The organism is Rhodanobacter sp. GW835-FHT13D09, assembly GCF_058793995.1.
In genome coordinates, this window is sequence record NZ_JBXAGL010000006.1 from 1 (window position 1) to 113,934 (window position 113,934).

At 69.5% G+C, this 113,934-nt stretch carries 100 protein-coding genes (1 of these 100 only partly in view); 69 read left to right on the top strand and 31 right to left on the bottom strand.

What is annotated here, in order from left to right; translation table 11 throughout:
- Positions 1-128: 128 nt before the first annotated feature.
- The 4 genes from AC1Q5A_RS09675 to AC1Q5A_RS09690 all read left to right on the top strand — a co-directional run bounded on the left by AC1Q5A_RS09675 (position 129) and on the right by AC1Q5A_RS09690 (position 6,730).
- A complete protein-coding gene (locus AC1Q5A_RS09675) occupies positions 129-1,541 on the top strand; it encodes a TolC family protein (protein WP_492700501.1) in 1,413 nt (470 codons plus the stop codon).
- Positions 1,538-2,587 (top strand): efflux RND transporter periplasmic adaptor subunit, encoded by a 1,050-nt coding sequence (locus AC1Q5A_RS09680; protein WP_492700502.1) that lies wholly within the window; start codon positions 1,538-1,540, stop codon positions 2,585-2,587. The genes AC1Q5A_RS09675 and AC1Q5A_RS09680 overlap by 4 nt, the downstream gene beginning before the upstream one ends.
- Entirely contained in the window at positions 2,584-5,637 is a 3,054-nt protein-coding gene (locus AC1Q5A_RS09685; protein WP_492700503.1) for an efflux RND transporter permease subunit, read from the top strand. The genes AC1Q5A_RS09680 and AC1Q5A_RS09685 overlap by 4 nt, the downstream gene beginning before the upstream one ends.
- Before the next feature lie 61 nt (positions 5,638-5,698).
- The gene (locus AC1Q5A_RS09690; RefSeq protein ID WP_492700504.1) at positions 5,699-6,730 is read left to right on the top strand and encodes a YncE family protein; all 1,032 of its coding nucleotides are present in this window, start codon (positions 5,699-5,701) and stop codon (positions 6,728-6,730) included.
- A 9-nt stretch (positions 6,731-6,739) separates the two neighbouring features.
- Here AC1Q5A_RS09690 and AC1Q5A_RS09695 read toward each other — a convergent pair whose 3' ends face one another.
- Both AC1Q5A_RS09695 and AC1Q5A_RS09700 read right to left on the bottom strand, forming a co-directional pair.
- Complete coding sequence (locus AC1Q5A_RS09695; protein WP_492700505.1) at positions 6,740-8,134, bottom strand: sensor histidine kinase; 1,395 nt, start codon at positions 8,132-8,134, stop codon at positions 6,740-6,742.
- Positions 8,131-8,796 carry a response regulator gene (locus AC1Q5A_RS09700; protein WP_114345552.1) on the bottom strand — a complete coding sequence of 222 codons (666 nt, stop codon included), beginning with the start codon at positions 8,794-8,796 and terminating at the stop codon, positions 8,131-8,133. Before AC1Q5A_RS09700 ends, AC1Q5A_RS09695 begins: the two co-directional genes overlap by 4 nt.
- Positions 8,797-9,101: 305 nt before the next feature.
- Here AC1Q5A_RS09700 and AC1Q5A_RS09705 point away from each other — a divergent pair, with 305 nt between their 5' ends.
- Genes AC1Q5A_RS09705 through mnhG form a run of 6 tightly spaced genes read left to right on the top strand, consistent with a single transcriptional unit; the run spans position 9,102 to position 15,051 of the window.
- Positions 9,102-12,002: a monovalent cation/H+ antiporter subunit A gene (locus AC1Q5A_RS09705; protein WP_492700506.1), complete on the top strand. Its 2,901-nt coding sequence runs from the start codon at positions 9,102-9,104 to the stop codon at positions 12,000-12,002.
- The gene (locus AC1Q5A_RS09710; protein ID WP_492700507.1) at positions 12,002-12,343 is read left to right on the top strand and encodes a Na+/H+ antiporter subunit C; all 342 of its coding nucleotides are present in this window, start codon (positions 12,002-12,004) and stop codon (positions 12,341-12,343) included. The genes AC1Q5A_RS09705 and AC1Q5A_RS09710 overlap by 1 nt, the downstream gene beginning before the upstream one ends.
- Positions 12,340-13,938: a monovalent cation/H+ antiporter subunit D gene (locus AC1Q5A_RS09715; protein ID WP_492700508.1), complete on the top strand. Its 1,599-nt coding sequence runs from the start codon at positions 12,340-12,342 to the stop codon at positions 13,936-13,938. The genes AC1Q5A_RS09710 and AC1Q5A_RS09715 overlap by 4 nt, the downstream gene beginning before the upstream one ends.
- Positions 13,935-14,423 carry a Na+/H+ antiporter subunit E gene (locus AC1Q5A_RS09720; protein WP_492700509.1) on the top strand — a complete coding sequence of 163 codons (489 nt, stop codon included), beginning with the start codon at positions 13,935-13,937 and terminating at the stop codon, positions 14,421-14,423. The genes AC1Q5A_RS09715 and AC1Q5A_RS09720 overlap by 4 nt, the downstream gene beginning before the upstream one ends.
- Positions 14,420-14,701, top strand: a complete 282-nt coding sequence (locus AC1Q5A_RS09725) for a K+/H+ antiporter subunit F (RefSeq protein WP_492700510.1) — start codon at positions 14,420-14,422, stop codon at positions 14,699-14,701. The genes AC1Q5A_RS09720 and AC1Q5A_RS09725 overlap by 4 nt, the downstream gene beginning before the upstream one ends.
- Entirely contained in the window at positions 14,698-15,051 is a 354-nt protein-coding gene (gene mnhG, locus AC1Q5A_RS09730) for a monovalent cation/H(+) antiporter subunit G (RefSeq protein WP_492700511.1), read from the top strand. The genes AC1Q5A_RS09725 and mnhG overlap by 4 nt, the downstream gene beginning before the upstream one ends.
- Positions 15,052-15,219: 168 nt before the next feature.
- Here mnhG and AC1Q5A_RS09735 read toward each other — a convergent pair whose 3' ends face one another.
- The 4 genes from AC1Q5A_RS09735 to AC1Q5A_RS09750 are packed head-to-tail and all read right to left on the bottom strand — an operon-like array spanning position 15,220 to position 18,741.
- Positions 15,220-15,387, bottom strand: a complete 168-nt coding sequence (locus AC1Q5A_RS09735; protein WP_492700512.1) for a hypothetical protein — start codon at positions 15,385-15,387, stop codon at positions 15,220-15,222.
- A 27-nt stretch (positions 15,388-15,414) separates the two neighbouring features.
- Positions 15,415-16,572 (bottom strand): MFS transporter, encoded by a 1,158-nt coding sequence (locus tag AC1Q5A_RS09740; RefSeq protein WP_492700513.1) that lies wholly within the window; start codon positions 16,570-16,572, stop codon positions 15,415-15,417.
- A gap of 10 nt (positions 16,573-16,582) precedes the next feature.
- Positions 16,583-17,524, bottom strand: coding sequence for an OB-fold domain-containing protein (locus AC1Q5A_RS09745; protein WP_492700514.1), 942 nt, complete (start codon positions 17,522-17,524; stop codon positions 16,583-16,585).
- Complete coding sequence (locus AC1Q5A_RS09750; protein ID WP_492700515.1) at positions 17,524-18,741, bottom strand: thiolase family protein; 1,218 nt, start codon at positions 18,739-18,741, stop codon at positions 17,524-17,526. Before AC1Q5A_RS09750 ends, AC1Q5A_RS09745 begins: the two co-directional genes overlap by 1 nt.
- Before the next feature lie 230 nt (positions 18,742-18,971).
- Here AC1Q5A_RS09750 and AC1Q5A_RS09755 point away from each other — a divergent pair, with 230 nt between their 5' ends.
- Positions 18,972-20,441, top strand: a complete 1,470-nt coding sequence (locus AC1Q5A_RS09755) for an MBL fold metallo-hydrolase (protein WP_492700516.1) — start codon at positions 18,972-18,974, stop codon at positions 20,439-20,441.
- A gap of 152 nt (positions 20,442-20,593) precedes the next feature.
- Here the strand turns inward: AC1Q5A_RS09755 and AC1Q5A_RS09760 are convergent, their stop codons facing one another.
- Genes AC1Q5A_RS09760 through AC1Q5A_RS09785 form a run of 6 tightly spaced genes read right to left on the bottom strand, consistent with a single transcriptional unit; the run spans position 20,594 to position 28,730 of the window.
- On the bottom strand, positions 20,594-22,195 hold the full coding sequence (locus tag AC1Q5A_RS09760) for a FadD3 family acyl-CoA ligase (protein ID WP_492700517.1): 1,602 nt from the start codon (positions 22,193-22,195) through the stop codon (positions 20,594-20,596).
- A gap of 12 nt (positions 22,196-22,207) precedes the next feature.
- On the bottom strand, positions 22,208-23,266 hold the full coding sequence (locus AC1Q5A_RS09765; protein WP_492700518.1) for a 2Fe-2S iron-sulfur cluster-binding protein: 1,059 nt from the start codon (positions 23,264-23,266) through the stop codon (positions 22,208-22,210).
- Between the two features lie 3 nt (positions 23,267-23,269).
- Positions 23,270-24,049: an SDR family oxidoreductase gene (locus tag AC1Q5A_RS09770; protein WP_492700519.1), complete on the bottom strand. Its 780-nt coding sequence runs from the start codon at positions 24,047-24,049 to the stop codon at positions 23,270-23,272.
- Position 24,050: 1 nt separating this feature from the next.
- Positions 24,051-25,784, bottom strand: coding sequence for an FAD-binding protein (locus AC1Q5A_RS09775; protein WP_492700520.1), 1,734 nt, complete (start codon positions 25,782-25,784; stop codon positions 24,051-24,053).
- Positions 25,781-27,520 (bottom strand): FAD-dependent oxidoreductase, encoded by a 1,740-nt coding sequence (locus AC1Q5A_RS09780; RefSeq protein WP_492700521.1) that lies wholly within the window; start codon positions 27,518-27,520, stop codon positions 25,781-25,783. Before AC1Q5A_RS09780 ends, AC1Q5A_RS09775 begins: the two co-directional genes overlap by 4 nt.
- Before the next feature lies 1 nt (position 27,521).
- A complete protein-coding gene (locus AC1Q5A_RS09785) occupies positions 27,522-28,730 on the bottom strand; it encodes an acyl-CoA dehydrogenase family protein (RefSeq protein WP_492700522.1) in 1,209 nt (402 codons plus the stop codon).
- 165 nt (positions 28,731-28,895) lie between these two features.
- Here AC1Q5A_RS09785 and AC1Q5A_RS09790 point away from each other — a divergent pair, with 165 nt between their 5' ends.
- The 32 genes from AC1Q5A_RS09790 (at position 28,896) to AC1Q5A_RS09945 (ending at position 61,663) form a co-directional block, all read left to right on the top strand.
- Positions 28,896-29,882, top strand: a complete 987-nt coding sequence (locus tag AC1Q5A_RS09790) for a flavin reductase (protein WP_492700523.1) — start codon at positions 28,896-28,898, stop codon at positions 29,880-29,882.
- A gap of 75 nt (positions 29,883-29,957) precedes the next feature.
- A complete protein-coding gene (locus AC1Q5A_RS09795) occupies positions 29,958-30,806 on the top strand; it encodes an alpha/beta fold hydrolase (RefSeq protein ID WP_492700524.1) in 849 nt (282 codons plus the stop codon).
- The gene (locus AC1Q5A_RS09800) at positions 30,799-31,602 is read left to right on the top strand and encodes a fumarylacetoacetate hydrolase family protein (protein ID WP_492700525.1); all 804 of its coding nucleotides are present in this window, start codon (positions 30,799-30,801) and stop codon (positions 31,600-31,602) included. The genes AC1Q5A_RS09795 and AC1Q5A_RS09800 overlap by 8 nt, the downstream gene beginning before the upstream one ends.
- 14 nt (positions 31,603-31,616) lie before the next feature.
- On the top strand, positions 31,617-32,534 hold the full coding sequence (locus AC1Q5A_RS09805; RefSeq protein ID WP_492700526.1) for an acetaldehyde dehydrogenase (acetylating): 918 nt from the start codon (positions 31,617-31,619) through the stop codon (positions 32,532-32,534).
- Between the two features lie 11 nt (positions 32,535-32,545).
- Positions 32,546-33,580, top strand: a complete 1,035-nt coding sequence (gene dmpG / locus AC1Q5A_RS09810; RefSeq protein WP_492700527.1) for a 4-hydroxy-2-oxovalerate aldolase — start codon at positions 32,546-32,548, stop codon at positions 33,578-33,580.
- A 30-nt stretch (positions 33,581-33,610) separates the two neighbouring features.
- Positions 33,611-34,336 carry an SDR family NAD(P)-dependent oxidoreductase gene (locus AC1Q5A_RS09815; protein WP_492700528.1) on the top strand — a complete coding sequence of 242 codons (726 nt, stop codon included), beginning with the start codon at positions 33,611-33,613 and terminating at the stop codon, positions 34,334-34,336.
- A 10-nt stretch (positions 34,337-34,346) separates the two neighbouring features.
- Positions 34,347-35,123, top strand: a complete 777-nt coding sequence (locus AC1Q5A_RS09820) for an SDR family NAD(P)-dependent oxidoreductase (protein ID WP_492700529.1) — start codon at positions 34,347-34,349, stop codon at positions 35,121-35,123.
- Positions 35,120-35,752, top strand: coding sequence for a nuclear transport factor 2 family protein (locus AC1Q5A_RS09825; protein ID WP_492700530.1), 633 nt, complete (start codon positions 35,120-35,122; stop codon positions 35,750-35,752). Before AC1Q5A_RS09820 ends, AC1Q5A_RS09825 begins: the two co-directional genes overlap by 4 nt.
- 10 nt (positions 35,753-35,762) lie before the next feature.
- Positions 35,763-36,836, top strand: a complete 1,074-nt coding sequence (locus tag AC1Q5A_RS09830) for an alkene reductase (protein ID WP_492700531.1) — start codon at positions 35,763-35,765, stop codon at positions 36,834-36,836.
- Between the two features lie 9 nt (positions 36,837-36,845).
- Positions 36,846-36,998 (top strand): hypothetical protein, encoded by a 153-nt coding sequence (locus AC1Q5A_RS09835; protein WP_492700532.1) that lies wholly within the window; start codon positions 36,846-36,848, stop codon positions 36,996-36,998.
- A 34-nt stretch (positions 36,999-37,032) separates the two neighbouring features.
- Complete coding sequence (locus AC1Q5A_RS09840) at positions 37,033-37,896, top strand: SDR family NAD(P)-dependent oxidoreductase (RefSeq protein ID WP_492700533.1); 864 nt, start codon at positions 37,033-37,035, stop codon at positions 37,894-37,896.
- A gap of 92 nt (positions 37,897-37,988) precedes the next feature.
- A complete protein-coding gene (locus AC1Q5A_RS09845; RefSeq protein ID WP_492700534.1) occupies positions 37,989-38,897 on the top strand; it encodes a VOC family protein in 909 nt (302 codons plus the stop codon).
- A gap of 1 nt (position 38,898) precedes the next feature.
- On the top strand, positions 38,899-39,777 hold the full coding sequence (locus AC1Q5A_RS09850; RefSeq protein ID WP_492700535.1) for a CoA transferase subunit A: 879 nt from the start codon (positions 38,899-38,901) through the stop codon (positions 39,775-39,777).
- Positions 39,778-39,788: 11 nt separating this feature from the next.
- A complete protein-coding gene (locus AC1Q5A_RS09855; protein WP_492700536.1) occupies positions 39,789-40,556 on the top strand; it encodes a CoA-transferase subunit beta in 768 nt (255 codons plus the stop codon).
- Position 40,557: 1 nt separating this feature from the next.
- On the top strand, positions 40,558-41,466 hold the full coding sequence (locus AC1Q5A_RS09860) for an enoyl-CoA hydratase (protein ID WP_492700537.1): 909 nt from the start codon (positions 40,558-40,560) through the stop codon (positions 41,464-41,466).
- Positions 41,463-42,530: an NAD(P)H-dependent flavin oxidoreductase gene (locus AC1Q5A_RS09865; protein ID WP_492700538.1), complete on the top strand. Its 1,068-nt coding sequence runs from the start codon at positions 41,463-41,465 to the stop codon at positions 42,528-42,530. Before AC1Q5A_RS09860 ends, AC1Q5A_RS09865 begins: the two co-directional genes overlap by 4 nt.
- An 11-nt stretch (positions 42,531-42,541) precedes the next feature.
- Positions 42,542-43,297 carry an enoyl-CoA hydratase family protein gene (locus AC1Q5A_RS09870; RefSeq protein WP_492700539.1) on the top strand — a complete coding sequence of 252 codons (756 nt, stop codon included), beginning with the start codon at positions 42,542-42,544 and terminating at the stop codon, positions 43,295-43,297.
- A 10-nt stretch (positions 43,298-43,307) separates the two neighbouring features.
- Positions 43,308-44,462 carry an acyl-CoA dehydrogenase family protein gene (locus AC1Q5A_RS09875; RefSeq protein WP_492700540.1) on the top strand — a complete coding sequence of 385 codons (1,155 nt, stop codon included), beginning with the start codon at positions 43,308-43,310 and terminating at the stop codon, positions 44,460-44,462.
- 15 nt (positions 44,463-44,477) lie between these two features.
- The gene (locus AC1Q5A_RS09880) at positions 44,478-45,554 is read left to right on the top strand and encodes an acyl-CoA dehydrogenase family protein (RefSeq protein ID WP_492700541.1); all 1,077 of its coding nucleotides are present in this window, start codon (positions 44,478-44,480) and stop codon (positions 45,552-45,554) included.
- Positions 45,555-45,563: 9 nt separating this feature from the next.
- Complete coding sequence (locus AC1Q5A_RS09885) at positions 45,564-46,715, top strand: acetyl-CoA C-acetyltransferase (RefSeq protein WP_492700542.1); 1,152 nt, start codon at positions 45,564-45,566, stop codon at positions 46,713-46,715.
- Positions 46,716-46,725: 10 nt separating this feature from the next.
- Positions 46,726-47,601: an SDR family oxidoreductase gene (locus AC1Q5A_RS09890; protein ID WP_492700543.1), complete on the top strand. Its 876-nt coding sequence runs from the start codon at positions 46,726-46,728 to the stop codon at positions 47,599-47,601.
- Positions 47,602-47,605: 4 nt separating this feature from the next.
- Positions 47,606-48,709 carry an acyl-CoA dehydrogenase family protein gene (locus AC1Q5A_RS09895; protein ID WP_492700544.1) on the top strand — a complete coding sequence of 368 codons (1,104 nt, stop codon included), beginning with the start codon at positions 47,606-47,608 and terminating at the stop codon, positions 48,707-48,709.
- A complete protein-coding gene (locus AC1Q5A_RS09900) occupies positions 48,706-49,896 on the top strand; it encodes an acyl-CoA dehydrogenase family protein (RefSeq protein ID WP_492700545.1) in 1,191 nt (396 codons plus the stop codon). The genes AC1Q5A_RS09895 and AC1Q5A_RS09900 overlap by 4 nt, the downstream gene beginning before the upstream one ends.
- A complete protein-coding gene (locus AC1Q5A_RS09905; protein WP_492700546.1) occupies positions 49,893-50,279 on the top strand; it encodes a nuclear transport factor 2 family protein in 387 nt (128 codons plus the stop codon). Before AC1Q5A_RS09900 ends, AC1Q5A_RS09905 begins: the two co-directional genes overlap by 4 nt.
- A 5-nt stretch (positions 50,280-50,284) precedes the next feature.
- A complete protein-coding gene (locus AC1Q5A_RS09910) occupies positions 50,285-51,076 on the top strand; it encodes an SDR family oxidoreductase (RefSeq protein ID WP_492700547.1) in 792 nt (263 codons plus the stop codon).
- Positions 51,077-51,079: 3 nt separating this feature from the next.
- Positions 51,080-51,544, top strand: a complete 465-nt coding sequence (locus AC1Q5A_RS09915) for a MaoC family dehydratase (protein WP_492700548.1) — start codon at positions 51,080-51,082, stop codon at positions 51,542-51,544.
- A 10-nt stretch (positions 51,545-51,554) separates the two neighbouring features.
- Positions 51,555-52,766: an acetyl-CoA C-acyltransferase gene (locus AC1Q5A_RS09920; RefSeq protein ID WP_492700549.1), complete on the top strand. Its 1,212-nt coding sequence runs from the start codon at positions 51,555-51,557 to the stop codon at positions 52,764-52,766.
- A gap of 81 nt (positions 52,767-52,847) precedes the next feature.
- A complete protein-coding gene (locus AC1Q5A_RS09925) occupies positions 52,848-54,053 on the top strand; it encodes a helix-turn-helix transcriptional regulator (RefSeq protein ID WP_492700550.1) in 1,206 nt (401 codons plus the stop codon).
- A gap of 187 nt (positions 54,054-54,240) precedes the next feature.
- Entirely contained in the window at positions 54,241-54,792 is a 552-nt protein-coding gene (locus tag AC1Q5A_RS09930) for a TonB-dependent receptor plug domain-containing protein (RefSeq protein ID WP_492700551.1), read from the top strand.
- Complete coding sequence (locus AC1Q5A_RS09935; RefSeq protein WP_492700552.1) at positions 54,771-56,516, top strand: TonB-dependent receptor; 1,746 nt, start codon at positions 54,771-54,773, stop codon at positions 56,514-56,516. Before AC1Q5A_RS09930 ends, AC1Q5A_RS09935 begins: the two co-directional genes overlap by 22 nt.
- 473 nt (positions 56,517-56,989) lie before the next feature.
- Positions 56,990-59,236 (top strand): TonB-dependent receptor, encoded by a 2,247-nt coding sequence (locus tag AC1Q5A_RS09940; RefSeq protein ID WP_492700553.1) that lies wholly within the window; start codon positions 56,990-56,992, stop codon positions 59,234-59,236.
- Positions 59,237-59,434: 198 nt separating this feature from the next.
- A complete protein-coding gene (locus tag AC1Q5A_RS09945; protein WP_492700554.1) occupies positions 59,435-61,663 on the top strand; it encodes a TonB-dependent receptor in 2,229 nt (742 codons plus the stop codon).
- Between the two features lie 44 nt (positions 61,664-61,707).
- On the opposite strand, the gene AC1Q5A_RS09950 is transcribed toward AC1Q5A_RS09945, so the two are convergent.
- Together AC1Q5A_RS09950 and AC1Q5A_RS09955 are read right to left on the bottom strand one after the other, a co-directional pair.
- Complete coding sequence (locus tag AC1Q5A_RS09950) at positions 61,708-62,979, bottom strand: lipase family protein (RefSeq protein WP_492700555.1); 1,272 nt, start codon at positions 62,977-62,979, stop codon at positions 61,708-61,710.
- Between the two features lie 256 nt (positions 62,980-63,235).
- Positions 63,236-64,486 (bottom strand): MFS transporter, encoded by a 1,251-nt coding sequence (locus AC1Q5A_RS09955; protein ID WP_492700556.1) that lies wholly within the window; start codon positions 64,484-64,486, stop codon positions 63,236-63,238.
- 176 nt (positions 64,487-64,662) lie between these two features.
- Between AC1Q5A_RS09955 and AC1Q5A_RS09960 the strand changes: the two genes are divergently transcribed.
- Complete coding sequence (locus AC1Q5A_RS09960; protein WP_492700557.1) at positions 64,663-65,355, top strand: EthD domain-containing protein; 693 nt, start codon at positions 64,663-64,665, stop codon at positions 65,353-65,355.
- Between the two features lie 65 nt (positions 65,356-65,420).
- On the opposite strand, the gene AC1Q5A_RS09965 is transcribed toward AC1Q5A_RS09960, so the two are convergent.
- From AC1Q5A_RS09965 to AC1Q5A_RS09975, 3 genes are all read right to left on the bottom strand, one after another.
- Complete coding sequence (locus tag AC1Q5A_RS09965; RefSeq protein ID WP_492700558.1) at positions 65,421-66,524, bottom strand: aromatic ring-hydroxylating dioxygenase subunit alpha; 1,104 nt, start codon at positions 66,522-66,524, stop codon at positions 65,421-65,423.
- A 136-nt stretch (positions 66,525-66,660) separates the two neighbouring features.
- Positions 66,661-67,497, bottom strand: a complete 837-nt coding sequence (locus tag AC1Q5A_RS09970; RefSeq protein WP_492700559.1) for an SDR family NAD(P)-dependent oxidoreductase — start codon at positions 67,495-67,497, stop codon at positions 66,661-66,663.
- Entirely contained in the window at positions 67,494-68,834 is a 1,341-nt protein-coding gene (locus AC1Q5A_RS09975; protein WP_492700560.1) for a spinster family MFS transporter, read from the bottom strand. The genes AC1Q5A_RS09970 and AC1Q5A_RS09975 overlap by 4 nt, the downstream gene beginning before the upstream one ends.
- Before the next feature lie 124 nt (positions 68,835-68,958).
- Here AC1Q5A_RS09975 and AC1Q5A_RS09980 point away from each other — a divergent pair, with 124 nt between their 5' ends.
- Together AC1Q5A_RS09980 and AC1Q5A_RS09985 are read left to right on the top strand one after the other, a co-directional pair.
- Positions 68,959-70,404, top strand: coding sequence for a coniferyl aldehyde dehydrogenase (locus AC1Q5A_RS09980; RefSeq protein WP_492700561.1), 1,446 nt, complete (start codon positions 68,959-68,961; stop codon positions 70,402-70,404).
- Complete coding sequence (locus tag AC1Q5A_RS09985; RefSeq protein ID WP_492700562.1) at positions 70,401-71,177, top strand: SDR family NAD(P)-dependent oxidoreductase; 777 nt, start codon at positions 70,401-70,403, stop codon at positions 71,175-71,177. Before AC1Q5A_RS09980 ends, AC1Q5A_RS09985 begins: the two co-directional genes overlap by 4 nt.
- Positions 71,178-71,266: 89 nt before the next feature.
- Here AC1Q5A_RS09985 and AC1Q5A_RS09990 read toward each other — a convergent pair whose 3' ends face one another.
- Positions 71,267-73,390, bottom strand: a complete 2,124-nt coding sequence (locus AC1Q5A_RS09990; protein ID WP_492700563.1) for an oxidoreductase — start codon at positions 73,388-73,390, stop codon at positions 71,267-71,269.
- 132 nt (positions 73,391-73,522) lie between these two features.
- Between AC1Q5A_RS09990 and AC1Q5A_RS09995 the strand changes: the two genes are divergently transcribed.
- Positions 73,523-73,963: a nuclear transport factor 2 family protein gene (locus AC1Q5A_RS09995; protein ID WP_492700564.1), complete on the top strand. Its 441-nt coding sequence runs from the start codon at positions 73,523-73,525 to the stop codon at positions 73,961-73,963.
- Between the two features lie 67 nt (positions 73,964-74,030).
- Positions 74,031-74,804, top strand: coding sequence for an SDR family oxidoreductase (locus AC1Q5A_RS10000; protein WP_492700565.1), 774 nt, complete (start codon positions 74,031-74,033; stop codon positions 74,802-74,804).
- 38 nt (positions 74,805-74,842) lie between these two features.
- Here the strand turns inward: AC1Q5A_RS10000 and AC1Q5A_RS10005 are convergent, their stop codons facing one another.
- A complete protein-coding gene (locus tag AC1Q5A_RS10005; RefSeq protein ID WP_492700566.1) occupies positions 74,843-75,646 on the bottom strand; it encodes an enoyl-CoA hydratase in 804 nt (267 codons plus the stop codon).
- A gap of 136 nt (positions 75,647-75,782) precedes the next feature.
- On the opposite strand from AC1Q5A_RS10005, the gene AC1Q5A_RS10010 reads away from it, so the two are divergent.
- The 13 genes from AC1Q5A_RS10010 to AC1Q5A_RS10070 all read left to right on the top strand — a co-directional run bounded on the left by AC1Q5A_RS10010 (position 75,783) and on the right by AC1Q5A_RS10070 (position 90,799).
- Complete coding sequence (locus AC1Q5A_RS10010; RefSeq protein ID WP_492700567.1) at positions 75,783-76,571, top strand: SDR family oxidoreductase; 789 nt, start codon at positions 75,783-75,785, stop codon at positions 76,569-76,571.
- Positions 76,564-77,526 carry a Zn-ribbon domain-containing OB-fold protein gene (locus AC1Q5A_RS10015; RefSeq protein ID WP_492700568.1) on the top strand — a complete coding sequence of 321 codons (963 nt, stop codon included), beginning with the start codon at positions 76,564-76,566 and terminating at the stop codon, positions 77,524-77,526. Before AC1Q5A_RS10010 ends, AC1Q5A_RS10015 begins: the two co-directional genes overlap by 8 nt.
- 8 nt (positions 77,527-77,534) lie before the next feature.
- Positions 77,535-78,668 carry an acyl-CoA dehydrogenase family protein gene (locus AC1Q5A_RS10020; RefSeq protein ID WP_492700569.1) on the top strand — a complete coding sequence of 378 codons (1,134 nt, stop codon included), beginning with the start codon at positions 77,535-77,537 and terminating at the stop codon, positions 78,666-78,668.
- The gene (locus AC1Q5A_RS10025; protein WP_492700570.1) at positions 78,665-79,078 is read left to right on the top strand and encodes a MaoC family dehydratase; all 414 of its coding nucleotides are present in this window, start codon (positions 78,665-78,667) and stop codon (positions 79,076-79,078) included. The genes AC1Q5A_RS10020 and AC1Q5A_RS10025 overlap by 4 nt, the downstream gene beginning before the upstream one ends.
- Positions 79,075-80,253: a lipid-transfer protein gene (locus AC1Q5A_RS10030; protein ID WP_492700571.1), complete on the top strand. Its 1,179-nt coding sequence runs from the start codon at positions 79,075-79,077 to the stop codon at positions 80,251-80,253. Before AC1Q5A_RS10025 ends, AC1Q5A_RS10030 begins: the two co-directional genes overlap by 4 nt.
- Positions 80,254-80,263: 10 nt before the next feature.
- Positions 80,264-81,445, top strand: coding sequence for an acyl-CoA dehydrogenase family protein (locus AC1Q5A_RS10035; RefSeq protein ID WP_492700572.1), 1,182 nt, complete (start codon positions 80,264-80,266; stop codon positions 81,443-81,445).
- 65 nt (positions 81,446-81,510) lie between these two features.
- Positions 81,511-83,292: a long-chain-acyl-CoA synthetase gene (locus AC1Q5A_RS10040; RefSeq protein ID WP_492700573.1), complete on the top strand. Its 1,782-nt coding sequence runs from the start codon at positions 81,511-81,513 to the stop codon at positions 83,290-83,292.
- Positions 83,285-84,391 (top strand): MBL fold metallo-hydrolase, encoded by a 1,107-nt coding sequence (locus AC1Q5A_RS10045; RefSeq protein WP_492700574.1) that lies wholly within the window; start codon positions 83,285-83,287, stop codon positions 84,389-84,391. The genes AC1Q5A_RS10040 and AC1Q5A_RS10045 overlap by 8 nt, the downstream gene beginning before the upstream one ends.
- Complete coding sequence (locus tag AC1Q5A_RS10050) at positions 84,388-85,572, top strand: acyl-CoA dehydrogenase family protein (RefSeq protein ID WP_492700575.1); 1,185 nt, start codon at positions 84,388-84,390, stop codon at positions 85,570-85,572. The genes AC1Q5A_RS10045 and AC1Q5A_RS10050 overlap by 4 nt, the downstream gene beginning before the upstream one ends.
- A gap of 10 nt (positions 85,573-85,582) precedes the next feature.
- The gene (locus AC1Q5A_RS10055) at positions 85,583-86,722 is read left to right on the top strand and encodes an acyl-CoA dehydrogenase family protein (RefSeq protein WP_492700576.1); all 1,140 of its coding nucleotides are present in this window, start codon (positions 85,583-85,585) and stop codon (positions 86,720-86,722) included.
- Positions 86,723-88,426: a class I adenylate-forming enzyme family protein gene (locus tag AC1Q5A_RS10060; protein ID WP_492700577.1), complete on the top strand. Its 1,704-nt coding sequence runs from the start codon at positions 86,723-86,725 to the stop codon at positions 88,424-88,426.
- A gap of 80 nt (positions 88,427-88,506) precedes the next feature.
- Positions 88,507-89,724, top strand: coding sequence for an alpha/beta hydrolase family protein (locus AC1Q5A_RS10065; RefSeq protein ID WP_492700578.1), 1,218 nt, complete (start codon positions 88,507-88,509; stop codon positions 89,722-89,724).
- 655 nt (positions 89,725-90,379) lie between these two features.
- Complete coding sequence (locus tag AC1Q5A_RS10070) at positions 90,380-90,799, top strand: hypothetical protein (RefSeq protein WP_492700579.1); 420 nt, start codon at positions 90,380-90,382, stop codon at positions 90,797-90,799.
- 25 nt (positions 90,800-90,824) lie between these two features.
- Here the strand turns inward: AC1Q5A_RS10070 and rpoD are convergent, their stop codons facing one another.
- Together rpoD and dtd are read right to left on the bottom strand one after the other, a co-directional pair.
- On the bottom strand, positions 90,825-92,702 hold the full coding sequence (rpoD, locus tag AC1Q5A_RS10075; protein WP_492700580.1) for an RNA polymerase sigma factor RpoD: 1,878 nt from the start codon (positions 92,700-92,702) through the stop codon (positions 90,825-90,827).
- Between the two features lie 167 nt (positions 92,703-92,869).
- On the bottom strand, positions 92,870-93,310 hold the full coding sequence (gene dtd, locus AC1Q5A_RS10080) for a D-aminoacyl-tRNA deacylase (protein WP_492700581.1): 441 nt from the start codon (positions 93,308-93,310) through the stop codon (positions 92,870-92,872).
- A gap of 115 nt (positions 93,311-93,425) precedes the next feature.
- Here dtd and AC1Q5A_RS10085 point away from each other — a divergent pair, with 115 nt between their 5' ends.
- Positions 93,426-94,325, top strand: coding sequence for an LpxL/LpxP family acyltransferase (locus AC1Q5A_RS10085; RefSeq protein WP_492700582.1), 900 nt, complete (start codon positions 93,426-93,428; stop codon positions 94,323-94,325).
- Between the two features lie 98 nt (positions 94,326-94,423).
- Here the strand turns inward: AC1Q5A_RS10085 and AC1Q5A_RS10090 are convergent, their stop codons facing one another.
- The 4 genes from AC1Q5A_RS10090 to AC1Q5A_RS10105 form a co-directional block, all read right to left on the bottom strand.
- Complete coding sequence (locus AC1Q5A_RS10090) at positions 94,424-94,750, bottom strand: hypothetical protein (protein ID WP_492700583.1); 327 nt, start codon at positions 94,748-94,750, stop codon at positions 94,424-94,426.
- Positions 94,747-96,471, bottom strand: a complete 1,725-nt coding sequence (locus tag AC1Q5A_RS10095; RefSeq protein ID WP_492700663.1) for an ArnT family glycosyltransferase — start codon at positions 96,469-96,471, stop codon at positions 94,747-94,749. Before AC1Q5A_RS10095 ends, AC1Q5A_RS10090 begins: the two co-directional genes overlap by 4 nt.
- A gap of 77 nt (positions 96,472-96,548) precedes the next feature.
- The gene (locus tag AC1Q5A_RS10100; protein ID WP_492700584.1) at positions 96,549-97,580 is read right to left on the bottom strand and encodes a CDP-glycerol glycerophosphotransferase family protein; all 1,032 of its coding nucleotides are present in this window, start codon (positions 97,578-97,580) and stop codon (positions 96,549-96,551) included.
- Positions 97,580-98,395, bottom strand: a complete 816-nt coding sequence (locus tag AC1Q5A_RS10105) for a glycosyltransferase family 2 protein (RefSeq protein WP_492700585.1) — start codon at positions 98,393-98,395, stop codon at positions 97,580-97,582. Before AC1Q5A_RS10105 ends, AC1Q5A_RS10100 begins: the two co-directional genes overlap by 1 nt.
- A gap of 165 nt (positions 98,396-98,560) precedes the next feature.
- Between AC1Q5A_RS10105 and AC1Q5A_RS10110 the strand changes: the two genes are divergently transcribed.
- From AC1Q5A_RS10110 to AC1Q5A_RS10120, 3 genes are read left to right on the top strand one after another with little or no spacing between them, the layout of a single operon-like run.
- On the top strand, positions 98,561-99,511 hold the full coding sequence (locus AC1Q5A_RS10110; RefSeq protein ID WP_492700586.1) for a UDP-glucuronic acid decarboxylase family protein: 951 nt from the start codon (positions 98,561-98,563) through the stop codon (positions 99,509-99,511).
- On the top strand, positions 99,508-100,434 hold the full coding sequence (locus AC1Q5A_RS10115) for a glycosyltransferase family 2 protein (RefSeq protein ID WP_492700587.1): 927 nt from the start codon (positions 99,508-99,510) through the stop codon (positions 100,432-100,434). Before AC1Q5A_RS10110 ends, AC1Q5A_RS10115 begins: the two co-directional genes overlap by 4 nt.
- 20 nt (positions 100,435-100,454) lie before the next feature.
- Positions 100,455-101,309, top strand: a complete 855-nt coding sequence (locus AC1Q5A_RS10120; protein WP_492700664.1) for a glycosyltransferase — start codon at positions 100,455-100,457, stop codon at positions 101,307-101,309.
- Here the strand turns inward: AC1Q5A_RS10120 and AC1Q5A_RS10125 are convergent.
- From AC1Q5A_RS10125 to def, 6 genes are all read right to left on the bottom strand, one after another.
- Entirely contained in the window at positions 101,297-102,298 is a 1,002-nt protein-coding gene (locus AC1Q5A_RS10125) for a glycosyltransferase (protein ID WP_492700588.1), read from the bottom strand. The genes AC1Q5A_RS10120 and AC1Q5A_RS10125 overlap by 13 nt on opposite strands.
- A 12-nt stretch (positions 102,299-102,310) precedes the next feature.
- Entirely contained in the window at positions 102,311-103,564 is a 1,254-nt protein-coding gene (locus AC1Q5A_RS10130) for an O-antigen ligase family protein (protein ID WP_492700589.1), read from the bottom strand.
- A gap of 159 nt (positions 103,565-103,723) precedes the next feature.
- Positions 103,724-105,445, bottom strand: coding sequence for an ArnT family glycosyltransferase (locus tag AC1Q5A_RS10135; protein WP_492700590.1), 1,722 nt, complete (start codon positions 105,443-105,445; stop codon positions 103,724-103,726).
- 80 nt (positions 105,446-105,525) lie between these two features.
- Complete coding sequence (rsmB, locus tag AC1Q5A_RS10140; protein WP_492700591.1) at positions 105,526-106,827, bottom strand: 16S rRNA (cytosine(967)-C(5))-methyltransferase RsmB; 1,302 nt, start codon at positions 106,825-106,827, stop codon at positions 105,526-105,528.
- Positions 106,824-107,750 (bottom strand): methionyl-tRNA formyltransferase, encoded by a 927-nt coding sequence (gene fmt, locus AC1Q5A_RS10145; RefSeq protein WP_492700665.1) that lies wholly within the window; start codon positions 107,748-107,750, stop codon positions 106,824-106,826. Before fmt ends, rsmB begins: the two co-directional genes overlap by 4 nt.
- Before the next feature lie 26 nt (positions 107,751-107,776).
- Positions 107,777-108,286 carry a peptide deformylase gene (gene def / locus AC1Q5A_RS10150; RefSeq protein ID WP_492700592.1) on the bottom strand — a complete coding sequence of 170 codons (510 nt, stop codon included), beginning with the start codon at positions 108,284-108,286 and terminating at the stop codon, positions 107,777-107,779.
- Positions 108,287-108,473: 187 nt separating this feature from the next.
- Between def and AC1Q5A_RS10155 the strand changes: the two genes are divergently transcribed.
- The 4 genes from AC1Q5A_RS10155 to tsaC all read left to right on the top strand — a co-directional run.
- Entirely contained in the window at positions 108,474-109,595 is a 1,122-nt protein-coding gene (locus AC1Q5A_RS10155) for a LysM peptidoglycan-binding domain-containing protein (protein ID WP_492700593.1), read from the top strand.
- Positions 109,596-109,687: 92 nt separating this feature from the next.
- Complete coding sequence (gene dprA, locus AC1Q5A_RS10160) at positions 109,688-110,854, top strand: DNA-processing protein DprA (protein ID WP_492700594.1); 1,167 nt, start codon at positions 109,688-109,690, stop codon at positions 110,852-110,854.
- Positions 110,855-110,959: 105 nt separating this feature from the next.
- Positions 110,960-113,458, top strand: a complete 2,499-nt coding sequence (locus AC1Q5A_RS10165) for a DNA topoisomerase I (protein ID WP_492700595.1) — start codon at positions 110,960-110,962, stop codon at positions 113,456-113,458.
- On the top strand, positions 113,459-113,934 hold the 5' portion of the coding sequence (gene tsaC / locus AC1Q5A_RS10170) for an L-threonylcarbamoyladenylate synthase type 1 TsaC (RefSeq protein ID WP_492700596.1). Its footprint extends 97 nt past the window's final position; only the first 476 of its 573 coding nucleotides appear in the window; the start codon lies at positions 113,459-113,461; its stop codon lies off the right edge, out of view.

Genomic DNA, 113,934 nt, shown 5'->3' on the forward strand with positions numbered 1-113,934 from the left:
ATTTCAGTTTCGGTTAAGTTCATGGTGCCCTCCGAGGACTCCATGATACTTCCTATTTAAACGTTACGGTCCACTAGGGACGTTCTGCGGCTCAGAAAGAACTAAGCGGCGGCCGTGAGAATCGCCCCATGCGTCTTTCCAGCCTTCTACGATCCTGCGTTGAACCATGCTGCCTGCGCCTGCCCGGCCTGGGCCTCGCGCTGGTGCTGGCCGGCTGCGCCAGCTACGCGCCGCAGCCGCTCGGCGCGGGGCAGGGCGCGGCGGAAGTGGGGCAGCTGGTCGCACCCACCGCGGCGATGCCGCTGCCGGCGCTGGCCACGCACCGCTTCGATCCATCCGACGGTCTGGACGCCACCGAAGTGGCGATGCTGGCGGTGGCGAACAGCCCGGACCTGCGGGTCAAGCGCGGCGCGCTGGGCATCGCCCGTGCGCAGGCTTTCGCCGCCGGGCTGCTGCCCGACCCGCAGCTGACGTTCGGCGAGGATTTTCCGCGCCATGGCGGGCCGGGGCTGGGCAATGCATTCAACCTCGGCCTCAGCGAGGATGTGACTGCGCTGCTGACCCGCTCGTCGCGGCGGGCCGCGGCGAGCGCCCAGGCCGACCAGGTCAACCTCGACCTGCTGTGGGCGGAATGGCAGACGGTGGCGCAGGCGCGGCTGCTGTTCGACCAGGTGCTGAATCTGCGCGCGCAACAGGCGCGGCTGACCAGCGAGCAGGCGGCGCTGGCCCAGGTCACACCCTACATCCAGGCCGCGCTGCAGGCCGGCAACCTCAGCTACGACAGCGCCAGCGCCGGCCTCAACGCCGCCGCCGACGTGCGCCGGCAGCTGGCCGACAACGCGGTGGCGCTGCACCAGGCAGACAGCGACCTGCACGGGCTGCTGGGCCTGGCCGCCGGCGCGCCGCTCGACCTGGTCGGCGCGCCGTACCAGGCGACGCCGAGCCCCGCGCAGGTACGCCAGGCGCTGGACGACCTGCCGAAGCGGAGGCCGGACCTGCTGGCGCTGCAGGCCGGTTACCAGTCGCAGGAGGCGAAGCTGCGCGCCGCCGTGCTGGCGCAGTTCCCTGCGCTGACCGTCGGCGTCAACACCGCGCGCGACACCAGCGCGGTCTACACCCACGGCTTCAGCATCGGCCTCACGCTGCCGCTGTTCAACCGCAACCGCGGCAACATCGCGATCGAGCGGGCGACCCGCCAGCAGCTGAAGGACGACTACGAGGCGCGCGTGCTGGCCACCCGCAACGACATGCAGCGGTTGCTCGCCGACCTCGCCACGCTGCAGCAGCGGCGTGACGCGCTGGCCGCGCACGCGCGCCAGCTGGATGACGCCCGCGGCGCCGCCGAAGCGAGCTGGCAGCGCGGCCTGCTGGACTGGCCCACCTGGCTGGCCATCCGCAGCAGCGCACTGAGCGCCGACCTCGAGCTGCTCGCCGTGCAGCAGGAGCAGGCGAAGCAGTCGATCGCGCTGGAAGCGCTGCTCGGCAACACCGCGCTGGCCACGCCCGGCCCCTCCGCACCCGCACAGGCCCCCACGCCATGAACCGATTCCTGCTGTTGCCGTTGCTGTGCCTGCTGCTGGCCGCGTGCGGCCACGAGGCCGCCGACGAGGAGGCGAAGGCGGCCGCCGGCCAGGTGCTGGTGACCACCGCGCGGCCGCTGCAACAGACCTTCCATGACACGGTCGAGGCCTGGGGCAGCGCGGCGGGCGATCCGCAGCGCGCGCGCGCGGTCAGCCTCGGCCATGGCGGCCAGGTGGTGGCGCTGGCGGTGGCGGCCGGGCAGAGCGTGCGCCGCGGCCAGCCGCTGCTGACGATCGCCCCCGATCCCGCCGCGCGCAGCGCGTACCTGCAGGCGCAGAGCGCGCTGGAGCTGGCCAGCGGCGACCTCAAGCGTATCGGGCAGCTGGCGGCGCAGCGGCTGGCCACGCAGTCGCAACTGGCTGCCGCGCGCAAGGCGCTGGCCGATGCGCAGGCCGCGCTGGAGGCGCAGCGCGCGCTCGGCGGCGGCAGCACGCAGGAAACCGTCAGCGCGCCGGCCGACGGCGTGGTCGGCACGCTCAACGTGGGGCTGGGCGAGCGCTTCGCCGCCAACGCGCCGCTGCTCGCCTTCATCCCGGCGCACGCGCTGGTGGCGCAGCTGGGCGTGCAGCCGGAGGACGGCGCGAAGCTGCGCGCCGGCATGCCAGTGCAGTTGCACAGCGTGTACGGCGACGCGGCCGACTTCGCCGGCACCCTGCGCATGGTCGGGCAGGCGGTCGATCCGCAGACCCATCTGCTGGGCGCACAGGTCGAGCTGCCCGCCGACGCCGGCGCCACGCTGGTGGCCGGCGCCGCGTTCGAGGCGCGCATCCGCACCGCCGATTTCACCGCCTGGGCGGTGCCGCGCGCGGCCGTACTGCACGATGCGCGCGGCGACTACCTGTTCCTGGCCGAGCAGGGCCATGCCAAGCGCATTGAGGTGAAGCTGCGCAGCCCGGACGGCGACACCGTCGGCGTGCAGGGCCCGCTCGATGCGCAGGCGAAGGTGATCGTGCTCGGCGCCTACGAGCTCAATGACGGCGACGCGGTGCGGGAGTCGGCCAAGTGAGCATCGCCGCATGGATGCAGCAGCATCGCCGCTCGCTGCTGTTCCTTGCCCTGATGCTGGCGATCGGCGGTCTCGCCAGCGCGCTGTGGATGCCGGTGGCGCTGTTCCCCAACGTGGCGTTCCCGCGCGTGCAGGTCACCCTGGATGCGGGCGACCGCCCGGCCGACCAGATGGCGGTGCAGGTGACCACGCCGGTGGAGGAGGCGATCCGCCGCGTGCGCGGCGTGCGCGACGTGCGCTCCACCACCAGCCGCGGCAGCGCCGAGGTGGCTGTGACATTCGACTGGGGCGCGGACATGGCCGCGGCGCTGCAGGAGGTGAACGCGGCGGCCGGGCAGATCCTGCCGCAGCTGCCCGCCGGCACCCAGCTGTCCACCCGGCGCATGGACCCGACCACGTTCCCGGTGCTGGCCTACAGCCTGCGCTCGCACGTGCAGTCGCCGAGCGCCTTGCATGACCTGGCCGAGTATCAGCTGCGCCCGTTGCTGAGCGGGATCAGCGGCGTGGCACGGGTGCAGGTGCAGGGCGGCGAGGTGGCCGAGTTCCATGCCGACGTCGATCCCGGCAAGCTGCGCGCGTTGAACCTGAGCCTGAGCGACGTCGCTGGCGCGGTCAGCCGTGCGGCGACGATCCAGGCGATGGGCCGCGTGTCCGACCACTACAAGCTGTACCTGCTGCTGGCGAACAACCAGCCGACCACCGTCGCGGCGCTGCGCGACATCGTGGTGCGCGCCGGTCCCGCCGGCGTGGTGCGCCTCGGCGACGTGGCGGCGGTCAGCCTCGACCATGTGCCGCAGTGGATCCGGGTCAATGCGGACGGCCAGAACGCCGTGCTGCTGCAGGTCTACCAGCAGCCCGACGGCAACAGCGTGCAGATCGCCGGCGAAGTGAGGCAGCGGCTGGCCGACTACGCGCCGCAGATGCCGGCCGGCGTGCAGATCGCCAACTGGTACGACCAGACCCAGCTGGTGACCGGCGCCGCCACCAGCGTGCGCGACGCGATCCTGATCGGCGTGCTGCTGGCCGGTCTGGTGCTGTTCGTGTTCCTGCGCAACACGCGGGTGATCCTGGTCGCGCTGCTGGTGGTGCCGGCGGTACTGGCGATCACCGTGCTGCTGCTGTCCGTGCTCGGCATGAGCTTCAACATGATGACGCTGGGCGGCATGGCGGCCGCGGTGGGCCTGATTATCGACGACGTGATCGTGATGCTCGAACACATCATGCGCCGGCTCAACCAGGGCGAGGGCGAGGTGCACGAACGGATCGCCGGCGCGGCCCACGAGTTCACCCGCCCGCTGACCGGCTCCAGCGCCGCCACCGTGGTGATCTTCCTGCCGCTGGCGTTCCTCTCCGGCGTCACCGGCGCGTTCTTCAAGGCGCTGTCGCTGACCATGGCCAGCGCACTGGTGATTTCCTGGCTGCTGACCTGGGTCGCGGTGCCGCTGCTGGCCGAGCGTTTCCTCGACCGGCGCCACCTGGCCGAGCATCCGCAGGGGCGCTTCACCCGGTGGATGATGCAGGGCTACCGGAACCTGCTGCAGCGCTGGCTGAAACGGCCGCTGCTGATCCTGCTGCTGGTGCTGCCGCTGCTGCTGGCCGGCGGGCTGGCCTATACCCGCGTCGGCACCGGCTTCATGCCGCAGATGGACGAGGGCGGCTTCATCCTCGACTACCTGTCCAAGCCCGGCACCTCGCTGGAGGAAACCGACCGCCTGCTCAACCAGGTGGAGGCGATCATCCGCGCCAACCCCAACGTGGACACCTACTCGCGACGCACCGGCCTGCAGCTCGGCGGCGGCCTCACCGAGGCGAACCAGGGCGATTTCTTCGTGCGCCTGAAAAACGGCTCGCGCCCGCCCACCGAGGAGGTGATGACCCAGGTGCGCACCGAGGTGGAGAAGAAAGTGCCGGGGCTGGACATCGAGCTGTCGCAGTTGATGGAGGACCTGATCGGCGACCTGGTGGCGGTGCCGCAGCCGATCGAGGTGCAGCTGTACGGCGACGACCCGGCGGAGCTGAACGCCACCGCCGACAAGGTCGCCGGGGCGATCGGCAAGATCAGTGGGGTGGTCGGCGTGCGCAACGGCACCAATCCCGCCGGCGATGCGCTGACCGTGCAGGTCGACCCGGCCAGGGCCGCGCTGGAAGGGCTCGACCCGACCAGCGTCACCGACCAGGTGGCGGCGGCGATCGATGGCACGGTGGCGGCCCAGCTGCCGACAGGCGGCAAGGTGGTCGGCGTGCGCGTGCGCCTGCCGGAGAGCTCGCACCAGCGCCTGGAGCAGGTCGCCGCGCTGCCGATCCGCGCGGGCGACGGCCATCTGCTGCCGCTGTCGCGGGTGGCCACGCTGCGCGAGGTGCAGGGCCAGCCACAGATCACCCGCGACAACCTGAAGCGCATGGTGGCGGTGACCGGCCGCATCAGCGGGCGCAGCCTCGGCGCCGCCATGGCCGACGTGAAGACCGCGCTGGCCAGGCCGGGGCTGCTGCCCAAGGGCATGTACTACCAGCTCGGCGGCCTGTACCAGCAGCAGCAGCAGGCGTTCCGCGGGCTGACCATCGTGATGCTGGCGGCGATCGCGCTGGTGTTCACCCTGCTGCTGTTCCTGTACGAGAGCTTCCGCGTGGCGATCACCATCCTGGCGATGCCGCTGCTGGCGATACCCGCGGTATTCGCCGCGCTGTGGCTGACCGGCATCGAGCTGAACATCTCGGCGATGATGGGCATGACGATGATCGTCGGCATCGTCACCGAGGTGGCGATCTTCTATTTCTCCGAGCTGGAGCAGGCCGCGGCCGAGGCGCCGCTGCACGAGGCCCTGCACGCGGCCGGGCAGCACCGCACGCGGCCGATCCTGATGTCCACGCTGGCCGCGATGCTCACCCTGCTGCCGCTGGCGCTGGCCATCGGCCAGGGCTCGCAGATGCAGCAGCCGCTGGCGGTGGCGATCATCGCCGGCCTGCTGGTGCAGGTGCCGCTGGTGCTGCTGGTGATGCCGGTGCTGTATGCGCTGCTGCGTCGGCGCGACGTGCAAAAAGCGGCCGGCTAAGGCTCGCGTAAGCGATCGCGCACAAGCTGGCCTGCCTCTCCTGCCGTCAAGGGTGACCACCATGCCACGACCGATCCGCAAGCTGCTGCCCGCCGCGCTGCTGGCGCTGGCGTTTCTCCCGCCGGCGCTGGCGGCCGCCGCGCCACCGGCGCCCCGTCTGCTTTCGCGCCTGGCGCTGGGCGGCCCGGGCGGCTGGGATTACCTGGCTTTCGATGCGCCCAGCCGCCACCTGTTCGTCAGCCGCGGCGACCGCGTGCTGGTGATCGACGTGGACAGCGGCAAGCAGATCGGCACGATCCCCGACACCGCGGGCGTGCACGGCATCGCCATCGCCGACGACCTGCATCGCGGTTTCATCAGCGACGGCAGGACCGCGTCGGTGACCGTGTTCGACCTGGCCTCGCTGAAGACCGTGGCGACGATCCGCGGCACCGGCCAGAACCCCGACGCGATCCTGTATGACAGCGCCTCGCACCACGTGCTGACCTTCAACGGCCGCGGCGCCAGCGCCAGCGTGATCGACCCAACGAAGAACGTGGTGGTCGGCAGCATCGCGCTGCCCGGCAAGCCGGAGTTCGCGGTGGCCGATGGCGCCGGCCACGTCTACGTGAACATCGAGGACAAGTCCGAGCTGGTGCAGCTCGATTCGGCCACGGACAAGGTGCTGCAGACCTGGCCGCTGGCGCCGTGCGAATCGCCCAGCGGGCTGGCCCTCGACAACCCGCATCATCGCCTGTTCGCGGTATGCGACAACCGCACGATGGCGGTGCTCGACGCGGCGGACGGCCATCATGTGGCCCATGTGCCGATCGGCGACGGCCCCGATGCGGTGGTGTTCGACGCGGCCGAGGCAACGATCTACAGCAGCAATGGCGGGAGCGGCACGCTTACCGCGGTGCATGAGGACGACCCGGACCACTACCGCGTGACGGCGACCATTCCCACCCAGGCCAGCGCGCGCACGCTGGCGCTCGACCCGAAGCTGCACCGGCTGTACCTCTCCGCGGCGCGCCTGGGGGCGGCCAGGCAGGCCAACGGCCGGCCCACGATCGAGCCGGACAGTTTCGTCGTCCTCACCGTCGGGCGGCCCTGAGCCGGCCGGTCAGGGCGGCGCCGGGATCACCACGCGCACGCGCAGGCCGCTGCCGTACGGCGAGTCGAGCAGCTCGATGGTGGCGTCGTGCAGCTCGGCCGCGCGCTGCACGATCGACAGGCCCAGGCCGTAGCCGTCGCCGCGGCTGCCGGCCTCGCGGTGGAAACGCGCGAACACGCCGGCGCGGTGTTCGGCGGGAATGCCGGGGCCGTCGTCGGTGACATCGATCAGCGCGCCCTGCGTGGTACGGTCGAGCGACAGCTGCACCCGTCCGCCAGCCGGGGCGTGGCGCAGGGCGTTTTCCAGCAGATTGCGCAGCAGCGCGGCGAGTGCGGCCTCGTAGCCCTGCACCGCCACCTGCGGCATCAGTCGCGCGAAGCTCAGTTCCGCACCGCTCTCGGCGATCACCGGCGCCAGCTCCTCGATGACGTCCATTGCCACGGCGACCAGGTCGACCCGGCCGCGCTGGCCCGAAGCGGCACCCGCTTCCAGCCGGGCCAGCGCCAGCAGCTGCTCGATCCGCCGCGCCAGCGCGGCAAGGCCGTGCTGGGCGTTGCCCAGCGCGAGGTTCAGTTCGGCCGGGTCGGTGCTGGTCATCGCGCTTTCGAGGTTGATCATGGCCGAAGCCAGCGGCGTGCGCAGCTCGTGCGCCACGTCGGCGCTGAAGCGGCGCTCGCGCTCCAGCGCGTCTTCCAGCCGGGTGAGCTGTTCGTTCAACGCCGCCAGCACCGGCTGCAATTCCTGCGGTGCGTCGCGCAGCAGCACCGGCTCGCGGCTGCCCGGCTGCCGCGACGACAGCGCGCGGGTCAGCGCCTCCAGCGGGCGCAGGCCGCGGCGTATCGCCCAGCCCACCAGCAGGGCCAGCAGCGGCAGGCCGATCAGCAGCGGCAGGCTGTGCTCCAGCCACACCGCGTGCATGATCTCGTCGCGGCTGTCATAGCGCTCGCCGGTGCGGATCACCACGCGGTTCGCCGTGTCGTGCAGGGTGAACACGCGCCAGCGGTACGGCCCCAGCCGCACGTCCTGGAAATCCGCGTCGCCGGCCTGCGGCGGCGGCATGCCGGCGAGGTTGGCGGTGGCCAGCGCCATGCGGCCGGTGTGGTCGAACACCTGGAAGCCGACCTCGGACTCGTAGGTGTAGCGTTGCCGCGGCGGACTGCCGACGAGGCGAGCCTCGATCGGCACCAGCAGGCGGTCGGCATCGCGGCGCTGCAGGGCGTCCAGGTCGGCATGCCCGATCAGCACCTGCAGCGTGCGCGCCGACTGCGCCAGCCGGCCGTCGGACAGCTCGCCCACTTCGCGGACGGTGCGCTTGAAGCTGAGCACGCCCAGCGGCAGCAGCACCGCGGCGAGCACCACGATGACCAGCCAGCGCAGCCGGCCGTGCAGGCTGGCCGGCCTCACTTCGGCTCCCGCGCGATCATGTAGCCGAAGCCGCGCACGGTCTGGATGGTGTCGAAACTCAGCTTGCGGCGCAGCGTGTGCACCAGCACCTCCAGCGCGCTGGAGCCGACCATGTTGTCCAGGCCGTACAGGGAATTTTCCAGGTTCTCGCGGCGCACCAGCCGGCCGGCGCGCTCCATCAGGATCTGCAGCAGGGCGAATTCGCGCTTGGTCAGCTCCACCCGCTGGCCGCGGAAAACCACCTCGGAGGTGCCCAGGTCCAGGCTCAGCGCGCCGGCCTCGATGCGGTTGGCGGCCAGCCCCTGCGTGCGGCGGGTCAGCGAGCGGATGCGCGCGGCCAGTTCCTCCAGGTGGAACGGCTTGGTCAGGTAGTCGTCGGCGCCGGCGTCGAGGCCGCTCACGCGGGCCTCCAGGCCGTCGCGCGCGGTCATCACCAGCACCGGCGTCTTGACGTGCAGGCGGCGCGCCTCGACCAGCACGTCGAGGCCGTCCTTGCCGGGCAGGCCGAGGTCGAGCAGCACCAGGTCGGCGGTCTCGTCGCGCAGCGCGAGCAGCGCCTCGCGGCCGTCGCGCAGCCAGCTGACCGTATAGGCGAGGCGTTCCAGCGCGCGCTGGATCGCGGCGCCGAGCTGGAGATCGTCCTCGACCAGGATGATGTGCACGAACAGGCTCCTTCGGCCGCAGGGTCACACGGTAGCGCGATTCGCCGGAAGATTATCCGGCGATCCGCTTACGAACTGCTTAAACATCAGCAATGCGGGCGCGACTTGTTTGCCGGGCGCTCGGCCCGGACTATAGAATCGGGCGAAGCGGCGTGGAGTCATTCGGGCGGTCGCAACGACGGCCCGCGATACGCAAGTGCTCCATCCGCCGTAGTGCGCGGACGCTCATGAAAAGTCCAGGGCGCGATGCCCCGGTTTTCTGCCGGAGACACCACCGACAACCTTTCAAGCGAGCGCCGCGACCGATGCCTGACAACATCCTGCTTAGCACCGTCCTCGGCCTGCCGTTCGCCGCCGCGGTACTGGTGTGGCTGCTGCGCTCGCGTGGGCGCAGGCTGGCGATGTGGCTGATGACCGGCACCGCGCTGCTTGGCCTGTTCCTCTCGCTGTGGCTGTATCCGGCGGTCGCCGGCGGCGGCGCGCTGCGCCAGGTGATGCTGTGGGCGCCGGGGCTGGGCCTGGACCTGGCGCTGCGGGTGGACGGCTTCGGCTGGCTGTTCATGCTGCTGGTCTGCGGCATCGGCCTGCTGGTGGGCATCTACGCCCGCTACTACATGCCGACGGACGATCCGCTGACGAGTTTCTTCGCGCTGCTGCTGGCGTTCATGGGCTCGATGCTGGGCATCGTGATGTCCGGCAACGTGATCCAGCTGGTGTTCTTCTGGGAGCTGACCAGCCTGTTCTCGTTCCTGCTGGTCGGCTACTGGCACCACGGCGCGTCCGCCCGCGACGGTGCGCGGATGGCGCTGGTGGTCACTTCCGGCGGCGGCCTGTGCCTGCTCGCCGGCATGCTGCTGCTGGGTCATATCGCGGGCAGCTACGACCTCGACGCGATTCTCGCCGCCGGCGACGCGGTGCGCGCGCACCCCTGGTACACGCCCACGCTGCTGCTGATCCTGCTCGGCGCGTTCACCAAGAGCGCGCAGTTCCCGTTCCATTTCTGGCTGCCGCAGGCGATGTCGGCGCCCACCCCGGTATCGGCCTACCTGCATTCGGCCACCATGGTGAAGGCCGGCGTGTTCCTGCTGGTGCGCTTCTGGCCGGTGCTGGGCGGCACCGAAGAGTGGTTCTGGATCGTCGGCGGGACCGGTCTGGTCACGCTGGTGCTGGGCGCGTACTCGGCGATGTTCGAGCAGGACCTGAAAGGCGTGCTGGCCTATTCGACGATCAGCCACCTCGGCCTGATCACCATGCTGGTCGGCCTGGGCAGCGCGCTGGGCGTGGTCGCCGCGATCTTCCACATCGTCAACCACGCCACCTTCAAGGCCTCGCTGTTCATGGCCGCCGGCGCGGTCGACCACGAGGCCGGCACGCGCGACCTGCGCAGGCTCGGCGGGCTGCGCCGGGTGATGCCGGTCACCGCCACGCTGGCACTGGTCGCGGCGGCGGCGATGGCCGGGGTGCCACTGCTGAACGGCTTCCTGTCGAAGGAGATGTTCTTCGCCGAGACGCTGGCCGGCCGGCATGGCCCGCTGCTCGACGTGCTGTCGGTGGTGATCGCGGTGGCGGCCAGCGCGTTCGGCGTGACCTATTCGATCCGTTTCGTGCGCGGCGTGTTCTTCGGCCGCATGGCCACCGGCCTGCCGCGTCAGCCGCACGAGCCGCCGCTGTGGATGCGCTTGCCGATCGGCCTGCTGGCGCTGGCCTGCCTGCTGGTGGGCGTGCTGCCGGCGCGGGTGATCGGGCCGTCGCTGCGGGTGGCGGCGAGTGCGGTGCTGGGCGCCGGCCACCTGCCGGACTACAGCCTGGCGGTATGGCATGGCCTGACCACGCCGCTGCTGATGAGTGTTTGCGCGTTTGCGGCGGGCTGCCTGCTGTTCGCCGCCCTGCGCCACCGTTTCGCCGGGTTCGAGGCGACGCCGCTGACCGGGCGGCTCAGCGGCAAGCGGATGTTCGAGCGGGTGCTGGCCGTGCTCGCCGCGGATATCCCGCGTCGGATCGAGCGCCGCTACCCGAGCCGCCGGCTGCAGCCGCAGCTGCTGCTGATCGTGCTGCTGGCGCTGGTGGCCGGCACGCTGGCGGCGACCAGCGCGCCGCTCGGCTTCCGTCCGCTCTGGTCCAGCGTCGACCCGGCGTTTGCGTTGCTGTGGCTGCTCGGCGCCGCCTGCGCGATCGGCGCGGCGAGCCAGGCGAAGTTCCACCGCCTCGCCGCGCTGGTGCTCACCGGCGGCGCCGGGCTGGTGTCGTGCGTGAGCTTCGTGTGGCTGTCGGCGCCGGACCTGGCGGCGACCCAGCTGCTGGTCGAGGTGGTTACCACGATCCTGATCCTGCTCGGCCTGCGCTGGCTGCCCAAGCGCATCGAGGGGCTGGCGTCGGAGAGTCGCGCGCACCGCTTCCGGCGCCGGCGCGACGTGTTCATCGCGATGGCGGTGGGCCTGGGCGTGGCCAGTCTGGCGTACGCGGCGATGATGCATCCGGTGGCCGACTCGATCTCGCGCTTCTTCCTCGAACGGGCGTACACCGAAGGCGGCGGCCACAACGTGGTCAACGTGATCCTGGTCGATTTCCGCGGCTTCGACACGCTGGGCGAGATCAGCGTGCTGGCGATCGTGGCGCTGACCGTGTTCGCCCTGTTGCGCCGCTTCCGCCCCGCCGCCGAGAGCATTCGTGCGCCGTTGCAGCCGCAGCGGCAGGTTGCGCCCGATGTGGACGACGCCACTCGCGCGGTCGATCATTCGTTGACCGATTACCTGATGATCCCGGGCCTGATCATCCAGCTGATGTTTCCGGTGATCCTGCTGTTCGGCCTGCACCTGTTCCTGCGCGGGCACGACCTGCCGGGTGGCGGCTTCGTCGCCGGCATCACCGTGGCGGTGGCGCTGATCCTGCTGTACATGGCGCGCGGCGCGCGCTGGGTGGAGGCGCACCTGCGCGTGCTGCCGGTGCGCTGGATCGGACTGGGCCTGCTGCTGGCGGCGGGTACGGGGCTGGGCTCGCTGGCGTTTGGCCGTCCATTCCTCACCTCGTATTTCCGCTACGCGGAGCTGCCCGCGCTGGGCCAGCTGCCGCTGGCTTCGGCGGTGCTGTTCGACCTGGGCGTGTTCGCCGTGGTGGTGGGCGCCACCACGCTGATGCTGATCGCGCTGGCGCACCAGTCGCTGCGCCGCCCGCGCCAGCCGGCGGACCTGCCGGGAGGGCAGGGCTGATGGAACTGGTCCTCGCCGCCGCCATCGGGGTACTCGCCGCTTCCGGTGTGTGGCTGCTGCTGCGCCCGCGCACGTTCCAGCTGATCATCGGGTTGACCCTGATCTCCTACGCGGTGAACCTTTTCATCTTCTCCATCGGCGGCCTGCGCACCGGCGCCGACCCGGTGCTGCAGGGCGCCGCCGGCGACATCGCGCAGTACGCCGACCCGCTGCCGCAGGCGCTGGTGCTCACCGCGATCGTCATCGGTTTTGCCACCACCGCATTGTTCCTGGTGGTGCTGCTGACCTCTCGCGGCCTGACCGGCAACGACCACGTCGACGGCGAGGACGGCATGCCGTGAGCAATCACCTGGTCATCGCGCCGATCGTCACGCCGCTGCTGGTGGCCGCGCTGCAGCTGCTGGTCGGTGAGAAGCGCCGGCGCACGGTGCTGGCGCTGAGCGTCGCCTCGTGCGTCGCGCTGGTGCTGCTGGCCGCCGCGCTGATGCAGGCGGTGTCCGCGGATGGCGCGCTGGCCGCGGTCTACCGCATCGGCGACTGGCCGGCGCGCTTCGGCGTCGTGCTGGTGGCCGACGGGCTGTCGGCGCTGATGGTGCTGCTGACCGGCGTGCTGGCGCTGGCGGTGCTGCCGTACGCGCTGAGCCGCTGGCAGCACCGCGGCGGCCACTTCCAGCCGCTGCTGCAGTTCCTGCTGATGGGCCTGAACGGCGCCTTCCTCACTGGCGACCTGTTCAACCTGTTCGTGTTCTTCGAGGTGCTGCTGGCGGCGTCCTACGGCCTCGCGCTGCACGGTTCGGGCGTGCGGCGGGTCAGCGCGGGGCTGCACTACATCGCGGTGAACCTGACCGCCTCGATGCTGTTCCTGCTCGGCGTCAGCCTGATCTTCGGCGTCACCGGCACGCTCAACATGGCGGCGCTGGCCGAGCTGATCCCGCACGTGCCGGAGCGCACCCGCGCGCTGCTGCACGCCGGCGCGGCGATCCTCGGCGTGGCGTTCCTGATCAAGACCGCGATGTGGCCGCTGGGCTTCTGGCTGCCGCGCACCTATGCGGCCGCGTCGCCGGCGGTGGCGGCGATGTTCGCGCTGATGACCAAGGTCGGCATCTACGTGCTGCTGCGGCTCGGCCTGCTGCTGTTCGGCGATGGCGCCGGGCCGGCGTCCGCCCATTTCGGCAGCGGCTGGATGCTGTGGGGCGGCGTGGCCACGGTGGCCGCCGGCACCGTCGGCATGCTGGGCGCGCGCGACCTGGCGAAGCTGGCCGGCTACAACGTGCTGATCTCCTCCGGCACCCTGCTCGGCGCGATCGGCCTGCAGCAGCCGGCGGTGACCGCCGGCGCGCTGGCCTACCTGGTGGTCTCCACCCTGGCGATCGCCGCGTTCTTCCTGGTCGCTGGCCTGCTTGCCTCCGACGGCGACGACGATACCGACGATACCTTGAGCCTGGAGCCGTACGAGCAGCCGGGTGAAACCGCCACGAACGAAAGCCGGTACGCGCAGGAGGACGAGAGCCGGGTGATGATTTCCGCGCCGATCGCCATGCTCGGCGCCAGCTTCCTCGCCTGCGCGCTGCTGCTGGCGGGGCTGCCGCCGCTGTCCGGCTTCCTCGCCAAGTTCGCCATGCTGGCGCCGATGCTGGAGGCCGGCTCGCGGCCGGGCGCGCTCGTGTTGTTCACCCTGGTCATCGTGGCCGGCTTCGGCACGGTGATCGCGATGTGCCGTGCCGGCATGCAGATTTTCTGGGTCGAACCCGAGCGACTGTTCCCGCAGGTGCGGCTCAGCGAGACGGTCTCGATCCTGGTCCTGCTCGGGCTGTGCCTGCTGCTGACCGTGGTGGTCGAGGCGCCGCTGCGCTACCTGCGCGACACCGCGCGGCAGATCCACACGCCGGCTGGGTACGTCCACCAGGTGTTGCCGGCCGCGGAGGCGCCGCCATGATCAGGCGCTGGTTGCCGTATCCGATCCTGTCCGTGCTGCTGTTGCTGATCTGGCTGCTGCTGAACCAGAGCATCGCGCCCGGCACGCTCCTGCCCGGTGCGCTGCTGGGTGTCGCGCTGGCGAAGGTGTTCGGCCTGCTGCGTCCGCCGCAGGCGCACCTGCGCAACTACCCGCTGCTCGGCCTGCTGTTCGTGCGCGTCGTGCTCGACATCGTGCGCTCCAACATCGCCGTGGCCCGGCTCGTCCTGCGCCGCGACAGCCGCACGCACTCCGGCTTCGTGGCGATCCCGCTGGCCCTTACCGACCGCTACGGCCTCGCCGTGCTGGCGTGCATCATCACCTCCACGCCGGGCACGATCTGGGTCAGCTACGACCCCAGCGCGAACATGCTGCTGATCCACGTGCTGGACCTGGTCGACGAGGCGGGCTGGATCGACACGATCAAGCGGCGCTACGAACGCCCCCTGCTGGAGATCTTCCAATGAGCCACGGTTTGCTGCACGCCGCCGTCATCGTCGCGCAGATCCTGCTGCTGCTGGCGATGAGCTTCTCGATCATCCGCATGGTGCGCGGCCCGCGCGCGCAGGACCGCGTGCTGGCGCTGGACGCGCTGTACGTGAATGCGATGATCCTGTTGCTGACCATCGGCATCCGCAGCGGCAGCCTGCTCTACGTCGAGGCGGGATTGATCATCGCGCTGCTCGGCTTCGCCGGCACGGTGGCGCTGTCGAAATTCCTGATGCGCGGGCAGGTGATCGAATGAGCCATTTCGACGCGCTGCCGCCGTGGGCGGCGATCCTGGTCGCCGTGTTCGTCATGCTGGGCGCGCTGTTCGCCTTCGTCGGCTCGCTCGGCCTGCTGCTCCTGAAGAACTTCTACCAGCGCGTGCACGCGCCGACCCTGGGCAGCACGTTGGGCACGTTCTTCATGCTGGCCGGCTCGATCACCTGCTTCTCGGTGCTGCACGGCCGGCCGATCTTCTACGAAATCCTGATCGGCGTGTTTCTCACCCTGACCACCCCGATCACCCTGATGCTGCTGGTGCGCGCCGCGCTGTACCGCGACCGCGAGGAAGGCTCGGCGGACGTGCCGCAGGCGACGCCGCACGAGTGAGCGCGGCGCCTCCGTCGAGGGTGGTGCGCGAGCAGCGGGGACTCGATCAGGCGAGCCGCACACCGCGCTCGTGCGCCCACGTGACCACCGCTCCGCCGCAAACTCCTTATCCAAAGACAAGGCCGCTCACGATGGCCACGATAAAACGTCCGCTGATCAATGGTCCGCTCACTTCTTCTCGACCACCACCATCCATACGGTTCCTGGATGGGAAGAAGGAGTCATGCCATTGACCACCGGTTGCAGCGCAACGATTGTCCAGCCCGCTTCAGCGAGTTCCGGGAGCGTGTGGTTGCCCGCACGCGTTTGTTGCTCGGTGGCAAAGGTTGGCGCCAAGACGAGAAGCCATTTTTGGTCTGAGCATCAAGCAGAAGTGAAGTCTTGCAGCGTGCCTGCACCCGGACGCCGGAGGGTGTAGGCAGTCAGCGGCACCAGCGAGGAAGCCAGCGCCAGCGCGAGCAGCGGGCCGTAGTCACCGCCGGCCAGCAGCCTGCCGGCCAGCCCGGGGCCGACCATCGAGCTGCAGGCGAACACCGCCGGCACCAGCACGATAGCGCGGCCGCCAGCGTCGCTGCGGGCGATCGCGGCGGTCTGGAACACGCAGCTGCAGCTGAAGGAAAACTCCCAGATCCAGGCTCCGAGCGCATAGGGCAGGAAGCCGTGCGCCACCGCCAGCAGCGCAAGGCCGGCGCCGATGCCGGTCAATGTCAGAACGTGGGGCAGGCGCTCGCCGAGGCGGTCGCCGACGGCGGCCACGGCGAACGCGGCGGTGCCGCCCAACAGCTTGAGTACGGCAAACACCATGCCGGTCTCGGTCGGCGCGATCTTCAGGTCGCCGCCCATGCGTGCGAGGAAGGCCCACAGGCCGATGTTGCCCACCAGGAACAGGAAGAACACCGCGAGCGTCAGCACGCTGCCCGCCGGCAGCCGGCCGTGCGACTGCGCGGCACTGGCCGGAACGAGCGGATGACGCGGCACCCAAAACGCGGAAAGGCCGAGCAGGGCGACCACGAGCGCGAGCGCCAACGCCGCGCCGGGGTATTTCCAGTACGCGATCACCAGCGGCGGCAGCGTGAAAAGAACCAGCGCGGTGATGCCGAGCTCGGTGCCCTGGCGCACGCCGTAGGCGCGCACCTTGTTCGGCAGGTCCGACAGCACGCGCATGCCCAGGCAGGTCATGGTGGAGGCGAAAAAGCCGATCGCCGCCCACGCGACGTAGAGGAACTGCAGGTGCTGCACGAAGGCGCTGGCCGCGAAGGCTAGCGCGGCGCCGGCGGCACTGACCATGGTGAGCAGACGCCAGTCGAGCCGGTTCATCCATGCCGGCGCGCTCAACGTGCCGACCAGGTAGCCGGCGAAGCAGGTCGAGCCGATCAGACCTACGGTCTGTGCCGGCAGGCCGAAGCTTTCGGCGAGGCTGCCCAGCAGCACCGGCAGCGCGTTGAAGGGCAGGCCGCCGATGGTCGAGGCGATGCTCGCCGCGGCCACCACCACGAGCAGCTTGCGTTGGCCCTGGATCACGTCGCGACGCTCACATGTAGAGGATCAGCAGGTCGTTGATGACCGAGGGACGGTCCTGGCCGACGACGTGGATGTTCAGCTCCTGCGTCACCAGCACGCCGCTCTTCGCCGGCTCGACCGCCGTGATGCGGCTGCGCGCGTGGATGCGGCAGCCCGCCGGCACCGGCGTGGGGAAGCGCAGGCGGCCGCTGCCGTAGTTCACCATGTTGGTATAGTCGACGACCTCGTAATCGAGCGGCAGCTTCAGGCGGCTGACCAGCACCTGCACCAGCGCACCCTGCGCGATGGCGGTGCCGAACGGGCTCTGCGCCCTGGCGCGTTCCGGGTCGGTGTGGATCCAATAGTCGTCGCCCGACAGCGCGGCAAACTGGTCAATGATCTCCTGGGTGACGGCGAACTCATTCGACCAGCCGCCGAACGCCTCGGACACCAGGCTGCGCATCGCAACCAGGTCCTTGCACGAGATGCGGCGTTTTGGCGTTTCCGGCACGGGGGCGACGGCAGCAACAGTCGCGGTATCGCCGGCGATCGCCGGCGGGAAGTCTGACTCCGCCGGCGCGTAGCGCAGCAGCGTGACGCTGCCGGGGCGTTCGTCGAACACCGGCCGCACGCGCTGGCCGATCTTCCACGCCTCGGGCGGCGCGCCGACCAGGGTGGTGTTGATGTGCGGGCCCTCGTCGAGCTGCACCACGGCGAGCAGTTGCGGCATCTCGTCGGTGAACTCGGGCAGGGTGGGTACGCGGGCCACGGTGTAGCTGTACAGCGTGCCGTTGCCGGACACGCGGCGCCAGGCCAGCGTCTGCGCGGCGCAGGCCGGGCAGTGGGTGCGCGGGAAGAAGATCCAGTGCCCGCAGGCCTCGCACTGCTGGATGCGCACATCGTGCGCCTCGAGGCCGTCCCAGTACGGCTGCGAGGTCGGCGTGGGCTGCGGGAGCGGCTTGTTCCAGCTCATCATTCGGCTCCCCGCAGGATCAGTGCGCCCTGTTCGCTCATCACGCCGCCGGTGCCCGAAACGTAGGCGAGGTCGTGGCGCTTGAGCTGGCGCGCGCCGGCACGGCCCTGGATCTGCTGCATAGCCTCGATCACCTGGCTCATGCCGCCGGCGCTGCCCGACTGGCCGAAACTGAGCTGGCCGCCGTGGGTGTTCATCGGGAAGTCGCCGTCGAAGGTGAAGTCGTGTTCGCGCAGGAAGCGCATGCCGGTGCCCGGCACGCAGAAGCCCGCGCCCTCCAGCGACAACAGCACGGTGATGGTGTAGCAGTCGTAGATCTGCGCCATGTGCACGTCGGCGGCCCGGCAGCCGGCCATCTCGAAGGCCTTGCGCGAGGCCGGTACGATCGGCGTGGCCAGCATGTCGGTGGCATAGCTGGGTGACTTGGTCTGCACGTGTTCGCCACAGCCGACGACGCGCACGCCGCGGTGCCGGCAGTGACGTGCGATGTCCTCGCGCGCCACGATTACCGCGGCGCCGCCGGCGACCGGCATCACGATCTCCAGCATGCGCAGCGGCTCGGCCACCATGCGCGAGGCGAGCACGTCATCCACTGTGATCGGCTGGCCGTGGAACAGTGCGTCGGGGTTGTTGCAGGCGTTGTGCCGCTGCGCTACGCAGATGCGCGCCAGTGCACCGTCGTCGTAGCCGTACACCGCACCGTAGCGCTGCGCGATCATCGCGTAGCCGGTGTTCTGCGCCATGTGGCCGTAGGGCAGGTCGAACTCGGCCTCGGGCGCGCCGTAACGGGTGCTGTGGCCACCGTAGCGCGAGGCCTTCATCACCTCCGCCGCGTGGTCGTCGTGAGCGTGCGTCGGCGCCATGCGCGCGGGGATCACGCAAAGCACGGCGTTGCACAGACCCAGCTCGATCGCGGCGGCGGCGCGCCATACGGCGCCCACTGAACTGGCGCCGCCGAGGTCGATGACCTCGGCGAAGTTGAGCTTGATGCCGAGGTATTCGCCGACCATCGCCGGCACGAACTGGTTGGCCTCGTGGAAGTAGGCACCGGTGACGACCAGGCCATCGAGTTCCTGCAGCGCCAGGCCGGCATCGGCCAGCGCCTGGCTGGCCAGATCCGCGACCTGCTCCAGATGGAACATGCGCGGTGCGGTGGCGTATTTCTCCGGCTTGTACTGCGCGGCCCCGACCAGCGCCGCCTTGCCTTGAAGTCCCATTGCCTGCCCTGCGTAGTGGTGCCGTGGCCTGCATTGTCGGCAGTCGGCGCCGCGCCGGCCATCGTCTGTTGAGACTAGCCGCGGTCGCACGGCTTGAAAGATACGCCGTTTGGACGATGCTGCCCGCCAGGCCGGCGTCCAGCATGCTGCCGATCATCAGGCCCGGGCTGGGTTGGTCGTGACGAAGGCCGGCGGACCGGTGCCTTGCCAACGTGGCTATTGGAGGAAACATGACCGTGTTCGTGCATCAGTACCTGTGCCGCCTCATCCTGCTCGCCACGTTCGCCTTGTCGTTTTCCAGCGAGGCCGCCATGGCGGCGGACTTGCCGGGATCCGCGCAGGCGCTGGCGGGTAATGCCACGCAGGTGGCGGCGGCCAGGGCCGAGGTGTTCCGGGCCAATCCGCAGTTGCTGCAGTCGATCATGCGCGGCGGCAGCTTCAGTGGCGATGACTTCTCGATGGAAATCGCCAACCACATGTACAGCCGCACGGATGCGAAGGCCATCGCCGATGCACGCAGGATGCTGAAGATCGAGCCGGAGGGGCCGCGCACCTGGCTGCTGCGCTTCCCGTTCGTGAACGTGACGGTGTTCGAGACCGACGCCGGCTTGGTGCTGGTGGATTCCGGCTACGCGCCGGCAGGCCCGGCGCTGGCCGATGCACTGAAGAAGCTCAGCGACAAGCCGGTCAACACGATCATCCTTACCCACCATCATCCCGACCATGCGCCAGGTGCCTGGGCCCTGATGCAGGGAGCGCACCCGCCGCGCGTAGTGACGACGGATCTGTTCGTGCGCGAGATGGAGCGCGATTTCCTCACTTATGGCGAGCTGGCGCGCAACGACCAGCAGGTGGTGGTGCCGCATGGCTGGGCCGACGTCGTGCGCCCCACCCAGACCTTCCACGACAAGCTGACCCTGCATATCGGCGGCGAGGATTTCGTGTTGACGAATGCTGATGGCGAAACCGAGGGTCAACTCTGGGTGTGGGTGCCCGGCCGGCGCATCGTGGTCTCGGCCGACTACTTCCAGGGTGGCTTCCTGCCCAATGCCGGCAATGGCAAGCGCCGCCAGCGCTATCCGCTGGACTGGGCGAAGGCGTTGCACGCGATGGCGGCCCTGCATCCGGCCCGCGTGCTGCCCGGGCACGGGCCGGCACTCACCGATGAGGCGCAGATCCAGGCGCGCCTGAGCGCGCAGGCGGAGATGCTGGAGAGCTTGACCCGCCAGGTGCTGGACGGCCTCAACCGTGGAGAGCGCAAGGATCTCATCATCGACCACGCCGCGTTGCCGCCCGCACTGGCCAGGCTGGACGACGCCCGCCTGCTGTACGACAAGCCGCGCGACATCGCCGCCATGGCGGTCCGCGAGTACAGCGGCTGGTGGAACGACATTCCCTCCGACTATGCGCCGGCACCGATGGCCGAGCAGGCGCATGAACTGGCCGCGCTGGCGGGCGGCGTGGACAAGCTGGTTGCGCGGGCCCAGGCGCTGGCGGCTGACAATCCCGCGCTGGCCTGCAACCTGGCCGACTGGGCCTGGCTGGCGGCGCCGGACGATGCGGCCGTGCTGCGCGGTTCGCTGGCGGTCTACGGCGAGCGCGTCAAGGCGCCGCTGCCGGCCCAGGATGCGCTGGTCTACGCCGAGCACATGGTCAAGCTCCGGCTCCAGCTGGATCGGGCGTCACAGCCCGCGAAATAGCAGAGGGGGCCCATGTCGCCAGCTGGCTGCAGCCAGTCGGTGTGCCCGCTCCGCGACCTCGCAACCGTGTCGCGGCCAACGCGCGCGCACGGACCAGTCGTGCCGACACGCGCGTTGTGCCGCTGAGCGAGGGCGACGGTTGTCTGACTGCCTCAGTATGCGGCCGCGAGCGAGGCACGTATACGCGCCACCAGCTCGGGCTTCAGTACCTTGTTGCTGGCGTTCATTGGCAGCGCGTCGAACACGCGCAGATGGCGCGGCACCTTGTAGTTGGCCATGCGTGCGCGCGACCACGAAACCATCTCGTCCTGGCTCAGCGCGGCGCCGGCACGCAGCACCACGCAGGCGCAACCGACCTCGCCCATCCGCGAATCCGGCACGCCGATCACCGCCACATGGGCAATCGCGGGATGTTCGGCGAGCACGCGTTCGATCTCGGCCGGGTAGCAGTTGAAGCCGCCGACGATGAACATGTCCTTCAGGCGATCGGTGATGCGCAGGTAGCCGCGCGCATCGAGCGTGCCCACGTCGCCGGTGTGCAGCCAGCCATCCTCGTCGATCGCCAGGCGCGTGGCCGCCTCATCCTCGAAGTAGCCACGCATCACGTGGTAGCCGCGAAGCAGCACCTCGCCGCTCTCGCCGGGCGCGAGCGTGCGGTTCTGGGCATCCACGCAGCGTATCTCTGTGCCGGGCAGGGCGTGGCCGCAGGTGCGCGCCACCGTTTCCGCGTCGTCGTCGGGGTCGCACACGGTGGCGCAGCCGCCGCATTCGGTGAGGCCGTAGGCGGTGATGACGTGCGCGATGCCCAGTTCTTCGCGCATGCGGGTGATCAGGATCGGCGGCACCGTGGCCGAGCCGGTGACGGCGCCCCGCAGTGAGGAGATGTCGAAGTCTGCGAGTCGCGGGTGCGCCAGCATGCTGAGGAACAGGGTAGGCGGGCCGGGCAGGAAGCTGATGCGCTCGCGCTGGATCATCTCCAATACCGCATCGACGTCGAACACCGCGCAGGGGTATACCGTGGCGCCGCGCAGGAAGGCGGCCAGCCAGCCGGCCTTGTAGCCGAAGGAATGGAAGAACGGGTTGATGACGAGGTAGCGGTCGCCTTCGTCCAGGCCTACCGCCTCGCTCCACGCAGTGAACGCGCGGATCGCCGCGCCGTGCGTGGCCATCACGCCTTTCGGCCGCCCGGTGGTGCCGGAGGTGAACAGGATGTCGGACACGCTGTCGGGGCCGAGGGCCGCGCAGCGCTCACGCACGCGGGCGGTAGGCACGGTTCCGGCCAGCGCGAGGAATTCGGCCCAGGCCAGCTCGCCGTCCCTGGCCGTGCCGCGCACTACCACCACGTGCTCCAGCGTGGCCGGACGCAGGCCGCCGTCCAGCAGGGCGGGATAGTGCAGGCCGAGGAAGTCGCCGATGCACAGCAGTACGCGTGCGCCGCCGCGCGCCAGCACGTCGGCCGCCTCGTCGCCCTTCATGCGCGTGTTGATCGGCACCATCACCGCGCCGGCGGCGTGGATGCCGCAGGTGGCGACGATCCACTCGTGGATGTTGGGCGCCCAGATCGCCACCCGGTCGCCGGCCTCGACGCCCAGCGCGATCAGCGCGGCGGCTGCGCGCTCGCTGTCGCGGGCGAGTTGCGCATAGCTGATGCGCTGCGCGCCGTCGACGATGGCTGCACGCTCCGGCCAGCGCGCGGCGGCGGCCTGGACGACCGCGGGCAGAGTACGGGGCAGGTGGCTGGGGTAGTCGCTCACGGGATCGCTTTGTCAGGGGTACTTCACCCGCACCTGCGGGCTGGTGGGCAGGGCTTGGCAGGACAGCGTCCAGGCCTTGGCCAGATCCTTCTTGTCCAGCACCTCGTTGTGGCGCAGGTAGACGCTGCCCTCGACCAACTGGCATATGCAGGAGGCGCACATGCCGGCCTGGCAGGAGTGCGGCGCGTCGATTCCGGCGGCGAGCGCGGCGTCGAGGATGGCCTGATCGCCGCGGCAGGTGATGTGGTGCACCGTGCCGTCCAGCATGATCTCGATCGCGGCCTCTGCGATGGCCGGCGCCGGCGCCGCGGCGGCCGCGGCGGCGTTGAGTTCCGCGGCGTCCTCCTCGTCGGGCAGCGAGGCGAAGCGCTCGACGTGGATGCGCTCGGACGGCATCTCGATCGCCTCGAGCGCGGCGACCGCGGCGTCCATGAACGGGCCGGGGCCGCAGATGAAGGCCTGGCCGCCGGCGAATGGCTTGGCGAGTTCGGCGAGTTGGGCCAGCGTGGGCACGCCCTGCACCGAGTCCAGCCAGTGGATCACCTGCAGCCGGGTGGGATGCGCGGCTGCCAGCGTCATCAGTTCCTTGCGGAAGATGATCGAGCGCTCGTCGCGGTTCATGTACAGCAACGTGATGCGCCCTTCGCCCAGGTGCAGCGCCGAGCGCAGGATGGAGAACACCGGCGTGATGCCGCTGCCGCCGGCCAGCAGCAGGAAGTCGCCGCCCAGCCCCGCGCGCGGCGTGAACGCGCCGGAAGGCGGCAGCACCTCGACTGTGTCGCCGGCCTTGAGGTGGTCGCAGACCCAGTTGGAGCCCAGCCCTTGCGCGACCCGCTTGATGGTGACGCGCGGCGCGTCGTCCACCGCCGGCGCGCTGGACATGGAGTAGCAGCGGCGCACGTGGCGGCCCTGCACCGGCAGGCGCAGGGTGAGGAACTGCCCCGGCTTGTAGGCGAACGCGGCGGCCAGCTCGGCCGGCACGTCGAACACCAGCGATTTCGCGTCATCGGTTTCCTCCATCACCGCGCGCACGCGCAGCGGGTGGTAACGCGGGTCGGTCGGTGCGGCCACGGCTTACAGCCCCAGACCGTGAATCGCACGGTCGGCGTGGATCTCGGCGCCGCTGATCGCCGCCGCGTCGTCGCTGGCGAGGAACAGCAGTGCGCGCGCGACGTCAACGGCTTTGAGCGCGCGCCCACGCGGGTTCGCCTGCGGATCGAACTGCACCGCCTGCGGCGGCACGCCGGGCGGCAGCGAGGCCTGCATCATCGGCGTCCAGATGCCGTCGGGGTGCAGCGAGTTGATGCGGATATCGTAGCCCTTGCGCCGGCAGTGCAGCGCGGTGGAGCGGGTGATGGCGGCGACCGCCGCTTTCGACGCGCTGTAGGCGGGGTAGCCGTCCACCGGCAGCCACGAGGACACCGAGGCCATGTTGACGATCGCACCACCGCGCTCGCGCATCGCGCGCACACCGTGCTGGCAACCGAGGAAGCAGGACTCGGCGTTGACGTGCATGATCTTCTGGAACTGCGCGAGCGTGGCCTGCTCGATGTCGCCGGCGAGCAGGATGCCGGCGTTGTTGATCAGGATGTCGAGCGGGCCGAGGCGCTGCCGCACGGCGGCGATGGCCGCGGCCCAGTCGGATTCGCTGGCGACGTCGTGGTGCAGGTAGATCGCGCGTTCGCCCCCCGATGCGGCGTTGATCCCGGCGGCCAGCGCCTGGCCGGCCTCGTCACCGATGTCGCCGATCGCCACCCGCGCGCCTTTGCGCGCGAGCAGCCGGGCGGTTTCCTGCCCCACGCCGCTGGCGCCGCCGGTGACCAGCGCAACCTTGCCGTCGAAGCGTCCGCTCATGTCATGCCTCACTGTGCTCGCCTGCGGCGGCGCGTCCTGCGCGCCTGCCGGAAAAGATGCAATCGGCCAGCGACAGGCCGCTGACATAGTGCGACGAGGGGAGGCCGATCGCGCTGCGCCCGGCGGCAAACAGCCGCGGGATGATACGCCCGTGCCCGTCGAGCACGTGACCATCGGCTTCGTCCACCCTGAGCCCGCCGAGGGTCAGCGTGGCCATCGGAAAGTTCCTGGCGTCGATCGAGATGTCGAGCGCGTAGTAGGGCGCATGCTCGCAGGCCTGGCGCATGTCGGCGGACTTGCCGAACGGGTCGTCGCCCTCGCCGCGCGCGGCCGCGTTGGCGGCGGCCACGCTGGCGCGCAGCGTGTTCGCGTCGGCGCCGATCTTGCCGGCCAGCGCATCGATCGTCGCAGCCTTCCTGGCGCCGGTCAGCATCAGCAGCATGGCCGGCAACGACTGGAAGGCCCACAGCCGGCCGAACAGGCATTCCTTGATCGCCTGCCGGCGCAGGCGCGCGTCGAGGATCAGCCAGGCTTTACCGCCCTGGTGCTCGACCATCTCGTATCCGAGCTTGGCGCCGTAGACCTGCTCATTGCAGAAACGCTCGCCGCGCGCGTTGACCACGAGGCCCCTGGGCCAGGCATACGGCGGCGTGATGAAACGCCAGCCCGAGACGTTGTCCAGCGCCTGCGTGGCGCCGCCGACGCTCTGGCCGAGCCGCAGGCCGCTGCCGTCGCAGCCCGCGGCGCCGATCGGCCAGCCGGTCCGGTAATGCGGTGCATGGCTGGCGATGAGTTGCGGGTTATAGATGTAGCCGCCGGTCGCGAGCACGATGGCGCGGGTGGCGCGGAGGTAATGCGGCGTGGCGATGGCTTGCTCGATCGCGGCCTGCTCGCGGCGCGCCCGCTCGGCCTTGCCGGGCTGGTACAGCCGCCACTTGGCGATGCGTGCGTCGAGTTCGGCGTGGCGGTGGCTGCGGGCGTCGCCTTCCGGCAGGGTCCACACCTCGACGCCGAGCAGGCGCCCGGGCGCGCCATCGACGTTTTTTTCGCGCACCAGCCGCCGCACCGCGGCCTGGGTCAGCGTCTTCGCGTCGCTGCGCCGCGTGGCGTCCTGCAAGGCGGCATAGAGTGCCGTGCCGCTCTGGCCCCTGGACACGGCACGATGGCCGCGTGGTGCGGGTACCGCCGCGCCACGATACGCCGGCACCAGTTCGTTGCCGGAGTAATAGAGGAAGATGCCGTCCGGCGGGTAGGAGGTCTTGTGCTGCGGGACGGTCGAGCCGAAGCGGACGCCCAGGGCTTCGAGCCATTCGAGGTTGGCCACGCTGTCCGCGCAGAAGCGCGCCAGCGTGGCGTCACTCACGACGCTGCCGGCCTCATGCCGCAGATAGTCGGCCATCGCCTGCGGCGTGTCGCTGAAGCCGGCCGCGCGCTGGTGCTCCGTACCGCCGCCGGCGTAGACCACCCCGCCCGACAGCGCGCTCGCGCCGCCGCCGCCGAAGCGGTCGATCACCAGCACGGAGGCGCCCGCCGCCCGCGCCTCGATCGCGGCGCAGGCGCCGGCGGCGCCCCATCCGATCACCAGTACGTCGGCGCCGTCGCTCCACACCAGTTCGTCGGCGCTGGATACTTCCAGGACCGGTTCGATCGGCGTGACGGTCGAGAACTTGCCCACCCGCGGCGTGGCGTCGCGTGTCGCAGGACCGGGCGTCGAGGGTGCGTCGGTGCGGCTCATGCGCCTGGGGTTGCCTCGCGCAGCAGATCGGTGTGTTCCAACGCCAGCGGCTGCCCCGCGAGATGCGCCACCGCGCGGTAGGCGAAGGTCATCGCCGGACCCAGGGTGGAGCCGGCGCCGGGGTAGGCCGGGCCCATCACCGAGGCGCTGTTGTTACCCACGCAGTACAGGCCTTCGATGGCATGGCCCTGCGCGTCGAGCACGCGGGCGTCGCGGTCGGTCAGCAGGCCGCCCTTGGTGCCGATGTCGCCGGGCCACAGCTTCATCGCGTAGAACGGCCCCCTGGCGATCGGTGCGAGGTTGGGGTTGGGCTTAACGTTGACGTCGCCGTAATAGCGGTCGAACGCGTTGCCGCCGCGATCGAAATCCAGGTCCTTGCCAGTGCGTGCGAATTCGGTCATGCGTGCGGCGCTGGCCGCGAGCCCTGCGGCGTCGACGCCGATCGCCTGCGCCAGTTGTTCAATGCTTTCACCCTTCCAGACCAGGGTGTTCCACCAGTTGGCGCGGACCCGCGTGTCTGGCATCACGCTGGACGGCATCAGCGGGCCCATCGGGTACTTGGCGCGGAAGTCGGCGTCGAACACGATCCAGGCCGGGATCGCGCCACCGTGGGCCGCGTGGTCCGCGAACATCGCCTGCTGGAACTCGGGATAGGGGCCGGATTCGTCGAGGAAGCGCTTGCCCTGTGCGTTGACTACCATGCAGCCCGGCATCGAGCGCTCGACGAAGACTGGTCGGTAGCGCTTGACGCCGGGGATCCGGTAGGTCGGCGCGCCCCAGGTGTGTTCCATCAGGTGCAGCGCGGCGCCCACGCTTGCCGCCGCCTGGATCGTGTCGCCCGTGTTGCCGTCTTCAGGCGTCGCGGTCCAGTGGGCGTCGGTGGGCTTGGGCAGGTATCGCTCGCGCATGGCCTGGTTGCGTTCGAAACCACCGGCGGCCAGCAACACCGCACGCCGCGCCTGCACGGTCACGTTGCCACCATTGCGCTCGGCGACAATGCCCGTGACGCGGCCATTTTCCACCACGAGTTCATGCATCCGCGTGCTGGTCCACACCGGCACCTCGCGCTGGCGCAGCGCGGCGTACAGTCCGCCGATCAGGGCCTGCCCGCCGGTCAGCCAGCGGTCACGGCGGGTCTTGAAGCGCCACGGGTAGTCGAGGAAATAGCGCAGCATCAACCGTACCAGCACCCAATTCGCGCCGCGTTCCTTCGAGAGCAGGATGCGCGCATCGAAAGCGTTGATGCTCATCCGGCCCATGATCAACTGGTCCGATGGCTGGATCTGGCCAAGTGCCTCCAGCCCGAGCCGCGCGGCGTTGAAGTCCACGGGATCCATCGAACGCCCGCCGGGGCGTGAACCGGGCAAGGCCTGGTAGTAATCGGCATACAACGGTATGCAACGGTAAGGCACGCCGATTTCCGCGAGGTAATCGGCCAACCGTGGCGCCGATTCGAGGTACGCGAGTATGCGTTCGTCGCTGGAGAGCCCGCGTGCGCAGGTGCGCACATAGGTATAGGCGTCTTCGAACGAGTCCTGGACCCCGGCCTTGGCCTGGTCGTGGTTGCACGGGATCCAGATGCCACCGCCCGACAGCGCCGAGGTGCCGCCGAGCCGGGCGGCCTTCTCGACCACCAGCACCGACAGCCCCGCGTCGGCGGCGCGCACGGCGGCGAGCAGGCCGCCGGCGCCCGAGCCGACGACGATCAGGTCCGTTTCGTTGGCGGTGGCGTCCATGTCAGACGAACGGATCGGTGTTGGGCAGGCCCAGCATCACGGCGCCGTGGGCACGCGCGTAGGCGTCGGCGTTGTTGGCGATGTGCCCGCGCGCCTGGAAGATATCGCGGCAGAAGCGCTCGATCGGGTTGTTCTTGTACAGGCCGGAACCCGCGCAGGCGCGCAGCAGTTCGTCCACGTGGCGGGCGCAGACCTTGGGCACGCTCGCCGATTGCGCGCGCTGCAGCAGGCGGCCCTCGACCTCCATTCGCGTGCCGGACCTGGCATGCTCGATGATCGGCTCGTAGTTGCGCAGCAGCACCAGGCGCAGCGCGTCCGCGGCCATCATCGCCTCGGTCACTGCGAGCTGGGCGTTGACGTCTTCCGCCGTCTTGCCGCCGTGCTTGCCGATATGCGCCTTCGAGCGTTCGCGGAAATGCGCTATCGCACCGTCCAGCGCGCCGATGCACGAGGTGGAGACGGCGCGCTGGAACACCTGGATGAACGGAATGCGATACAGCCAGCCCGGGTTGAGCGCGCGGCCGGGGCAGCCTTCGTCGGTGTAGTCATTGGTGCGCTGGGTACGGTGCTCGGGCACGAAGGCGTTCTCGACCACGATGTCGTGGCTGCCGGTGGCGCGCAGGCCCAGCACGTCCCAGTTCCTGACGATACGGAAATCCGCCTTGGGCAGCAGGAAGGTGCAGTGCTCCAGGGCGCCCGAGCCGTCCTTCTTCGGCAGCAGGCCGCCGAGGAAGACCCAGTCGGCGTGATCGCAGCCGCTGGAGAAGCCCCAGTGGCCGGAGAAGCGGTAGCCTCCCTCGACCGCCTCGGCCTTGCCCACCGGCATGTAGGTGGAGGCGATGCGGGTGGACGGATCCTTGCCCCATACCTCCTGCTGCGCCTGTTCCGGAAACAGCGACAGTTGCCAGAAGTGCACGCCCATCACGCCGTAGATCCAGGCGGTGGACATGCAGCCTTCGGCCAGCGCCATCTGGATCGAGTAGAACACCCGCGGATCCATTTCGTGGCCGCCCCAGCGTCTGGGCTGCAGCACGCGCAGCAGGCCGGCCTGCTCCAGGTCGCGCACGGTTTCCCCGGGCACCTTGCCGTCGGCTTCGGCCTGTGCCGCACGCTCGGCGAGGCGCGGCACCAGTGCGCGGGCGCGTTCGACCAGGGCAAGAGCTTCGGGCGTCAGCCAGTCGGCCGTGGCTTGTGGGGTTTGCACGCTCATCGGGCGATCCTTGGGCTTCGATGGATGGCTCCGATGGTTGCAGCAGCGTCCTGCGCCATCATCGTCTTTTCGGACTAACGTGGAGGCGACCCGGACGCTAGTCCGAGTGGGGGATTACGGCGCCGGCGCAGGCGGGCAAGCTGGACGCACGACGAGGGAGATCACATGACCGGCACCGCCGCTTTCGACCCCCGGGATTTCCGCCAGGCGCTGGGCGCCTTCGCCACCGGCGTGACCATCGTCACCGCGCGCGCCGGGGACGGTGCGCCGGTGGGCATCACCGCCAACAGCTTCAATTCGGTATCGCTGGATCCGCCGATGGTGTTGTGGAGCCTGGCGAAGAACGCGCGCAGCCTGGCGGTGTTCGCCCGGGCCGGCCACTGGAACGTGCATGTGCTGGCCAACGACCAGGAGCCCCTCTCCAACCGCTTCGCGCGCGCCGGCGAGGACAAGTTCGGCGGCATGGCGCTCGACGCCGGTGCCTCGGACGCGCCGCTGATCCCCGGCTGCAGCGCGCGCTTCCAGTGCCGCGCCGCGTTCCAGTACGAGGGCGGCGACCACGTGATCTTCGTGGGCGAGGTGATCGACTACGACCGCACGCCCAGCCCGCCACTGCTCTACGTCACCGGCGGCTACGCGCTGGCCGCGCGCAAGGCCGGCGCGGTCGCCACCGAGGCCGAGCAGCCCGATGCGATCTATTCGGAAAACCTGCTGGGCTACCTGCTGGGGCGCGCCCACTACCAGTTCATGGCCGGCTTCCGCCGCGCGCTGGACGAACATGGGCTCAGCGATGCGGATTTCTTCGTGCTCTCGCTGCTCAGCGTGCGCCAGCCGCTGAACGGCACCGAGATCGCCGCGCACATCGCCTACACCGGCGTGGACATTGGTGTGGTCGCGCTGCACGCGCTGCGCGCGCGCGGGTTGCTCGACGATGCGGGCGGCGACGGCTGGCGCCTTGGTGCGTGCGGGCGCGATGCGATCCTGCATGTGCTGGCCGCGGCCAAGGCGGTGGAGGCCGACGCGCTCGAGCGGCTCGACCCGATGGAGTCGGTGGGCCTGCGCAACCTGCTCAAGCGCCTGATCGCAGTGACCGATCCCGGCCTGCCCAAGCTGTGGGCCGCGCGGCCGGCGGACGATACGCCCGCTGCGTAGTCTGTCCAGACGATGCCCGTCCGGGCGGCCGGCGGGATCATCGACGACATCGCCGATCGACCAGGCCGCTACGCCATGAGCAAGGTTACCGCCATCCCCGTTGGCCACTACGTCGATATCGCGCCGGTGGCCGGCTCGCCGCAGCGCATGCACTACCACGAGGCGGGGCCGCGCGACGCCAGGGAGGCCCTGGTGTTCCTGCACGGCGCGGGGGCCGGCGCGAGCGGCTACAGCAATTTCAAGACCAACTATCCGGTGTTCGCCGACGCGGGGTATCGCGTCGTCGTGCCGGATCTGCTCGGCTACGGCCTGTCGAGCAAGCCCGACATCGCGCAGTACGACCTCGATTTCTTCGTGGCCGGCGTCAAGGGCCTGGTGGATGCGCTCGGGCTGGAACGGGTGTCGCTGGTCGGCAATTCGCTGGGTGGCGCAGTGGCGCTCGGCTACGCGCTGGCGCACCCGCAGGACGTGGACAAGCTGGTGCTGCTCGGCCCCGGCGGCGTCGAGGACATCGACACCTACCTCGCGATGCCCGGCATGGCGCACATGTTCGCGGTGTACAAGTCGGGCAAGGTCGGCGAGGAGGCCTTGCGCGAGATCTTCCACGCGATGCTGTACGACCCCTCGCAGCTGGACGAGGCCACCATCCACGAGCGAGCACCGCTGGCGGCGCTGCAGACCAAGGCCGCACGCTCGATCCTCAAGGTGCCCAACATGACGGTCCGCCTCGGCGAGCTGCGCTGCCCGGTGTTCTGCATCTGGGGGGCGGACGACAAGTTCAACCCGGTCGGCGGCGCCATGAAGATCGCGCAGGGCGTGCCGCATGCGCGGGTGGAGATCGTGAGCCACTGCGGCCACTGGGTGCAGGTCGAGTACCGCGAACTGTTCAACCGGCTGTGCATGGATTTCCTGCACCATGGCTGAGCCCATGCACGATGCCCTGGTCGCGCAGCTCGGCGACGAGTTGTTCGCCGCGCTACGTGCGCGGCGCACGCTGGCGCCGCTCGCCATGCGCCACCCCGGCATCACCATCGACGACGCCTACCGTGTCTCGCTGCATTTCCTGCGCCGTCGCGAGGCCGCGGGCGAGCGCGTGATCGGCAAGAAGATCGGTGTCACCTCGAAAGCCGTGCAGGACATGCTCGGCGTGTTCCAGCCCGACTTCGGTTTCCTGACCGACACCATGCGCGTCGCCGACGGCGCGAGCGTGAGCCTCGCGCAGGCCGGGCTGATCCAGCCGCGCGCCGAAGGCGAGATCGCGTTCGTGCTGAAGCGCGACCTCAAGGGGCCAGGTGTGACGCGCGACGACGTGCTGGCGGCCACCGATTATGTCGCGCCGTGCTTCGAGATCGTCGATTCGCGCATCGCCGACTGGAAGATCCGCATCCAGGACACGGTCGCCGACAACGCCTCCTGCGGCGTGTTCGTGGTCGGGCAGCAGCGCATCGATCCGCGCGCGCTCGATCTCGCCGCGGTGCCGATGACGATGGAAAAGAACGGCGTGCCCTGTGGCGCCGGGCTGGGCAGCGCGGTGCAGGGCCACCCAGCCGAGGCCGTCGCGTGGCTGGCCAACACGCTGGGTGCGTATGGCATCCCGTTCAAGGCCGGCGAGACGATCCTGTCAGGCTCGCTCGCGCCGCTGGTGCCGGCGGCGGCGGGCGACCGCTTCGCCATGCGCATCGAGGGCCTGGGTGGCTGCTCGATCGCGTTTGCCGATTGACTGACGAGGTTGGAATGATGGGCAAGAAGATCAAGTGCGCCGTGATCGGACCCGGCAACATCGGCACCGACCTGCTGATGAAGCTGCAGCGCAGCGCCGTGCTCGAACCGGTGTGGATGGTGGGCATCGACCCGGCCAGCGACGGGCTCAAGCGCGCGCAGGAGCTGGGCCTCAAGACCACCGCCGAGGGCGTGGACGGCCTGCTGCCGCACGTCGCGGCCGACGGCGTGCAGATCGCCTTCGACGCCACCAGCGCCTACGTGCATGCCGAGAACAGCCGCAAGCTCAACGCGCTGGGCGTGCTGATGATCGATCTCACGCCGGCCGCGATCGGGCCGTACTGCGTGCCGCCGGTGAACCTGCAGGCGCACGTCGGCCAGCGCGAGATGAACGTCAACATGGTCACCTGCGGCGGCCAGGCCACGGTGCCGCTGGTGGCCGCGGTGAGCCGCGTGCAGCCGGTGGCCTACGGCGAGATCGTCGCCACCGTGTCCAGTCGTTCGGTGGGCCCGGGCACGCGCAAGAACATCGACGAGTTCACCCGCACCACCGCCAGCGCGGTGGAGAAGGTCGGCGGCGCGAGGAAGGGCAAGGCCATCGTCATCATCAACCCGGCCGAGCCGCCGTTGATCATGCGCGATACCGTGCATTGCCTCACCGTGGATCCGCCGAAGGCCGCCGAGATCGAGGCTTCGGTGCACGCGATGATCGCCGAGGTGCAGAAGTACGTGCCCGGCTACAAGCTGGTCAACGGCCCGGTGATCGACGACAACCGCGTCACGATCTGGATGGAGGTCGAAGGCCTGGGCGACTACCTGCCCAGGTACGCCGGCAACCTCGACATCATGACCGCGGCCGCCGCGCGCACCGCCGAGATGTTCGCCGCGGAAATGCTCGCCGGCAGCTTCGTCCCCACCCCGAGCGCGGCTTGAAGGAGGCTGCGATGAACCTGAGCGGCAGGAAGATCACGCTGCACGACATGACGCTGCGCGACGGCATGCATCCGAAACGGCACCAGATCACCATCGAACAGATGAAATCCATCGCCACCGGTCTGGACGAGGCCGGCGTGCCACTGATCGAGGTCACCCACGGCGACGGCCTGGGCGGCGCCAGCGTCAACTACGGCTTCCCCGCGGCCAGCGACGAGGAATACCTCGGCGCGGTGATCCCGCTGCTGAAGCGGGCCAAGGTGTCGGCCCTGCTGCTGCCGGGCATCGGCACGGTGGACCACCTGCTGATGGCCAGGGACCTCGGCGTGCACAGCATCCGCGTGGCCACGCACTGCACCGAGGCCGACGTCAGCGAGCAGCACCTCAAGATGGCGCGCAAGCACGACATGGACGCCGTGGGTTTCATGATGATGGCGCACATGAACAGCCCCGAGGGGCTGGCGGGGCAGGCCAGGCTGATGGAGAGCTACGGCGCCAACTGCATCTACGTCACCGACTCGGCCGGCTACATGCTGCCCGATGACGTGCGCGTGCGGATCGCCGCAGTGCGTACGGCGCTCAAGCCGGAGACCGAGCTCGGCTTCCACGGCCACCACAACCTGGCGATGGGTATCGCCAACAGCCTCGCCGCGGTCGAGGCCGGGGCGAACCGCATCGATGCCGCAACGACGGGCCTGGGCGCCGGCGCCGGCAACACGCCGATGGAAATCTTAGTGGCGGTGTGCGATCGCCTGGGCATCGAGACCGGCGTGGACCTGTGGAAAATCCAGGACGTCGCCGACGACCTGGTGCTGCCGATCATGGATTTCCCGGTGCGCGCCGGTCGCGACGCCATCACCATCGGCTACGCCGGCGTGTACGGCAGTTTCCTGCTGTTCGCCAGGCGCGCCGCCGAGAAGTACGGGCTGTCCTCCCGCGACATCCTGGTCGAGCTGGGCAAGCGCAAGATGGTCGGCGGCCAGGAGGACATGATCGAGGACACCGCGCTGACCATGGCCAAGGTGCGCGACGCGAAGCGCGCCTGACCCCCCTCATTGGAACTGGAGAATGTACACATGCGACTGAAAGACAAGGTGGCCGTGGTCACCGGTGCAGGGCAGGGCATGGGGCGTGCGATCGCCCGGCTGTTCGCGGCGGAGGGTGCGCGCGTGGTGGCGCTGGACGTCAACCTCGCCGCGGCGCAGGAGACGGTGGGTGCCGACGGCCTTGCACTGGACGCGAACATCGCCGACAGCGTCGCGGTGAACACGGCCTTCGAGGCGGTGGTGAAGAAGTTCGGCCGCGTCGACGTGCTGGTGAACAACGCGGGCATCGGTTCGGTGGACAAGTTCGCCGACATCCCCGATGAGACCTGGGCGCGCGTGATCGGCGTCGACCTCACCGGCGCGTTCTACTGCGCACGCGCGGCGGTGCGCATCATGCAGGCGCAGGGCATCAAGGGAGCCATCGTCAACACCTCCAGCGTGTCGGCGGTGTCCGGTGACGGGCCGGCGCACTATTGCGCCGCCAAGGCCGCGCTGATGGGGCTCACCCGCTGCATGGCGAAGGAGCTTGCGCCGCAGGGCATCCGCGTCAACACCCTGGTACCGGGGCCGACCAACACGCCGATGATGCAGGGCATCCCCGAGGAATGGGCCAAGGCGATCATTGCCGGCGTGCCGATGGGGCGCATGGCCGAGCCGGAGGACATCGCGCGCGCCGCGCTGTTCCTCGCCAGCGACGACGCCGGTTTCGTCACCGGCCAGAACCTCGCCGTCAACGGCGGCAGCGCCTTCCTCTGAGGAGCCGGACATGAGCGAAAGATTGAAGGGCAAGATCGCGTTCGTCACCGGCGCGAGCATGGGCATCGGCGCGGCCACCGCGCGGCGCTTCGCCGCCGAGGGCGCGACCGTAGTGATCTGCGGCCGCCGCAAGGAGCCGCTGGACCAGGTAGCGGCCGAGATCATCGCCGCCGGCGGCAAAGCCGAGGCGGTGGTAGCCGATGTAGGCGTGGAGGCGCAGATCGTCGGCGCGATCGAGGCGGCGGCGAAGAAGCACGGTCGGCTCGACATCCTGGTCAACAATGCGGCCGCCTACACCTGGGGAGCACTGGCCGACATGGATACCGCCACCTGGCACGCAAACTTCACCACCTCGGTGGACGGCACGTTCTGGGGTACGCGCACCGCGATGAAGCTGATGCAGGGACGTGGCGGGGCGATCGTCAACCTCAGCTCGATCTGCGGCACGCTGGGCACCGCGATGATGTCGGGCTACTCGGCGGCCAAGGCCGCGATCATCAACTTCAGCCGCGCGGCGGCGGTCGAGGGCGCCGCGTCGAACATCCGCGTCAACGTGGTAATCCCCGCGATCATCGAGACCCCGGCCACCGCCGGCATGCTGGCCGACGCGGCCACCCGCAAGGGCACCGAGGCGATCATCCCGCTACAGCGCGTGGGCAGGGCCGAGGAGCTGGCCAGCGCGATCCTGTTCCTCGCCAGCGACGAGGCCTCCTACGTCACCGGCGCCGCGCTGCCGGTCGACGGAGGACGCGCCGCGGTGCTGGTGACCGCCCTGCCGCAATCATGAGCTGGCCGGCCACGCTCGAGCAGCGTGTCGACCGGCTGGAATCGCTGGACGCGATCCGCCAGCTCGCCGGCAAGTATTCGCTGTCGCTGGACATGCGCGACATGGACGCCCACGTCAACCTGTTCGCGCCCGACATCCGCGTCGGCCGCGACAAGGTCGGCCGCGCGCATTTCAAGGCCTGGCAGGATTCGACCCTGCGCGACCAGTTCACCGGCACCTCGCACCACCTCGGCCAGCACATCATCGAGTTCGTTGACGCCGACCACGCCACCGGCGTGGTGTATTCCAAGAACGAGCACGAGTGCGGCGCCGAATGGGTCATCATGCAGATGCTGTACTGGGACGACTACGAGCGCATCGAGGGCCGCTGGTATTTCCGCCGCCGCCTGCCGTGCTACTGGTATGCGAGCGACCTCAACAAGCCGCCGGTGGGCGACATGAAGATGCGCTGGCCAGGGCGCGAACCCTACCCCGGCAGCTTCCACGAACTGTTCCCGAGCTGGCGCGAATTCTGGGCCGCGCGTCCCGACAAGGACGCGCTGCCCCAGGTCGCCGCGCCCGCGCCACTGGAGCAGTTTCTCGCCGGCATGCGTCGCGGCACGCCGGCGCCGAAGATCCGCGTGCGCTGACGGAGGCGCGATGCACGAACCCCTGCTACAGCCCGTGCAGCTCGGCGAACTCGGCCTCGCCAACCGCATCGTGATGGCGCCGATGACGCGCAATCGCGCCGATGCCGACGGCACGCCGAATGCGTTGATGGCCGAGTACTACGCCCAGCGCGCCGGAGCCGGACTGATCGTGGCCGAAGGCACCTGGCCCAGCGTCATCGGGCAGGCCTACTGCCGCCAACCCGGCATCGAGACCGCGGCGCACGTCGCGGGGTGGCGGCGGGTGACCGATGCCGTGCACGCGCGCGGCGGCCTGATCGTGCTGCAGGTGATGCACGGTGGCCGCATCGGCAGCCGCGCGATCAAGCCCGCCGGCGTGGAGACCGTCGGCCCGAGTGCGATCCAGGCGGCTGGCGAGGTCTACACCGACGCCGCCGGCATGCAGCCGTTCGACGCACCGCGTGCGCTGGGCACCACCGAGGTGCGCGAGGTGGTACGCGAGCATGCGCAGGCCGCGCGCCGCGCGCGCGAGGCCGGCTTCGACGGGGTGGAACTGCACGGCACCAGCGGTTACCTGCCGATCCAGTTCCTCAGCACCGGCAGCAACCGCCGCGACGACGAGTACGGCGGCCCGGTCGCCAACCGCGCGCGCTTCGCGTATGAATGTCTCGCCGCGATGGCGCAGGAAATCGGACCGGGGCGCGTCGGTCTGCGGCTGTGCCCCGGCAACAGCTTCAACGACATCCACGACGAGGATTCCGCGGCCAGCCACGCCGAGCTGATGCGCAAGGCCGCTCCGCTCGGGCTGGCCTACCTCCACGTGATGCGCTCGCCCGGCGCCGGTGTCGGCATCGACGCCATCGCACTGGCGCGGCGCGAGTACGGCGGCAACCTCATCCTCAACGACGGTTTCGACGCCGAGGAGGCCGCGGCGGCGATCGCCGCCGGCACCGGCGTGGCAGTGTCCTTCGCCCGCCATTTCGTCGCCAACCCGGATCTGGTACAGCGTCTCGGCGGGGGTCGGTCGCTGGCGAAATTCGACCGCCGCACGCTGTACACGCCCGGCGCGGCCGGTTACACCGACTACCCGCCGTTTGCGGCCTGAGCGCACGCCATGCCGGCCGCCACGTTTCCTGCGGACGCGGTGCCGGTGTCCGGCGCGAACGGCCGCTGGCGGATCTGTGCGACCTGCTCCGTCATCACCTCGACCCTGGTGCTGGAACTGGCCGCACCGGCGGTGGCCGCCAGGGTGGTTGGCCGCGCCTGAAACCCTGCCCGCAACGGCACTACGGAGGCCAGCCATGGCATTGAATGGCAATCGCGTGATCGTGGTGACCGGTGCCAGTCGCGGCGCGGGCAAGGGCATCGCACTGGCGCTGGCTCGCCCCGGCACCACCGTCTACGTCACCGGGCGCAGCCGCCGCGAGGGCGACGCGCCCCTGCCCGGCACGGTGCAGTCTACGGCCGATGCCGTCGCGGCACGCGGCGGCACGGGCGTGGCGGTGGACTGCGACCACGCCGACGACACCCAGGTGGCGGCTCTGTTCGAGCGCGTGCGCGCCGAGCACGGCCGGCTCGACGTCCTGGTCAACAATGCCATCGCCATCCCGGACGCGCTGGTGGCGCACGGGCCGTTCTGGGAGAAGCCGCTGGACCTGCAGAGCCTGCTCGACGTGGGCCTGCGCTCGACCTACGTGGCGAGCTGGCATGCGGCGCCGCTGCTCGTGGCCAATGGCGAAGGGCTGATCGTCAACACTTCCTCGTTCGGCGCACGCTGCTACATGCACGGACCCGCCTACGGCGCCGGCAAGGCGGCGGTGGACAAGATGGCGCACGATATGGCGCACGAGTTGCGGCCGCATCGCGTGGCGGCGGTAGCGTTGTGGATGGGCATCCTGCGCACCGAGCGCACGCTGGCCGTGCTGGGTGCTGGCGACGTGTCCTACGCGGGCCTGCTGGAACAGTCCGAAAGCCCCGAATTCCCCGGCCGCGTGATCGACGCGCTGGCCCGCGATCCGGGCCTGATGGCGCGTTCCGGCCGGGTGCTGGTGGGCGCCGAGCTGGCCCGCGAGCTGGGCGTGGTCGACATCGACGGCAAGCGGCCGCCTTCCTTCCGCGCCACGCTGGGCGCGCCCACGCAATTCAGCGACGCGGTGGTGGAGTAGCCACCACCGTTAGTCTTATCGGACGATGCTGTTGCAGGGCAGCAACCGCAGAATCTGACCATCGCGACAGGGCGGCTTTGCCCGGGAGACGCATGGCCATGATGAACCTCAGCGGGCTCGCCTACGTGGTGGCCGAAACCACCGATCTGGCGCGCTGGAAGAGCTACGCCGAGGACGTGCTCGGCATGATGGCGGCGGCGGCCCCCGGTGGCGGCCTGTACGTGCGCATGGACGAGCGGCAGTTCCGCTTCGCGGTCGAGCCTGGAGCGCGCGACCGCTACGTCGCCTCGGGCTGGGAGACGCTGGACCAGGCCGGTTTCGAGCAGGCGCTGCAGGTGCTGCGCGACGCCGGTGTCGCGCACCATGTCGAGGATGCTGCGTTCTGCGCGCGCCGCCGCGTGCAGCAGGCCGTGAGCTTCCAGGACCCTTCGGGCAACCGCCACGAGGTGGTCTGGGGCTTCCAGTCCGACTTCGCCCACTTCGCCTCGCCGGCCGGCGTGGCGCGTTTCGTCACCGGCGAGATCGGCATGGGCCACGTGGTGCTGCCCGCACCCGCGTTCGCGCCGACCGTGGCCTTCACGAAGGAGGTGATGGGTTTCGGCCTTTCCGACATCTTCAACTTCCGGCCGCCGGGCACCGAAGGCGTCGTGCTGCCGATCCATTTCCTGCACTGCGGCAACGGCCGCCACCACAGCCTCGCGCTGGCGGCATTCCCGGTGGAGTCGGGTTGCGTGCACGCGATGGTGGAAGTCGCCGACATGGCCGAGGTGGGCCGCGCGCTGGACCGCATGCTCGCGCACGAGGTGACCCAGACCGCGACGCTGGGCCAGCACACCAACGACCGCATGACCTCGTTCTACATGCGCTGCCCGTCGAATTTCGACATCGAATACGGTTACGGCGGCGCGGTGGTCGACTGGAACCGCCACGTGGTGCACGAGTTCACCCGGGTGAGCCTTTGGGGCCACGACTTCACCATCGCGCAGAAGAAGGCAGGCTGAGATGGCCGACAAGCGCATGACTTCCGCCGACGTCGTCGCGCAACTGCGCGAGGGCATGACCATCGGCATCGGCGGCTGGGGCCCGCGGCGCAAGCCTATGGCGCTGGTGCGCGAGATCCTGCGCAGCCCGCTGAAAGAGATCACCGTGGTCGCCTATGGCGGCGCCGACGTCGGCATGCTGTGCGCGGCGGGCAAGGTGAAGAAGCTGGTGTTCGCCTTCGTCTCGCTGGACTTCATCCCGCTGGAACCGTACTTCCGCGCCGCGCGCCAGCGCGGCGCGATCGAGACGATGGAGATCGACGAGGGCATGCTGCTGCTGGGCCTCAAGGCGGCCGGCATGCGCGTGCCCTTCATTCCCACGCGGGTGGGGCTGGGCACCGACGTGCTGAAGGTCAACCCGGGGATCAAGCTGGTCGATTCGCCCTACGACGCACGGCAGTGGGTAGCCATGCCGGCGCTGCCGCTGGACGCCGCGCTGGTGCACGTGGATCGTGCCGACGCGCGTGGCGTGTGCCAGGTGAAGGGCCCGGACCTGTACATGGACGACCTGTTCGTGCGCGCCGCGGAGAAGACCTACGTGAGCTGCGACGAGCTTGTCGACGGCAGTGTGTTCGAGGAAGGCGAAGAGGCGCGCTACGTGCACTGGGACCGCGCCGACACCAGCGGCGTGGTGCATGCGCCGTGCGGCGCCCATCCCAGCTCCTGCGCGCCGCTGTACGGTTTCGACGTCGGGCATTTCAAGGAATACGCCGCCGGCGCCAGGGAACCGGACGGCTGGCAGCGGTATTTCGAGCGTTACGTGGCCTGCACCGAGCAGGAATACCTCGCGCGCGTGGGCGGCGAGGCCGCGGTGCGTGCGCTGCCGTTGCCGGTGTTCTGAGGAGTACGACGATGACCGAGGCAACCCTGGTCGATCGGGTGATCTGCGCCGCGGCGCAGGCCTGGCAGGACGATGGCGAGGTGCTGGCCACCGGCATCGGCATCGTGCCGAGGCTGGCGGCCTCGCTGTGCATGGCCTCGATCAACCGCGACCTGATGATGACCGACTCCGAGGCCTTCATGGTGCGCGAACCGGTGCCGGTGGGCCCGCGCGGCGACTACCGGGCCAGGCGCGAGAGCGCGATGGGCTTCGCGCGCATCTTCGACAACGTCTGGGGTGGCAAGCGCCACGCGATGGTAGGACCGACCCAGGTCGATCGCTGGGGCCAGGCCAACATCTCGATGATCGGCGACGACTACGCCAGGCCGAAGGTGATGATGCTTGGCGTGCGCGGCTTTCCCGGCAACTCGATCAGCCACGCGAACTCCTTCTTCGTGCCGCAGCACAGCCCCAAGGTCTTCGTCGCCGGCGAAGTCGACATGGTGGCCTCGGTGGGCTACCGGCCCGAGCGGCTGGCGCGCGGCTGGAGCCTGGACGAGATCGACATTCGCTACATCTTCAGCAACCTCGCCGTCCTCGACTTCGGCGGACCGAACCATCAGGTGCGCCTCGTCGCCGTGCATCCGGGCGTGACGCCGCAGCAGGTGCAGGACGCCACCGGCTTCCCGCTGCACATCCCCGGCGCAGTGGCGGTCACCCCCGCTCCCACGCCCGCGCAACTGGCGCTGCTGGAGCGCTTCGACCCGCACCACCTGCGCGTCGGCGCGCTGGGAGGCTGAGGTGGCCGGCGCCAACGACCCCGGTGATGGCTTCGTGCGGCGCGAGGACCGCACGGTCTACGAGACCGACAGCCCCGTGCTGTACGAGGTGCGCGACGGCATCGCCACCGTCACCATGAACCGGCCGGCGTTTCACAACGCGCAGAACTCGCAGATGACCTATGCGCTGGACGCCGCGTTCCGCCGTGCGGTGGACGACGATGCGGTGAAGGTGGTGGTGCTGCGCGGCGCCGGCAGGCATTTTTCCGCCGGCCACGACATCGGCACACCGGGGCGCGACATCGACAAGCCGTTCGAGCGCGTGTCGCTGTGGTGGGACCACACCAACAAGCCCGGCGCCGAACAGCTGTTCGCGCGCGAGCAGGAGGTATACCTCGGCATGTGTCGGCGCTGGCACGAGCTGCCCAAGCCGACCATCGCGATGGTGCACGGCGCCTGCGTCGCCGGTGGCCTGATGCTGGCCTGGGTCTGCGATCTGATCGTGGCCAGCGTGGACGCGTTCTTCCAGGACCCGGTGGTGCGCATGGGCATCCCCGGTGTGGAGTATTTCGCCCACGTGCACGAGCTCAATCCGCGCATTGCCAAGGAGTTCCTGTTCCTCGGCGAGCGCATGGGCGCTGCCCGCGCCGAGCAACTGGGCATGGTCAACCGCGTGGTGCCGCGCGAAGAGCTGGAATCCGCGGTCTACGCGATGGCGGCGAAGATCGCCACGCAGCCGCGGCTGGGCCTGGCGCTGGCCAAGACCGTGGTCAACCGCATCGAGGAAATGCAGGGCCTGCGCAGCGCGATGGACCTGGCCTTCGGCTACCACCACTTCGCCCACGCGCACAGCCAGGTGCTGGGCGCCGGTGCGCTGGGCGGACACGACGTGAAGTCGATGGTCGCGGCCAACAAGCAGGAGCAGCCGTGAGCGGGGCGCTGCACACGCCGCTGTGCGACCTGCTTGGCTGCGAAGTGCCGGTGGTGCAGACCGCGATGGGCTGGGTGGCAGGCGCATCGCTGGTGGCCGCCACCTGCAACGCGGGCGGTTTCGGTTTCCTCGCCGGCGTGACGATCCCCGCCGAGCGCATCGAGGCCGAGATCCTGCGCGTCAAGGAACTCACCGGCGACAAGCCGTTCGGCCTGAACTTCCACATGTTCCAGCCCAATGCGCAGCAGTTGCTCGACCTGGCGGTGAAGCACCGGCTGCGCGCGGTCAGCTACGGCCGCGGGCCGGACAGGCAGGTGATCGGCCGGTTGCGCGACGCCGGCATCGTCTGCATGCCCACCGTGGGCGCGCTCAAGCACGCGCATAAGGCGATCGCGCTGGGCGCCAACGTGGTCACCGTGCAGGGCGGCGAGGGCGGCGGCCACACCGGTGGCGTGCCGACCACGGTGCTGCTGCCGCAGGTGGTCGATGCGGTGCAGGTGCCGGTGGTCGCCGCCGGTGGCTTCTACGATGGCCGCGGCCTGCTCGCCGCGCTGGCCTACGGCGCGCAGGGAATCGCGATGGGTACGCGCTTCCTGATGACGCGCGACTCCGGCGTGCCCGAGGCCACCCTGGCGCGCTACCTCGCGGCGAACGACGCCGAGCAGATCGCCGTCTCCCCTCTCGTGGACGGCATGCCGCAGCGCATGATCCCCAACGAATACCTGGCGATGCTGCAGCACGCCTCGCCGTTCAAGCGCCTGCGCATCGCGCTGCAGCTGGCGCTGCAGTGGAAGGCACGGACCGGCATGACCAGCGCGCATGCGCTCAAGGTGCTGTGGCAGGGCCTGCGCGACGATGCCGGCGGTCTGGCGCAGACCGTGATGGCGGCGAACGCGCCGATGCTGCTGCAGCGCTCGATGGTCGAGGGCCGGCCCGACGAGGGCGTGATGTCCGCCGGCCAGGTGGCCGCGCTGATCGGCCGGCTCGATTCCTGCGAGGAAGTCATCGGCGGCATCGTGGTCCAGGCCACCGAACGCCTGCGCGCGCTTGCGGCCACGCTTTGAGGGAACACTCCATGTCCGGACAATTCACCATCCAAGTGCACCACAACGGCGTCGCCGAGGTGGTGCTCGATCGCCCGCCGGTCAACGCGCTCAACTCCGCCGGCTGGCAGGCGCTGGCGGCGGAGATCGCGGCGCTGGGCGAGAACCCCGCGGTGCGCGTCATCGTGGTCCGTGCCGAAGGCCGCGGCTTCTGCGCCGGCGTCGACATCAAGGAACTGGCCGCCGACCAGAGCCTGATCGTCGCCGTCAACGCCGGCAACTACGCCACCTTCAAGGCGGTGCACCGGAACAAGGTGCCGGTGATCGCGGCGGTGCACGGCTTCGTGCTCGGCGGCGGCATCGGCATCTGCGGCGCCGCCGACATCGTGATCGCCGCCGAGGACGCCAGTTTCGGCCTGCCCGAGGTGGACCGCGGCGCGATGGGCGGCGCGGCGCACCTGCAGCGCATGTTCGGCGTGCAGAAGACGCGCTACCTGTTCTACACCGGCGAGATGGTCGGCGCCGCCGAGGCGCTGCGGCTGGGCGCGATCGAACGCATGGTGCCGCGCGGCGATCTGCGCGACGCTGCGCTGGCGATCGCCGCGAAGATCGCCGCCAAGAGCCCGGCGATGATCCGCATCGCCAAGGAGGCGCTGGGCGGCATCGAGGACGGTGACCTCGAGGCCAAGTACCGGTGGGAGCAGGGCTTCACCCTGCAGGCCTACCTGAGCCCGGATTCGGCCGAGACCCGCCGCGCCTTCGTCGACAAGCGCGACGCCAAGTTCTGAAGGGAGCCGCATGGACCTGAACTACACCCCCGAACAGCAGACCTTCCGTGCCGAGGTGCGCGCGTGGTTGGCCACGCACGTGCCGCGCACGCCGCTGACCAGCTACGACACCCGCGATGGCTTCGAGCAGCACCGCGCGTGGGAGGCCGAGCTGGCCGCCCAGGGCTACAGCAGCGTCACCTGGCCGCAGGAACTCGGCGGGCGCGGCTGCGGCCTGATCGAGTGGCTGGTGTTCGAGGAGGAATACTGGGCCGCCGACGCGCCGCTGCGAGTGAACCAGAACGGCATCCTGCTGCTCGGCCCCACCCTGATGGAGTTCGGCAGCGAGGCGCAGAAGGCGCGCTTCCTGCCGCGCATGGCGCGCTGCGACGACATGTGGGCGCAGGGCTGGAGCGAACCGAACGCCGGCTCGGACATGGCGGCGATCGCCTCGCGTGCGATCCGCGACGGCGACCACTACGTGCTGAACGGGCAGAAAAGCTGGTCCACCCGCGCGCTGTACGCGAACTGGATGTTCGGCCTGTTCCGCAGCGACCCGGCCTCCAGTCGCCACCACGGCCTCAGTTACCTGCTGGTGCCGCTGGACGCCAAGGGCATCACGATCCGACCGGTCAAGGCGCTGAACGGCAAGCAGGCCTTCGCCGAGGTGTTCTTCAACGACGTGCGCGTGCCGGTGGAGAACCGCGTGGGCGAGGAAGGCCAGGGTTGGCACGTGGCGATGGCCACCGCCGGCTTCGAGCGCGGCCTGCTGCTGCGCTCGCCGGCGCGCTACCAGCGCAACGTGCAGAAGCTGGTGGAGCTGTACCGCCGCCACCGCGACGCGGCCGACCGTGACCCGACGCTGCGCGAGGCGGTGCTGCGCGCCTGGATGGGTGCCGAGGCCTACACGCTGGCGTCCTACCACACGGTCGGGCGGCTGCAGCAGGGCGCGAAGATCGGCGCCGAGTCCAGCACCAACAAGATCTTCTGGTCGGAGCTTGACCTCGACCTGCACGAGACCGCGATGCGCATCCTGGGCGCGCGAGCGGAGCTGATCGACGATCCCGAAGTGCACGAGTGGCTGGAAGGCTTCCTGTTCGCGCAGGCTGGGCCGATCTACGCCGGCAGCAACGAGATCCAGCGCAACATCATCGCCGAGCGCATGCTCGGTCTGCCCAAGAGCTGAGCGGAGCGCGCGAGCATGGATTTCACTTTCACCGAAGACCAGATTGCCTTCCGCGACGCGGTCAGCCGCTTCTTCATGACCGAGGCGCCGCCCGAGCAGTTGCGCGAGGTGTGGGAGACCGGCAGCGGCCGCTCGACCAGGCTGCGCCGCAAGATCGCCGAGCAGGGCCTCACTGGCCTGTCGGTACCCGAGGCCGACGGCGGACTGGGCCTGGGCGACATCGACTGGGCGCTGATGACCCAGGAGCTGGGCTATTACGCGATACCCGATTCGCTTGCCGACACCGCCTATCTCGCCTCGGGCCTGCTGGCCGGTCTGCCGGAAGGTCATGCGCTGCGCGCGCAATGGCTGCCGCGCGTGGTCGACGGCAGTTGCCGCATCGCGGTGGGGCATGCGGTCAACCCCTGGGTGGCCGATGCCCATCTGGCCGACCTGCTGCTGTTGCCGCACCGCACCGCAGCGGGCGACGAACTGCATGCGGTGACCCGCGACGCGGCGCAACTCGCGCCGCTGACCAGCATCGACGCCTCGCGCCGGCTGTCCGACGTGCAGTGGCAGCCGAAGGCGGAAACGCGCGTGCTCGACGCTGCGGCGGCGCAACCCTTGTGGGACGAGTTGCTGGATCGCGCCGCGCTCAACGTCGGCGGCCAGTTGATCGGCCTGGCCCAGCGCATGCTCGACCTGGCGGTGGACTACGCCGCGCAGCGCAAGCAGTTCGGCAAGCCGATCGGCAGCTTCCAGGCGATCAAGCATCATCTGGCCGACGTGGTGACGAGGATCGAGTTCGCCCGTCCCGTGCTGTATCGGGCGGCGGCGGCGGTCGCTGGGCGCGAACCAGGCCGCGCCGCGCGCGTCTCGCACGCCAAGCTCGCCTGCGCCGACGCCGCCTGGCTCGCCGCGCGCAAGGGCATCCAGGTGCATGGCGCGATGGGTTACACCTGGGAGGTGGACCTGCAGATGTTCATGAAGCGCGCCTGGGTGCTGGAGGCGGCCTGGGGTGACCGCGCGTTCCACCGCGCGCGCCTGGGCAGCCTGCTGCTCGACGCTGCCGCTGCGCCGCTGGGCGCGGGCGCCACCTTTGCGGCGGGCTGAGGAGGGAGCATGGCCGAGGCCTACATCATCGATGCGCTGCGCTCGCCCACCGGCAGGAAGAAGGGTTCGCTGGCCGCCGTGCACGGTGCCGACCTTGGCGCCCACGTGATCCGTGCCATCGTCGGACGCAACGCGATCCCCGCCGCCGACTACGACGACGTCATCTTCGGCTGCGTCGATACCGTCGGCGCGCTGGCCGGCGACATCGCGCGTACCGCGTGGCTGGCCGCCGGCATGCCGCTGCACGTGCCGGGCACCACGGTGGATCGGCAGTGCGGCAGTTCGCAGCAGGCGGTGCATTTCGCGGCGCAGGCGGTGATGAGCGGCACCCAGGACGTGGTGCTGGCCGGCGGCGTGCAGACCATGAGCAGCATCCCGATCGGCTCGGCGATGATCGCCGGCCAGCCGCTGGGCTTCACCACGCCGTTCGCCGAAAGCGCGGGTTGGCGCGCGCGCTTCGGCGACGCGCCGGTCAACCAGTTCTACGCCGCCCAGCGCATCGCCGACCATTGGGAAGTGAGTCGTGCGGACATGGAGATGTTCGCCAAGAGCAGCCATGACCGCGCGTTGCAGGCGATCGCCGCGGGGCGCTTCGAGCGCGAGGTGGTGCCGTTCGGCGGGTTCCGCATGGACGAGACGGCGCGGGTCACCACACTGGAGAAGATGGCGACGCTGGAGCCGGTCGACCCGCAGTATCCCAAGATCACCGCTGCGGTCTCCAGCTGCACCTGCGACGCGGCGGCGGCGGTGCTGGTGGCCTCGGAGGCTGCGGTCAAGCGCTACGGCCTCAAGCCGCGCGCACGCATCCATCACCTCAGCGTGTACGCGGACGACCCGATCTGGCACCTGACCGCGCCGATCCCGGCGACCGCCCATGCCTTGAAGAAGGCGGGCATGCGGCTGGCGGACATCGACCTGGTCGAGGTCAACGAGGCCTTCGCCTCGGTGGTGATGGCATGGCTGAAGGAGACCGGCTATCCGCACGAGCGCACCAACGTCAACGGCGGCGCGATCGCGCTCGGGCATCCGCTGGGCGCCACCGGCGCCAAGCTGATGACCACCCTGCTGCACGAGCTGGAACGGCGCGGCGGCCGCTACGGCCTGCAGACCATGTGCGAAGGCGGCGGCCAGGCCAACGTCACCATCATCGAACGGCTTTGAGGAGAGCGGCATGGGCATTTGCGACAGACGCACCGTCATCGTCACCGGCGCCGGCGGCGGACTGGGGCGCGCCTATGCGCTCGCGTTCGCGGCCGAAGGTGCGAACGTGGTGGTCAACGACATCCGCCGCGAGGCCGCCGAGGCGGTGGCCGCCGAAGTGACGGCGGCGGGCGGCAACGCACTGGCGAACGACGGCGACATCACCGGCCTGGCCGGGGCGCAGGCCATCGTGGATGCCGCGGTGGCCGCCTTCGGCGACGTGCAGGTGCTGGTCAACAACGCCGGCGTGCTGCGCGACCGCATGTTCCTTTCGCTGGGCGAGGAGGACTGGGACATCGTGATGCGCGTGCATCTGCGCGGGCATTTCTGCCTGGCCAACGTGCTGGGCCGGCGCTGGCGCGACCAGAAGAAGGCTGGCCAGGCGGTCGATGCGCGCATCATCAACACCAGCTCGGGCGCGGGCCTGCAGGGCTCGGTGGGGCAGAGCAATTATTCCGCCGCCAAGGCCGGCATCGCCGGCCTGACCCTGGTGCAGGCCGCCGAGCTGGCGCGCTACGGCATCACCGTGAACTGCCTCGCACCGGCGGCGCGTACCTCGATGACCGAGAGCGCGATGCCCGACATGGTGAAGAAGCCCGAGTCCGGTTTCGATGCCTGGGATCCGCTCAACGTCGCCAGCATCGTGGTGTGGCTGGGCAGCACGCAGTCGGCCCAGGTCACCGGCCGCTGCTTCGAGGCGAAGGGCGGCGAGTTGTCGGTGGCCGACGGCTGGCGCACCGGCAAGATCGTCGACAAGGGCGCGCGCTGGGTGCCGGCCGAGCTGGGGCCGGTAGTCGGGCGACTGCTCGCCGAGGCCGTGCCGCCGCAGAAGGTCTACGGCAGCTGACGCCATGGACCTGTTGCCGAGCGAAGAACAGCGGCTGATCGCCGAGGCGGCGGCGGATTTCCTCGCCGGGGCCTGCGACTCGCGCGCGATGCGCGCCGCCGCCGACAGCGCAGACGGCTTCGACCGCGGCCTGTGGCAAGCCATCGTCGAACAGGGCTGGTGCGGCGTGCAGGCGTCCGAACAGGAAGGCGGCCTGGGCCTGGGCAACGTGGAACTGGCGCTGCTCCAGGAACAGCTGGGGCGGCGCCTCGCCTGCGTGCCGTATTTCGACAGCGTGGCGCTCGCTGCCGGCCTGCTGCGCGGCATCGGCGCGGCGGGGGCCTCGCTGCTGGCCGCCGTGGTCGGCGGCGAGCGCGTCGTCGCGACGGCGCTCGATGCGGGCTGCGGCAAGGCGTCACCGGAGTCCGCCGGTGGCTGGCGGCTGGATGGTGTCTGGCCACAGGTGGGTTCCGCCGCATGGGCCGACGATGTGCTGCTGTGTGCACGCGATCCCGCTGGCGCGCCGATGTTGCTGGCGGTGTCGACGGCGAAGCTTTCGGTCCGCCCGCTGCGCACCATCGACGCCACCCGACGCAGCGCCGACGTGCAGGCCGAGGACGTGGGCTTGCCGGCGACGGCCTGCCTGCTGCGCGGCGTCGCGCTGGACAAGGCATTGCGACGCGCGACCGACCTGGGCGCCATCGCGCTGGCCGCCGAGCAGCTCGGCGTGGCGCAGCAATGCCTGGAGCTCACGCTGGCCTTTGTCGCCCAGCGGGTGCAGTTCGGCCGCAGCATCGCGCATTTCCAGGCGGTCAAGCACCGCTGTGCGCAGATGCTGGTGCTGATCGAGGCGGCGCGTTCGGCGAGCTGCGGTGCGGCCGCGATGGCCGACGCCGGTCCCGACGACGCCACGCTGGCCTTCCATGCCGCGCAGGCCTTGTGCACGGCCACCGAGGCCGCGCAGTACTGCGCGCAGGAGGCGATCCAGCTGCACGGCGGCGTGGGCTATACCGCCGAATACGATCCGCAGCTCTACTTCAAGCGTGCCCAGGCCAACAGCGTGCGGCTGGGTGCTCCTTCGGCATGGCGCGAGCGCGTGGCCGCGCAACTGCTGGACGGTGCCGCATGAATCTGCTCGAAAACCCCGCCGAGACGGCGTTCCGGGCCGAAGTGCAGGCATGGATGCGCGCGCATCTGCGCGGCGACTTCGAAGCCTTGCGCGGTTGCCATGGTCCCGGCGTGCCCGGCTTCGACGTCGCGCTGGCCAAGCGCTGGGAGCAGGAACTGGCCGCGGCGGGCTGGGTCGGCATCGGCTGGCCGCAGGCGGCGGGCGGCGCGGCGCTGCCGCTGGGACAGCAGCTCATCTTCCACGAGGAGTATGTGCGTGGCGGCGGGCCCGGCCGGCTGGGCCATATCGGCGAACAACTGCTCGCCCCGACCTTGATCGACTACGGCACGCCGGACCAGCAGGCGCGCTTCCTGCCCGGCATCCGTGCCGGCACCGAATACTGGGCGCAGGGTTATTCCGAACCCGGCGCCGGATCGGATCTCGCCAATGTGCGCACGCGCGCGCGGCGCGACGCGGCCAGCGGCGAGTGGGTGATCGACGGCCAGAAGGTGTGGACTTCGTGGGCGCAGGAGGCCGACTGGATCTTCGTGCTCGCGCGCAGCGAGGAAGGCTCGGAGCGGCATCGCGGCCTCACCTTGTTGCTGGTGCCGCTGCACCAGTCGGGCGTCGCGATCCGGCCGATCCGGCAGATGACCGGCAGCGCCGAGTTCAACGAGGTGTTCTTCGACGGCGCGCGGACCGAGGGTTCGCTGCATCTGGGCGAACCGGGGCAGGGCTGGCAGGTGGCGATGGCGCTCCTGGGCTACGAGCGTGGCGTCTCCACGCTGGGCCAGCAGGCGCATTTCCGCCATGAACTGGAGCTGGTAATCGCCGCGGCCCGCACCAACGGCGCGGCGCGCGATCCGCTGCTGCGCCAGCGTATCGCGGAGGCGGCGCTGGGGCTGGCGACGCTGCGCTTCCACGCGCTGCGTGTGCTGGGCGCCGCGGTCGGCACGATGCCGCGCGAGGCGTATACCGCCAAGTATGCGTGGTCGAACTGGCGGCGCGAGCTGGGCCGGCTCGCGCTGGACGTGCTGGGCGCGGCGGGCGACGTGGTCGACGACGGCGATGCCGCACGCAGCCGCCTGCAACAACTCTGGCTCTCCAGCCGCGCCGACACCATCTATGCCGGGACCAACGAGATCCAGCTCAACCTGATCGCCGAGCGTGCACTGGGCATGCCGCGCGAAGTCCGGGCGGCGCGATGAAATCCGACGACGCGCAGCACATGGTGGAGGTAGTGCATGCCTACGTGCGAGCCCTCAACACGGGCGACCTCGAAGCCATCGTGGCACTGTACGCCAGGGATGCCGTGGTGGAGGACCCGATCGGCTCGCCGCCCAAGCGCGGGCGTGCGGCGATCCGCGCGTTCTACGCCGTCAGCACCTCGATGGCACTGGCGGTGGCGCTGGAGGGCGAGATCCGCGTCGCCACGCGCGAATGCGCCTTCGCCTTCCGCGTGGACTTCGTGCACGAAGGCCGGCCCGTCTCGATCCGCCCGATCGACGTGTTCGACTTCGACGCGGCCGGGCGCATTGCGCACATGCGCGCCTACTTCGGCGCGCCCAACATCCATCCTTCCAGCGAGTAGCCGACATGGCGCATTTCCCCGCCCCCGATTACGTTCCCGCCCACGGCCTGCTCAAGGGCAAGTCGGTGCTGGTCACCGCCGCGGCCGGCGCCGGCATCGGCTACGCCGCAGCGAAACGCGCCGCCGAGGAAGGCGCACGCGCGCTGCTGGTCAGCGACGTGCACGAACGCCGCCTGTACGAGGCGGTGGAGGCGCTCAAGCGCGACACCGGCTTGCAGGCGGTGCACGGCCAGCTCTGCGACGTCAGCCGGCAGGACCAGGTGGACGCGATGTTCGCGGTGGCCGCCGACCGCCTCGGCGCGCTCGACGTGGTGATCAACAACGCTGGCCTGGGTACCTCGCAGCGGCTGGTCGACATGCCCGACGAGGAATGGCACAAGGTGATCGACATCACCCTGACCGGCACCTTCCGCATGACGCGCGCGGCGCTGCGCGCGATGCGGGGGCAGGGGCGCGGCGTGATCGTCAACAACGCCTCGGTGCTGGGCTGGCGCGCACAGGAGGAACAGGCGCACTACGCGGCGGCCAAGGCCGGCGTGATGGCGCTGACCCGCTGTGCGGCGCTGGAGGCCGCCGAGTTCGGCGTGCGCGTCAATGCGGTGGCGCCGTCGATCGCGATCCACGCCTTCCTGAAGAAGTCGGCCAGCGAGGAACTGCTGGCGCAGCTTGCCTCGAAGGAGGCGTTCGGCCGTGGCGCCGAACCCTGGGAGGTGGCCAACGTGATGATCTTCCTCGCCAGCGACTATTCCAGCTACATGACCGGCGAAGTGGTCTCGGTCAGTTCGCAGCGGGCCTGAACCATGGCGACGACCTTCGATTCTGTCGCCGCGGTGCTGGCCGCCGTCGGCAGCGAGCTGGGCACCACCGACTGGGTGGTGCTCGACCAGCATCGCATCGACCTCTTCGCGGAGGCCACCGACGACCTTCAGTGGATCCATGTCGATCCCGTGCGCGCGGCGCAGGGGCCGTTCGGCGCTTGCGTCGCGCACGGCTACCTCACCCTGGGCCTGGCCAACCGCTTCCTGCCGGAACTGGTGGCGTACCGCGGGCTGAAGATGGGCGTGAATTACGGCTGCGACAGGGTGCGCTTCCCGGCACCGGTGCGAGCCGGCGCGCGCGTGCGCGGCCGCGGCCAAGTGCTGGCGGCGGAAGCGCTGAAGGATGGCGGCGTGCAGGCCACCGTGCGCCTCGCCGTCGAGATCGAGGGTTCCGACAAGCCGGGCTGCGTGGTCGACACGATCAGCCGGCTCTATTTCGAGGCATGAGGGCGCAGCCATGAGCAACAGCAACGATGCGGTGATCGTCTCCACCGCGCGCACCCCGATCGGCAAGGCCTACCGTGGCGCGTTCAACGACACCGAGGCACCGGTGCTGGGCGGCCACGTGATCCGCGCCGCGCTGGCGAAGGCCGGCGTGGACGGCGCCGAGGTCGACGACGTGATCCTTGGCATCGCCGCGCAGCAGGGCACCCAGGGCTACAACCTGGGCCGGTTGTGCACCTATACCGCCGGGTTGCCGGAGAGCGTGGGCGGCATGACCATCGACCGCATGTGCGCCTCGGGCCTGGTCAGCATCGCCGCCGCCGCCAAGGCGATCATGCTGGGCGAATACCGCGTAGCCGTGGCTGGCGGGCTGGAGTCGATCTCGCTGGTGCAGAACAAGCACAAGAACAGCTACCGCGCGCAGTCGCAGGCGGTGCTGGCGGCGGCACCCACGGCGTACATCCAGATGATCGAGACGGCCGAAATCGTCAGCCGCCGCTACGGCATCGACCGCGCCGCGCAGGACGAATACTCGCTGCAGAGCCAGCAGCGCACGGCGGCGGCGCAGCGGGCCGGGCGCTTCGCCGACGAGATCGTGCCGTTGGCCACGGTCAAGCAGCTCTTCGACAAGGAAGGCAACGTCACCGGCACGCAGGCAGTCACGCTGGAGCACGACGAGGGCAACCGGCCCGATACCACGCTGGAGAGCCTCGCCGCGCTGAAGCCGGTATGGAAGAACGGGCAATGGGTGGCACAGGGCGAGTTCGTCACCGCGGGCAACGCCTCGCAGCTTTCCGACGGCGCTTCCGCGGCGGTGCTGATGAGCCGCGGCGAGGCGCAGCGTCGCGGCCTCGCGCCGCTGGGCACGTATCGCGGCCTCGCAGTGGCTGGCTGCGCCGCCGACGAGATGGGCATCGGCCCGGTGTTCGCGATACCGAAATTGCTGCAGCGCCACAGACTGGACGTCGCCGACATCGGCCTGTGGGAGATCAACGAGGCCTTCGCCTGCCAGGTGCTCTACTGCCGCGAGCAGTTGGGCATCCCGGACGACAGGCTCAACGTCGACGGCGGCGCGATCTCGATCGGCCATCCCTTCGGCATGTCGGGCGCGCGCCTGGCCGGCCATGCGCTGATCGAAGGGCGGCGGCGTGGCGTGCGGTACGCGGTGGTCAGCATGTGCATCGGCGGCGGCATGGGCGCGGCGGGCTTGTTCGAACTCGACTGATGGGGTGCCGATTGGCGCTTGCCGGAAATTCCCGTTCTGGCATGCTCGGGAGCATCCGCGGCGGTTAGACTCAGGTTCGCCATGAAAAACATGCACGCCCCGGAACCACCCGCGCCCGATCGCGAGACCCTTGCCGCCGCGCTCGCCGGGCCGAGCGGTGCGCTGACGGTCGAGCGTTTCAGCCAGCTGGTGCAGGTGGTCTACGAGGCGGCGCTCGATCCCACCTTGTGGACGGCGGGCCTGGAGGCGATCCGCCGCGAGCTGGCGGCCAACTTCGTTTCGCTGATCGTGCGCCACGCCTCCGAGGGCGACCCGGGCCTGATCGTCTCGGTGGCCAGCGACCATGGCCCGCTCGATCCGAACAATCCGCTGGGTTCGGTCAGTCCCTTCAGCGACCTGCCGCCGGGCCAGCTCGTCACCAACACCGACGTGCTTTCGCTCGCCGAATGGCGCGCCAACAGCTACTACCAGCAATGGTGCGCGCCGCACGACGTGTTCCATGTGATGGCGGCCAACCTCGCCACGCGCGCCGGCAGCATCTACGGCTTCCGCGTGACCCGGCCCGAATCGGCGCCGGCGTTCTCGGCCACGGACATCGAAACGGGGCAACGCCTGTTGCCGCATCTGCGCCAGGCGCTGGACGCCTATCTCTCGGTCAACCGCGACCGTCAGCTCACCAGCCTGTACGGCCGCGCGATGGCGCAGTTGATGGTCGGCGCCATCGTACTGGACGAGCGCGGCAAGGTGGTCGAATGCAATGCGGCGGCCAGCGCGATCCTCGACCTGCACGATGGCCTGCGCATCGTGGGCGGCCAGCTCGAGGCCACCTACGCCAACGACAACCGCAAGCTGCAGCAACTGGTGCGCAACGCGATGGCGCGCTCGCATGCCGCGCTCACCGAATTGACCGAGGCGATGTCGGTCAACCGGCCCTCGGGACAGCTCAGCTGGGGCCTGGTGGTGCAGCCGGTATCGCCCGATGAGTGGACCGAAGGCAAGCACCGCCCCAGCGTGGCCGTGTTCGTGCGCGACATCGAGGGCAAGGCGCATCCGCCGATGCGGCTGGCGCAGCAACTGTTCCAGCTCACGCCGGCGGAAACCGCGCTGGCGATCCAGCTCGCCAACGGGCTTTCGCTGGAAGAGGCGGCCGAGTCGCTGAACATCCGCCGCAACACCGCCCGCGCGCATCTGCGTTCGATCTTCTCGAAGACCGGCGTGCGCCGGCAGACCGAGCTGGTGCGCATGTTCCTCAACAGCGTCGCCTGGTTGGGCGCGGACATCGGATAGAACTGCCGCCGTGGTGGCGCGGGCGCGGCACCACGGGCCGCTGCCGGGTCGTGCGTGACTAATCCTTTCGGACGATTTGGGCCATGGCGGCGTGACGCATGCTGCGAGCATGCCTGCCGGAGTGTGCGGGCCATCCAGCCGAGGTCACGGTGCTGCAGGACGCCGACGGTGACCGGGGAACCCATCGATGAGCCAGCATTTCCGTTCCGGATTGCGTATGTGCCTGCTTGCCGCCGCCATCGGTCAGGCACTTGTGGCCTTGCCGGCTGTGGCCCTGGATGCCGCTGGCGACGCGGCCGTGCCGTCGGCAGCCACACAGCAGGCCGACGCCGAGCCGCCCGCCAAGAAAACCGTGGTGCTGAAAGAAGTGGTGGTGACGGCACAGCGTCGCACCCAGAAGCTAGAAGACGTGCCGGTATCCGTCACGGCCATCGACCAGTCCCAGCTCGAGGCGCGCGGCATCAACAACCTGTCCGACCTCAGCGCGGCAGCGCCGAACCTCACCATCGTGAGCGAACCGGGCAGCGCCACGTCCTCGATGGTCTCCATCCGCGGCTCGGTGCAGGTCAATCCCGCGCTCTACTGGGATACGCCGGTGGGCATGTACGTCGATGGCGTCTACATGGGCAAGACCGCGGGCAACGTGTTCGACCTGCTCAACCTCGAGCGCGTCGAGGTGCTGCGCGGCCCTCAGGCACCCTGTTCGGGCGCAACACCATGGCCGGCGCGGTCAACCTGATCACGGCGCGGCCCAGCGGCGTGTTCACCGGCGACGCCTCGGTGAGCATTGGCAACTACGGCGCCAGGGTGGCCAAGGCGGTGCTGGACCTGCCGGCCTTCGGCAAGCTCAAGGCCACGGTGGGGGCGCGCGTGGAACGTCGCGACGGCTGGATCAAGACCACGCCAGGGAGTTCCGAGCCGCGGCTGAACAACCGCCACAACAGCGAGACCTACCTGGGTCTGGAATACGACGCCACCGACGACCTCACCCTCAATTACCGGTTCGACCACACCAACGTCAAGCAGACCTCGCTGTTCTTCCAGCCGGTGCATTCGGAGGTCGAGCAGATCTTCGGCATACCCGGCATCCAGGTCTACGGCAATGGCCGCCAGACCTCCGGCGTCAGCGTCGATTCGCCGATGCGCGAACAGATGAACGTCAACGGTCATTCGTTGACGGTCAACTGGAAGCTCGGCGATGTCGGCACGCTGAAATACATCGGCGCCTATCGTCAGATGCATTGGCACGATGCGCTTGACCTCGATGGCTCGCCGATCCTGTTCGCGCAGACCGAGAACAATTCGCGCTACCACCAGGTCTCGCACGAGCTGCAGTATCTCGGCAGCGTGGGGCGCTGGGACTGGGTGGCCGGCCTGTACTACTTCAAGGACAGCGGCTTTTCCAACAACCCGCAAACCTATTTCTTCGGCCAGGCGGACTACAACGAGAACTACGGCTACGGCACGCGCTCGCGCGCGGCGTATGGCCAGGTGGACTACAAGCTGACGGACCGTCTCACGCTCACCGCCGGCATCCGCCGTACCGAGGAACAGAAACGCACCAGCCGCTTCGAGGAACTTGCCAACTACGGCCTGGTGCTGGTTCCCGCCGGCACGGCGGCACGGGCGAGCTTCGGAGCGACCACGCCGGCGCTCAGCCTCAGCTACAAGCTTGCGGCCGACAGCATGGTCTACGCGCGCTACGCGAAGGGTTTCATGAGCGGCGGCTTCAACGGCGAGGCGCAGAACGTCCAGGACGCGATCACGCCTTACAGGCCGCAGACGCAGAACAGCTTCGAGCTCGGCACCAAGAACACCCTGTGGGGTGGCCGGGCCACGCTGAATGCGGACGTGTTCTACAACCGCGTCAACAACCTGCAACAGGTGGTGTTCACCGCGCAGGGTTCGTCCGGCTCCACCGTGCTCAACGTGGGTCGCTCGCACAGCGAAGGCTTCGAGCTCGAGGCACGCGTCCGCGCGACCGATGACCTGACGCTCGGCCTGAACTACGGCTACATCCACTCCAAGTTCGACAAGTTCATGCAGCTCGGCGTGAACGTGGCGAACAACCGCTCCGTGCAGTTCGTGCCCCGCAATACGGTCGCCTTCACGCTGGACGACACCTTGCTGCACACCTCCTACGGCACGTGGCGCGTGAGCCTGGACTACCGCTTCACCAGTCCGTTCTACATGTATGTTTACCCGCTGACGCCGGTGAACCCGCCGACGCAGCTGGCCGCCAACACCCGCATCAAGAGCTACGGCGTCCTCAACGCGCGCCTGGCGCTGGGGGATATCAATCTCGGCGCCGCCACGGGCGAGGTTGCTTTGTGGGCCAAGAACGTGACCGACAAGGAGCATATCGACAATCTCATCGATTTCGGTCCGGGCTTCGGCAACCTCAGGCTCGCCAATTACAATGATCCGCGCACCTTCGGCATCAGCTTCGACGTGAAGTGGTGAGGATGCGCTAGCGTCCCCCCCAGTCACCGGCCCGCCGCACCGGCAATGCAGCGGGCGCGGCCGGCCGTCGATCCGGTGCGCCGCGCCGGGATGCCGGCCGATTTCGCCGGGCACGACTACTCCGGTCGCCGGTCCTCGATGGACCCCGATGGGACGTGCGCACGCCCGCGATCCGGGCTGCAGACGCGCACGGCGTCGGGGGCGGGCGGCCCGGTTTGCAGTCGATTCGCGACAGTTGTCTGGACGTCCATTTATCCGGCACCTTTCCGCAGGCGCGTGGGTCGGGCCTGCGTTTCGGCCGCGGCCGGCGCGGATGTTTCCATAGTCCTCTTGGACGATTTTCTTCGCGGCATTTCGTCGCAGTCTGTACACACGTCTGCTGCGAGCAGGCGGTCGAAACAACATGCCGCGCAGCGCGCGATGCCGATGCCACCTTGGGGGATTGCCAGATGACGAGTTTCCACACTTCACACATGCGCAGATGCCTGTTGGCCGCCGCCGTGGCCCAGGCGCTGATCGTTGTTCCCGTCGCGGCCCGGACGGCGCAGGACGGTCAGGCCGCAGCCGACGGCCAGGCCGCGCCCGAGCAGGGCAAGCCGGGCAGCAAGAAGCCCGTAGCACTGAAGGAAGTGGTGGTCACCGCGCAGCGCCGCAGCCAGAACCTGCAGGAAGTGCCGATTTCGGTGTCGGCGATCGACACCGCCGACCTTCACGCACGCGGTATCACCAACGTCGCCGACCTCAAGGCGGCGGCGCCCAGCCTCGTGGTGATGAGCGGCACCGGCGGCAACCCGACCACGGCGCAGATCGCGATCCGCGGATCGTACGCCGGCAATCCCGCGATGTACTGGGATTCTCCGGTCGGCGTGTACTTGAACGGTGTCTACATCGGCAAGGCGCAGGGTTCGGTGTTCAATTTGCCGGATCTCGAACGCGTCGAGGTCCTGCGCGGCCCGCAGGGCACCTTGTACGGACGCAACACGATGGGCGGCGCGGTGAACCTGGTGACCCAGACCCCGAGCGGCGAGTGGGGCGGCACGGCTTCGGTGGGCTTCGGCAAGTACAACGACAAGCTGGGCCTCGTGGTGCTGGACCTGCCGGCGATGGGCAAGCTCAAGGTCTCGCTGGGCGGGCGCGTCGAGAAGAACGACGGTTGGGTGCGCAATGTCGGCAAGAGTCCGGTCTCGCACCTGGGCAGCCTGGACGACAAGGACGCGTTCGTGGCCATGCGCCTGGACGCCACCGACAGCCTTAGCTTCGACTACCGCTTCGATTATTCGAAGGCCAACGATACGCCGTTCTTCAACCAGGCCATCCATTCCGACGTGGGCACCGTGTTCCACATCCCGGGCATCATCGTCAATACCGACCGGCAGGACACGGCGAACATCGACTATCCGGTGTTCGAGAACATGAAGGTGCTGGGCAACACGCTCACCGCCGCCTGGAAGCTGGGCGACGCCGGCATGGTCAAGTACATCGGCGCCAACCGGAAGAAGCACTGGGACGACGGTCTCGACACCGATGGCTCGCCGATCCCGTTCGCGCAGAGCAATGCCCACACGCGCTACCACCAGACCTCGCACGAGCTGCAGTACCTGGGCAGCGTGGGGCGCTGGAACTGGGTGAGCGGCCTGTACTACTTCAGGGACAGCGGCTACAACAACAATCCTCAGAGTTACTTCCTCGGCAAGGCGAACTACAACTCCAGCTACGGTTTCGGCACCCGTTCGCGTGCGGCCTACGGCCAGGTCGACTACCAGCTGACCGACAAGCTGACCCTCACCGCAGGCCTGCGCCGCACGCTGGAGCGCAAGGACGTCTCGCGCTTCCTGAAGGTCGGCCAGTACACGCTGATCCCGACCGGCACCGCCGCCCAGGCCGGCTTTTCGGCGACCACGCCCACGCTCAACCTGGCGTACCAGTGGACGCCGAACCACATGCTGTACCTGCGCTACGCCAAGGGCTTCCTCAGCGGCGGCTTCAATGCCGAGGCGCAGGCCGCGGCCGAGGTGGTGCGGCCGTTCCTGCCGCAGACGGCGCAGACCTACGAGCTCGGCACCAAGAACGTGTTCCTCGACGGTCGCGCCAACCTCAATGCCGACGTGTTCTACAACCGCACCAGCAACCTGCAGAGCATCGTGTTCACGGCGCAGGGCGCGGCGGCGTCGAACGTGCGCAATGTCGGCCAGTCGCATACCGAGGGCCTGGAACTGGAAGCGAACTTCCGCCCGACCGACGATCTCCTGCTGCATGCGACCTACAGCTACATGCATGGCAAGTACGACCGCTTCATGCAGCTCGGCCGGAACATCGCCGACAACCAGTCGGTCTCCATGCTGCCCAGGCACATGGCGTCAATCGTCGCCACCGACACCTTCCTGCGTACCGCCAACGGCAGTCTGCGCGGCACGCTGGATTACCGCTTCACCGGCGGCTACTACCGCTACACCTACCAGTTGAAAATGGTCAACCCGGCACAGGCGGTCGCGGCGAACTCGTGGATCAAGGGTTACGGCACGGTCAACGGCCAGCTTGCCTTCGGCGGCATGGATTGGGGCCACGGCATCGACGGTGAGGTTTCGCTGTACGTGCACAACATCTTCAACGTGGCGCACATCGACAACATCATCGACTTCGGTCCCGCCTTCGGCAATCTGCGCGTCGCCAACTGGAACATGCCGCGGACTTTCGGCGTCAACGTCACTGCCCGCTGGTGACCGCTGCCCGGCGACCGCGCTACGCGGTTGCCGGGGACGGCCTGCCCGGGAAGGTGGTCCACCGGGTTCCGACTGGCGCTTCTTCGATCCACGCCGTCCGGCGCATGGCGCCGGGCGGGGAACGTTCAACCCTCTTCGTCCAACCCCTTGCGCGCCTGCCGTGAATCGCGGCGGGTGCCGTCACCCCGAGGCGTCGCTATGTCCCGTTCCCGTGTCCTGCCGCTACCTGCCTGCCTGCTCGCCGCCGCCGTGGCCCAAGCCTTGTCCGTCGCGCCCGCCGTGGCGCAGACCAAGGCCGGCGACGACCAGGCCAGGTCTGCCAAGCCGGTGGCCCTGAAGGAAGTGGTGGTGACGGCGCAGCGCCGCACCCAGAAGCTGCAGGACGTGCCGCTGTCGGTCACCGCGATCGACGAGGCCCAGCTCAATGCGCGCGGTATCGCCAACGTCGCCGACCTGAGCGCGGCCGCGCCGAACCTGCAGGTAAGCACCACGCCGGGTGATTCCACCGCGGCGCAGATTTCCATCCGCGGCATGGCCGGGATCAACCCGGCGCTGTTCTGGGACACGCCGGTCGCCATGTACGTCGACGGCGTCTACATCGGCAAGACCCAGGGCTCGGTGTTCGACCTGCTCGACCTGGAGCGTGTCGAGGTGCTGCGGGGGCCGCAGGGCACGTTGTTCGGGCGCAACACCATGGCCGGCGCGGTCAACCTGATCACGCGGCCGCCCGGCGGCCAGTTCAGCGGCACGGCGGAAATCGGACTGGGCAACTACGGCAGCAAGGTCGGCAAGCTGGTACTGGACCTGCCCGCGATCGGCAGACTCAAGGCCACGCTCGGTGGGCGCGTGGAGCGCCGCGACGGCTGGGTCGGCACCGCGCCCGGCAGCTCGGTGTCGCAACTGGGCAACCGGCGCAACCAGGAGGCCTTCGTCGCACTGGAGTACGACGCCACCGACAACCTCACGCTCAACTATCGCTACGACCGTACCCGGGTCAACCAGAATTCGCTGTTCAACCAGGCCATCCATTCCGACGTCGGGCAGTTGTTCGGCATCCCCGGTATCCCGGTCAACGGTAGCCGCCAGACCACGGCCAGCGTCGATGCGCCCTCCTTCGAGCGCATGAAGATCGACGGCAACGCGCTGACGGCGAACTGGAAGCTGGGCGATGCCGGCACGCTCAAATACATCGGCGCGCATCGCGAGATGCACTGGGATGACGGGCTCGACCTCGACGGTTCGCCGGTGGCGCTGGCGCAGACGCAGCGCCTGTCCCGCTATCGGCAGACCTCGCATGAGCTGCAGTACCTGGGCAGCGCCGGCGCATGGAACTGGGTGGCGGGCCTGTATTCGTTCGAGGACACGGGCTACACCGCCAATCCGCAGAGTTTCTTCCTGGGCGCGGTGGACTACGACTCGGACTACGGCTTTGGCACCCGGGCCCGCGCGGCCTACGGCCAGATCGACTACCAGCTGACGGACCGCCTGACGCTCACCGCGGGCGTGCGCCGCACCACCGAGACCAAGCGCATCAGCCGCTTCCTCCTGGGGCCCGGCGTGGACATCCCGGCCGGCACGGGGGCGCATGCCACCTTTGGCGACACCACACCGATGGTGAACCTGGCCTACAAGCTCGGCGCCGACAGCATGGTCTACGCGCGCTATGCGGAGGGCTACCTGAGCGGCGGCTTCAACGGCGAGGCGCAGAGCGCCGTCGCCGCCACCACGAAGTTCCTGCCCGAGACCCAGAAGACCTTCGAGGTAGGCAGCAAGAACACCCTGCTGGGGGGGCGTGCCAGCCTCAACGCGGCGGTGTTCTACAACCGCATCGACAACCTTCAGGAGTCGGTGTTCACGGCGCAGGGCTCGGCGGGCTCCAGCATCCTCAACGTGGGTCGCGCCCATACCGCAGGCTTCGAGCTGGAGGCGCAACTGCGTCCCACCGAGGACCTCACCCTGCGCCTGAACTATGGTTACCTGCACACCAAGTACGACAAGTTCATGGAGCTGGGCGTCAACGTGGCCGACAACCGCGCGGTGGTGCATGCGCCGCGCAACACGGTGAGCCTGGTAGTCGAGGACACGCTGTTGCGCACCGCCAACGGCGTGTTGCGCGGCACGCTGGACTACCGCTTCAGCAACGGCTTCTACTTGTATCCCTACCAGCTCCAGCCGGTCGATCCCATGCAGCAGCTTGCCCGCAACACGCATATCGGCAGCGCCGGCATGCTCAATGGCCGGCTGGCCTTCGGCGGCATGGACTGGGGCCATGGCATCGAGGGCGAAGTGGCGCTGTGGGCGAAGAACCTCGGCAATGTCGCCCGTCCCGGCAACATCATCGACTTCGGCCCCGGTTTCGCCAACCTGCGCGTGGCCAATTTCGACCAGCCGCGCACCTTCGGCGTCAGCGTCACCGCGCGCTGGTGAGGCTTCGCGCCGGGTGCGCGCGGCGCGCCCGGCGGCAGCATCGCTTACTGCGCCACTGGTGCACAGACCGGCGCGATCTGCTTGCCGGCCAGCAGGCGGCGCGCAAAGGGGATCGAATCCTTCAACGAGGCGTTGACCGTGGCGTTATGGTCCAGGCCCTTGTACAGATGCGCCTCGACCGTGCTGCCCGCCGCGCAGGCGTCGTGGGCCAGCATCAGCTGACTGGCGGTGGTGGCGTCCTGGTCCTGCGCGCCGATGCCCATGAACAAGGGCTGCGCGAGCTTGAGCGTGGGATACATGAAGGTCTTGGCGTAGCTGCCGATGAAGACCATCAGGTTGCCCTGCAAAGCGTTGGCGTCGCTGATCCCGGCACTGACCACGTCCGCCTCCATCTGCGCGATGCAGGCGCCGCGGGCTTCCTCCACCAGCGGCATCGCGCGCTCGGTGAAGACGCTGGAAAGGCCGGCGGGCGGTTGCGCCTGCGCCTGGGCGGCCAGCGCCAGGAAAGCGGTGTAGGCGAATTGCGGACGGACCTCATGCGGATCGTGGCTCGATGCGGCAGCCATCGCCTTGGGCGCGAGGTAGGGCGTACCGGTGCTGATGGTGCCGAGGATGTCCAGCTCGGTGGCGTACACCGGGGCAAACGCCGCGGAGGCAAATGCCGCGCCGGCGCCTTGCGACTGGCCGATGAGGATCACCTTGCGCGAAAGTTCGGGGAATTTCGCCTGTGCCGCGCGGATGCTGTCGAGCACGCTATAGGCTTCCACGCGCGCGTCCATATAGGGATGCGGGCCCGGCGTGCCCAGCCCCTGGTAATCGGTGGCGACCACCGCAAAGCCCTGCTTGAGCCACGCGTTGAGGTAACGCGCATCGCGGTAGGAGCGCACGTTCCACGAAGGTGCGCAGGCGTCGGCGATGCCTACCGTGCCGTGCGCCCAGGCCAGCAGCGGCCAGCCGCCCCTGGGGGGCTGGCCCGGCGGGAGAAACACGGCGCCCGACACCGCCACCAGGCCATGCCCGCTGACGCCGTCGGTGGAGCTGTACAGGATGCGGTATTGCTGGCCGGCGGCCGACAACTGCACTGCGGCTTCAAGCGGCTCCTCGCGCAGGATCTGCCCGGCGGCGCCATCCAGCGGCTTCGCCCAGGCGTAGAACGGCGAAACCCGCCCGTCCGTGGCCTGGGCGTCGCCTGAGCCCGCCAGTGCCGATGGCGGCACCAGCGTCGCTGCAAGCGTCGCGCAGGCACACAACGCGGCGACCAGGCTGGCACGGATTCGATGTTTGCAGGCGGCGGGATGGTGTGCGACAGGAGTCATGGTGCACCTCGGGTTGGCTGTTGCGGGAAGGAATGGAGCGTGATGCGCGGGCCTTCGCTGGCGCCCGCGCAGATCACCGGCCGTGGCGGACTCGGAGTCTGTCGGGCTTTGACGGTCGAGGCGGGAACTCGGCTGTATGAAGGCAGGTTTTCGATGATTCGCCGCCCCATGGTGGTTCCAGGGGCAAGCAGCGGCGGCGGAAGGATGCACCATACGGACGGATTCGCCGGCCGGCTGGTCGAAGCACGACAGACTCCTAGGCCAACTCGGCGCGCGCGAGGTCGGTCCGGACACTGGACGCGGCGCGGGCGAACAACGCGACGGCGGGCAGGTTCAGCGTCAGCAGCCAGACCATGGCCCAGCGCACGCTGTCGGCACCGAAACGCCAGGCGAAGGCGTCGCTGAGTACCCCGGCCAGCGTGGGCCCGACGCCCACGCCGACCAGGTTGAGCAGCACGATCAGGGTGCTCATCGAGATGCCGCGCATGCGCATGCCGACCAGGCTTTGCGACAGCGCGTAGGTCGGGCCGTTGAGGCCGGCAACGCAGAACGCGAACAGGGCCAGCGCGGCGGCGACCGCGGCTACGGACGGCAACAGCGCGACGGCGACGCCGGACAACGCGATCAGACCGGCGGCGGCGGCCATCAGCCGTGGTTGCCAGCGCATGTCGTGTGCACCCAGGCGGTCGGCGAGGCTGCCAGCGGCCAGCGTGCCGACCGCGCCGGCGCCGCCCATGCACAAGGCCGTCATCAGGCCAACCTGCGCCAGATCGAGGCCATGCGTACGCACCAGCAGCGATCCGATCCAGCTCATCATCGCCGAGGAGGTGGCCGTCACCAGCACCGAGGCGGCGATGATCTGCATCAGCGAGCGCTGGCCGCGCATGAAGGCCAGAGTGGCGGCCAGCGGCGGGGCGGCTTCGTGCCGGATGCCGTCGTCGGTCGCGCCGCGGCGCGGCTCGCGCACCCACAGCAGCAGCGCCAGCACCAGCAGCGAGCCGGGCAGGGCGGCGAACAGGAAGGCGCGGCGCCAGCCGAATGTACCGGCCAGCACGCCGCCGCCCAGGAAACCCAGCAGCATGCCCAGCGGCACGCCGGTGAACAACACCGCCACCGCACCGGCGCGGCGCTCGCGGCCATACAGGTCGGACACCATCGAGATCGAGCAGGGTTGTCCGCCGGCGTCGGCGGCGCCCACGGCCACGCGGGTTAAGACCAGCATCGCGAAACTGCCGGCGGCCCCGGCCAGGGCCACGCAGGTGCTCCACACCGCCAGCAGCGCCGCCAGCAGGTTGCGCCGGTGCGTGCGGTCGGCCAGCCAGCCCAGCGGCAGGCCGGCCAACGCGAACGCGGCTGCATAACTGAAGCCGGCCAGCAGGCCGAGTTGGGCGTCGCTGAGTGCGAACTCCCGCTTGATCGGTTCCATCGCGACGACGATCAGCGCGCGGTCGAAGAATTGCACGGTGGCGATCAGGGTCAGCACGAAGAGCGTGATGCGGGTCTTCATCGCGGGACTGGCGCAGGCGGCAAGGGGCAGCAATGCCCGGTGCCTGTGGACTGTAGGGGATGGGCGGCACCCGGCATCGTCCGCGTGGACGATGCCCGCGTGCCTGACCGTCCCGACGATGCCAAGAACGCAACGTGGCCGCCGCTGGTGCGCTGCATCGCTGCCGAGGGCTGCGCATGACGCCATCGTGGAAGATGATCTATCTCGCCCGGCGCAACCCGGCGCTCGCGCCTGCGGATTTTCCGCAGGCCTGGCGCGAGCACTCCGCGCTGGGCCGGCAGTGCCGCAACGTGCAGGACAAGGTGCTGGGCGTGGCGCAGTGCTCGCGCCTGCTCGATTTCGATGTGCCGGGGACCAGCGCGGACTACGACGGGGTCAACCTGCTGCGCCTGCGCGACCTGCAGGCGGCCACCGACATCTGGAACGATGCCGAGACGCTGGCGGTGATGCGGCCCGACGAGCCGCGGGTGTTCTCGACCTACGTGCGCGAGTTCACCCTGGTCTGCGCCGAGCACGCGCTGCGCGATGCGCCGCACAGCGACTGCGTGCTGTTCGGCTTCCTGCGTCGGGGGCCGCAGTGCCGGCGGCAAGCCTTCGATACGGCCTGGCTGGATGGTGCGGCGGACTGGTCCGAGGCCGGTGCCTTGCATGCGGCAGTACGCGTGGTGCACAACACCGTGGTGCAGGCGCCGCCGCCCGGCTACGAGTTTGATGGCATCGCCGAATGGTGGTTCGACTCGCCCATGGCGTTGCAGGCCGCGATTGGCGCGCCGGGCGTGCTGGCTGGGTTGCCGCCGGCCTATGCGGGCCTGGTCGATCCGCGGCGCTCGGTGTTCATGGCCGTGGGGGTGACGCACAGCCGACCGTAAAAGCTCCGTCCTCCGGGCCGCCATGCCAAGGGGACGGGATGGGAAAGGCAAGCCGTGGAGCGGCGCTATTCCTCCGCGTGCTGCGCATACGGCGCCGCGCCCTTGGGCACGTAATAGCCCTCGCACTGGTCGAGGTATTCCTGCTTCTTCGCGCGCGGATTGTAGAACTGCTTGTACCAGATGCGGGCCTTCATGAAGGGGCCGTCGCTGGGGATGAACATGCCATGCATGCAGGGCGACTTGTTCGTCCACACCTCCATGTCCTGCAGGAAGGACTGCAGCACGGTGTTCTGGAATTGCGCCGCGGCGATCGCGTCGGTCTGCGTGGCCACCTTGCTGCCGCCAGGCGACTTCACCACCACCGAATGCCACACCTTGATCGTGCCGTCGTCGACCGGGGTGTGCGCGATCAGCAGCACCGACTCGCAGAAGCCGGTCAGGTCGCTCATCAGGATGCCGGGGCCGTAATAGGTGGTTTCCGTGGACAGTTCGGGCGCGACGCCATCCGCGCCCACCAGGGTGCGGTGGCCGCCGGCCTGGCGCTGGGTGGCGGTGTGGCCGCGGAATTCGTTCTCGTAGCGCACCACGGTGGAGCCGTGGATCGGGCCGAGATGCCCATAGTCGGCGATATTGTCCACCACTTCCTGCGGATGCTGGTTGAGCAGGCCCAGGTGATCCCATTTCGGATGCACCCAGGCCGGGTCCTGCCACTGCGACAGGTCGGGATGCCCCCACTCCGGCTCGCCGCCTTCGGGGTCGTGCCACGCCCAGATCGCGCCGAGGCTCTCGGCCACCGTCCAGCTCTTCACGCTGGCCGTGGGCGGGATCGGCCCCTCGTGGTAGGGGATGTGGTTGCACTTGCCGTCCGGCCCGAAGCGCCAGGCGTGGTACGGGCAGCGGATGCAGTCGCCCTCGATGTTGGTGCCGTTGTTGTCGCGGTACACGTAGCTGGTGGTGTTGGGCGCCGCCAGGTGGGTGCCCATGTGCGGGCAGTAGGCGTCCAGCAGCACCACGCGGCCGGTCTCGCGCCCGCGGTAGAGCGCGAACTCCTTGCCGAAGAAATGCACCGCCAGCGGCCTGTAGGTATCCAGCTCGCTGGCTTCGGCGATCATGAACCAGCCGCGTGGGTAGGTGAATTCGCCGAGCCGGTAGTCTTTCGTCGTTGCCATGAAATGTCTCCCGATGCGGGTGCGGGGTTGCCGCGCTGAAGGTGGACCGATGCTGCCACCCGCACCGCACGCATGCTTACCCTGTTTGGACGATGGGCGGCGCTAGCGGATCGGACGGCCGCCGTCTTGACGCCGGTCAGGAAATGTCGAATTTCCGTATCAGCACCTGCAGGTCCAGCATCGCCGGATCGTCGGCGAGCGCGGCGGCGCGCGGATCGGTGACCAGCCACAGCAGCGCGCGGGCGATCGCATCGGGGGCGGCCGCGCCGTAACGCCGCGCGAGGTCGCCGTCGCTGCCCAGCGTGGCGAGGAGCGCCTCGGTGGCGACCACGCCGGGGTTGACGCTGAACGCGCGCACGCCGTGCTCGCCGTGTTCGCGGTTGACCACGCCGGCCAGCCGCGCCAGCGCCGCTTTCGAGGCGCCATAGGCGAAACCCCAGCCGCCGCGGTCGGCGCGCAGCGGCGGGTCGTGCTTGCCCGCGCCAGAGCACACGTTGACGATCTGGCCACCGCCTTGCGCGAGCAGGGTGGGTAGCAGGCGACGTACCAGCCGGAACGGTGCAACGACGTTGGCGTTCAGCGTGCGACGCAAGGCGTCATCGTCGAGATCGTATAACAATGCGTTGGTTTCGCGATCCTGATAGACCGCATTGTTCAACAGCAGGTCGATGCGTCCGTAATGCGCGAGCACGGCGTCGAGCGCCGCATCCAGCGATGCCGGGTCCATCAGATCCATGGTGTGGGCGAAAACCTCGGCGCCGACCGTACGCAGTGCGGCCGCCGTGGTCGCCAGGCTGCCGCTGAGCGGACTGCCATCGCGATGTCGCAACTGGTGCCCCAGCGCCTGCCCTTCGTCCAGGGTGCGCGAGCCGATGGCTATGCGCCAGCCGGCGCGGCCGAAGGCCAGCGCCGCGGCGGCGCCTATGCCGCGGCTGGCGCCGGTGATGAGGACGACGGGGCTTTCGGCACTCATGTCGCGGGGGCACTACGCATCGCGGCCGCACGCTGGCGGTAAGGCTTTATCGCCCCGGCGAGGAACAAGCCGCTGATGACGAACAGGCCCATGGTGCTCACCAATGACCAACGTAGCGCCTGCTCGCCGAGGATGGGCGTCAACCTGTCGCTTATCACGCCGGCGATCAGCGGACCGAAACCGGCACCGAACAGGGTGAGGAAGAAGTTGAGCAGCGCCGCCGCGACGCTGCGTTCGCCGGCGCCGACCATGTTGCTGACCGCGGTGAACAACAGCGGTGGCCACCAGCTGGCGAAGAAGCCGAACGCGGAGGCGAACAGCATCAAGACCGGTATCTGCACGCCGCCCAGCGCGACATGCCCACCCACCGGCCACAGGAAAAAGGCCACCGCGGCCGGTACCGAGATCAGCATGCCCAGCAGCGGCATGCCGATCTGCCAGCGGCTGTCGCGTCGCGCCAGGCGGTCGCACAGCGCGCCGCCGGTCACCGTGCCGGCGGTTGCGCCGAGGCCGCTGGCAAAACCGAACCACATGCCCGCCTGGGCCAGCGACAGGCCGTGAGTGCGGATCAGGAAGGTGGGCACCCATACGCCGTAGGCATAAGCCGCGATGCCGGCCAGGCTGATCGAGATCGCGACCCGGCGCAGCGCGGCGATCCGCATCAGCCGCAGGAGCTGGGCCAGCAAGGGTTCGGCCGGTGCTGTCGCGCTGGCTTTGTCCGTGACCTCGTCGTAGCGCCCGCGCTGCGGTTCGCGCACCAGCAGCCACACCAGCAGGCCCAGTACCAATCCGGGTGCACCCATCCAGATGAAGGCTTGGCGCCAGCCGTAGTGCTGTGCGATCCAGCCACCCAGCGCCAGTCCGATCAGCAGGCCGAGCTGCGGTCCGACCATGAACACGCTGATCGCCATCGCCCGGTTTTTCTTCGGGTACATGTCGGAGATCAGCGAGATCGACGGCGCCATGCCACCCGCTTCACCCACCGCGACCGACATGCGCGCGAGCAGCAATTGCCAGAACTGCGTGGCCAGACCGCAGGCCATCGTGGCAAGGCTCCATAGCGAGGCGCACACTGCCACGACCTTGCTGCGGGAGTGTTTGTCCGCAAAGCGGCCTACCGGAATACCGAGCCCGGCGTACATCACTCCGAAGGCCAGTCCGCTGAGCACGCCCATCGCGGCATCGCTCAGGCCGAACTCGCGCTCGATCGGCTCGATCACCACGGCAATCACCTGGCGGTCGATGTAGGAGAAGATGTAGACAAGCGACAGCAGCACCAAGTTAATGTGCGTGCGCCACGTCACGTCGGTCGGCAGGTTTGCGGTTGGGCGGGTCATGGGCTGGATCGTCACCGTGCTGCCGCCCCCGTACATCGTCCCTTTGGACGACGAGGCAGTCATCTTCGGCCGTTAGCGTGGATTCAACCACAACACAGATCCAACCACCTGGTAGCCGGTCACGATGGAAACCACTCAGTTCGCCGCATCGTCCATCCCTTCGACCTCTCCCGTGCGCCATCGGCTGGATTTGCAGCGCCAGGCCTTCCGCAGCGAAGGGCCGGTTGCCGCAAGCCAGCGCCGCGCACGACTGCAACGCGTCATCGACATGCTGGTGGCGCACAACGATGCCCTGTGCGTGGCCATGCGCGAGGACTTCGGCGGACGCTCCGAGTTGTTTTCGCTGATGAACGACGTGCTGGGCTCGCTCGCCACGCTGAAGTCCGCGCGCGACAGCCTCGAAGGCTGGATGGCCGACCAGCCGCGAGCCAGCGTGACGCCGTTCGACCAGTTCGGCGCCAGCGCCTGGGTGAAGTACCAGCCCAAGGGCGTGGTCGGCATCATCGGCACCTGGAACGCGCCGCTGTACACGCTGTTCGCACCGCTGGCCAGTGTGTTCGCCGCCGGCAACCGCGCCGTGCTCAAGCCTTCGGAAGTCAACCCACGTACCGCCGAACTGGTGGCGCGCATCGTGGCCGAACACTTCGCGCCCGAGGAACTTGCCGTGGTCACCGGCGGGCCCACGGTGGCCGCGGATTTCAGCGCCCAGCCCTGGGATCATCTGGTCTTCACCGGCAGCACCGAGGTCGGCCGCAAGGTGATGCAGGCAGCCGCGGCGAACCTGGTGCCGGTGATGCTGGAACTGGGCGGCAAATCGCCGGTGCTGGTGGGCCGTGGTGCCGACCTCGCCGACGTGGCCGAGCGCGTCGCGGTGGGCAAGGCGCAGAACAGTGGCCAGCTCTGCGTGGCGCCCGACACCGTGTGGGTGCATGCCGCGCAGATGGAGGCGCTGGTGGCCGCGCTGCAGGCGGTCTATGCGCGCCTGTATCCCACGATAGCCGGCAACCCGGACGTGACACCGGTGGTCGACGCGCGGCACTTCGCGCGGGTCGAATCCTACGTGGACGACGCGCGCGCCCGCGGCGCTCGGGTGGTCGTGGCCGGCGCCGAGGGCGGTGCCCGCGAACGCCGCATGCCGCTGCGCCTCGTGATCGAGCCGCCGGCGGACAGCGCGATCGCCCGCCATGAGATCTTCGGCCCGGCGCTGGTGCTGCGGACATACCGCGAGATCGACGAGGCGATCGACGCCGTCAATGCCGGCGAGCGCCCGCTCGCCCTCTACTACTTCGGCCCGGACGAGGCCGAGCAGAGCCGGGTGCTGGAGCGCACGCTCTCCGGCGGCGTGGCGATCAACGACGTGTTGATGCACGCGGCGCTGGAGGACGCGCCGTTCGGTGGCGTCGGCGCGTCGGGGATGGGCCACTACCACGGCCGCGAGGGCTTCCTCGAATTCAGCCATGCGCGCTCGGTCTACAAGGCGGGCGCGCACGATCCGCGCCGCGAGTGGGGCATGCTGCCGCCCTACAGCGAACAGTTCATGCAGATGCTGCGCGCGGCGGTGACGCCATGAGCGGTGGCGCCGCCGCGCTGTTCTCGCTGGAAGGCCAGGTCGCCATCGTCACCGGCGCCGGCAAGGGCATCGGCCGCGCCTGCGCGCTGGCCTTGGCCCAGGCTGGCGCCGACGTGGCGCTGGCCGCACGCACCCGGGCCGATCTCGATGCCGTGGCCGGCGAGATCCATGCACTGGGGCGGCGGGCCATCGCGGTGGCATGCGACGTCAACGAGGATGGCGCGCTCGATGGGCTGGTGGCGCGCACCGTGGGCGAACTCGGCAAACTCACGCTGCTGGTCAACAATGCCGGCGGCAGCGGCCCCAACGATCCGTTGAAGATGCCCGGCGCGGACTTTGGCGGTGTGCTGGCCTGGAACGTGGTGCCGGCCTATGCGCTGATCCAGAAGGCCGTGCCGTACCTGCGCGCGGCCGGGGGTGGGGCGGTGGTCAACATCTCCTCGGTGGCGGCCCGCTACGCGCAGAAGCACTTCAGCGCCTACGGCGCGGCCAAGGCGGCGCTGAACCAGATGACGCGCAACCTGGCGCAGGACTTCGGTCCCGCCGTGCGCATCAACGCGGTCGAGCCCGGCACCATCGAGACCGCGGCGCTGGCGCCATTCCTCACGGCCGAGCGGCGCCAGCGCATGCTGGCCAGCACGCCGCTGGGACGGCTGGGCCAGCCCGAGGACATCGCCGCCGCGGTGCTGTTCCTGTGCTCGCCGGCGGCAAGCTGGATCACCGGCAAGGTGCTGGGCGTGGACGGCGGCGTCGAGGCGCCGAATTTCGCCTGACCAGTCTTTCGAAGATCTCGAAACAAATCGCGGCTCCCACGGCGCACGGGCGTACCGCATGCCTGGATGACGGTTATCCGGGATTCGATTCAGATGTCACGGCCGGCGCGGTTGCCTTGGTGCATCGCGCCTTCGATGTAGCCCAGCCCGGCGCCGTCGCCGATTTCCTCGACGGGCATGTCTAGGCCATCGAGACTGCGGGCGAGGCGGTCGTCGGGTTCGGCGCCGATGGCAAGCACCACGGAGTCGGCCGGCGTTTCGTGCTGTTCGCCCTTCGCGTCGCGCCAGTTCACGGCCTGCTTGCCGATGGCGTCCACGTTGGCCTTGCAGTGCAGTTTGCCGTGCTCGCACACGGTATCGAGCACGCGCCAGCGGCGCACGACGGCGAGTTCGCGGCCGGCCCTGTCGCTGGCTTCGAGCACGGTGACTTCGCGTCCGCGGGCGAGCAGGAACTCGGCCAGCTCCAGCCCGACCAGGCCACCGCCGACGATGACGACGCGCTTGCCCAGCGGCATCCACAGTTTCGACAGGCCTTGCAGCGCCTGCCGGCTGTCGGTGGCGCCAAGCATGCCGCCGGCCTTGAACAGCGCACGTTCGGCAAGCGTCAGCTTGGCGCGCGCGATCTCGTCGGCGCCGTCGCCGGTCATCAGCCGGCGCAGCTCGTCGCCGCTCCAGACGTGGCGCTGGTCGGCGCCCGGGATGGCCGGAGCGGCGCGCCGCGCGCCGGTGGCGACGACGACGTGGTCGGGCGCGAGCGCGGCGACCCACTCGCGCGTCGCGGCGGTATCGAGCTTCACTTCGATGTTCGGGTGTTTCATCTGCTCGACGAGGTAATCGAGCAGACGGCCGTTCTCGGGGTAGGCGAGCCCGGCGAAGAACAGGGTGCCCCCCAGCCGGTTGCTGCGCTCGACCAGGGTGACCTTATGGCCGCGCTCGGCGGCGACGCGCGCGGCCTCCATGCCGGCCGGGCCGCCGCCGATCACCAGCACCCGGCGCGGCATCGCCGCGGGTTCGATGCGCAGCTCGTGCTCGTGGCCGGTGAGCGCGTTGACGGCGCACTTCACCGACTCGTTGAGGAAGATCTGGCTGACGCAGACGTAGCAATACACGCAGGGACGGATATCCTGCGGGCGGTTCGCGATGAGCTTGTTGGGCAGGTCGGAGTCGGCCAGCAGCTTGCGCGCCATCGCGACGAAATCGAAGTCGCCGGCGGCGATGCCCTGCGCGGCGACCTCCGGCTCGATGCGGCCGGCGACGATCACCGGCACGCTCACCGCCTGGCGCACCGCTTTCGCGAACGGAATGAACGCACCGGGCTGTTGCGGCAACGGCGCATCGGTGAACTCGCTGCCGCTGCGGATGCTGGCGTAGGCGGAGACATGTACCGCGTCGACGCCGGCCTGCTCGGCCAATCTTGCGGTGGCGACTGCGTCCTCCAGCGTAATGCCGTGTTCGGTATGCAGTTCGCTGCCGTCGAGGCGCAGCCAGACCGGGAAATCGGCGCCGACCTGCGCCTTCACCGCGCGGATCGTGTCCAGCAGCAGGCGCGCCCGGTTTTCCAGTGGGCCGCCCCATGCATCGGTGCGCTGGTTGTAATGAGGGGAGAGGAAGCCGGCAAAGATGTAGTTGTGCGCGGCGTGCAGCTCGATGCCGTCGAATCCGGCGCGCTTGGCGCGTTCCGACGCCGCGACGAACCACGCCGTCATCTGCGCTATGTCGGCGGCATCCATGACCCGATAGCGCGGTGGGTTGCTGCCGAGGTTGCTGACGAAGGTCGCCATCTCTTCGCGCGACAGCGCGGCGACAAAGCCGGACTTGCCCGATGGCGGCACCGATGGCACCCACAGTTCGCGGCCTTCGGCGATGTCGCGTGCCGCAACCTTGCCGTGGTGCACGAGCTGGATCGCCATCTTCGCGCCGTGCCGGTGTGCGCGTTCGACCAGTTGCGCGAGGCCGGGGATGAACTCGTCGCCCGAAATACCCAGCTGGTGCGGCTCGGAGGTGCCGGCGGGGAATGCGATGGCGCACACGCCGGTGGTCAATAATCCCGCGCCGCCCTTCGCCCGCGCCTCGTAGTAGGCGAGCAGTCGGTCGGTGACCTTGCCGTCGTGGCCGCCGAAACTCGAACCCATCGGCGCCATCACGATGCGGTTGCGCAACTCCAGCTTGCCGATGCGGCCGGGGGCGAGCAGCGCCGCGTAGGGATTGGCCATGGCGATTGTCCGTTGATTGCCGGAAGGGTTCATTATCGAAACTTCGCCCGGCCGCGGCATCGTCCGTTCGGACGCCGCGCCGCCGGCAGGCGGGGCGCATGATCGTGCCGCCCAATGCCGCAGCGGAGTCCCATGGACAACAGCGCCATCGAGATCGCCAATCTGCTTTACCGTTACGCCGAATGCATCGACGAGGGCCGGCTGGAGGATGCGGCCGCGCTGTTTCGCCATGCACGGATCCAGCTGCAGGATGGCACCGCGCCGCTCGACGAGGCCGCACTGCTGGCCCTGTGGCGCAGGATCATCGTGCTTTACCCCGGCGGGACGCCGCGCACACAGCATGTGATCAGCAACCCCATCATCGAGGTGGACGAGGCGGCTGGCACGGCCACCGCCCGCTCGCGCTACACGGTGTTCCAGGCGACGGAGACGTTCAAGCTGCAGGCGGTCGTCTGCGGGCGCTACCACGATGCGTTCGAGCGGGCCGACGGCCGCTGGCGCTTCACGCGGCGCCAGTACCGGCTCGATCTCGCCGGCGACACCAGCGCGCATATCCGGAACTACCCGCTGTGACTGCCCGGCACGACAGCCGCGCCGGCTGGTCCGACCCTGTCTTCCCCTCCAGATTCGGAGCAAACCCATGAGCATCATCGTCATCACCGGCTCGGCCTCGGGCATCGGTGCCGCCACGCGCCGCACACTCGCGGCAGCGGGGCACGAGATCATCGGCCTCGACCTGCGCGGCGCCGACATCGCCTGCGACCTGTCGCAACGCGCCGGCCGCACGCAGGCAGTGGCCGACGTGCTGGCGCGCTGCCAGGGACGGCTGGACGCGCTGGTGCTGTGTGCCGGGCTGGGCGCGCAATTCGAACCAGCCACGGCGATCGCCGAGGTGAACTATTTCGGCGCGGTCGAACTGCTGGACGGCTTGTTGCCGGCGCTGCAGCAGGGCGAGCGCCCCGCCGCCGTGGTGATTTCCTCGGTGTCCTCGACCCAACTGCCCTGGGACGACAACCCGCTGGCTGCGTCGCTGGAGGCGGGCGACGAGGCCAGGGTGGGCGCGGTCCTCGCTGCCGCCGGAACGAAGGGCGGTTTCCTGGCCTACGCGGCCTCCAAGAACGCATTGACGGTCGCGGTGCGCCGGCGTGCGGCGGCCTGGGGCAAGGCCGGCGTGCGGCTCAACACCGTGGCGCCCGGCGCGACGCAGACGCCGCTGCTGGAGGCGGGTCTCAACGATCCGCGCTTCGGCCAGGCGATCCGCGACTTCCTGCCACCGCTGGGCCGGCGCGCCGAGCCGGACGAGATCGCCGCGGTGGTCGCCTTCCTGCTCGGCCCGCAGGCCAGCTACGTGCACGGCGCGCAGATCCTGGTCGACGGCGGCATCGACGCGGTGGCGCGGCCGACGCGGTTCTGAATGCTGGTCGGGGCGCTACCGTCGCCGGACGACCGCGGTCAGCGTCCCTTGAACTTCGGCTTGCGCTTGGCGATGAAGGCCTGCATGCCTTCCTTCTGATCGGCGGTGGCGAACAGCAGCTGGTTGGCCTTGCGCTCCAGCATCAGCGCGGTGTCCAGCGAGGCATCCATGCCGGCCAGCACCACCTCCTTGATCTGCATCGCCGCCAGCGGCGGCATCGCGGCGATGGTGTGGGCCAGCGCGAGCGCCGCGGGCAGCACCTCGGCGTCGGCCACGACCTGGCTCACCAGACCCATCAGGCGCGCTTCCGCGGCCGGCACCGGCTTGCCGGTGAGCAGCATGCGCATGGCGTTGAATTTGCCCACCGCGCGAACCAGCCGCTGGGTGCCGCCGATGCCCGGCATGATGCCGATGCGGATTTCGGGCTGGGCGAAGCTCGCGCTTTCGCCGGCGACGATGATGTCGCAATGCATGGCCAGTTCGGCACCGCCGCCGTAGGCATAGCCGCACACCGCGGCGATCACCGGCTTGGGGCACCGCTCGATCGGCGCCCATACGCGCTCGGTGTGGCGCCGCATGATCTCGATCGGCCCGGCCGTCTGCAGGCCCTTGATGTCGCCGCCGGCGGCGAACACCTTGTCGCCGCCGGTCAGCACGATGCAGCGCACCGCGTCGTCGGTGGCCAGTTCGACGAAGGCCTGCGCCAGCTGTGCCTGCAGTGCAAGGCTCAGAGCATTGGTCGCCTCGGGGCGGTTCAGGCGCACCAGCGCGATGCCGGGCTCGGGGCGCTCGACGACGACTTCGCGGGGCGCTGCGGGTGGTTTGGATGGCTTGCTTTTCATACGTGGCGGCGTGCGTTCGTGGTGCTTGCCATGGTCAGTGCCGCAGACGGCAGCAACATCGTCCGATTGGACGTTGCCGCTGCCGGCATGCCTGCCTAGATTGCATCCCGCAACGACACCCTCAGAACAGGCAGCGATGGGCGCGAACCAGGACTTTGCAAACCGCGTGGTACTCGTCACGGGCGGTACCAGGGGCATCGGCCGGGGCATCGCCGAAGCCTTCCTCGCGGCCGGCGCGACGGTGGTGGTCTGCGCGCGCAACCCGCCGCCGGCGCCGGCCGCCGCCGCGGGACGCACGGCAGGGTTCCTGCCCTGCGACGTGCGCGAGGCCGAGGCCCTGGCCGCGCTGGTGGCGACCATCGTGCAGCGCCACGGCCGGCTCGACGTGCTGGTGAACAACGCCGGCGGCAGCCCGATGGTCGATGCCGCCACCGCCTCGCCGCGTTTCCACGAGAGCCTACTGCGGCTGAACCTGTTCGCGCCCCTGCACGCGGCGCAGGCCGCCAATGCGCAGATGCAGCGGCAGGCCGAGGGCGGGGTGATCCTGATGATAGGCAGCGTCAGCGCGCTGCGCCCCTCGCCCGGCACCGCGGCCTACGGCGCGGCCAAGGCGGCGGTGCTGAGCCTCGCCTCCTCGCTGGCGGTGGAGTGGGCGCCCAAGGTGCGCGTGGTGGCGGTCAGCCCCGGCCTGGTGCGCACCGAGCAATCGCATCTGCATTACGGCGACGCGGCCGGCATCGCGGCAGTGGGCGCCACGATCCCTGCCGGGCGCATGGCTGAACCGGCCGACGTGGCCGAGGCCTGCCTGTTCCTGGCCTCACCGCGCGCGTCCTACATCAGTGGCACCAACCTGCTGTTGCACGGCGGCGGCGAGAAGCCCGCCTTCCTGGCGGCGGCGAACGCGAAGGAGAATCCAGGTGGCTGATCCCGACTGGATGAAGGAAGTGCGCGCCCTGGTGGGCAAGGAATACGGCCGTGTCTACGGCTGGGATCCGGTGAACGCGCCGATGGCGCGGCAGTGGGCCGAGCTGATGGGCGTGGACAACCCCTTGTATGCCGAAGGCAAGGCGGTACCGCCGGCAATGCTGCAGGTGTGGTGCATGGAAGGCCCGCAGACCAACCATTACCCGCCGGGCTCGACCAGCGAGAATCCCTACGAGGCGCTGAAGCTGATCGAGGCGCAGGGTTATCCCTCGGTGGTGGCGGTCAATTCCGAACTGGAGTTCGACCGTTACGTCGTGCCCGGCGAAAGGCTCTACTACACCACCCGGCTGGATTCCGTCGGCGAGGAAAAAACCACCGCGCTGGGCACGGGTTTCTTCGTCACGCTGAAGATGACGTATTTCTCGCAGCGCCCCGAGGGCGACGAGGAAGTCGGTCGCCTGCTGTTCCGCGTATTCAAGTTCAAGCCTGCCCACGTGCCCAAGCCTGCCGCCGACAAGCCGGCCGGTCCGCCAAAGATCAAGCGTCCCGCGCCCGGCATGAGCGACGACACCCGCTTCTTCTGGGACGGTGCACGCGCCGGCAAGCTGCTGATACAGCGCTGCAAGGCCTGCGGCGCGCTGCGCCATCCACCGGGGCCGTGCTGCCCGGCCTGCCATTCGTTCGAGTGGGACACGCTGGAGGCCAGCGGCCGCGGCACGATCTATTCCTTCGTGGTGATGCACTATCCCGAGGTGCCGCCGTTCGAGCACCCCAACCCGATCGGCCTGATCGAACTGGAGGAGGGCATGCGCCTGGTTGCGCAACTGGTTGGCGTCAAGCCGGGCGATGTCAGGATCGGCGACCCGGTGCAGGTCGAGTTCAACCGCTACGAAGTCGGCGCGCCGGACGGCGACGACGACATCGTGCTGCCGCAGTTCCGTCCGGTGGCGGGTTGAGTCGCGCCATGGACTTCCGACTCAGCGACGATCAGCAGGCATTCGCCGAAACCGCCGCCGCCCTGTTCCGCGAGCACGGCAGCGACGACGCGCTGCACGCCCACGACGTCTCCGGCGCGCCCTACATGCAGGCGCTTTGGCCGGCCTGCATCGAGATGGGCCTGCACGGCATCGTGGTGCCCGAGGCGGCCGGCGGCCTCGGCCTCGGCATGACCGAACTGCTGGGCGTGCTGGTGGCGCAGGGTAGCGCGCTCGCGCTGGTGCCGCTATGGGAACACCAGCTGGCCGCGGCCACCGTCGCGCGCTTCGGCGACGCGGATTTCGAGGCGCGCCAACTGCCGGCGGCGATGGACGGCAGCGCGTTGTGGACAGCCTCGCTGGCGGGGCTGGCCGATCCGCATGGCGCGAGCCTGCGGCTTTCGCGCGACGCCAGCGGCTGGCGTGTCGACGGCCGGCTCGCCGCGCTGGCACTGGGCGGCGACGCGCAGTGGGCGCTGCTGGGCGCGGAATTCGACGGTGCACCGCGGTTGCTGGCGCTCGAACTCGCACAGGCCGGCGTGGTGCGCCATGCGGGCCTGGCCCAGCACCATCTCGGCGTCGCCGACCTGGTGCTCGACAACGTGGCGCTGGAGCCGGGCGCGGTGCTGGCGGATGCCGCGCACGCGTGGTTTGAACCGCGAGCGATCGCCTGCCTTGCCGCGTTGCAGCTCGGCGTCACCCAGGAACAGTTGCGCCGCACGGTGCAGCACGTCGGCGAGCGCAAACAGTTCGGCCGCGCGATCGGCAGCTTCCAACTGGTGGCTGGTGCGCTGGCGGACGGCTACATCGGCACCGAGGCGATGCGCGGTGCGCTGTGGCAGCTGGTATACCGGCTCGATGCCGGGCTCGGCGCGCTGCCGCAGGCGCTGGCGGTGCGCGCGCAGGCCTGCGACCTTGGCCACCAGACCGGGCACAAGGCCCAGCACGTGCACGGCGGCGTCGGCGTGGACGTCAGCCACCCGATCCATCGCTTTCTGTTCTGGAGCCGCGCGCTCGCCGTGGCGCTCGGCGGTGCCGAGGCGCAGCTCGCGCGGCTCGGCGACTGGCTCGCCGAGCACGACCAGCTCGGCTGGAAATACGACCTACCGGAAGACGCCCCATGACCACCACCCGCGCGTTCGACAGCGTCAGCGTCGGCGACGAATTGCCGCCGCTCGCGATTCCCATCACCGTGCAGCTGATCACCGGCGGCGCAATCGCCACGCGCGACTACTTTCCCGGCCACCACGACCTCGAGGCCGCGCGCGCGCTGGGCTCGCCGCACATTTTCATGAACATCCTCACCACCAACGGCCTGGTGGAACGCTACGTCGAGGGCTGGGCCGGGCCGCAATGCCGCCTGGCGACGCTGAAGATCAAGCTGGGCGCGCCGAACTATCCCGGCGACACGATGACCTTCAGCGGCGCGGTGAGCGACAAGCGCGAAGCCGACCGCAGCATCGAGGTGACGCTCAAGGGCGGCAATTCGATGGGGCCGCACGTCAGCGGCACGGTGAGGGTGCATCTGCCATGAACGCTAACGGTATTGCCGGGCGTGCCGCGATCGCCGGATTGGGCGCCACCGAATTCAGCAAGAACTCGGGCCGCACCGAGCTGCGCCTCGCGATGGAGGCGACGCTGGCCGCGCTGGCCGATGCCGGCGTCGCGCCGGCGGAGGTGGACGGCTTCTGCTCCTACTCGGTCGACAAGGTGCCCGAGTACGAGATTGCGCGCCTGCTCGGCGCGCGGGACGTGAAGTTCTTCTCGCAGATTCCGCACGGCGGCGGCGCGGCTTGCGCGCCGGTGCTGCACGCGGCGATGGCGGTGGCCACCGGCGTGGCGAAGACCGTGGTGGTCTACCGCGCAATGAACGAGCGCAGCTGGTACCGCTTCGGCAGCGGCAGCTACGGCTTCGCCTCCACGCCGATCTTCGAGAACGTCAACTACGGCTGGTACATGCCGCACGGCTTCCACACACCGGCGGCGTGGGTGGGCATGTTCGCGCGCCGCTACATGCACCGCTACGGTGCGACCAGCGAGGATTTCGGCCGCGTCGCCGTGGCGGTGCGCGATTTCGCCGCGAGCAACCCGGCCGCGTTCTTCCACGGCAAGCCGATCACGCTGGAAGAGCACCAGCGGAGCAAGTGGATTTGCGAGCCGCTGCACCTGCTCGACTGCTGCCAGGAGAGCGACGGCGCGGTGGCGATGGTGGTCACCTCGGTCGAGCGTGCGCGCGACCTGAAGCAGCGACCCGTGGTGGTCAAGGCCGCGGCGCAGGGCATCTCCAGCGGCCAGCAGATCATGACTTCGTTCTACCGCGAAGACATCACCGGCCTGCCCGAGATGGGCCTGGTCGCGCAGCAGCTGTGGCAGCAGAGCGGCCTCGGTCCCGCGGACATCCAGACCGCGGTGATCTACGACCACTTCACCCCATTCGTGTTGCCGCAGCTGGAGGAGTTCGGCTTCGTGCCGCGCGGCGAGGCGAAGGAGTTCATCCGCGCCGGCCAGCACGCCCGCGGCGGCCGGCTGCCGGTGAATCCGCATGGCGGCCAGCTCGGCGAGGCCTATATCCACGGCATGAACGGCATCGCCGAGGGCGTGCGCCAGGTGCGCGGCAGCGCGGTCAACCAGGTCGCCGACGTGCGTCACGTGCTGGTCACCGCTGGTACCGGTGTACCCACCAGCGGCCTGATCCTGGGCACGGACTGAGGGGCACGCAATGTTCATCGACCTGAGTCCGGAACAGCACCGCCTGCGGTTGGAGGTGCGCGACTACTTCAACGCGCTGATGACGCCGGAGTTGCGCCAGCGCCTGCGCGGCGCCGAGGGCGGCGAGGAATACCGCCGCGTGGTGCGCCAGATGGGCCGCGACGGCTGGCTCGCGGTGGGTTGGCCGAAAGAATACGGCGGCCAGGGTTATGCGGCCACCGAGCAGCTGATCTTCTTCGAGGAGGCGAACATCGCCGGCGCACCGCTGCCGTTCGTCACCATCTCCACGGTGGGGCCGGCGCTGATGCAACATGGCACCGCCGTGCAGAAGCAGCGCTTCCTGCCCGGCATTGCCGCAGGCGAGATCGTTTTCGCGATCGCCTATTCCGAACCGGGTGCGGGTTCCGACCTCGCCGCGCTGACGACCCAGGCGCAGCTGGTGGGGGACCTCGCCGTTGGCCATTTCGTGGTCAACGGCAGCAAGCTGTGGACCTCGGGCGCCGAGAGCGCCGACTATCTGTGGTTGGCCGCGCGCACCAGCGTGGAGCGGCCGCGTCACAAGGGCGTGTCGATCCTGATCGCCGACACCGCCGCGAAGGGCTTCTCGAGCACGTCGATCGAAACCGTGGGCAATCTCACCGCGGCGACCTACTACGACAACGTCGAGGTGCCGGCCGACATGCTGGTGGGCGAACTGCACGGCGGCTGGAAGCTGATCACCGCGCAGCTCAACCACGAGCGGCTGGGCCTGGGCGCCTGGTCGGACAAGGTGTTCGGTCCGTTCGCGCGCGTGCTGCAGTGGGCCAAGGCGCGCGACGAGCAAGGCCGCCGTGCGATCGACGCGCCGTGGGTGCGGCGCGCCTTCGCCGAGTGCTACGCGCGGCTGGAAGCGATGCGCATCATCAATTTCCGCATCGCCGCGGACCTTGAAGCCGGCGGCATGGACGTGGCGCTGGCCTCGGCCACCAAGGTCTACGGCAGCGAGGGCGTGATCGAGATCCTGCGCCGGCTGCAGGACATCGTGGGCGGCAGCGCGCTGGTGCGCGGCGGCTCCAGTGCGGCGTTCCTGCTGGGCGAGCTGGAGTATGAGATCCGGGCCAGCACCATCAACACCTTCGGCGGCGGCGCGAACGAGATCCAGCGCGAGTTGATCGCGCAGTTCGGCCTCGGCCTGCAGCGATCGCAGCACTGACGGCGGACCTTATGGGCGAACGGATCAAAACCCGGGAAATCGGGGCGGCAGCGACGCCAGCGCTGGTGTCACGCGAGGCAACCCAGGCCAAGCTGGACCTGCGCAGCGCCGCCGCCGCGCGCCATCGCGCCTCGCAGGCCGAGTGCATTGCCGAACGGCTCGAGGCCGCCGCGCACGAACACGGCGCGCGCACCGCGCTGATCTACGGCGGCGAACGGCAGTCCTACGCCGGGCTTGACCGCCAGGCGAACCGCGTTGCGCATGCCCTGCATGCGCAGGGCGTGCGCTGCGGCGACGTGGTCGCGATGTGCCTGGAGAACCGTCCCGCCTTCTTCCACGTCTGGCTGGGCCTGGCCAAGCTGGGCGCGGTGGCGGCCTTCCTCAACACCAATGTCCACGGCAAACCGCTGGAGCACGCGCTCGAAGCCACCGGCGCCACACGCGTGGTGGTCGGCGAGGAATGTCTGCACCTGTTCGCGGATCTGCAGGCCACGCCGCCGCTGTGGCTGTGGCCCGACGCCGAGCGCCCCGCCACGGCGGCGCAGCGCGCGCTGTGCGCGCTGGACCTGGCTGCCGCGGCAGCCACGGCAGCCGCGGACGCGCCGCCCGCCGCATGGCGTGCCGGCCTGGTCGCCGGCCGGCCGGCGGTCTACATCTTCACCTCTGGTACCACCGGGCTGCCCAAGGCGGCGGTGATCAGCCATGCGCGCTGGCTGATCACCGGCGACGTGATGCGGGTCACCATCGGGCTGGGCCCGGACGACTGCTTCTACACCTTTCTGCCGCTTTACCACGGCGCGGCCTCGCTGTCGGCCGCGGCCACCGCGATCACCGCCGGCGCCAGCCTGCTGCTGCGCCGCAAGTTCAGCCGTAGCGAGTTCTGGGCCGACGTGCGACGCTACGACGTCACCGCTTGCCAATATGTCGGCGAGATCTGCCGCTTCCTGCTCACCGAACCCGAGCGTGCGGAGGATCGCCGGCATACGCTGCGCATCATGGTCGGCGCCGGGCTGGCGCCGGAGATCTGGGAGCAATGGGTGCGCCGCTTCGGAACCATGGACATCTACGAGGGCTGGGGCTCGACCGAGGCCAACGCCAACGTCATCAACGTCGACAACCGCGCCGGCAGCTGCGGGCGCGTGCCGTACTGGGACAAGACCAATCTGCGCCTGGTGCGCTACGACATTGAGAGCGGTAGCCACCCGCGCGGCCCGGACGGTTTCCTGCAGCTGGCGGCGGTGGACGAGCCGGGCGAGGCGATCGGCATGATCGTCGACCTGCCGGACGTGGTCGCCGGCCGTTTCGAGGGCTATACCTCGGCCGTGGCGACCGAGCAGAAAATTCTGCGCAATGTGTTCCGCAAGGGTGACGCCTGGTGGTCTTCCGGCGACCTGCTGCGCTGCGATGCGGACGGCTACTGCTGGTTCGTCGACCGCATCGGCGACACCTTCCGCTGGAACAGCGAGAACGTTTCCACTGCCGAGGTGGCCGACCAGCTCGGCGATTTTCCCGGCATGGAGGCGCTCACCGTCTACGGCGTACAGGTGCCGGGCCACGAAGGCCGCGCCGGCATGGCTGCGGTGGTGATGCAGCCCGGCCGCGCCTTTGATGCAACCGCGTTCTGGGCGCTGGCGATGCAGCGGCTGCCGCGCTATGCCGCGCCGCTGTTCGTGCGTGTGGCGCCCGCGGCCGACATGACCGGCAACTACAAGCTGCGCAAGGTCGACCTGCAGCGCGATGGCTTCGACACGGCGTGGGTCGCCGACCCGCTTTACGTGCGCGACGACGGCGCACGCAGCTATGTGGCGCTGACGCCGACGGCGCTGCAGCGGGTGCTGCATGGCTGAGCATGCACCCACCGGACACACGCCGCGCGCCGCGGCGCCGCTGACCTATCCGCTGCAGCCGCCAACGGCGGACGGAGCGGTGGTCGAGGTCGCGCCTGGCGTGCTGTGGGCGCGCATGCCGATGCCGATGGCGCTCGATCACATCAATGTTTACCTGCTGCGCGGCGAGCGCGGCTGGACCGCGGTCGACACCGGCCTGAACGCGGAGCGCACGCGCGAGCTGTGGGAGCATATCGCCGCGCACCACCTGGACGGGCTGCCGATCGAGGCCTTGGTGTGCACGCACTGGCATTACGACCACGCCGGGGTGGCGCACTGGTTCGCCGAGCGCTTCGGCGTGCCGGTGCACATGACGCTCGGCGAGTACTACGTGATGCGCACCTACGCCGAGCCGCCGCCCGATCCGCTGCCGCCAGCGCGGTTGGGCTTCTACCTGCGCGCGGGCTTGTCCGCCGAGCGCGTGCGACAGTTGTTCGACGACGTGCGTCGCGATCGTTTTATGGCGCCTGCGCCGCCGTCGTTCCACCGCCTGCGCGATGGCGACGAGCTCGCGATCGGTGCGCGCCGCTGGCGCGTGGTGGTCGGCGAGGGCCATTCGCCGGAGCATGCCTGCCTGTACGACGCCGAGGGCGGCCTGCTGCTGGCTGGCGATCAGCTGCTGCCGCGCATCTCCTCCAACGTACTGGTCGGCGACATCGAACCGGAGGCCAATCCGCTGGCGTTGTGGCTGGCCTCGCTGGCGCGCCTCGAACGGCTGGCGCCCGATACGCTGGTGCTGCCCTCGCACCAGGAGGCGTTCCGCGGCCTGCGCCTGCGCACGCGCGAACTCGCCCGGCACCACCAGCAGCAGCTGGACACTCTGCGCGACCTTCTGCGCGCGCACGGGCATGCCAGTGCATTCGAGACGATGCAGCAGCTGTTTCCGCGCCGGCGCGGCGCGATCGACGACATGCTGGCGCTGGGTGAAACCATCGCCCACCTGTCCTGGCTGTACCACGCGGGCGAGGCACGGCACCGGCTCGACGACGGCGGCATCCGCCGCTACGAACTGGTCGAGGCAGGCGGGCAGCCGCGGCACACCACGGGAAATCCCCCATGAGCGATATCGAAAGCTTCCGCACCGAGACGCGGCAGTGGCTGGAAGCGAACTGCCCGCCCGCGATGCGCCAGCCGATCACGGCGGAAGAGATGGTCTGGGGCGGCTCGCAAGTCACGTTCTGCAGCGAGGAGCAGCGCCTGTGGTTCGAGCGCATGCGCGAGCGCGGCTGGTTCGCGCCGGGGTGGCCGGCCGAGTACGGCGGCGGCGGACTGGATCCGCGCGAGGTGCGCGTGCTCGAAGAGGAGATGCGCCGCCTAGGCTGCCGCCAGCCACAGTACAACCTCGGCGTCTGGATGCTGGCGCCCGTGCTGCTTGCGCATGGCACGCACGAACAGAAGCTCGAACACCTCGTACCGATGGCGCAGGGCCGTGTGCGCTGGTGCCAGGGCTTCTCCGAGCCCAACGCCGGTTCGGACCTGGCCAGCCTGAAGACCCGCGCCGAACTCGCCGGCGACGACTTCGTGGTCAACGGAGCGAAGATCTGGACCAGCTACGGCGACCATGCCGACTGGATGTATGCACTGGTACGCACCGACCCGACGGCGAAGAAGCAGCAGGGCATCAGCTTCGTGCTGATCGACATGAAGAGCCCGGGCATCACGGTCAAGCCGATCGAGCTGATCAGCGGCAAGTCGAGCTTCTGCGAGGTGTTTTTCAACAACGTGCGGGTGCCGCGGCGGCAACTGGTCGGCCGGTTCAACGATGGCTGGACGCTGGCCAAGCAGTTGCTGCAGCACGAGCGCGCGGCGATGAGCAAGTTCACCGAAGGCGGCGCGCCTTCGCACGATCCACTGGCCGTGGGCAGGGCGTACCTCTACGACGAGGACGGCCGGCTGCGCGAACCCGATCTGCGCGCGCGCTTGGCAGGTGTGCTGATGGACGCGCAGGCGTTCGCGCTGACCCACCGCCGCGTCACCGAGGAGGCGCTGGCGCGCATCGACGTGAGCGGACCCGCATCGATCATGAAGCTGGTGCAGAGCGAGCAGGAGGTGGCCAAGTACGAGCTGCTGGTGCAGATGATGGGGCAGCGCGGCCTGGGCTGGGAGGGCGGGGAGTTCAGCCGCGACGAGCATGAGGTCTGCCGCAGCTGGCTGTTGGCCAAGACCTACACCATCGCCGGCGGCAGCAGCGAGATCCAGCTCAACATCATTGCCAAGCGCGTGCTTGGCTTGCCGGGATGAAGGTGGCGCCATGAGCCTGCTGCTGAACGAAGAACAGGGCCAGTTGCGCGACAGCGCACACGAGTTCCTCGCGGAGCGCTCACCGGTGGCGCTGCAGCGTGCACTGCGCGACCGCGACGAGGCACTGGGCTTCGAGCCTTCGCTGTGGCGCGAAGTGGCCGGGATGGGCTGGACCGCGGCGGTGTTCCCCGAAGCCTACGGCGGTCTCGATTTCGGCTGGCAGGGCCTGGCCTCGGTGTTCGAATACTCCGGCCGCACACTGGCGGCGCTGCCGCTGCTGTCCTCCGTGGTGCTCGGCGGCGGCGCCTTGCTGCGCCTGGGCGACGAGGCTCAGCGGCGGCGTTTTCTTCCCGGCATCATCGATGGCAGCTGCCGATTCGCACTGGCTCTGGAGGAGGGCGCCCGCCACGATCCGCTGCAGGTGCGCACGAGTGCGCGCCGTGACGGCGCGGACTGGCTGCTTGACGGCGAGAAGTGGTTCGTGATCGACGGCGTCGGTGCGCAGCAGCTGCTGGTGCTGGCGCGCAGCGCCGGCCATGCCGGCGAGGCCGCGGGCCTGAGCCTGTTCGTCGTCGATGCCGGCTTGCCCGGCGTGGACGTGGCGCGCACGTGCATGGTCGACAGCCGCAATGCCGCGCGCGTGCGCCTGGCGCAGGTGCGTGTGCCGGGCGACGCCCTGCTCGGCGCGGTGGACGAAGCGTGGCCCGCGCTTGACGGCGTGCTCGACCGCGCTCGCGCCTGCCTCGCCGCCGAGGCGCTGGGGCTGCTGCGCGAGGCCTTCGAGCGCACCGTCGCCTACATGAAGGAACGCGTGCAGTTCGACGCGCCGATCGGGTCGTTCCAGGCGCTGCAGCATCGCGTGGCGCGGCTGTACTGCGAGATCGAGCTGCTCGAAAGCTGCGTGCGCGCGGCCTTCGAGGCGATCGACGCGGGTGATGCCGTGCTGCCCTTGCTGGCGAGCCTGGCCAAGGCGCGCGCCTCCGACCTGTGCGGGCACGTACTGAACGAGGCGATGCAGCTGCATGGCGGCATCGGTGTCACCGACGAATTCGACCTGGGCCTGTTCGTGAAGCGGGCCCGGGTTATCCAGCAGGCGATGGGTGACGGTGTCTTCCATCGCGACCGCTATGCGCGACTGAAGGGGTTCTAGATGTCGACCACCGCCGAACTGCTGCAGCAGGCTGCACGTTGCGCGACGCAGCTCACCGCGCCGGGCGCGCCGTTCGAGCTGACCGAGGTCGAGCACGGCGGGCGCCGGCTCAAGGTGTACCGCCGGGCGTTCGCCACGCTGCCGGCGCTGCTCGACGCCGGCCGCGTGCACGGCGACAAGGAATTCCTGATCTGCGAAGGCGAGCGCTGGAGCTTCGCCCGCTTCTTCGCCGCAGCCGACGCGCTGGCTGGGCGCCTGCAGGCCGAACTGGGCGTCGGGCCGGGCCAGCGTGTCGCGATCGCGATGCGCAATCGGCCGGAGTGGGTCGTGGCCTTCGCGGCGATCGCGCTGGTCGGCGCGGTGCCGGTGCCGCTGAACAGTTTCGGCCTGCGCGACGAACTGCTGGCGGCGCTGCGCGAAGTGGAACCAGCACTGCTGTTCTGCGATGGTGAGCGGCGTCAGCGCATCGCGGACGACTTGGCCGCGCTGGGCATCGTCGACGTGCTGGTCCAGGACGCGCCCGTGCCCGGCGACGGCGCGCGGGATTTCGCCACCCTGACGGCTCCGGGCGGCCCGCAGGCGCGAACGCCGGCGCTGGCCCCCGACGATCCGGCGCTGATCCTGTTCACCTCGGGCGCCAGCAGCCAGGCCAAGGCCGTGCTGTCCAGCCAGCGCGCGGTGTGCCAGGCGATGCACAACATCGAATACATCGGCGCGTACTCCGCGCTGACCTCGCCTGCCGCGGTCGAGAAGCTGATGCAGAGCGGCCTGCCGCCGACCACGCTGACCGCGGTGCCGCTGTTCCACGTCAGCGGGCTGCACGCGCAGCTGCTGGCCTCGCTGCGCGGCGGCCGCCGGTTGGTGTTCATGCGCCGCTGGGACAGCGCGCGCGCGCTCGAGCTGATCCGCGCCGAGCGCATCACCCAGTTCAACGGCGCGCCAGCGATGGTGATGCAACTGCTCGCTGAGCCGGGCTTCGAGGCGGCCACCGCGACGCTGGCCGGCCTAGGCTTCGGCGGCGCCGGCCTGCCGCAGCGGGTGATCGACGACGTGCTGGCACGCCGGCCCGATTCGTTGTCGGGCATCGGCTTCGGCATGACCGAGAGCAACGGCGTCGGCGCGGCCGCGGCGGGCGCGCTGTTTTTCCGGCGGCCCACGAGCTCCGGCTGCCTGTCGCCGATCGTGGAATTGCGCGTGGTCGACCTCGACGGTGCGGCGCTGCCACCGGGCGAGGCCGGTGAGCTCTGGTTGCGCGGCGTCTGCGTGATGGACGGCTACTGGCGCAACCCGCAGGCGACCGCGCAGGCGTTGACCGACGACGGCTGGTTGCGCACCGGCGACATCGGCTTTATCGATGCGGACGGCTTCCTGCATGTGGTGGATCGGATCAAGGACGTCATCAACCGCAACGGCGAGAAGATCGCCTCGGCCGAGGTCGAGTCCTGTCTGCTGCAGCATCCGCAGATCCAGGAGGCGGTGGTGTTCGCGCAGCCCGACGAAGCCACCGGCGAGGCGGTGGTGGCTGTGGTCGTGGCGCGGGAGGGCGCGCCGCTTTCGACCGAGCAGGTGCGCGGCCACGTGGCAGCGCACCTGGCAGCGTACAAGGTGCCGCGCGAGGTGTTCATCCACGGCGGGCCGCTGCCGCGAAGCCCGAGCGGCAAGCTGCTGAAGCGCACGGTGAGGCAAGAGTATTTCGGGACCTGAGGCGTTGCCGCCGGTCGCAGGCCGCGACCGGTGCGCACCGTACGGCAGCCAGTTGGATCTCGGCAGAGGAGTGCACAGCCATGATGAGCATGTATCGCTGGTGGGGGGCGGCCGCGCTGGCCGCCACCCTGGTCGTCGCCGCGCCGCTGCCGGCCCGGGCTGCCGGCGGGACGGCGGTACCGGTCGCCGCAGCCAGCCCGGGTTCCCTGCTGTCGGCCGAGGCCACGCCGGTGCCGACGGTGCTCGCGCACGCGGGCGAGCGCTACCTGATCACCTACCGCAGCCGCGGCGTGCAGGGCGAGCCCATCGTGGTGTCAGGCTATGTGCTGCTGCCCAAGGGCCAGCCGCCCTTCGGCGGCTGGCCGGTGCTGGCCTGGGCGCATGGCACCACCGGCATCGCCGACATCTGCGCGCCGTCGGGCGATTTCCCCGGCGGCCCGGTGCACGATTACCAGCAACAGATGGAAGGCGCACTGGACTGGTGGCTGGCCCAGGGCTATGCGGTGGCCGCCACCGACTACCAGGGGCTGGGCACGCCGGGTGGCCATCCCTACATGGACGCCATCAGCCAGCTGCACACCGTGGACGATGCGGTGCGCGCCTTGCACAAGCTGCGCCCGCAAGCGTTCAGCCCCAACTGGCTCGTTATGGGCCACAGCCAGGGCGGCGCGGCGGCGCTGGAAGTGGCTGCGCATGGTCAGGCCGACGCGCCGGAATACAAGCTGCGCGGCGCAATCGCGATCGCGCCGGGTGGCTACAGCTACGCGACGATCACGCAATACCTGCTGGCGCATCCGCACCCGCCGGTCGGCGTCGCGGTGTTCTTCCCGATCATGCTGGAAGGCGCGCAGACGGCCGATCCCTCGCTGCATGCCGACCAGTTGGTCAGCCCGGACATGCAGCCCTTGATGGCGCTGGCGCGCAGCCGCTGCTTGTCGGAACTGCGCCAGGAAGTCCACGAGAGCCCGGCCAGCGTGTTCAAACCCGGCGTCGACCTGAAGCCCCTGCAGGCCTATCTCGACCGCCAGGCCATCGAACACATGTCGCCGACGGTGCCGGTGATGCTGATCCAGGGCAGCGCAGACCGGCTGGTCGACCCGCGCGGCACGCAGGCCTACTACCGGCAGATCTGCGAGGCCGGCAAGACCGTGTTCTACCACGCGGTGGCCAACGGCAGCCATGGCGATGCGCTGCGCCTGAGCCCGGACGGTGCACAGGCGTTCCTTGCCGACCTGGACGGATACAGGCCGCTGCCATCCTGCGCTACACCTGACGCCGCGGCACGCGGGGCGCACTGACCGGTACGTACCGTGCTGGGGAATGGGACCAGTGCCGGCGAGGGCAATCGACGTCGCCAGTATCCAACCGGAAGCTCCCCGTCACAGCGAATACCGTGCAATCACCTCGAACTTCTACTTCTGGAAAAGCGGCCGCTTCCAGTCGCCAAACATCTGGTGTTTCTGCGTAACGGATGGCCACTTTATGCTTTCAACGAGATCATAAAGTGGCCAAAGCGGCCACTTTATGGTTTCCAGCACAACAGTTGCTGCGATGCGCATGTCTTGGTGGGCCCACCAGGACTCGAACCTGGAACCAAGGGATTCGCGTGTTCCGGAGGTTTCCCTTCGGCGCGGACTATCTCTTCACCCTTCGCCCCGCGAGGCGGATGGGGTGCGGGACGCTCTAGCCTGTGATCAAGGGCGCTGAAGCCCCCAGGTAGTCTCTGCACCTTCCATCGGTGTACCGATGGCTTGGCTCAGGGTTGCCACCGGCCGCGCGTGCGCCGCTGAGGTTTCCCTGAATTCATCCCGTTCCCGTCCATGCATTCCTGCATGGCGGCACCTTTCGATGAGTCCCCTGCTCTAACCATTGAGCTATAGGCCCGTACGCCTATGGTAGCAACGGCCGTACACAAAGCCACTCCATACGCCGACTTTGGATTATGCTTTTGTGATGAAATCCAAACTTTCTTGCGTTGTGTGCGACACCATCCTGACGGGCAGGCAGCGCCGATTCTGTTCTCGCGTTTGCAAGAACTGGGACACCAATCATCGGCACCAAAGCTATTCCAGCCAGCAGTCACGCGGCCTGCTGCGAAAGCGACAACTGGTGGAAGCAGCGGGGGGATGCTGCGTGCGGTGTGGTTATCGCGCGAATCTTGCAGCGTTGACTTGGCATCATCGCAACCCCGCACACAAATCGTTCAACCTTGACATGCGCGCGCTCTCGAATCGGAGCATGGCCGAAGTCGAGGACGAGCTGGCCAAATGCATCTTGCTGTGCGCCAATTGCCATGCGGAAGAACATAACCCCGGAATGGCCACGACAAACCGCGGTTCCAGAAAAGACAACGGCCGCATAAGCGGCCGTTGAAAGAAGCATCGCAGGAGACCGGCGCCTACTCGACGTCGAGGAACGAGCGCAGCTGTTCCGAGCGGCTGGGATGGCGCAGCTTGCGCAGTGCCTTCGCCTCGATCTGGCGGATCCGCTCACGCGTGACGTCGAACTGCTTGCCGACTTCCTCCAGGGTGTGGTCGGTGTTCATGTCGATGCCGAAGCGCATGCGCAGCACCTTCGCTTCCCGCGGGGTGAGCCCGGCGAGCACGTCGCGCACGGTTTCCATCAGGCCGGTCTCGGTCGCCGAGTCGATCGGCGAGCTGGCGTTGCCGTCCTCGATGAAGTCGCCCAGGTGGGAATCCTCGTCGTCGCCGATCGGAGTTTCCATCGAGATCGGTTCCTTGGCGATCTTCAGCACCTTGCGGATCTTGTCCTCCGGCATGTCCATTTCCTTGGCCAGTTCCTCCGGCGTGGCCTCGCGGCCGAACTGCTGCAGCATCTGGCGGGAGATGCGGTTCAACTTGTTGATCGTCTCGATCATGTGCACCGGGATGCGGATGGTGCGCGCCTGGTCGGCGATCGAGCGGGTGATCGCCTGGCGGATCCACCAGGTGGCGTAGGTCGAGAACTTGTAGCCGCGGCGGTATTCGAACTTGTCCACCGCCTTCATCAGGCCGATGTTGCCTTCCTGGATCAGGTCGAGGAATTGCAGGCCGCGGTTGGTGTACTTCTTGGCGATCGAGATCACCAGGCGCAGGTTCGCCTCGACCATCTCCTTCTTGGCACGGCGTGCCTTCGCCTCGCCGCTGGCCATGGCGCGGTTGATGTCCTTGATGTCGATCAGCGGCAGGAACAGCTTGCGTTCGATCGCGGCGAGCTTCTCCTGCTCGGCGTCGATCGCCTCGCGGTGGACCTTGATGTTTGGCGACCATTTCTGGCGCTTGCGGCTGAGCTCGGCCACCCACTCTAGGTTGCCCTCGTTGCTGGGGAACGCCTTGATGAACTCGGCCTTGGGCATCTTCACCTGCTTGACGAAGATGTCCATCAGCACGCGCTCGTGGTGACGGATGTCGTTGACCACCTCGCGCAGCTTGCGCACGAAGCCGTCGATCAGCGCGCTGGGCAGCTTGAGCTTGAGGAACTCCTCGGCCATCTGGTCGCGCAGCTTGACGATCTTCTTGTCGGTGATGCTGGCGGCTTTCGGCGCGGCCTTCTGGAACTTGGCGTAGTGCTCGCGCAGCAGCTCCATGCGACGCTTGACCTCTTCCGGGTCGGGGCCGCTGGGGCCGGCTTCTTCCTCGTCCTCGGTGGCGGTTTCCTCGTCGTCGGTATCGGCGTCGTCCTCACCGACTTCGGGCTCGGGCGCCAGCAGCGCAGCGGCTTCCTTTTCCTTGCGGGCGAGGTCGGCGGCTTCCTCCAGATCGAGGAAGCCGGCCAGAATCTCGCTGAGGCGGCGCTTGCCGTCCAGGTGCTGGTCGTATTCCTCCAGCAGCAGCTCGATGGTCAGCGGGAAGCTGGCCAGCGCGGTCTGCACCTGGCCCAGGCCTTCCTCGATGCGCTTGGCGATGGCGATCTCGCCCTCGCGGGTGAGCAGCTCGACCGTGCCCATCTCGCGCATGTACATGCGCACCGGGTCGGTGGTGCGGCCCACCTCGGAATCCACCGCGGAGAGCAGCGCCACGGCTTCCTCGGCGGCGGCCTCATCGTCGGTGCTGCTGCCGGCCTTGTCGGCCAGCGGGTCGGTGTCCGGCGCGGCGTCGTGCACTTCGATGCCGACGCCCTTGAGCACCGCCATGATGTCTTCGATCTGCTCCGGGTCGACGATGTCGTCGGGCAGGTGGTCGTTGATCTCGGCGTAGGTCAGGTAGCCCTGCTCCAGGCCCTTGGAGATGAGCGCCTTGATTTCAGACTGTTGCTCGTGGGGAGCTTTGCTATTCATTCACCGACCGCCGCAAGGTTCAAGAACCGGACATTATAGCGATGTGCTGCTTTTTTGACCAGATTTCAAGTGGAAAAAGTCGAGGGAGGACACGCAAAAATCGCGCCAGATCGCGGTGTTGCCGTGCCCCGCCGGGCTCGGTCCGGTCGAGGCACATCACTCGCCGTTCAGCCGGTATCGAGCCAGAAGGTCACCGGACCGTCGTTCACCAGCCCGACCACCATATGGGCGCCGAAACGCCCGGTTTCCACCCCGGGGTGCGCGGCGCGGGCCAGTTCCAGCAGCCGCTCGAACCAGCGCCGGCCGTGCTCGGGCGGTGCCGCCCGGGTGAAGCTGGGGCGCATGCCGGAACGGGTGTCGGCGGCCAGGGTGAACTGGCTGACCAGCAGCAGGCCGCCGCCGGTATCGGCGAGCGAGCGGTTCATCTTGCCGTGGTCGTCGGCGAACACGCGGTAGCCGAGCAGGCGTTCCAGCATGCGTTTCGCCTGCGCCTCGCCGTCGTCGGGCTGCACCGCCACCAGCGCCAGCAGGCCGGGGCCGATCGCGCCGACCGTTTCGTCGCCGACACTGACGCTGGCGGACAGTACGCGCTGGATCAGGGCAATCATGGACGCACGGCGGTAGCGGGGTGCCCAGCTTACGGTGCCGCCGCGGTCGGTGAAAGATGGCCGGTCGCCGGCATCGGCGCGCTTGCAGCGCAGCCGCCTCCCGTAAACTGCGCGGATGCGTATCGACATGTACCTCATCTACCTGCTGCTGCGCCTGCTGGCGCTACTGCCGCTGCGCACGCTGCATGGCCTGGGCGCCGTCCTGGGACGGTTGCTGCTGTGGCGTGGCGGCCGCACGGTACACAACACCGCGGCGAACCTGGCGATCGCGCGCCCGCAGCTGGACGACAGGGCGCAGGCCGCGCTGCTGCGCGAGGTGATGGCCGAGAGCGGCAAGTCGGCCAGCGAGATCGTCAAGGTCTGGGGCGCCGGCGCCGGGCGCGCGCTGACCCTGGTGCGCGAGGTGCGCGGCGAGGCATTGCTGGACGCGGCGCTGGCGGCGGGCAACGGCGTGATCATCGCCGCGCCACACCTGGGCTGCTGGGAGCTGCTGAACTACTGGCTGTGCCGCAAGACGTCGATGGCGATCCTGTACCGGCCGCCGCGGATCGCCGCGATCGAGGACCTGCTGCGCAAGGTGCGCGGCGCGCTGGCGCCCGAGCAGGTGCGCGCCGACGGCGCCGGCGTGCGCACGCTGTACAAGCGGCTGGCCGCCGGCGGCACGGTCGGCATCCTGCCGGACCAGAAGCCGCGCGCAGGCGAGGGCCAGATCGCGCCGTTCTTTGGCCGCGCGGCGCTGACCATGGTGCTGCTGCCGCGGCTGGCCGCGCGCACCGGCGCCACCGTGCTGTACGCGTTCGCCGAGCGCCTGCCGCGCGGCGCCGGCTATCGCATCCACTTGCTGCCCGCGCCGGACGGGCTGGCCGACGCCGACCTCGATACGGCCTGCGCCGCTCTCAACCGGGGCGTGCAGGACTGTGTGGAGCAGGCCTTCGCGCAGTACCAGTGGCAGTACAAGCGCTACTCGGCGGATGGCCTGGTCAGCCCGTACGATCGCGAGCAGGGCCAGCTGTGACCAGGGCTTTTCCAGCTGCGTAGGGCGGGCACTGCCCGCCGGCCCGGCGAAGAACCAGGGCCAGGAGCGGCAGGCACTGCCCGCCCTACGCCAGTTTTCTAGGGTCGGGGTTTGTCCAGCCGGCGCAGGAACACGCCCATCTCCTTCTCGGCCTGCTTGTCGCCGCGTTGCATGGCGGCGGCGATGCCGCTGCGCCAGGCTTCTGCGGCTGCTGCCTCGTCGCCCTGGGCCAGGCAGGCTTTACCGAGCAACTTCCACGCCGCCGAGTACGCCGGGTCGAAACCGACGGCGTGGCGCAGTTCGTCGATCGCCGCTCCGGCGTCGCCATCGGCCAGCAGCGCGCTGCCCAGCGAGAAACGCAGCAGCGCGCCATCACGCGGGCCGCCGCACTGCTGGCGCAGGCTGGCGATCAGGTTCGCGCTCATGGCCAGCTGCGGTAGCGCCAGGCGTCGGCCGGGTAGATCCGGGTCGGCTGCGCGGGTTCGGGCGGGGTGTGGCCGCTGCGCAGGTCGGCCAGCGAGACGGCGGGCCAGACCACCAGCCAGGAGGAGCGGAACGGCTGCGCCAGCAGGGCATAACGCAGGTCGTTCGCGTCCGGCCGGTGCTCGTGCAGCACGATCACGCCGTCCGGGTGGGCGTGGGCAAAATCCTGGATGGCCTGGTCACCGAACAGTTCGCTGATCGGCCGGGTCAGCCGGCCCTCGAAATGGAACTGGCCTTCGTAGTTGCCGGTATAGCCGAGCGGGTGGCCAGCCTGTTCGGCGGCGCCGAGCAGGTGGGCGATCGGGCGCAGGTCGTAACGTGGCCACAGGGTCAGCGTGAACAGCGCGTTGAGCGCGAGCACGCCGATCAGTGCGGCCACCGCCAGCCGGCGCAGCTCGCCGCGGCCGCGCAACAGCAGCAGGCCGCCGAGCAACAGGAACACCACGCTGAAGTAACGGCTGTACGGCGCCGCGGAGTCGACCCACTCGCCGTGCAGGCGGTTGCCCGCCACCAGCAGCGGCAGCACGAACAGCGCCACGGCGAAGCCGATGCCGCCCACGCCCAGCGGCCAGGTGCCGAGCCAGCCGTTGCAGGCCAGTTGTGGCCGGCGCTCGCGCAGCACGGCGATCGCAGCGGCCATCAGCAGCGCGGCGCCGGCGAGTTCCGGCAGCGGGTAGTACAGCTGCTTGCCGCTGATCAGCGAGAACACCACGAGGGTTGGCAGCAGCCAGCACAGCGCGAAACGCAGGCCCGGCTCCAGCGGCCGGCGCAGGCCGGCCACGGCTACCCAGATGCGCGGCCAGCCGCTGAACGGGAACAGCATCAGCGGCAGCCACAGCAGGTAGAACCAGAACGGCTCGGCGTGGTTCTGCAGGTCCTTGCCGGCGGCCAGCTTGTCGACCACGCGACCGGCGGTCTGGGTGAAAAACAGCCGCTGCCGGTACGCCTCGCCGCCGGAGAGCCCGGCCGGCAGCGCCCACGCCAGCAGCATCGTGCCGCCGAGCAGCAGCGCCAGCACGCCGCGGCCGTACCAACGCGCGCGGTGCTGCTCGGCCCAGTCGTTCCACAGCGGGCCGAGCAGCCATGGAAACGCCACGTGCAGCAGCATCACCGGCCCCTTGGTCAGCAGCCCCAGGCCCACGCACAGGCCGAACAGCAGCCAGCGCGGCTCGGCACGGTGCGCCTTCGGGGCCAGGCACAGCAGGGCGGCCAGCGCCCAGGTGGCCAGCAGCACGTCGTACATGATCTGCAGGCCGAACAGGAACGCGTAGCCGAACGCCAGCAGCATCCACGGGGTCGCCTTGGCCATCCACGGCCGGGCGGGGAACAGCCGTCGCGCCAGCAGCGAGGCCAGCACCAGCTGCGCGCCGCCGACCAGCACCTCGAGCACGCGCGGCCATGCGTCGCTGACGCCGAACACGAACCAGCCGGCATGGATCAGCCAGAACAGCAGCGGCGCCTTCTCGCTGTATGGCTGGCCGTTGATGTGCGGCACCAGCCAGTGGCCCTGGTTCCACATCTCCCAGGCCACCGCCAGGGTGCGGGTGGAATACAGCGGCATCGGCCCGTGCGAGAAGATCGCCAGCAGCGCCACGGCGGCCCACAGCGGCAGCCAGGGCCAGACGGCGCGCAGTTGTTCGGAACGGCTGTAGGAGGGGCTCAAGGACACGGGCGGGCTCTTGGCGGGCAGGAGACGGATTCTAGACTGCGCGAGGCGGCGGCCAGGCTCGGGTGCCTGGCTCACGCCGGGCCCCAGTAGCCGATGCGCCGGCGGATCTTCAGCTTGCGCCACAGGTTCAGCGGCTTGCGCCGGCGGTTGCGGGCGCCGGCGGCGACGAAGCTGTCGATCGCATCGAGCACGCGTTCGCTGGAGCGGCCGTCGCGGTAGGGGTGGATCGCGTCGGCGTACCCGCGGATCGCCTGCAGCAGTTCCGGCGGCCGCGCCAGCGCGCGCTCGATCGCCGGCTCGAACTGCGCCGGGTCGTCGATGTCGATCAGCTGCGGGCCGGGACGCCGATTCCTGAAAGTGACCACCGGCTTGCCGGTGAGCAGGAACTCGTTGAGCGCCGAGGAGGTATCCGAGCACATCAGGTCGACCTGCGGGAACAGCTCCAGGATGTTGTCGTTCTCGGCGAAGCGGAGGTTCTCGTTCTGCAGTGCCTTGAACTTCGCCGTGGTATCGGGGTTCATCTTCGGGTGGAAGGTGACGATCCAGCGCCAGCGGCCGTCGCGCGACAGCCGCTTCACCTCCTCGTAGAGGGTTTCCGCCGCGCTCCACGAGGGCGAGAAGGTGGAGTGGTACAGGATCACCGGTGGCCGTCGCACCGGCGGCAGCGGGCCGCTGATCTCCTGCATGAAGGGGTCGAGTTTGGGGAAGCCGGTCTCGATGACGCTGAAGTGGCCGACCTTGTCGGCGATCGCCTGGAACTGCGCGGTGTCGCGCGGGCCGGTGGTGCAATACAGGTCGAAGAAGCCGCGCACGTAGATGTGCCGGGGTTTGCCGGCATCGAAGCCGTGGAAGGTCTCCACCTTCACGCCGGGAAAGAAGTGCGGCACCGCGTTGGACGAGGTGATCACCGCGAGCGGTTGCCAGGCGCGCACCTCGGCCACCGTCAGCAGGCGCTCGCCGGCGACCAGGTCCTCCGCGCCGGGGCCGTCGAAGAACCACGCCGCTTCGTCGCCGCGGGCGCGGATCGCCGCCTGCAGCGGGCGCAGGATCGCCAGCGCGTAGCGCTCGGAGCCGTACAGAAGATAGTGTTTCTGGCTGGTCATCAGCGATCGATGTCGTGTTTGTGGAGCAGGGCCGCGGCACTCGCCACCGACTCCGGGTTGTTGACCATCTCGTAGTAGCGCATGCGCTTGTACAGCGCGTAGCTGGCGGCGGTCTGCGCGATCAGGAAGCCGCGCCAGCCGTCGAGGAAGGCCAGTCGGAACAGGTAGTCCTTGACGAAGGCCAGCACGAACACGAACGGCGCCTGCCACATCCGCACCGGCTTGCGCTTGTCCAGCCAGTCGCGGCATTTCAGCTCGGCGTAGCGCAGCACCTTCAGCTGCTTGTGCGGCAGGGTGGGGTTGTTGGCGTGGTCGAACGGCGCGCGCAGGGTCGGCGCGGCGCCTTCGAAACGCAGCGACTCGTGCACCCGCGCATCGCTCCAACGCGCGCGGCCGCGGTGGTACAGCCGCGCCAGCTTCTCGCCCACCGACGGCCGGTACCAGCGCATCGGTCGCCCCATGTAGATCGTGCGGCGGCGCAGGTACGCCGCCGGCGCATCGCCGGCGATCAGTTGCGGCAGGCGCCGCTGCAGCTCCACGGCGAGTTCCGGGCTGAGGTATTCGTCGGCGTCCAGCACCAGGATCCAGTCGTGCGCGCACTGTGTGGTGGCGAAGTTGCGCTGCGCACCGAAGCCGAGCCAGTCCTGGTGCACCACGCGCGCGCCGTGCGCCTGGGCGATCGCCACGGTGTCGTCGTCGCTGCCGGAGTCGACCACCAGCTTCTCGGCCGCGAACGGCACGCTGTCCAGGCAGCGCGCGATACTCCCGGCCTCGTTGCGGGTGATCACGGCAAGGGTCAGCGGCAGGGTGGGCATGCACGGATTCTAGCCGAAGCCGTACCGGCTCCCGCTGGCCCGGACAGGGCGGATTTTCCGTTCAGCCGGGCGGGTCGCCACCTCGCGGGGAAATCCATGACAATATTTGTCAACTCTCGACCGACCGGGCGTCGCCGCCCTTCTCCAACCCACCATCGGCATGTCATGAAACGAACCCTCGTCACCGGTGGTGCCGGATTCCTCGGATCGCACCTGTGCGATCGCCTGCTTCGCGACGGTCACGACGTGCTGTGCGTGGACAACTTCTTCACCGGCAGCAAGCGCAACGTCGCGCACCTGCTCAACCACCCGTACTTCGAGCTGATGCGGCACGACGTGACCTTCCCGCTGTACGTGGAGGTGGAGCGGATCTTCAACCTGGCCTGCCCGGCCTCGCCGGTGCACTACCAGCACGACCCGGTGCAGACCACCAAGACCAGCGTGCACGGCGCGATCAACATGCTGGGCCTGGCCAAGCGGGTGAAGGCGCGCATCCTGCAGGCCTCCACCAGCGAGGTATACGGCGACCCGGAGGTGCACCCGCAGGTCGAGGGCTACTGGGGCAGGGTGAATCCGATCGGCATCCGCAGCTGCTACGACGAGGGCAAGCGCTGCGCCGAGACGCTGTTCTTCGACTACTGGCGCCAGCACGCGCTGGACATCAAGGTGGTGCGCATCTTCAATACCTACGGCCCGCGCATGCATCCGAACGACGGCCGGGTGGTGAGCAACTTCATCATGCAGGCGTTGCGCGGCGAGGACATCACCATCTACGGCGACGGCAGCCAGACCCGCAGCTTCTGCTACGTCGACGACCTGATCGAGGTGATCGTGCGCATGATGGAATCCGAACGCGGCTTCACCGGCCCGGTGAACATCGGCAACCCGGTCGAGTACACCATGCTGGAGCTGGCCGAGAAGGTGATCGTCCTGGTCGGCGGCCGCTCGAAGCTGGTGCACAAGCCGCTGCCGTCGGACGACCCGCGCCAGCGCCAGCCGGACATCAGCGTGGCCCGCGACCGGCTCGACTGGCAGCCGACGGTGGCGCTCGAGGACGGCCTGAAGGAAACCATCGGCTACTTCCGCCGGCTGCTGCAGGACGGTGCGGCGGCATGACCAGCTTCGCGGTCGTCATCACCAGCTACAACTACCGCGAGTTCGTCGGCCTGGCGATCGACGGCGCGCTGGCGCAGACACGCGCGCCGATGCAGATCATCGTGGTTGACGACGGCTCCACCGACGGCACCCCGGCCCACCTGCGCGAGCGCTACGGCGCCGACCCGCGAGTGACCCTGCTGTGCGGCGAGAATGGCGGCCAGCTGAGCGCGTTCCAGCGTGGCATGGCCCAGGTACGGGCCGACGTGGTCTGCTTCCTCGACGCCGATGACCGCTGGGAGCCGGACTATCTCGCGCAGCTCGGCGAACTCTACGACGCGCGGCGCGACATCGACTTCGTGTTCTCCGACATGCAGCTGTTCGGCGACGAGCAGCGCTGGATGGGCTGGGGCGAACGCTCGCAGGACCTCGGTTTCACCGTGATCAGCACCTACATGCTGATGCACTGGTACGGCGCGCCGACGTCGGCGCTGTCGATGCGTGCCTCGTGGGCGCGCCGCGCGCTGGGACTGCCTGCGCATCTCATCGGCACCTGGCGGCTGTCCGCCGACAACTGCCTGGTGTTCGGCGCCAGCGTACTGGGCGCGCACAAGTACTACCTGCGCACCGGCTCCGTGCGTTACCGCATCCACGGCAACAACGGCTGGTGGGGCCGGCAGACGCCGGCCAGCCGCTACCTCAACCGGTTCCATTCGCGTTGCCTGATCGAGATCTACGCCAGAAGCATCGGCCTGGACGAGCGCTGCGTGGAAAGCGCCAAGTTCGAGTTCCGCACCAAGCCGGACCCGACCTGGAAGGAAGCGAAGCGTTACGCGAAGCTGGCGCGGTTGCGCCGTGGCTCGTGGCTGGCCAACCAGGAACGCGCGCTGGGGATCCTGTGGCAGGCGCTGTGGCGTCGCCGCCGCGTGCCCGGCGGGTCATGAGACCGGACGAGATCGCCGCGATGCGCATCAGCGTTGCCGTCATCACCTACAACTGGCCCGAAGCGCTGGCGCTGGTGCTGCGCGCGCTGGCTGCCCAGAGCGAGCTGCCGTACGAGGTGATCGTTACCGACGACGGCTCGCAGCCGGCCACGCGCAAGCTGCTGGAGTGCATCGCCACGGACTATCCGGTGCGCCTGGTGCACCTGTGGCAGCCGGACGACGGCGCCCGCATGAGCCGCGCGCGCAACCGCGCGATCGCCGCCGCGCAGGGCGACTACGTGATCCTGCTCGACGGCGACATGGTGGCCGAGCCGCACTTCGTCGCCGACCATCGCGCATTCGCGCGCGGCGGCTGTTTCGTGCAGGGCTCGCGCGTGCTCACCGATGCCGCGCTGACCCGACGCCTGCTGGAACAGGAGGTGACGATGCCGGGCTTCTTCAGTCGCGGCATCGAGCGGCGCCGGCACACCCTGCGCCTGCCGCTGCTGGCGCGCTGGTATGCCCGGCCCGGCACCAAGCGGCGCGGCATCAAGAGCTGCAACATGGGCTTCTGGCGCGACGACCTGCTGCGCGTGAACGGCTTCAATGAGGCAATGACCGGCTGGGGCCGCGAGGACACCGAGCTGGCGCTGCGCGCGTTCCATGCCGGCCTGCTGCGACGCGAGCTGCGCTTCAGCGGGTTGGCCACCCACCTCTACCATCGCACCCGCAAGCACGTGGTCGGCAACCCGAACGACCGCATCGTGGACGACACCCGCGCACGCGGCCTGGTGCATTGCGAACTCGGCATCGACCGGCACCTGGCCGAGTTCGCCGCGCCGCCGCCCGACCTGCGCGAGCTCGTGCGCAGGCCCGACGCCGGTCAGAGCAGCTGACGCAGGGCCGCGTCCAGCCGTGCGGCGAAGGCCGCCTCGTTCGCGGTGAACCACGTCCGCGCCTGCTCGCCCAGCGCCAGACGCTCCGGCGCGGGCATCGCCAGCAGGCGCTCGACCTCGGCCTCCAGCGCCGCGTCGTCGAACTGGTGCCGGACCGCCAGGTTGAATGTGCCGGTGGCGTGGGTCTTCACCACGGCGCCGCGCGCGGCGGTGACCAGTTCGTTCATCGGCGCCGCGTCGCAGGTGACCACCACCGCCTTGCAGCTCATCGCCTCGGCGATGTAATGGCCCCAGCCTTCGGTTTCCGATAGACACAGGTGGAACAGGTGCGCGTTCTGCAGTCGGCGGATCTCGTCCACGCTGTCGAGGTAGCCGATCCGGTGTTCGAGGTTGGCGGCGACGGGTCCGGTCAGGCGAATGGCGGTATGCGGCGACTGCAGCACCAGCAGCTTCGGCCATTCCGGATGGCGCTGCCACAGCGCCAGCAGTCGCTGCGTGCCCTTCATCCGGCTGGCGCCGGCCAGGTGCAGGAAGGTCGGCTGCCGCTGGACTTCCGGCTGCAGGCAGTCGGTGCTGCGGAAGCCGATGTGCAGGGCGCGGCAGCCGCGCGCGGCGAACAGTTCGACGGCGTAACGGGTCTTGCACAGGATCGCGTCGTAGCCGGCCAGATGGCGCTGGCTGCGTGGTGACAGCCATTCCGGGTTCGGCACCAGCAGGTTCAGCCGGGCCATCCCGAACCAGTCCGGGCGCACGTGTTCCAGCGCGATGTTCGCGTCGTACAGCGCGAGCCGGCGGTCGGCGTGGCGCAGCCGGTGCCACCACAGGCGCAGGCGCATCCGCCACGCCTGCCAGCGGCCGTCGTGCCGGCGCGGACCCAGCCGGGTCACCTCGACCTGGTGGCCGAGCGTGCGCAACGCCTCGGACAGCAGCCGGAGGTCGTGGCTGAGACCGCGCTGGTTGTCCCACGCAAGCAGATTGATACGGGCCATGGCGGGTCGGGGTCAGCGGGGTGGGGCGTGGCGCAGCTCACGGCCGATGCTGACGGCCAGGCCCAGCACGAGGAACAGGTAAAGCGACTGTGGCATGGCCCGGTACAGCACGTTGTCGCTGAACGCGCACAGCGCATACATGCTGACCACGAGCAGCCCCGCCGCTGCATCGGCGGCGACCGGCTCCTGCGGATGGCCGAGCCGGCGGCCGAAGAAGACCAGCGGCACGGCGAACAGCAGCAACAGCACGAGCAGGGCGGGCACGCCGCCGGCCACCATCGACTCCAGGTATTCGCTGTGCGGGTGCACGTAGCCGGCGATCGACGCGCTGGCCTTGCCGGCCTGGACCTGTTCGCGCGCGTACACGCCGAACTGGTCCAGGCCGATGCCGGCCAGCGGATGCTCGCGGAAGGCTTGCCAGGCGACGCGCCACATCTCCAGCCGCTCGCCGATCGCGCCGCTGGCGGCGTTGGCGGCGCCATCGCCGTAGCTGGCGACCTCGGCGGGAACCTTGGCCAGCCGGTCCACCATCTCCCGGTGCAGCGTGGCGGTGACCGCGAGCATGCCGGCCACGGTCACCGCGAACAGCACGAGCGCACGGCGCCAGTGGCGCGAATGCGCGCAGTACCACGCCACCAGGCCGAGGTAGACCGGGGCGAAGGCCAGCAACGGCCCGCGGCTCTGGGTCAGCACCGCGCCGTACAGGCCTACCACCACCGCGGCGATGTGCAGCCAGCGGAGCCGGCGCGGGGTGGCCGGGCGCAGCGCCTGCAGCGTCGAAAGCAGCACCATGATCAGCAGGAACATGGCGAACTCGACCGCGGCCCAGTCGCCGCCATTCAGTCCGAAGGGCCGGTCGACGCCCTGCCCGTAACGCTGCTGGATAGCGGCCGCGCCGAGCAGCAGGCCGGTCAGGCTGATCCCGGCATCGATCACGTTCCGCTTGAGCGGCAGGCTGAACACGGCGGCGATCGCCAGGAACAGCAGGGTCTGCGCCGGCAGGTCGATCGCGGGCCAGTCGAGCCGATGCCCGAGGAAGTTGCCGAGGTCATAGGCCAGGCGCAAGGCGCAGACGGCGGCCACCGGCCAGGCCAGGCGATAGGCGCGACGGGTTTCCGGGCGCGTCACCAGCAGCACGATACCGGCCACGAACAGCAGCGCCATCGGCACCGCCTTGAGGCGGTTCGATACGGCGAAACAAAGCGGCATCGCCGCCAACAGCGACGATGCCGTCCAGACTTGCCATGAAACCGGGTGTGCGCGCACGTGATGAACCTGTCGAACCAACATCTACTCCCTGTCCCCTCATGCTAACGGCACGGCGGCGGTGCCGCGGCCTGCATGGCACATCCCTGTACCGCGGAGGTTCATCCGGGTTGTGTATGGCCGTTGTGAACGATACATCAGTCCCGCCGGATCACGGCCTCAGGGCTGCTCATCGGCATCCTGCTCCGCGCTTGCACCCGGTACGCAGCCGGGCGCCACCGCGGCGGCCTGGAACATCCACCACTCGCGGCGGTTGGCATGGCCGACGTAAATGGCGCGGTGGCGGTCCACGCACGTGCCCATCGCCTCGTCCAGGCTGAAGATCCAGCGCCGCGCCGGATCGGCCTGCAGCCAGGCGACGGCGTCGGCGTACTGCTGCGGCCAGGGTTTCAGGAAGCCGAACTCGGCGACCGGGCCCTGCACCATCAGCAGGTTCTGTTCCTTCCAGGCGAGCAGGCCGATGCTGGCGTCCGGGCCGGCAATGGCGCGTGCCCGCACCATCACGTCGCGCGCCGAACGGTCGCCGTTGAGCATCGGGTAGCCCCACAGGCCGTACACGCTCCACAGCACGCCGGCGAACAGCAGCCAGCCCAGCGGCGCACGGCGTATCCGGGTGAGCGCGACGACGACGAGGCCGGCCGCGCCGATGGCCAACAGCATCCACCAGATCCGCGGGTCGAGGCTCTGCTCGATCTTCACCGCCCAGGCCGGATGGCGATGCAGTGCCAGTGCCGCCGCCACGGTCAGGGCACCGGCCAGCAGCGTGGTCAGCGCGAACACCGCGAGGCGCACGCCACGCCGGCGCAGCAGGCCGGGCAACAGCGGCGCCAGCGCCAGCGCGGTCATCGGCAGCGCGGGCAGGATGTAGACGTCGCGCTTGCCGGGGCTGAACGAGAAGAACAGCAGCACCAGCACGATCCAGCCCAGCGGCAGCAGGAAGCGCGCGTCACGCCGCTGCAACCGTCGCCACCATGCCGGCAGCGCCCACGGCAGCAGCAGCGACAGCGGCAGCCAGTCGACCACGATGATGCCGAGGAAATAGAACGGCGAGTGGAGGTGCCCGGCCGGCGTGGCGTAGCGGTGCACGGTCTGCCCGAACAGGATGTTCTGCACGTACTCGGTGTGCTGCGGATCGCCGTCGGCGTGCGCCACCAGCAACATCGGCAGCAGCCAGCCGAGGATCGGCACCAGGAACAGCGCCAGGCCGCCGGCCCAGCGCCAGCCGCCGGTGGGCAGCGCCAGCCGGCGCCAGTGGCCGCGCCGCGCCATGAGATAAGGCACCAGCATCAGCAGCGCCAGCACGCCGACGCCCTTGGTCGCCACGCCCACGCCGGCGAAGAAGCAGCCCGCGGCGAACCAGCGCCACGACGGCCCCAGCAGCAGGTGGCGCAGCAGGCCGTAGTTGGCCAGGGTGATCCAGCCCAGCAGCAGCGGGTCGATCTGCGCGTTGCGCATCTGGTAGGTGAAGTGGATGGTGACCAGCAGCGTGGCGGTTGCCAGCAGCGCGCTGCGATGGTTCCACAGCCGCCGCGCCAGGTCGTAGACCAGCGCCAGCGCCGTCAGCGCCGCGGCCAGCGAGGGCAGCAGGAAGGCGATGCGCCAGTTGCCGCTGAGGAAGTAGCCGAGTGCCTGCAGCCACATGAACACCGGCGGCTTGTCCGGGTACAGCTCGTGGCCGCGGTGCGGGAACAGCCACTGGCCGTGCTCGACCATCCATTGCGCGACCAGCGCGAAGCGCGGCTCGTCGGACGGCCACGGGTCGCGCAGTCCCAGCCCCAGGCCGAGCAACAGCAAGGCGAACACGCCGAACAGCAGCAGCTCCCGGCGGGCGCTGCGCAGCCACAGCGGGCGCGCATGGGAGAGATGGGTGCGGGGCTTCACGGGTGAGGCGTTCCGTCGGCGGTGGTCGGCAGGTTGCCAAGCATAGCCCGGCAAGGCGTCATGCTTGCCGCGGCGGCGATTCAGGCGCGCTTCTGCAGCACCGCGTAGTACATGCCGTCGAGGTCGCCGTCGCCGGGCAGGAGTTGCCAGCCCACGGCCGCGGCCTGCCCGACCGGCAGGGTGAATGCGATGGCCTGCGCATTGGCTTGCGTGGCCAGCAGCTCGCCGACGATCGCCTCGTTTTCCGCGCGCAGCACCGAACAGGTGATGTAGACCAGCCGCCCGCCCGGCGCCAGCAACGGCCACAACGCGGCCAGGATGCGGCGCTGCTGCGCGTGCATCGCGGCGATGTCGCTCTCGCGCCGGTGCAGCCGCACGTCAGGCCGGCGGCGCAGTACACCGCTGGCCGAGCACGGCGCGTCGAGCAGGATCCGGTCGAACGGCTGGCCGTTCCACCAGCCCTTCGGCGCGCCGGCGTCGCCGACCACGATTTTCGCGTCCAGGCGCAGCCGCATCAGGTTCTGGCGGATGCGTTCGGCGCGCGGCGCGTCGAACTCCAGCGCGGTGAGGTCGATGTCGGCGCGTTCGAGCAGGTGGCAGGCCTTGCCGCCGGGCGCGGCGCAGGCATCCAGCACGCGCAGGCCGTCGTGCAGGTCGGCGAGGTCGGCGGCCACCTGCGCCGCGCCGTCCTGCACCGCGAACAGGCCATCGTCGAAACCGGGCATGCGGGCGACGTCGCTGCTGTGCGGCAGCACCAGCGCGTCGGCCAGCCAGGGATGCGCGCTGGCAGCGTAGCCGGCGGCCTGCAATCGGGCGATCAGCGCCTCGCGCTCGCCGCGCCTGCGGTTGACCCGCAACATCAGCGGCGGCTCGCCGTTGTCGGCGGCCATCACCGCCTCGGCCTGCTGCGGCCAGTCGTGCCGCAGCGCGGCGGCCAGCCATGCCGGATGGGCGTGGCGGGTCTGCGGCCTGGCGTCGAGTTTCGCCAGCAGACTTGCGCGCTCGCGCTGCCAGCGCCGCAACACGGCGTTGACCAGGCCGGCCAGTTGCGGCCGCTTGAGCGCGCGCACCGCCTCGACCGTGGCGGCCACCGCGGCGTAGTCCTGCAGTTCGAGGATCTCCAGCTGGACCAGGCCCAGCACCAGCAGCGCGTGCACGGCCGGGTCCTTGTGCCGCAGCGATTTTTCCAGCAGGCCGTCGACCGCGGGATCGAAGCGCAGCCACCAGCGCGCGCCTTCGCTGAGCAGGGCCATCAGCAGGGCGCGGTCGCGCGGGTCGGCCAGCCGCGGCGCGGAACGCTCCATCGCGTCGCGCAGCGAGGCGCCGCGCAGGGCGACCTCGGCGAGCCCCTTGGCGGCCAGGGCGCGGGTGTCGGTTTTCATCGGGCCTGACGCAGTTCGGGGCGGGCGTTGAGGTAGTCGGCCGCACCGATGCGCTTGCCGCCGGCGCGCTGCACGGCGGTGACGCGCAGCGCGCCGTGGCCGCAGGCGAGGTCGATGCCGTCGCGGCCGGCGGCCAGCACGCTGCCGGGCGCGGCATGGTGATCGAGTTCGATCGCGTGGGCGGTCCAGATCCGCAGCGGCTCGCCGGCGATCTCGCCTTCGGCCACCGGCCACGGGTCGAACGCGCGCACCTGGCGTTCCAGTTCGATCGCGGGGCGGCTGAAATCGAGCTTCGCCTCGGCCTTGTCCAGCTTGTGCGCGTAGGTCACGCCGTGCTCCGGCTGCGGCGTGGCGGCCAGTACCTCGCCGGCCAGCGTGCGGTGCAGGCCTTCGGCCAGCACCTCCGCGCCCAGCATGGCGAGACGGTCGTGCAGCGAGCCGCCAGTATCGTCGCGGCCGATCGGGGTGCGCCGTTCAAGCAGCACCGGGCCGGTATCCAGGCCCGCTTCCATCCGCATCAGGTCGACCCCGCTCTCGAGGTCGCCGGCCAGGATCGCGCGCTGGATCGGTGCGGCGCCGCGCCAGCGCGGCAGCACGCTGGCATGCACGTTCCAGCAGCCCAGCCGCGGGATCGCCAGCACCTTGCGCGGCAGGATCAGGCCGTAGGCCACTACCACCAGCAGGTCGGGGCGGTAATCGGCAAGCTGCTGCTGCACCTCGGCGGGTTTCAGCGATTCGGGCTGTTCCACCGGGAGGCCGGCGGCCAGCGCGGCCTGTTTCACCGGGCTGGGCGCGAGCTTGCGGCCGCGCCCGGCGGGGCGGTCGGGCTGGGTATAGACGCCCACCACCTCGGCGCCGCTGGCGCGGCAGGCCTCGAGACAGGGCACCGAGAATTCAGGGGTGCCGGCAAAGACCAGCCGCAAGCCCGGGTTACTCAAGCCGGTCTTGCTCAAGCACCGGCTGCCTGCTTGCGGTGCTTTTCCAGCCGCTTCAGCAGCAGGCTGCGTTTCAGCGGCGACAGGTAGTCGACGAATACCTTGCCTTCCAGGTGATCCATCTCATGCTGGATGCACACCGCCAGCGGGCCTTCGGCCTCGATGATGATCTCCTTGCCGTCCACGTCCTGCGCCTTCACCTTCACCCTCAGCGCACGGGTGACGTCGGCGTACAGGCCGGGGAAAGACAGACAGCCTTCCTGGTAGACCTGCGAGCCGTCCTTCTCGAGGATCTGCGCGTTGACCAGCGCCAGCGGCCGGTTGCGCTCGTCGCTCATGTCGGCGACCAGTACGCGCTGGTGCACGTTGACCTGGGTGGCGGCGAGGCCGACGCCGTTGGCGGCGTACATGGTCTCGAACATGTCGGCGACGAACTGCTTCAGCTGCGCGTCGAACACGGTCACCGGCGCGGCGCGGGTGCGCAGCCGGGGGTCGGGGAATTCAAGGATGGACAGTACGGACATGGCATCACCTCGGCGCCGAAAATGCGGGCGATTTGGTAAAAAGCCACCCTCGGAGCCATCTAGAATATGTCTCATTGTACGTCGGCAAGCGTCCGACTGCAGACGATTTTTGCCAACCAGCGCTGGTTGCGCACGTTAACCATTCGGCTACACTCGGCCGAGCTTTGGGAAAGGGGGATTCCCGCCAATGATCAGAAAAACTATCGTGTTGCTCGCCGGCATGCTGGTCACCGTGGCCGTGTATGCGGCCGGTGCGCAACTGCGGGCCGATCATCCGGACAGCTACACCGTGCGCCGGGGCGACACCCTCTGGGACATCTCCGCCAAGTTCCTGTCCAAGCCGTGGCTGTGGCCGGAAATCTGGCAGGCCAACCCGCAGGTGCGCAATCCGCATCTGATCTACCCCGGCGACGTGCTCAACCTGTCCTTCATCAACGGTCCACGCCTTGGCCTGCAGCCGAGCGTGCATCGCGAAGGCGAGGCGGTGCCGGCGATCCCGCTGTCCGAGCTGCGGATGTTCCTCAAGGACATGCGGGTGATGGACTCGAAGGCAGTCAGCTCCGCGCCGTACGTGGTCGGCCTCGAGGAGGCCCGCCTGCGCGGCGCCGTCGGCCAGAACATCTACGTGCGCGGCCTGCAGGGCGAGCCGGGCCAGCGCTGGGCGATCGTGCGGCCGAGCCACGTGTTCCGCGGCTTCAATCAGGGCGACGCGGCCAGCGCCGACCTGGTCGCCCATGATCTGGACAGCAACGCGGCGATGGTCAATGCGCCGTGGCGCGAGGATTCGCGCAACGACGGCCACTACGGCAAGGGCGACGACCTCGGCGTCGAGGTCAGCGTGATCGGCACCGCGGAGACGCTGCGCACGGGCGACCCGGCCACCCTGCTGCTGCTCGGCGCCACCCAGGAAATCCGCAGTGGCGACCGCATCATGCCGGTCGATGATGCGCCGTACGACGCCTACTACTACCCGCATCCGCCGAAGTCGGTGCCGGCCAACGTCAAGGTGATCGGCTTCGCCGACGCGATGGACGCGGCCGGGCCGCGCCAGGTGGTCATGCTGTCGATCGGCGCGAAGGACGGCGTCGACAACGGCCAGACCTTCACCATGCTCCAGCCCGGCGAGACGGTCCACGACGATGTGGCCAGCAACAGCTGGCGGCGCGGCGTGGGCGAGACCGTCAAACTGCCCGACGAGTACATCGGCCACGTGATGGTGTTCCGCACCTTCGACCGGGTCAGCTACGGCCTGGTGATGGACGGCCTGCGGCCGGTGCACGTCGGTTCCCGTCTGGTCATGCCCGAATAAGCGCCCGCGAGCAACGTTGCGGCATCTGCCTACAGGACGGCGCGGCTTTCACCGCGCCGTTTCCTTTGCGGCCCGCTCCGTAAACTGCCGCCATGACCATGGACGATCCTGATGAACTGCGCGCCTGGCTGATCGCCTTGCGCACGCCGGGCCTCGGCCCGGGCGGCCTGCGCGAGCGGCTGGATGACGCCGGCGGCGACATCCGTGCGGCACTGACGCAGCTGCGCCGTCGTGCCGCGTCGCTGGGCGAGCCAGCGCAGGCCTGGCTGGCGCAGCCGGACGAGGCGCGCCTGGCCGCCGACCAGGCCTGGCTGGCCGAGCCGGGGCATCGGCTGCTGTGCTGCACGGAGGCGGATTTCCCGCCGCAGCTGGAACACATCCCGCAGCCGCCGGCCGTGCTGTTCGTGGCCGGCGACGCCGGCCTGCTGCTGCATCCGCAGGTGGCGATCGTGGGCGCGCGCAGCGCCAGCGCGGCGGGGCTGGCGCATGCACGGACGTTCGCCCGCGCGCTCGCCGCGGCCGGCTTCGCGATCACCAGCGGCATGGCCGACGGCATCGACGGTGCCGCCCACGTGGCGGCGCTGGATATCGAGGCGCCGACCGTGGCCGTGGTCGGCACCGGTCCGGACCGGGTGTATCCGCGCAAGCACCAGGCACTGGCCCGGCGGATCACCGCGCGCGGCACGCTGGTCAGCGAATTTCCGCCCGGCACGCCCGCGCGGGCCGATCATTTCCCGCGCCGCAACCGGATCATCGCGGGCATGGCGCTGGGCACGCTGGTGATCGAGGCGGGCCTGCGCTCCGGCTCGCTGATCACCGCGCGGCTGGCCGCCGAACAGGGGCGCGAGGTATTCGCCCTGCCCGGTTCCATCCATAATCCGCTGGCCCGCGGCTGCCATCGGCTGATCCGCGACGGCGCCCGACTGATCGAGGACGCTGCGGAAATTGTCGAAACATTGACGCCGGCTGCGCGCATGCTGGGAAGCGAACTGGCCGCGCGGCTGCGCGAGGTCGGCGATGGGGCGATCCGCTCCGGTGGCATGGTCGTCGCCCCGTCCGGGCTGGACGGACGGGGCGACGACCCGGAATATCGACGGCTTTTGACTGAACTTGGTCATGCGCCGGCGACGTTGGATGAACTTGTGCAGCGTACCGGGCAATCGACGGCCGCGCTTTCCTCGATGCTGCTGATGCTGGAGCTGGAGGCGCGGGTCGAATGCCTGCCCGGCAACCGCTACCAGCGATTGCCGGGTGGCTGAGCCGCGTGGCGCGGTTTGCTTGACAGCCGCTGGCGCGGCGTGGTTTCAACTATATATATGTCCGGCACGGAAGCGCCGGTGGTTCACCTCTGGATACCCTGTTTCATGGCAAAAAACCTGCTCATCGTCGAATCGCCGGCCAAGGCCAAGACGATCAACAAATACCTCGGCAAGGACTTCCAGGTACTCGCCTCCTACGGTCATGTGCGCGACCTGAAGCCGAAAGAGGGCGCGGTCGACCCCGAGCACGGCTTCGCGATGAAGTACGAGGTGATCGAACGCAACGAGAAGCATGTCGACGCGATCGCCAAGGCGGCCAGGCTGGCCGACGACATCTACCTCGCGACCGACTTGGACCGCGAAGGCGAGGCGATCAGCTGGCACATCAGCGAGATCCTCAACGAGCGCGGCCTGACCAAGGGCAAGCAGCTGCATCGGGTGGTGTTCTCCGAGATCACGCCGAAGGCGATCAAGGCCGCGGTGGCCGCGCCGCGCCAGCTCTCGCACGACCTGGTCGACGCGCAGCAGGCGCGCCGCGCGCTGGACTACCTGGTCGGCTTCAACCTGTCGCCGGTGCTGTGGCGCAAGGTGCAGCGCGGGCTCTCCGCCGGCCGCGTGCAGTCGCCGGCGCTGCGCATGATCGTCGAGCGCGAGGAGGAGATCGAGGCGTTCAAGGCGCGCGAATACTGGACGATCGAGGCCAAGCTGAAACATGTCGACGGCGATTTCAGCGCGCGCCTGTCCAGGCTCAACGGCAAGAAATTCGAGCAGTTCGACCTCACCAGTGAAGCCGACGCGCTGGCCGCCCGCGACGCGCTGAAGCAGGCCGCGCGCGGCCGCCTCACCGTCAGCGAGGTCAGCTCGAAGGAGCGCAAGCGCCGCCCGGCCGCGCCGTTCACCACCTCCACGCTGCAGCAGGAAGCGGCACGCAAGCTCGGCTTCACCACCAGCCGCACGATGAAAGTGGCGCAGGGCCTGTACGAGGGCGTGGCGCTGGGCAGCGAGGGCAACGTCGGCCTGATCACCTACATGCGTACCGACTCCACCATGCTTGGCGACGACGCGGTGGCCGAGCTGCGCCAGCTGATCGCGCGCGACTTCGGCGGCCAGGCGCTGCCGGATGCGCCGCAGGTATACAAGACCAAGTCGAAGAACGCACAGGAAGCGCACGAGGCGATCCGCCCGACCTCGGCGATGCATACGCCGAAGTCGGTGGCGTCCTTCCTCAACGACGACCAGCGCAAGCTGTACGAACTGATCTGGAAGCGCACCGTCGCCTGCCAGATGATCCACGCCACGCTGAACACCGTCACCGCGGAATTTGCGTTGCGCGACGTGCCCGGCGGCGACGCCGGGTTCCGCGCCAGCGGCACCACCGTGGTCGACCCCGGCTTCCTCGCCGTGTACGAGGAAGGCCGCGACCAGAAGAGCGCCGAGGACGACGACGAAGGTCGCCGGCTGCCGCGGCTGGAGAAGGGCGAGGCGGTACCACTGCACGAGATCGTCGCCGACCAGCACTTCACCGAGCCGCCGCCGCGCTACTCCGAGGCGAGCCTGGTCAAGGCGCTGGAGGAACACGGCATCGGCCGCCCGTCGACCTATGCCAGCATCATCCAGGTGCTGCAGAACCGCGAGTACGTGTTCCTCGACAGCCGCCGTTTCAAGCCCAGCGACGTCGGCCGCGCGGTCAGCAAGTTCCTTACCCAGCACTTCACCCGCTACGTCGACTACGACTTCACCGCGAAGATGGAAGACGAACTCGATGCGGTCAGCCGCGGCGAGGAAGCCTGGGTGCCGCTGATGGAGCGCTTCTGGCAGCCGTTCAAGCAGCAGGTGGACGAGAAGACCGAATCGGTCGACCGCAGCGAGGCGACCGGCGCGCGCGAACTGGGCGCCGACCCGAAGACCGGCAAGCCGGTTTCGGTGCGGCTGGGGCGCTACGGGCCGTACGCGCAGATCGGCGACAAGGACCAGGACGAGAAGCTGCAGTTCGCCAGCCTGCGCGGCGGCCAGAGCATGCACACCATCACCCTGGCCGAGGCGCTGGAGCTGTTCAAGCTGCCGCGCAAGCTGGGTCAGGCCGACAACGGCGACGAAGTGAGCGTCGGCGTCGGCCGCTTCGGCCCGTTCGTGAAGCAGGGCGACACCTACGCCTCGCTGAAGCCCGAGGACGATCCGTACACGATCGAATTGCCGCGCGCGCTGCAGATCGTGCAGGAGAAACTCGAGATGCTGGCCAACCGCGTCATCCTCGACTTCGGCAACGGCGTGCAGGTGCTCAACGGTCGCTACGGCGCCTACATCACCGACGGCGAGAAGAACGCGCGCATCCCGAAGGATCAGGAGCCGAAGGAGCTGACCGAGGCGCAGTGCGCGGAGCTGCTCGCCGCTGCGCCGGTACGCAAGGGCCGCTTCGGCAAGAAGACGGCCGTGAAGAAGGCGTCCGCGAAAAAGACCGCACCGGCGAAGAAGACGGCGGCGAAGAAGGCTCCCGCCAAGAAGGCGCCGGCGAAGAAAGCCGCGGCGAAAAAAACTGCCGCGAAGAAAGCCGCCACAAAAAAGGCCGTCGCGAAGAAACCCGCCGGCGGCAAGGCCGAGGCCTGAGTGCCGCGCCGCTTCACCCTCGCCCAACTCGATGCCGCCGCGTCGCTGCTGCATGCCGGCGGCGTGCTGGCCTATCCCACCGAGGCGGTGTTCGGGCTCGGCTGCGACCCGCACGACCAAGCCGCATTCGCGCGCGTGTTCGCGCTGAAGCAGCGCCCGGCGACCCAGGGCGTGCTGCTGATCGCCGCGGATTTCGCCCAGGTCGAGCGCTACATCGAACTGGCCGCGGTGCCCGGCGAGGTACTCGCGCAGGTACGCGCGAGCTGGCCCGGCCCGCATACCTGGGTGTTCCCGCGCTCGGCCGCGGTGCCGCCCTGGATCGCCGGCGCGCATGCCGGGATCGCGCTGCGGGTCACCGCGCACGAGCCCGCCGCCGCGCTGTGCCGCGCGTTCGGCGGCGCGCTGGTGTCGACCAGCGCGAACCCGCATGGCCGGCCGCCAGCGCGTACGGCGCAGGTCGTGGCGGACTATTTCGA

Excerpts from the sequence above, each read along its gene's own strand:
- AC1Q5A_RS09675 (WP_492700501.1), top strand. The coding sequence starts at position 129 with ATGCGTCTTTCCAGCCTTCTACGATCCTGCGTTGAACCATGCTGCCTG.
- AC1Q5A_RS09680 (WP_492700502.1), top strand. The coding sequence starts at position 1,538 with ATGAACCGATTCCTGCTGTTGCCGTTGCTGTGCCTGCTGCTGGCCGCG.
- AC1Q5A_RS09690 (WP_492700504.1), top strand. The coding sequence starts at position 5,699 with ATGCCACGACCGATCCGCAAGCTGCTGCCCGCCGCGCTGCTGGCGCTG.
- AC1Q5A_RS09705 (WP_492700506.1), top strand. The coding sequence starts at position 9,102 with ATGCCTGACAACATCCTGCTTAGCACCGTCCTCGGCCTGCCGTTCGCC.
- AC1Q5A_RS09710 (WP_492700507.1), top strand. The coding sequence starts at position 12,002 with ATGGAACTGGTCCTCGCCGCCGCCATCGGGGTACTCGCCGCTTCCGGT.
- AC1Q5A_RS09720 (WP_492700509.1), top strand. The coding sequence starts at position 13,935 with ATGATCAGGCGCTGGTTGCCGTATCCGATCCTGTCCGTGCTGCTGTTG.
- AC1Q5A_RS09725 (WP_492700510.1), top strand. The coding sequence starts at position 14,420 with ATGAGCCACGGTTTGCTGCACGCCGCCGTCATCGTCGCGCAGATCCTG.
- mnhG (WP_492700511.1), top strand. The coding sequence starts at position 14,698 with ATGAGCCATTTCGACGCGCTGCCGCCGTGGGCGGCGATCCTGGTCGCC.
- AC1Q5A_RS09745 (WP_492700514.1), bottom strand. The coding sequence starts at position 17,524 with ATGAGCTGGAACAAGCCGCTCCCGCAGCCCACGCCGACCTCGCAGCCG.
- AC1Q5A_RS09750 (WP_492700515.1), bottom strand. The coding sequence starts at position 18,741 with ATGGGACTTCAAGGCAAGGCGGCGCTGGTCGGGGCCGCGCAGTACAAG.
- AC1Q5A_RS09755 (WP_492700516.1), top strand. The coding sequence starts at position 18,972 with ATGACCGTGTTCGTGCATCAGTACCTGTGCCGCCTCATCCTGCTCGCC.
- AC1Q5A_RS09770 (WP_492700519.1), bottom strand. The coding sequence starts at position 24,049 with ATGAGCGGACGCTTCGACGGCAAGGTTGCGCTGGTCACCGGCGGCGCC.
- AC1Q5A_RS09775 (WP_492700520.1), bottom strand. The coding sequence starts at position 25,784 with ATGAGCCGCACCGACGCACCCTCGACGCCCGGTCCTGCGACACGCGAC.
- AC1Q5A_RS09780 (WP_492700521.1), bottom strand. The coding sequence starts at position 27,520 with ATGGACGCCACCGCCAACGAAACGGACCTGATCGTCGTCGGCTCGGGC.
- AC1Q5A_RS09785 (WP_492700522.1), bottom strand. The coding sequence starts at position 28,730 with ATGAGCGTGCAAACCCCACAAGCCACGGCCGACTGGCTGACGCCCGAA.
- AC1Q5A_RS09790 (WP_492700523.1), top strand. The coding sequence starts at position 28,896 with ATGACCGGCACCGCCGCTTTCGACCCCCGGGATTTCCGCCAGGCGCTG.
- AC1Q5A_RS09795 (WP_492700524.1), top strand. The coding sequence starts at position 29,958 with ATGAGCAAGGTTACCGCCATCCCCGTTGGCCACTACGTCGATATCGCG.
- AC1Q5A_RS09800 (WP_492700525.1), top strand. The coding sequence starts at position 30,799 with ATGGCTGAGCCCATGCACGATGCCCTGGTCGCGCAGCTCGGCGACGAG.
- AC1Q5A_RS09805 (WP_492700526.1), top strand. The coding sequence starts at position 31,617 with ATGATGGGCAAGAAGATCAAGTGCGCCGTGATCGGACCCGGCAACATC.
- dmpG (WP_492700527.1), top strand. The coding sequence starts at position 32,546 with ATGAACCTGAGCGGCAGGAAGATCACGCTGCACGACATGACGCTGCGC.
- AC1Q5A_RS09815 (WP_492700528.1), top strand. The coding sequence starts at position 33,611 with ATGCGACTGAAAGACAAGGTGGCCGTGGTCACCGGTGCAGGGCAGGGC.
- AC1Q5A_RS09820 (WP_492700529.1), top strand. The coding sequence starts at position 34,347 with ATGAGCGAAAGATTGAAGGGCAAGATCGCGTTCGTCACCGGCGCGAGC.
- AC1Q5A_RS09825 (WP_492700530.1), top strand. The coding sequence starts at position 35,120 with ATGAGCTGGCCGGCCACGCTCGAGCAGCGTGTCGACCGGCTGGAATCG.
- AC1Q5A_RS09830 (WP_492700531.1), top strand. The coding sequence starts at position 35,763 with ATGCACGAACCCCTGCTACAGCCCGTGCAGCTCGGCGAACTCGGCCTC.
- AC1Q5A_RS09835 (WP_492700532.1), top strand. The coding sequence starts at position 36,846 with ATGCCGGCCGCCACGTTTCCTGCGGACGCGGTGCCGGTGTCCGGCGCG.
- AC1Q5A_RS09840 (WP_492700533.1), top strand. The coding sequence starts at position 37,033 with ATGGCATTGAATGGCAATCGCGTGATCGTGGTGACCGGTGCCAGTCGC.
- AC1Q5A_RS09845 (WP_492700534.1), top strand. The coding sequence starts at position 37,989 with ATGGCCATGATGAACCTCAGCGGGCTCGCCTACGTGGTGGCCGAAACC.
- AC1Q5A_RS09850 (WP_492700535.1), top strand. The coding sequence starts at position 38,899 with ATGGCCGACAAGCGCATGACTTCCGCCGACGTCGTCGCGCAACTGCGC.
- AC1Q5A_RS09855 (WP_492700536.1), top strand. The coding sequence starts at position 39,789 with ATGACCGAGGCAACCCTGGTCGATCGGGTGATCTGCGCCGCGGCGCAG.
- AC1Q5A_RS09870 (WP_492700539.1), top strand. The coding sequence starts at position 42,542 with ATGTCCGGACAATTCACCATCCAAGTGCACCACAACGGCGTCGCCGAG.
- AC1Q5A_RS09875 (WP_492700540.1), top strand. The coding sequence starts at position 43,308 with ATGGACCTGAACTACACCCCCGAACAGCAGACCTTCCGTGCCGAGGTG.
- AC1Q5A_RS09880 (WP_492700541.1), top strand. The coding sequence starts at position 44,478 with ATGGATTTCACTTTCACCGAAGACCAGATTGCCTTCCGCGACGCGGTC.
- AC1Q5A_RS09885 (WP_492700542.1), top strand. The coding sequence starts at position 45,564 with ATGGCCGAGGCCTACATCATCGATGCGCTGCGCTCGCCCACCGGCAGG.
- AC1Q5A_RS09890 (WP_492700543.1), top strand. The coding sequence starts at position 46,726 with ATGGGCATTTGCGACAGACGCACCGTCATCGTCACCGGCGCCGGCGGC.
- AC1Q5A_RS09895 (WP_492700544.1), top strand. The coding sequence starts at position 47,606 with ATGGACCTGTTGCCGAGCGAAGAACAGCGGCTGATCGCCGAGGCGGCG.
- AC1Q5A_RS09900 (WP_492700545.1), top strand. The coding sequence starts at position 48,706 with ATGAATCTGCTCGAAAACCCCGCCGAGACGGCGTTCCGGGCCGAAGTG.
- AC1Q5A_RS09905 (WP_492700546.1), top strand. The coding sequence starts at position 49,893 with ATGAAATCCGACGACGCGCAGCACATGGTGGAGGTAGTGCATGCCTAC.
- AC1Q5A_RS09910 (WP_492700547.1), top strand. The coding sequence starts at position 50,285 with ATGGCGCATTTCCCCGCCCCCGATTACGTTCCCGCCCACGGCCTGCTC.
- AC1Q5A_RS09915 (WP_492700548.1), top strand. The coding sequence starts at position 51,080 with ATGGCGACGACCTTCGATTCTGTCGCCGCGGTGCTGGCCGCCGTCGGC.
- AC1Q5A_RS09920 (WP_492700549.1), top strand. The coding sequence starts at position 51,555 with ATGAGCAACAGCAACGATGCGGTGATCGTCTCCACCGCGCGCACCCCG.
- AC1Q5A_RS09925 (WP_492700550.1), top strand. The coding sequence starts at position 52,848 with ATGAAAAACATGCACGCCCCGGAACCACCCGCGCCCGATCGCGAGACC.
- AC1Q5A_RS09930 (WP_492700551.1), top strand. The coding sequence starts at position 54,241 with ATGAGCCAGCATTTCCGTTCCGGATTGCGTATGTGCCTGCTTGCCGCC.
- AC1Q5A_RS09935 (WP_492700552.1), top strand. The coding sequence starts at position 54,771 with ATGGCCGGCGCGGTCAACCTGATCACGGCGCGGCCCAGCGGCGTGTTC.
- AC1Q5A_RS09940 (WP_492700553.1), top strand. The coding sequence starts at position 56,990 with ATGCGCAGATGCCTGTTGGCCGCCGCCGTGGCCCAGGCGCTGATCGTT.
- AC1Q5A_RS09945 (WP_492700554.1), top strand. The coding sequence starts at position 59,435 with ATGTCCCGTTCCCGTGTCCTGCCGCTACCTGCCTGCCTGCTCGCCGCC.
- AC1Q5A_RS09950 (WP_492700555.1), bottom strand. The coding sequence starts at position 62,979 with ATGACTCCTGTCGCACACCATCCCGCCGCCTGCAAACATCGAATCCGT.
- AC1Q5A_RS09955 (WP_492700556.1), bottom strand. The coding sequence starts at position 64,486 with ATGAAGACCCGCATCACGCTCTTCGTGCTGACCCTGATCGCCACCGTG.
- AC1Q5A_RS09960 (WP_492700557.1), top strand. The coding sequence starts at position 64,663 with ATGACGCCATCGTGGAAGATGATCTATCTCGCCCGGCGCAACCCGGCG.
- AC1Q5A_RS09965 (WP_492700558.1), bottom strand. The coding sequence starts at position 66,524 with ATGGCAACGACGAAAGACTACCGGCTCGGCGAATTCACCTACCCACGC.
- AC1Q5A_RS09970 (WP_492700559.1), bottom strand. The coding sequence starts at position 67,497 with ATGAGTGCCGAAAGCCCCGTCGTCCTCATCACCGGCGCCAGCCGCGGC.
- AC1Q5A_RS09975 (WP_492700560.1), bottom strand. The coding sequence starts at position 68,834 with ATGACCCGCCCAACCGCAAACCTGCCGACCGACGTGACGTGGCGCACG.
- AC1Q5A_RS09980 (WP_492700561.1), top strand. The coding sequence starts at position 68,959 with ATGGAAACCACTCAGTTCGCCGCATCGTCCATCCCTTCGACCTCTCCC.
- AC1Q5A_RS09985 (WP_492700562.1), top strand. The coding sequence starts at position 70,401 with ATGAGCGGTGGCGCCGCCGCGCTGTTCTCGCTGGAAGGCCAGGTCGCC.
- AC1Q5A_RS09990 (WP_492700563.1), bottom strand. The coding sequence starts at position 73,390 with ATGGCCAATCCCTACGCGGCGCTGCTCGCCCCCGGCCGCATCGGCAAG.
- AC1Q5A_RS09995 (WP_492700564.1), top strand. The coding sequence starts at position 73,523 with ATGGACAACAGCGCCATCGAGATCGCCAATCTGCTTTACCGTTACGCC.
- AC1Q5A_RS10000 (WP_492700565.1), top strand. The coding sequence starts at position 74,031 with ATGAGCATCATCGTCATCACCGGCTCGGCCTCGGGCATCGGTGCCGCC.
- AC1Q5A_RS10005 (WP_492700566.1), bottom strand. The coding sequence starts at position 75,646 with ATGAAAAGCAAGCCATCCAAACCACCCGCAGCGCCCCGCGAAGTCGTC.
- AC1Q5A_RS10010 (WP_492700567.1), top strand. The coding sequence starts at position 75,783 with ATGGGCGCGAACCAGGACTTTGCAAACCGCGTGGTACTCGTCACGGGC.
- AC1Q5A_RS10020 (WP_492700569.1), top strand. The coding sequence starts at position 77,535 with ATGGACTTCCGACTCAGCGACGATCAGCAGGCATTCGCCGAAACCGCC.
- AC1Q5A_RS10025 (WP_492700570.1), top strand. The coding sequence starts at position 78,665 with ATGACCACCACCCGCGCGTTCGACAGCGTCAGCGTCGGCGACGAATTG.
- AC1Q5A_RS10030 (WP_492700571.1), top strand. The coding sequence starts at position 79,075 with ATGAACGCTAACGGTATTGCCGGGCGTGCCGCGATCGCCGGATTGGGC.
- AC1Q5A_RS10035 (WP_492700572.1), top strand. The coding sequence starts at position 80,264 with ATGTTCATCGACCTGAGTCCGGAACAGCACCGCCTGCGGTTGGAGGTG.
- AC1Q5A_RS10045 (WP_492700574.1), top strand. The coding sequence starts at position 83,285 with ATGGCTGAGCATGCACCCACCGGACACACGCCGCGCGCCGCGGCGCCG.
- AC1Q5A_RS10050 (WP_492700575.1), top strand. The coding sequence starts at position 84,388 with ATGAGCGATATCGAAAGCTTCCGCACCGAGACGCGGCAGTGGCTGGAA.
- AC1Q5A_RS10055 (WP_492700576.1), top strand. The coding sequence starts at position 85,583 with ATGAGCCTGCTGCTGAACGAAGAACAGGGCCAGTTGCGCGACAGCGCA.
- AC1Q5A_RS10060 (WP_492700577.1), top strand. The coding sequence starts at position 86,723 with ATGTCGACCACCGCCGAACTGCTGCAGCAGGCTGCACGTTGCGCGACG.
- AC1Q5A_RS10065 (WP_492700578.1), top strand. The coding sequence starts at position 88,507 with ATGATGAGCATGTATCGCTGGTGGGGGGCGGCCGCGCTGGCCGCCACC.
- AC1Q5A_RS10070 (WP_492700579.1), top strand. The coding sequence starts at position 90,380 with ATGAAATCCAAACTTTCTTGCGTTGTGTGCGACACCATCCTGACGGGC.
- rpoD (WP_492700580.1), bottom strand. The coding sequence starts at position 92,702 with ATGAATAGCAAAGCTCCCCACGAGCAACAGTCTGAAATCAAGGCGCTC.
- dtd (WP_492700581.1), bottom strand. The coding sequence starts at position 93,310 with ATGATTGCCCTGATCCAGCGCGTACTGTCCGCCAGCGTCAGTGTCGGC.
- AC1Q5A_RS10085 (WP_492700582.1), top strand. The coding sequence starts at position 93,426 with ATGCGTATCGACATGTACCTCATCTACCTGCTGCTGCGCCTGCTGGCG.
- AC1Q5A_RS10090 (WP_492700583.1), bottom strand. The coding sequence starts at position 94,750 with ATGAGCGCGAACCTGATCGCCAGCCTGCGCCAGCAGTGCGGCGGCCCG.
- AC1Q5A_RS10100 (WP_492700584.1), bottom strand. The coding sequence starts at position 97,580 with ATGACCAGCCAGAAACACTATCTTCTGTACGGCTCCGAGCGCTACGCG.
- AC1Q5A_RS10105 (WP_492700585.1), bottom strand. The coding sequence starts at position 98,395 with ATGCCCACCCTGCCGCTGACCCTTGCCGTGATCACCCGCAACGAGGCC.
- AC1Q5A_RS10110 (WP_492700586.1), top strand. The coding sequence starts at position 98,561 with ATGAAACGAACCCTCGTCACCGGTGGTGCCGGATTCCTCGGATCGCAC.
- AC1Q5A_RS10115 (WP_492700587.1), top strand. The coding sequence starts at position 99,508 with ATGACCAGCTTCGCGGTCGTCATCACCAGCTACAACTACCGCGAGTTC.
- AC1Q5A_RS10120 (WP_492700664.1), top strand. The coding sequence starts at position 100,455 with ATGCGCATCAGCGTTGCCGTCATCACCTACAACTGGCCCGAAGCGCTG.
- AC1Q5A_RS10125 (WP_492700588.1), bottom strand. The coding sequence starts at position 102,298 with ATGGCCCGTATCAATCTGCTTGCGTGGGACAACCAGCGCGGTCTCAGC.
- rsmB (WP_492700591.1), bottom strand. The coding sequence starts at position 106,827 with ATGAAAACCGACACCCGCGCCCTGGCCGCCAAGGGGCTCGCCGAGGTC.
- def (WP_492700592.1), bottom strand. The coding sequence starts at position 108,286 with ATGTCCGTACTGTCCATCCTTGAATTCCCCGACCCCCGGCTGCGCACC.
- AC1Q5A_RS10155 (WP_492700593.1), top strand. The coding sequence starts at position 108,474 with ATGATCAGAAAAACTATCGTGTTGCTCGCCGGCATGCTGGTCACCGTG.
- dprA (WP_492700594.1), top strand. The coding sequence starts at position 109,688 with ATGACCATGGACGATCCTGATGAACTGCGCGCCTGGCTGATCGCCTTG.
- AC1Q5A_RS10165 (WP_492700595.1), top strand. The coding sequence starts at position 110,960 with ATGGCAAAAAACCTGCTCATCGTCGAATCGCCGGCCAAGGCCAAGACG.